Raw genomic sequence first — 113533 nt, 5'->3', positions numbered from 1 at the left:
GCCGCGACGCGGGCGACGGTGCGCCGTCGGTCTGTCGTGCCTGGGCGCGGAAGAATTGATGCGCGCGGTGGAATGCGTCGCCGGCCACGCCGATCCATACCGCGGCCCACAGGATGTGCGACACCGGCACCATCGTTTCTTCGGCGATCTTCGCGAACGGCACCGGCAGGCACTGGACGGCGGCGCCTTGCGCATCGAGCTCGAAACCGTTGCTGCAGGTGCCGCGCATCCCGAGCGTGTCCCATTCGCCGCGGCGCGTGAGCGTGTAGCCGTCGCGCAGCAGCGTGACGAGTACCTGCTCGGAAGCGGGCGCGTCCGCATCGCGTCGTGCGGTCGCGAGGATGCCGTCCGCATAGTCGCCATACGAGATCGTCGGCGCGGACTTGCGCAGCCGGAACTCGCCGCCGTTGATTTCCAGCGCGCACTGGCTCGCACGCAGGTTGCCGCCTACGCCGTCTTCCGACGTGGCCGATGCGAGCAGCCACTGGTGGCGCACGAGCTGCTGCAGGAACAGCTTGTGCCAGCCCTGGTCGAGGGCGTGGTCGACAATGCAGGCAACCTGGATCTGGTGCATCGCGAACACCATCGCCGACGACGCACAGGCCTGGCCGAGAATCGAACAGGCCGACGCGATGTCTTCCAGCGACGCGCCTGCGCCGCCGAGATGGGTCGGCACCATCGCGCCGAGCAGGCGGCGCGCGCGCATCGCTTCGATCGCCTCGACGGGGCAGCGCGCGTCGCGGTCGACCGCGTCCGCGTGCTGCGCGGCGATCTGCGCGACGGCATGCGCGGCCTCGTCGAGCCGACGCGAATCGCTGTCGGCCGCGAGTTCGGGAAGCAGCGCGCTCATGCCGAATGCTCGGTGCGTTGCAGCGTGGTGATGGTGTCCGCGAGCGCGTCGATGCTGCGGAACAGGTTGCGGTTCAGCATCTCGTCGGGAATCTCGATGTTGAATTGCCTCTCGATCGCGAGCATCAGCTGGATCGTGTCGAGTGACGAAAGGCCCGCTTCGTAGAGGTCGTCCCCGTCGCCGATCGAATCGATCGCGGCTTCGAGATGGGCGACGTGCTTCAGGATGGTTCTGATTTCGTTTTTCACGTGCTGCTCCGGCGTGCGTGGTGTCGTCCGCTCGGGCAGACGCGCGATACGCGCTGACGTCCCCCCGGCAGTCCGGCATCAGTAGACCATTGGCAGACACGGCGTTCTGTTCGCCACCCTACAAACGGCTGACCCGGCACGCAGGCGGCGTGGAAGCGCCGCCCGATGCGGCATGCCGATCAGGCCCGCGACGCGGCCGGCACGCCCGAATCGGCCGACAGGATGCGCTTCATCTCGTCGCGCACGATCGCGCGGCAGCCGCACGACATTTTTTCGAGGCCATTGAGGTCGGCGAGCTCGATCGAACTCCGGTATTGCCGGATCAGGCCCAGCTTCTGGATTTCGCCAGCGGCATCGGTGACCGTTTCGCGCCGCACGCCGAGCATTTGCGCCAGCATGCTGTGCGTCACCTGGATCTCGATGCTGCGGGTCCGGTCGTACGCGAGCAGGAACCATCTGCATAACTGATGTTTGAGCACGTGATGTCGGCTGCAGAACGTGATCTGCGAGACCTGCGCCATCAGCAGCCGCACGCACACGAACACGAGATGGCGGATCACCGGCGATGCGTCGAACGCCGCGGCGAACACACGCCGGTCGAGCCGGTAGACGAAGCCGTCGCGGCAGGCCACGGCGCGGCAGGGCATCCGGCCGCTGCCGCCGATCACGTCGTCGCACACCACGCTCTCGCTGCCGATCTCCGCGACTTCCAGCGTCATGCCGCCGGACGACACGTACTGCAGCGAAATCGCGGTCGTGACGGGCAGGTAGACCGCGGCGAGCATTTCACCGGGCTCGCAGAGCACTTGCCCGGATTTCAGGTGGACGAGTTGAAGGTGGGGGACCAGCGTCGCGAGCTCGTCGCGGTCGATGGCCGCGAGAAAGCGGTTCGCATCGAAGCTGTGGGAAAGCTCGATCATGCCGTTCGCGTACGCAACGGCTTCAGGGGCCTGGTGAGTCACGGCGCATCCTCGTAGGGTGGCGGTCACGCGTCGTCGTGGCAATACCCCGAAAATGGGGAATTCGCACGATCGTGCGGACTTGTGTTCGTCAAAAATGGAGTGACGATACTGGCAAAAAGGCTAGCACGCCATTGAAATCGATCAATTGCACAATGCGTCATTTCACAAAGTTTGACGATTTTGGCCGGGTGCAAACGTTATCCGGATTTAATGATTCATTCCGGCGGAATTAATCATCTGGAAGCCGAATGCGACTTCTTGCATTCATTTCGTGTCATCCGGGAATCAATCAGGCAAGGGCGCACATCACTTGGGAAAAGTGCGTGGTGGGCATTGAACATTCTTTGACAAATAAATGGTGCTCGCAAAAATATCGATGTCGATCAATGACTTGCAGCTGAATTGTGCGGTAGGTGACAGAGCTGAAAATTAGTGTGTCGATTCAAATTTGAGACAGTTTCAAACAGCCGTGTGAGGCCTGAAGTCGTGGCGGGGTGCTGTCCGGTACATCATGGAAACAATTGAAAATAGACTGTAAGTATATGAGCGGCAAGCCTCGCGGTACCGGTGTGGCTGCTTCGGCTCGTTGCACGCGAAATGATCAGTCAAATGGTGTGCAGTGTCCATCGCCCGGAAGAGTGTCCGGAAATGAGACGCTTTTTTTGCTTTTGAACGGGTTATTCGGGTGATCTAAATCCGGCGTGATTCATATATTAAGGATGGGCATGTATTGGCACGTAAATCGCTTATTCGGGCTGGCGTGTCGAAACGGGACGGTCGACTCGATCCGGCGGCGGTAAGCCGATGGTCGGTCGGAATCAGGGTTGTGGCCGCAACCCAAGCCAACGTCCGGGCGCGCATCGCGATAACGAATTCCGTGTACGCAGCTGCAGGCGGCGCGGACGATAAAAGGGATACAGACATGCTTCATCTTCACTCGAGCTACTCGGCGAATGCCATCCTCGATGCCCTCCCCGAGGACAGCATCCGCAACATTGCACCGCATCTCGAACTGGTCAGGATCAAGGCCGGGATGCTCGACCGGGTCGGCGAGCCGATGCGTCACGTGCACTTCCCGACTACGTCGATGATGTCGGTGCAGCACCTGATGGAGGACGGTGCGATGGTCGAGGTGGCGCAGGTCGGCCGCGAGGGGGTGGTCGGGCTGGCGACGATGGTCGGTGGCGCCGCGGCGTCGCACCGCGTCGAGGTCCGCATCGGCGGGATGGCCTATCGCGTGCCGAGCTGCGTGATACGCGCCGAATTCGAGCGCTCGCCGGAAACCTACCGGCTGCTGCTCAACTATTGCCAGGCAGCGATGGCGCAGATCTCGCGCAGCGCGCTGTGCAACCGGCATCACTCGGTCAGCGAACAGCTCAGCCGCTGGCTGCTGCTTGCGCATGACCGCATCGACGGCGACGAACTGGCCGTCACGCAGCAGACGATCGCGAACATGCTCGGCGTGCGGCGCGAAGGCGTGACGGAAGCGGCGGGCAACCTGCAGGAAGCCGGGCTGATCCGGCAACGCCGCGGCCGCATCACGGTGCTCGACCGCGACGGCCTCGAACATCACGCGTGTGAATGCTACGACCTGATTCGCGCGGACTATCGCAGGCTGCTCGGCACACGCGGGACGTCGCGGCCGGCGCCGGTTCGGACCCGCATGCCGGACGCGCATCGCGGGTTCCCGGCACATGGTGCGTGACGATGCAGTCGAGGTCCGGTGGAGCGAATGCGTTGCGGCGTTCTGTGATCGCAGTTACCGACGTCGTGCTCGTGCTGGCAGGCGCGCTCGCGGCGCAGGCGGCGTCGGGCCTCGCGTGGCGCGAGCTGTCCGACGCGCAGCGCGGCGCGATCGCGCTGCTGTGCGTGCTGACCGTGGCCTTGCTGCCGCGCTACCTGCGCACCGTGCGTGGCAGCGTCGCGCCGCAAGGCGGCACGCACGTGCTGACGCAAACGGTGGTGGCGCTCGTCTGCGCAAGCGTGCTGACGATGGCCGCCGCGATGTGGATCATGAACCGCGGCGGCACGGTCACGACACGCTGGATCGTGCGCACGGTGCTGGCCGGCGACGCCGCGTTGCTGCTCGGCCGTGCCGCGCTGCTGGCGCTCGCGCTGACGCGTGACGATCCGCGCGCGCGGCAGCGCCGCGTCGCGGTGGTCGGTGCCACGGCGTACGGGCGTGTCGCGGTCGAGCGGATGCAGCTTGCGCCGCAGGGGCCTTTCGTGGCGGCGTGCGTATTCGATGACGACGCACCGGCCGCCACCGGCGGGATCGGCGGCGTGCCGGTGATCGACGACTGGGACGCGTTGCGCGACCTGATTCGCGGCGGCGAGATCGACGAGGTCTGGCTCACGCTGCCGATGTCGCACGAATGGCGGATCCAGCGCATCGTCCGCGAGTTGCGCGACGAGTTCGTGGAGCTGCGGCTGCTGCCCGACGTGCGGCAGATGGCGGTGGTCGATCGCTCGGCGACCGACGTGCTCGGCATGCCGGCCATCAACCTTGCGACCACGCCGCGCTCGGCGCCGGAGCTGTGGGCGAAGTTCGCGTTCGACCGGCTGTTCGCATTCGGCGTGCTGATTCCGTTGCTGCCGCTGCTGTCGATGCTGGCGATCGCGGTCAAGCTGTCGTCGCCCGGGCCCGTGCTGTTCAGGCAGCGCCGCAAGGGCGTCGACGGCCGGGAGTTCGACATCCTGAAGTTCCGGACGATGCGCGTGCATCGCGACCAACCAGGTGTCGTGCGGCAGGCGTCGCGCAACGATTCGCGCATCACGCGCGTCGGCGCGTTCCTGCGGCGCACGTCGCTCGACGAACTGCCGCAGTTCTTCAACGTGTTGTTCGGGCAGATGTCGGTCGTCGGCCCGCGCCCCCATGCGATCGAACACGACGACTTGTACCGGCAACTGATCGATTGCTACATGTACCGCTACCGCGTGCGGCCCGGCATCACCGGATGGGCACAGGTGAACGGCTATCGCGGCGAGACGCGCAAGGTCGAGGCGATGGAAGCGCGTGTGAAGTTCGATCTGTTCTACATGCAGAACTGGAGCTTCTGGTTCGACATAAAAATCATCCTGTTGACGGTCGTGCGGGGATTCATCGGGCGCAATGCATTCTAAGGATGACGAATCATACGGAAAGCGGCGCGTTGTGCGATCGAACGTACCGACCGGAGTGCGGATGACGGACACACTGACGGCACAGCAGCATCCCGCATGACGGGGTGTCCGGCGGCGCGAAGGCGCGCCGCAGCCATCGGAATGGTCACGATCATGTCAACGTCGATTCGAGAGCGAAGCGCACCGGTACTGCAGGAAGCGCGCGCGGAGCGGGGCGCCGGCACGGCCGCGTCTGCCGCGCAGCCGTGCCGGCTCGCAATCAACGGGAAATTCACCGCGCAGCGCATGACGGGTGTTCAGCGCGTGGCATACGAACTGACGGCCGAGCTTGCACGGATCGCCAGCGCCGACGATGCCCTGTCGCTCGTCGTGCCGTCCGATCACGATCCGGCAGCCATGCCGGCCGGCGCGCGGTCGCTGACGTCCGGGCGCCGTCACGGCACGCTGTGGGAACAATGGACGCTGCCGCGCACGACGCGCGGCCGGACCTTGCTGAGCCTTTGCAACATTGGCCCGCTGGTCAAGCGCGATCAACTGCTGGTGATTCACGACGCGGCGATTTTCGATCTGCCGGACGGCTATTCGATGGCGTTTCGCCTCTGGTACCGCTTCGCGTTCTCGATCATGAAGCGACGTGCGCGCCATATCGTGACGGTTTCGCATTTTTCGCGGGCGCGGCTGGCCGCGCGGCTTGGCGTTCCGCCTGCACGCCTGTCGGTCGTGCCGGGTGCGGTCGATCATATCGACCGCATCGATGCCGATCCCGGCGTGCTGTCGCGCCTGAATCTCGAGACGGACCGCTACGTGTTGTTCGTCGGGTCGCTCGCGCCCGGCAAGAATCTCGTGCGCGCACTGGCTGCGGTAGCGCTGATGCGCGAGTCGCACCCGACGTTGCGCTTCGTGATCGCGGGGGGCGCCAATGCGAAGGTTTTCGGCGCACGGGCGGCGGGCCTGCGCGAAGACGACCCGTATGTCACATGGGCCGGTTACGTGACCGACGGCGAGCTGAAGGCGCTGTACGAGCATGCGGGCTGCTTCGTGTTTCCGTCGCTATACGAAGGATTCGGGCTGCCGCCGCTCGAGGCGATGCGGTGTGGCTGCCCGGTCATCGTGTCGCACGAAGGCGCGCTTCCGGAAGTCTGCGGCGGTGCAGCGCTGTTCTGCGATGCGTATTCGCCGCCGGATATCGCCGCGGCGATCGCCCGCGTCATGGACGATCCCGAACTGCGGGCACGGCTGCGCACGCTGGGCCGCGAGCACGCGCAGCGGTATAGCTGGCAGCGCTCGGCGCGTACGTTGCTCGACATCGTCCGTGCCGATGCGTGACGCGCGATGACGCACCGTTGCGCACGGATCGAGCGATCCCGCGGTGCTTGCGACATCCCCGTTCGACGACGTCGCGATTTCACGTCCGTCCCCAATTCCGCATACTTCTGCACGTACCGAGCGCCACGCTGATTCCGGTCAACACACGCGAGTTCATTGGGTTTATCCTGCGTCGAATGCGTCCGGCACTTCGTGTCTCGGGCGCACATCCGGACACGGTGGCAGGGGGTGACGCCTGCCCGCCGCGCACCGGCGCGACACCGCGCGCCGCAATGCTCCGCGCGGAACCCGGAACAGGAGAGACGGCCATGGCGCTCGACCAACAACAACGGCAGACGCTGAAACAGCGGCTGAACGAGAGCGAGCAGACGTTGCGTGCGGAGATTCGCACCACCGAAGACCAGCGCGCGTCGGAATCCTACGCAGACCTTGCCGGCGCGGCGCCGGACGAGGGCGACGAGGCCAATGCGGACCTGTTCGTCGACGTCGATCATGCGTTGATCGGCATGAAACTGACCGAGCTGCGCGCGATCGGCCGCGCCCAGCAGCGGATGCGCGACGGCAGCTACGGCGAGTGCATCGACTGCGACGGTTCGGTCGGCTACGAGCGCCTGCTGGCACGCCCGGCCGCCGAACGCTGCACGCATTGCCAGTCGATCTACGAGCGGCACTACGCGACCACGCCGCGCGCTTCCCTCTGACTTCTGCGTCGTCGCCATCACGGCGCTGCACGCGCGGCGCGGGCGGCGTACGATGATGAACGGGCGCCCGGCGGCGTCAGCATGCGGCGCCGGGCGGGCAGACGCCGTCGCGCACGCGCACGGCGCCATCCACGTGGAAGGGAGCCACGCCGATCATGCCGATCCACAATGCCGGGTGTGCCGCCGTGTTCGCCGAGATTGCCGACATGCTCGAAATCCAGGGCGCCAATCCGTTCCGGGTGCGCGCCTATCGCAACGCCGCACGGACGATTGCCGACTACGGGCGCGATATCCCGACGATGATCGCGAACGGCGACGATCTCGGCAAGATTCCGTCGATCGGGCCCGATCTCGCGTCGAAGCTGCGCGAGATCGCCGCGACCGGCACTTGCGAATTGCAGCAAACGCTACGTCATGCGTTGCCGGGCGCGATCGTCGAGCTGCTCGACGTGCCGGGACTCGGCGCCAAACGCGTGAAGGCGCTGCATGACGCACTGCACGTCGATTCGCTCGAGCAGCTTCGCGCGGAAGCGAAGAGCGGGCACGTGCGCGAGCTGCCGGGCTTCGGCGCGAAAACCGAAGCGCATCTGCTCGAAGCGATCGACGATCGGCTGAAGCGCGAACCTCAACGTTTCCTGCTACCGGATGCGGCACACTCGCTGCTGCCGCTGCTCGAACGCCTGCGCGCGATTGCCGGCGTCGGCAAGGCCGTGCCGGCCGGCAGTTTCCGCCGCCGCCGCGAGACGGTCGGCGATCTCGACATCCTCGTCACCGCACGCGATCCGGTGGCCGTCGCCGAAGCGTTCGTCGGCTATGGCGAGGTGGCGCGCGTGCTGGCGCACGGCAAGACGAAGTCGAGCGTCGTACTCGCCAGCGGGTTGCAGGTCGACTTGCGCGTCGTCGATGCCGACGCGTTCGGCGCGGCGCTCGTCTACTTCACCGGATCGAAGGCGCACAACATCGCGTTGCGCAGGATCGCGCAGGCCGGCGGGCTGAAGATCAACGAGTACGGCGTGTTTCGCGGCGACGAACGGATTGCCGGGGAGACCGAGGCGTCGATCTATGCGGCGATCGGGCTGCACGACGTACCGCCCGAATTGCGCGAGGATCGCGGCGAGATCGACGCTGCACGAGCAGGCACGCTGCCGGCGCTGGTCGAGCGCAAGCATGTCCACGGCGACCTGCATGCGCATACCGACGCGTCGGCCGGCCGCGACAGCCTGCGCGCGATGGCCGATGCGGCACGCGCTCGCGGGTTCGCGTACCTGGCCATCACCGACCGGGCACCGCACTCCGCCGGCGGCCGCAACAACGTCGACTGGCTTGCCCGGCAGCTTGACGAGATCGATCGCCTCAACGCGTCGTTCGACGATTTCGTGCTGCTCAAGGGCGTGGAGGCCGGCATTCGCGAGGATGGCAGTCTTGACGTGCCCGATGCGATGCTCGGTCGCCTCGATCTCGTGGTCGGTGCGGTACGCGACGGCTTCGAGCTGTCACGTGATGCGCAGACCGCGCGCATGCTGCGCGCGATGGATCATCCGCATTTCACGATTCTCGCGCACCCGACGGGCCGCGTGCTCGGCGAGCGCGACGCATGCGAACTCGACGTGCCGCGCGTGATCGCGCATGCCGCGGCGCGCGGCTGCTTCGTCGAACTCGATGCGCAGCCGCGGCGGCTCGACCTGCCGGACATCTGGTGCCGCGAGGCGGCGAAGGCCGGCGTGCCGGTGGCGATCGGCTCGGATGCGTGCAGTGCGGACGAACTCGACAATCTTGCGTACGGGGTCGATCAGGCGCGTCGAGGCTGGCTCACGCGGCCCGACGTGCTGAACACGCGCACGCTTGCGCAATTGAGGCCGCTGCTGGCGCGCACGATGGGCGCGGGCGGGTCGTCGAAGCGCAGCGGCGGCGCGAAGGGCGCGTGAACGCAGCTGGCGGCGCGTGCCGTCAGCCGCTGGCCACACATGAATGCGGTCACGTCATGCCAGCACACCGGTGGCCGGCACGTAGGGCAGGCCGAGCGCCAGCGCGACTGCCTCGTACGTGATGTGCCCGTCGCACACGTTCAGGCCCGCACGCAGGTGCGGATCGTCGGTCATCGCCTGCTTCCAGCCCTTGTCGGCGAGCGCGAGCGCATGGGTGAGCGTCGCGTTGTTCAGCGCGAAGGTCGACGTGCGCGCGACCGCGCCGGGCATGTTCGCGACGCAGTAGTGCACGACGCCGTCGACGACGAAGGTCGGGTCCGCGTGCGTCGTCGCATGCGAGGTTTCGAAGCATCCGCCCTGGTCGATCGCGACGTCGACGACGACCGCTCCCGTGCGCATCGTCGCGATCATGTCGCGCGTGACGAGCCGCGGCGCCGATGCGCCCGGCACGAGCACGGCGCCGATCACGACGTCGGCATCGCGCACGGCTTCGTCGATCGTGTGCGCATTCGAGCAGACGGTCGTGATCCGGTTGGCGAAGACGAGGTCGAGCTGGCGCAGCCGGTTCACGTTGGTGTCGAGCACGGTAACGCGTGCGCCGAGGCCGACCGCCATCTGCAGCGCGCCGGTGCCCACCACGCCCGCGCCGAGCACGACGACATGCGCGGCCGGTACGCCGGGCACACCGGCCATCAGCAGGCCACGCCCGCCGCGCGGGCTTTCGAGGTGGGTCGCCGCGACCTGGATCGACATGCGCCCGGCCACCTCGCTCATCGGCGCGAGCAGCGGCAGGCCGCCGCCGGGGCCGGTCACGGTTTCGTAGGCGATGCAGACGGCGCCGGACTTCACGAGCGCGGCCGCCTGGTCGGGATCGGGCGCGAGATGCAGGTACGTGTAGAGGATCTGCCCGCGTCGCAACATCGCGCATTCCGCCGGTTGCGGCTCCTTGACCTTGATGATCATGTCGGCACGCGCGAAGACTTCGTCGGCACCGTCGCAAAGCGATGCGCCCGCGGCCGTGTAGTCGTTGTCGAGCAGGCCGATCGCCGTGCCCGCGCCGCGCTGCACCAGGACGCGATGGCCGTGCCGCGTCAGTTCGCGCGCGCCGGCCGGCGTGAGGCCGACACGGTATTCGTGGTTCTTGATCTCTTTCGGCACACCGATCAGCATGAGTCGCCTCCATGGCCTTCGTTATCGTTGTCGTGCAGGTGCGCAAAGCGGCGAACGATGCACGTGCGGCCGATCGCGCCGGGGCGTATCGACCGCAGTACTGGAATAACAGGGTAGTAGTGCGCGGAGGGAAGTCAAGCGGCCGGCCCGCGCGTGCCTGCGGTCGCACTGCATCGCAACATGCGTCGTGGCGGGTTGCGACCGGACGTCGCAATGCAAGCGTTGCCGGGTTTCGGTATCGTCACGTGTGTCGCGGACCGAGGCCGCGCGCCGGAACCTGGCCGGCCACACATCGACATAACGAGACAACGAGACGAGGACATCGATCGACATGACCGGAGCGTATTTCAGCGTGCCGACGCTTTGCGCAATCGCGCTCATTCACGTCTACTGGGCGTTGGGCGGGCGGCGCGGCAAGGGAGCGGCCATTCCGGAGCAGGACGGCGAACCGCTGCTGCGGCCGACCGCCATTGGCACCTTGGCGGTCGCGGTGGCGCTGCTGGGCGGCGCGTGCGTGGTGGCTGCGCGTGCCGGGTGGATGGGGCCGAACGCGTATCCCGGCACGATCTCGTTCGCGGTCGTTGCGTTCGCACTGATCTTCGCGGTGCGGGCCGTCGGCGATTTCCGTTACGTCGGCTTCTTCAAGCGGATTCGCGGGTCGCGTTTCGCACGCATGGACACGCTGTATTACTCGCCGCTTTGCGCGGCGCTGGCGCTGTCGATCGCGTCGATGTTCTGGCCGTGGTGAGCGCGCGTCTCAGCGCGCGGGCTGGTCCATCTCTTTAAGGAATTCCGCCGGCACGGTGTCGGTCAGCCATACACCGTTTTCCGCGACGAAGAACGTGTGGCCTTGCCGATGCATGCGCTGCGCATCGACCTCGAGAATCACCGGCACGCCGTAGCGCGTGCCGACGGCCAGCGCGGTCCGGATGTCCGGCGACAGATGCACGTGATGACGGGCGCCCGGTTTCAGCCCTTGTGCCCGGATCGAATCCAGGAAGCGCGTCGCGGTGCCGTGATAGAGGCGCTCGGGCGGCTGCGCGGCCGGATAGCGGCGCTGCACGACGGGCGTCGAATGCCCTTGTACCGCACGGATGCGACGGCCGTCGTCGGAGAGGGCGAAGCGCTGCTTGTCGTTGGTCGCGCAGACGGTTTCCAGCGTTGCGCGATCGAGATGGAGCCCCTGACGGGCGATACCCGCGATCAGTTCGTCGATGTCGGCCCAGCCTTCCGGGTCGAGTTGCAGCCCGATCGTCTGCGGCGCGTGGCGCAGCAGGTAGCTGAGAGTGCGGCTGATGCGGGTCGCGTCGGGCGCCGGCAGTTCATTCTTCTTTGTATTCATGAGTCGCGGAGGCTACCAGACCGCCACGCAAACCGGCACCCACGGGTGCGCTGCGTGGCTGGAAAGCGACAGCCTTCGGTGCAGCTCGCCACACAACAATCGTCTACCTGACGCCCGCATCAGCCGGTAATCACACGATCCTTGTGCGTTCCGGCTGCCGGATTTTTCAATTGTTGCGATTTTCGATGCATTGAATTGCATTGGAGTAACGCTTGATGGAACCGGTTCCATATATAATTCGCGGCACTTGTCGCCGGACCCGAAAGAGGGTCGTGCACGTCGCGCTTGCTGTCGGCAAACGCGGCGTCTAAGTTGAATGAGGGTCATGAGCGATGAGGGGCAGATGCAGGCAGATGCCGGTATTTGTCAGACGATAAGGCTCGCGAAGAAGCCGATCCGTGCAGCGCAGCCTGAATTGGCGCGATGTGCGGCTGCATGAAGGCGCTGCCGCGCATTGCACGGACGGCGCCTGCATCGTGGTTGTTCGCAACAGACGAAAGAACAGGACGGCCAGCCGCGTGCGGCATGGCTGCCATGCCGGACATGCCGCATGCGGAGTGCGCGCGTCCGGGCCCCGATCCCCAACGATCAACATCCGACCATGTCCACGTCACCTGACAAACCCAATTCGCGCCGCCGTTTCCTGCGCACGTCGGTCGCGCTCGTGCCGATCGCGTCGGTCGCCGGCTGCGACCTGCGCTCGTCGTCACCGTCCGCGACCTCCGGCAACGCGCCCGGTGCATCGGCCAACGCCGAACGCGCCCCGTACAAGCCGACCTTTTTCGATGCGAAGGAATGGGCGTTCGTCCAGGCCGCCGTCGACCGGCTGATTCCGGCCGACGCGGAAGGCCCCGGCGCGCTCGAATCGGGCGTGCCCGAATTCATCGACCGCCAGATGGAGACGCCGTATGCGCACGGCGCCACCTGGTACATGCAGGGGCCGTTCCAGCAGGGCGTGCCCGAGCTCGGCTATCAGTTGAAGCTGGTGCCGCGCGACATCTACCGGCTCGGCATCGCGGCGGTCAACCGCTATTGCGAGAAGACCCACGGCAAGGCGTTCGCGGATCTCGACGCGCCGACGCGCGACACCGTGCTCGGCGCGCTGGAGAAGGGCGGCGCGCAGATCGACGACGTGCCGCCCGGCGTGTTCTTCGGCCAGCTGCTGCAGAACACGCGCGAAGGCTACTTCTGCGACCCGGTGCATGGCGGCAATCACGACATGGCCGCGTGGAAGATGATCGGCTTTCCCGGCGCGCGCGCGGACTTCATGGATTTCGTCAACCAGAGCGGCAAGCCCTATCCGTACGGCCCCGTCTCGATCAACGGGGAGCGCAGCTGATGGCCGCAGAGAAAAAACCGCATGTCGATGCGGTGATCGTCGGCTTCGGCTGGACCGGCGCGATTCTCGCGAAGGAACTGACCGAAGCGGGCCTGAACGTCGTCGCGCTCGAGCGCGGCGAGTATCGCGACACCTATCCGGACGGCGCGTATCCGAACACGATCGACGAGCTGACCTACAACATCCGCAAGAAGCTGTTCCTCGACCTGTCGAAGACGACCGTGTCGATCCGCCACGGCCTGCAGGACACCGCGCTGCCGTACCGGCAGCTCGCCGCGTTCCTGCCGGGCGAAGGCGTGGGCGGTGCGGGGCTGCACTGGTCGGGCGTCCATTTCCGGATCACGCCGGAAGAGCTGCGCTTGCGCAGCCACTATGAAGAGCGCTACGGCAAGAAGTTCATCCCCGAAGGGATGACGATCCAGGACACGGGCGTGACCTACGAGGAGCTCGAGCCGCATTTCGACTTCGCCGAGAAGGTGTTCGGCACGTCGGGGCAGGCTTACAAGGTCGGCGGCAAGGTGGTCGGCGACGGTAACGTGTTCGAAGCGAACCGCAGCGACAACTTCCCGCTGCCCGCGCAGCTCAACACCTATTCGGCGCAGCGCTTCTCCGATGCGGCGAAGTCGCTCGGCCTGCATCCGTACCGGCTGCCGTCGGCGAACACGTCGGGCCCGTACACGAACCCGTACGGCGTGCAGATGGGCCCGTGCAACTTCTGCGGCTACTGCAGCGGCTACGCGTGCTACATGTACTCGAAGGCGTCGCCGAACCTGAACATCCTGCCCGCGCTGAAGCAGGCGCCGAACTTCGAGCTGCGCTCGAAGTGCCACGTGCTGCGCGTCGACCTCGACGACACGAAGAAGCGCGCGACGGGCGTGACCTACGTCGACCCGGCCGGGCGTGAAGTGCACCAGCCGGCCGATCTCGTGATCGTGGCCGCGTTCCAGTACCACAACGTGCACCTGCTGCTGCTGTCGGGTATCGGCAAGCCGTACGACCCGATCTCGGGCGAAGGCGTCGTGGGCCGCAATTTCGCGTACCAGAACCTGTCGACGATCAAGGCGTTCTTCGACAAGGATACCTACACGAATCCGTTCATCGGCGCGGGCGGCAATGGCGTCGCGGTGGACGATTTCAACGCGGACAACTTCGACCATGGCCCGCTCGGCTTCGTCGGCGGCTCGCCGCTGTGGGTGAACCAGGCCGGCGTGAAGCCGATCAGCGGCATCGCGACGCCGCCCGGCACGCCGCAGTGGGGCTCCGCGTGGAAGAAGGCGGTCAAGGACAACTACGCGCACACGATCTCGATGGACGCGCACGGCACCAACATGTCGTACCGCGACGTGTATCTCGACCTCGATCCGACCTATCGCGATTCGTACGGCCAGCCGCTGTTGCGGATGACCTTCGACTGGAAGGACAACGACATCAAGATGGCGCAGTACGTGACCGGGCAGATGAAGAAGATCGCGGAGGCGATGGGGCCGAAGGCGATCGGCGTATCGACGCGCGAGTTCGGCAAGCACTTCGATTCGCGTGCGTACCAGACGACTCACCTCGTCGGCGGCGCGATCATGGGCACCGACCCGAAGACGAGCGTGCTGAACCGCTACCTGCAGTGCTGGGACGTGCACAACGTGTTCGTGATGGGCGCGTCGGCGCTGCCGCAGGGCATCGGCTACAACCCGACCGGGATCATCGCGGCGCTGGCCTACTGGTCGGCACGTGCGATCCGCGAGCAATACCTGAAAAATCCCGCCCCGCTGGTGACCGTATGAAGAGGACGATGAACCACAACGTCGCGCGCCGGATGTCGCGCGTGCTGGCGGCCGGTGCGGCCTGGGCCGCGTTCGGCTTTGCGGGCTCGACGGCATTTGCGCAGCCGGCGGCGCCCGCGGCGGCTTCCGGCCCAACGGCCGCACCCGCGGCCCAATCCGCCGACGCGGCGCTGATCAAGCGCGGCGAATACCTCGCGCGGGCGGGCGACTGCATCGCGTGCCACACGGCGAGTGGAGGCAAGCCGTTCGCGGGCGGGCTGAAATTCGACACGCCGATTGGCGGGATCTACTCGACGAACATCACGCCGGACCCGAAAACGGGCCTGGGCGGGTGGACGGTCGAGGACTTCACGCGCGCGGTGCGCGAAGGCGTGCGCAAGAACGGCGACACGATGTATCCGGCCATGCCGTTCCCGTCCTACGCGCGCCTGACCGACGACGACATGAAAGCGCTGTATGCGTACTTCATGCACGGCGTCGCGCCGGTCGAGCACGAGAACCGCGCGGTCGACATCGTGTGGCCGCTGTCGATGCGCTGGCCGCTCGGGATCTGGCGCAAGATGTTCGCGCCGACCCCGAAGCCGTTCGACGCGGCGCCGTACACCGATCCGGTGGTCGCGCGCGGCGCGTATCTCGTGCAGGGTCTCGGCCACTGCGGCGCGTGTCATACGCCGCGCGCGCCGACGATGCAGGAGCGCGGGCTGACCGACGCGGACGGCCCGGACTTCCTGGCCGGCGGCGCGGCGATCGACGGCTGGGTGCCGACGAGCCTGCGCGGCGAGCCGCGCACGGGCCTCGGCACGTGGAACGAAACCGAGATCGTGCAGTTCCTGAAGACGGGCCGCACGCTGCGCACGGCCGCGTTCGGCGGGATGACGGACGTGGTCGGCCACAGCATGCAGCACATGACCGACGACGACCTGAACGCGATCGCGCGCTACCTGAAGACGCTGCCGCCGCGCGTGCAGGGCGAGCAGCCGCACGTGTACGACGCGGCTGCTGCGAAGGCGCTGCAGACCGGCGACGCGAGCAAGCCGGGCGCGGCCGTCTATCGCGACAACTGCATGGCCTGCCACCGCAGCGACGGTCACGGCTACACGCGCGTGTTCCCGGCGCTCGCCGGCAACCCGGTCGTGCAGGGCGGCGATCCGACCTCGCTGATCCACGTGGTGCTGGAAGGCAGCGCGCTGGAGGGCACGCGCACCGCGCCGTCGACGTTCACGATGCCGCCGTTCGGCTGGCGCCTGTCGGACCAGGAAGTCGCCGACGTGTCCAACTTCGTGCGCACGAGCTGGGGCAATACGGGGGCGCCGGTGACGGCCGCGCAGGTCGCGAAGGTGCGCAAGAGCGTGCCGTCGACGCGGCCCGAACCGCCTCCGGGCGCGCGGTTCCCGCAAGCGTCGCGCTGACGGGGCGGCGGGGCGCCAGCCCCGCCTGTCCGATGTGCTTCAAGGCGCCGCCGCCTCCGCGCGGCGCCTTTCATTTCGCCGGGGTTGCACCCCGCAATGGCGCGCCGCCGCGTGAATTTTTCGCGGCCGCGCGCCATTTCTCCGCCTCATCCCTTATCCTTTCGTTCTTGAACCTTACTAAATAGTTACAAGAACTTCGGGAGGGGGGATGCCTCATGACGTCAGCCTGATTGCGTTGCTCGCGGCCGGTTTCGGTCTCGCGATGGTCTTCGGTTATTTCGCGTCGCTGTTGAAAATGCCGCCGCTCGTCGGCTATCTGCTTGCCGGGATCGTGATCGGCCCCGGTACGCCCGGCTTCGTCGGCGACCTGTCGCTCGCGCAGCAGCTTGCCGAAGTCGGCGTGATGCTGCTGATGTTCGGCGTCGGCCTGCATTTCTCACTCGGCGATCTCCTCGCGGTGCGCAAGATCGCGCTGCCGGGCGCGATCGTCCAGATTACGGTGGCCACGCTGCTCGGCGGCGGGCTCGCGCTCACCTGGGGCTGGAGCGTCGGTGCCGCGCTCGTGTTCGGGCTCGCGCTGTCGGTCGCGAGTACCGTCGTGCTGCTGCGCGCGCTCGAGGGGCGCGGGCTGGTCGAGACGGTCAACGGGCGCATCGCGGTCGGCTGGCTCGTCGTCGAGGATCTCGTGATGGTGCTCGTGCTGGTGCTGCTGCCGCCCGTCGCGGGGCTGCTCGGCGGCACGCCGCCCGGCGACGCGCACGCGGCCGGCGGCAGCGTATGGGGCACGCTCGGCGTCACGATGCTGAAGGTCGCGGCGTTCATCGCCTTGATGCTGGTGGTCGGCAAGCGCGTGTTTCCGCGCATTCTGTGGCTCGTTGCGCGCACGGGTTCGCGCGAGCTGTTCACGCTGTGCATGATCGCGGCCGCGGTCGGCATCGCGTTCGGCGCGGCGAAGCTGTTCGACGTGTCGTTCGCACTCGGCGCATTCTTCGCCGGGATGATGATGCGCGAGTCGGAGTTCAGCCGGCGCGCGGCCGACGAGACGCTGCCGCTGCGCGACGCGTTCTCGGTGCTGTTCTTCATCTCGGTCGGGATGCTGTTCGACCCGAAGATCCTGCTCGCGGAGCCGCTGCACGTGATCGAGGTCGCGGCGATCGTAGTGATCGGCAAGACGCTCGCGGCGGTCGCGCTCGTGATCGCGTTCCGCTATCCGCTGAATACCGCGCTGACGGTCGGCGCGGGCCTCGCGCAGATCGGCGAGTTCTCGTTCATCCTCGCCGGGCTCGGCCGCGCGCTCGGGCTGCTGTCGGCCGAAGGGCAGAGCCTGATTTTGGCCGTCGCGCTGATCTCGATCGCGATGAACACGCTGCTGTTCGCGATGATCGATCCGGCGCTCGCGTGGATCCGCAAGCATTCGGCGTTCGCGCGCAAGCTCGAGGCGCGCGACGATCCGCTCGCCGCGCTGCCGATGTCGACGCCGCAGACGCACCTGACCGGGCAGGTCGTGATCGTCGGCTACGGCAAGGTCGGCACGCGGATCGCACACGCGCTGGACGAGCGCGGCATCGCGTATGTCGTCGTCGAGCAGAATCGCGAGCTCGTCGAGAAACTGCGCGAGGACGGCATCGCAGCCGTGTCGGGCGATGCGATCGAGCCGATCGTGCTCGTGCAGGCACATATCGCGCGCGCCGGGATGCTGGTGGTGACGCTGCCCGACGTGTTCGACGTGCGGCAGATCGTCGAGATCTCGCGCACGCTGAACCCGGCGCTCGAGGTCGTGTTGTGCACGAACAGCGGCGACGAGGCCGCGCTGCTGTCGAACGAGGGCATTGGTACCGTGTTCATGGGCGAGACCGAACTCGCGCGCGGGATGACCGAGCACGTGCTCGGCAGGATGACGAAGCCGGTTGCGGCCGCTGCGCATTGAAGGTGCGCGGCATCGCGCCGCGCATCGGGCAGGGCGCGGCGGCCCGGGTGGCCGCCCGCCCTGCGCACCGCTTCACGATCAGTAGAACGTCTCCAGCGTCAGCTCCTGCGCCATCACGCGATTGCCGGCCAGCAGGCCGCCATCGACGGGCAACGCCACACCGGTGATGATCCGTGCAGCCGGCGAGCACAGGAACAGCGCAGCCTGCGCGACGTCGTCGGGCGTGGCGAAATCGTCGAGCGGATACCACTTTCTCAATGCCTCGAACACCTGCGGGTTACGCTCTACGCGCGCTTCCCACGCGGGCGTCTTCACGGTGCCCGGCAGCACGATGTTCGCGCGCACGCCGTCGCGGCCATATTCGATCGCGAGCGATTTCGTGTAGCTGATCAGCCCGGCCTTCGCCGCGCTGTACGCAGGATGCCCGAGCGCATGCACGCCGTTGACCGAACCGATGATCGCGATCGCGCCGCGCCCGCGTGTGCGCATGCCGGGCAGCACGGCTTCGACGCTCATGTAGGTGGCCGTCAGGTTCGCGTCGAGATCGGTGCGCCAGGTGGCGGGCGTCGTGTCGCGCAGCGTGGTCGACGCCGCCGTGCCCGCGTTCGCGACGAGCACGTCGACTGGCGGATGCGATTCGAGCAGCAAACGCAGCCGCTCGGCGTCGGTGAGATCGTCGACGACCGGCGCCACGCGCGCGTCGCCGAGCGTATCGAGGAAGCGATCGAGCGCCGCGCGGTCGCGATCGAGCGCGAGCACATGATCGCCGGCTGCGAGGAAGGTGCGGCACAGCGCCTGGCCGATGCCGCCGGCGGCGCCCGTCACGAGGGTGGTGCGTGTCATGTCGGCTCCTTGGGCGGGTTCACAGGCCGAGCGCGGCGCGCGCCTGCTTTTCGTTGTCGCGCGTGATCAGCGTGCCGGACGTCAGCACGAGCGGCGGCGGCGCCTGGTTCTTCGTGATCCAGTCATACATGTTGATGCTCGTCTGGTAGCCGTGCTGGCGCGGATTCAGCAGGATCGAGCCGTAGAAGCCCGTTGGCTTCGGCTTCGCGAATTCGTTGAGCGCGACCTGGCTGCCGTTGATGCCGACCGCGACCATCGCGTCGGCGCCGATGCCGCGCCCCTCGGCGGCACGTACCGCACCGACCGTCGTGTCGTCGTTCGAGCCGAATGCCACCCAGCGCTTGAAATTCGCGTGCTTGGTGAGCGCGATGTTCGCTGCGTTGAACGCGCCTTCGGTATCGGCCGTCATTTCGGGGGCATCGATCACGTTCGCGGCCGGAAAGCCGGCAGCCTTGAGCGCGTCGACCGCGCCGGTGGTGCGCTCTTTCGCGGTCGGCAACTGGTCGTACGCGATCCGGATGATGCCGACCTCGGCCGGATTCCAGCCGCGCCGCTTCGTTTCGTCCGCGATCGCCTGGCCGACCTGCTGGCCGATCTTGTACGCGGAGATGCCCATGTGCGGCACGCCCTGGAGCGGCGCGCCGCGGCCGTCGACGAGCTGGTCGTCGACCGACATCAGCTTGATCCCCGCGCGCTTCGCCTTCGCCGCGATGCCGGGGCCGAGCTTCACGTCGGGTGCGCAGATGATCACGCCTTGGGCCTTTTGCGCGGCGAGGCTGTCGAGTGCGGTCGACACCTTTTCACCGCTCGGCGTCGCGATCTTGATCAGCGTGAAGTGCTTTTCCTTCGCCGCCTGGTCGGCGAAGCGCCATTCGTCCTGGAACCACGGATCGTCCGGCTGTTTGACGAGGAAGCCGATTTTCACGTCGGCGGGGTCGGCGGCATGGGCGGGTACCCCGCCGACCAGCGCCGCGCTCGCCATGGCCAGTGCGAGCGTCTTCCAGTGGAATCGCATGCGTCTCACTCCTTTGTTGTAGTCGCGCATGCGGGCAGGGCTGCCCGGCACGCGGAAAAATTGTAGGAGGAGGCAGCGGAAACGCTCAAATGATGCGCGGCGTTCCTAAAAAGTGGGACGGTACTCGATGGCGGGGAGGGGTGAGGAGGCAACCAGGCTGTCGGGGCGTGACACGCGCGCCGCGGGGGCGGCGCGTCGCGCTGGCTGCGTCGCTCAACCCGCCGCCGTGTGTGCTTGCGCGGGCGCTCTCGACGGCGCGGCGGTCTTCAGCGGCGCGGCCGCTTTAGGCGCCGCGGCCGTCCTGGCCTGCGCCGCCGCTTTCGGTGCAGCCACCGTCTTCTGCGGCGCAACGGCCTTCGCCGGCGGCGTCTTCTCCGGCTCGACCGGTGCGTCGGGCGGCACGCCGAGCAACTGCAGCGAGCCGCTCGTGACCGACGCGAACACCGGGCCGGCCACAGTGCCGCCGTAGTAGCCCTTGCCGCGCGGCTCGTCGATCATCACCGCGACGATCAGGCGTGGGTTGCTCATCGGCGCCATCCCGGCGAACAGCGCGCGGTACTTGCCCTTCGCATAGGTTGCGCCGACCTGCTTGCGCGCAGTACCCGTCTTGCCGCCGATCCGGTAGCCGTCGACACGCGCGCGGCGCCCCGTACCGCCTTCGCCGACCGCCATCTCGAGCATCGAGCGGATCGATGCAGCCGTCTGTGCCGACGTCACGCGGTGGCCGCGATGCGCGTCGATCGTCTGCTGGTCAGTGCCGTTCTTCAGCAGCGACACCGGGTGCAGCGTGCCGTCGCCCGCATAGGCCGTGTAGGTCTGCGCGATCTGCAGCAGCGACATCGACAGGCCGTAGCCGTATGCCATCGTCGCCTGCTCGATCGGCCGCCAGCGCTTGTAGCCGCGCAGCCGGCCCGACGCGACGCCCGGGAACGTCAGTTCCGGCGCGCGGCCGATCCCGTACTCCTGGTATTTGTTCCAGATCGTTTCGGCGGGCAGGTTCAGCGCGAGCTTCGCGAGCGCGACGTTACTCGACTTCTGCAGCGCCTGCGAGACAGTCAGCGAGCCGTGGTTCGACGTGTCGTGGATCACGGCCGGGCCGATCTTGTAGGTGCCCGGCGACGTGTTGATGATCGTGTTCGCCGTGACCTTGCGCTCGTCGATCGACAGCGCGACGACGAGCGGCTTGATCGTCGAGCCCGGTTCGAACGTGTCGATCACCGCACGGTTGCGCAACTGCTGGCCGGTGAGGCGCGCGCGGTCGTTCGGGTCGAAGGTCGGGTAGTTCGCCAGCGCGAGGATCTCGCCGTTCTGCGCGTCGAGCACCACGACGCTGCCGGCCACCGCGTTGTTCTCGACCACGGCCGCCTTGAGCTGGCTGAACGCGAGCTGCTGGATGCGGCGGTCGATCGTCAGTTCGATCGTTGCGCCGTGCTGCGCCGGGACGAGCGGGCGCGTGTCCGACACGATGCGGCCGAGCCGGTCGCGGATCACCTCGCGCTGTCCGGACGTCCCCACCAGGCGCGCATTCGCCGCGAGTTCAACGCCTTCCTGGCCCTTGTCCTCGACGTTCGTGAAGCCGACCACGTGCGCGGCCGATTCGCCTTCGGGGTAGAAGCGCTTCGAATCGGCGATCTGCGTGATGCCGTCGATCGCGAGCTTGTCGAGCTTGCCCGCGGTGTCCGCGTCGACCTGCCGCTTGAGCAGCACGAACGTCTTGTCGTTGCCGAGGCGCCGCTTGACCTCGACGAGCGGCATGTCGAGCAGCTTCGAGATCTGCGGGTAGTCGGTGTCGGCGACCTGTTTCGGGTTCGCCCAGATTTCATAGGTCGACAGGCTGACGGCGAGCATCGCGCCGTTGCGGTCGACGATGCGCCCACGCGTCGCATCGAGCTCGATCGTGCGCTGGTAGCGCTTCTGGCCCTGGCCGACGTAGAACTCCTTGTTCGCGACCTGCACCCAGAAGGCGCGGCCGATCAGTGCGGCGAATGCGAGGAACACGATGATCACGATCAGCTTCGAGCGCCACATCGGCAGGCGCGACGCGAGCATCGGATTCTTGGTCGCGGCCGCGTACGGATCGGCGGGGTGGGTCTTCTTTTTCACGCTCATGCAATGGCCGGGTCGGGCCGCCGAAGGGCGGCGAGTCAGTCTGGATAATGCGATTGTAATAAATGAGTAAACACCGTGTGGGGAAAGTGTGTTCCGGCCCCGAGAAAAAACGGATATTGGCGCTCCGGCCTGGGGTGAAAAAGGGGAAGGAAAGGCGACGCGGATGCGGCACTTCAGCGGTGCAGCAGGCGATGAAGAGCGGGAGATTCGCTGCGTGTCGATCCGGGGGGGCGCGATCTTCGGTGCGGCCGATGCTGGCCATCCCCGGTGTGCGATCAATTGACCGGCCTGCGATTATTTCTTTAAGCCGGAAAATGAAAAGCGCCCCGAAATGGGGCGCCGTTAATACTGAATATCGAAATGAATATCACTGAAACCGGAATAAACCCGAAAACCGCAGACGAATTACATCGATGATTTCTATCGGGCGACGGAAATGAATTCCCGGTATTCCGGTTCGCTCGTGCAACGATCGACTGCCTGCAGTCGCCACGCGCCGGGGTGATCGCCGGCGAGCACCGCGGGACCCTGTTCGCGCTGCGTTGCATCGAATGACAGCCCCTTCAACTGGCACACGGCATTCCCGCCATCGGCCGCGCAGAGCGCCATTGCGCCCTCAACGTCGCGGACCTTGCCCCAGGTCGGCAGATCCATGCCCTGATGTGCCTCGCGCGACCACAGCCCCTCGTCAGTATCGACCCACAGTACCGCGAAGGAGTGCCGGGTTGCCGATTCGCTGCCATTAATCCGAATGGTGAGGCGCATTGTGATCGTCTCCTAAAAAAATGACACATTCGACCGTTTTGACTTGAACAGTCTAGATAGACTGGTGTGAAACGCAAGTGATAAACCGCAATAAATCTGTATTGAGTTCATTGCGATTTCAGATGGAACGACGTCTGACGATTCATGGTTATTCCGGCGGCGCGCGCAAACACGCGCGCACCGGCGATCGCGGTGCCGATGGCGGCTGAGTCGATCATCGAGACATGGGATGACATGGCTGCGAGGCGCGTCGATCTGTCGCGTGCGACCGGCGGTGGAAACCGGGCCGATCCGACGCGGCACCGCGCCGTCGAAAGGCGGCCCGAGCGGATGTTGCGGCGTTTTGACGGAGCGCCCGGTACGACAGACTCCGACAATCCCATACAAATCGCCACACTTTCACGAAACTTTCGGGACAGACTTGCCTGCGGTCGGGCCCCACACTGGGGTCTTCCCGATCCAGTGCCGCGGACGCCCGTCCTCGGCGGCTGCCGCCGCCTCGTGCCAGAGACGCGATCGACGCGATCGCGGGCCGCACGCCCGATCGGGACTGCCGGGGCGCGCGTCAGGCCCAGGCCCGGCCGGTGAGCCGTGCGCAGCCCGCAACCGCGGGCGTCGCGCCGCCCGGCCGATTCTTCGAAGGAGACTATCGTGCTGATCTGGAAAACCGCGTTGTCGCTCAACTGGCGGACGAGCCTCGTGTCGCCGGCCAGCGCACCGGTCGCGGCGGCGAACGTCGGGCGCCTGGTGCTGACCGGCGCAACCGGCTTCATCGGCAGTACCGTGCTGACGGCGCTCGTCAATGCGGGGTTGCTCGACCGCATCGTCTGCGTCGTGCGTGCGCAGGATCGCGGCCACGCCGTTGCGCGGCTGCGCGAAGCGGCGCTGCGCGCGGGGCTGGCGCCGTACTGGGCGTCGCGCCTGACCGATGCGAACGTGATCGTCGGTGCGCTCGGCGACGTGTGGCAGGGCGCCGACGCGCCGCGCCTCGCCGCCGCGACGCACGTGATTCATTGCGCGGGCCATGCGTCGCCGGCCGACGGCGCACACCTGCAGACCGACATCGCCGATGCGGTGCGCTTCGCCGAACGCTTCGCCCGGGCGCCGCGCCTGCAGCGCTTCGTGTATGTCGGTACGGCCTATGCGCATGCGGGGCGCGGCGGCATCGTACAGGAAGAGGCCGCGGGCGACGCAGCGAACGCCGTCGCGCGCGATGATGAAGGCCTGCCGGGTGCGGTGCTCGCGGCGGACTACCTGCACGCGAAGGCGGAGACCGAGCAGCGTCTGCGCGCGCTCGGGCTGCCGCTCGTCGTGGTGCGGCCGTCGCATGTGGTCGGCCACACGGTGCTCGGTACGCGGCCCGCGCCGAATTCGTTCTGGATGTTCCGGCTCGCGCATGCCGCGCGCCGTTTCACCGCGCGACCGATGACGCGCATCGACATCGTGTCGGTGGACGACGTGGCGCGTGCGACGATGCTGCTGGCCGTCAAGCCGACGCTCGCGCACGACCTGTATCACGTGTCGGCGGGTGACGAGGCACCGCAAGTCGCGCAGATCGTGCGTGCGATGGACGAGGCGGCGGGGATGACGGGCGCGCCGCGCTACGCGGCGTGTGCGCCAGCCGAGTTGCCGCTCGTGGTGCGCGATGTGCTCGGGCGGACCGATCCGGCACTCGAACGCGTGATCGGCCGGGCCCTGCAGCGCTGCGGGGAATTCGCGACGGTCGATCGCGTGTTCGACAACCGCCGCGTGCGCGACGAAATCGATTTCGAACCGTTGCCGTTCATCGATTACGTCGAGGAATGCATGCGCACGTCGCGCGGCGTGGCCGTGACCGAGCTGATGCGCGGCGCGGTGCACTGATCGCCCGCGCTGCACCGGCGCCCGTTCCCGCGGTTGGCGGGAGCGGGCGCCGTTTTCACGTGTTGCCGCCGAGCTCGATGAGCCGGTCGAGCGCGCGATAGATGTCTTCGAGGCCGTCCTGGCCGAACCGCGATTCAAGCTGCCGGTACTGCTCGTCGATCCGCGGACCGATTTCCGTGACCAGTTTCCTGCTTTGCGGCGTCAGGCTCACCAGCAGCCTGCGCTGATCTTCCTGTGCGCGCGTGCGCGTGATCAGGCCGTCGCGCTCCATCCGTTCCAGCACGCCCGTGAGGCTCGGGCTCAGGATGCAGCAGCGTCGTGCGATCTGTCCCGCTTCGAGTGCCTGCGCCGGTTCGCCGTCGAGCACGCGGATGATCCGCCATTGCTGTTCGGTCAGCGCGAATTCCTTGAGAATGGGGCGAAACAGACCCATCAGCGTTTCGCGGGCCTCGAGCAGCAGCATGGCCAGGTTGCGATGGTCGAGCGTACGGTTCATCGGGGTGGGTAGAGGACGGGGACGCATCAATCTTAACAGCCGCGGGTAGTGAATTTCGCATATCAGGGTAATCGAGGTTGCCAGCGCCCGATTGTTTACTTAAGATATTAACTATTGACGATGCGCCGCGACGCGCGGCAGGGGAATGACGCATGGAGCTGTCTTGCACGACCGCCGCGGCGCCGCCGTTGCCGGTCGCCATCGGTACCGTCTACGGTGCGCTGCTCAACGAGCGTGCGGCGCTCGACGCGCTCGGCGATGCCGTGAACGCACCGCCTTACGGACGCCCGCCGCAGGCGCCGATTCTTTACATCAAGCCCGCCAACACGCATGCGACCGACGGCGCGGCCGTCGTCGTGCCGTCCGGCGTCGATGCGCTGGAGATCGGCGCGTCGGTGGCCGTCGTGTTCGCCCGCCGCGCGACGCGCGTGCCGGCCGCGCAGGCACTCGACACCCTTCACGGTTTCACGCTCGCGAGCGACGTGTCGGTGCCGCATCCCGATTACTACCGTCCGGCCGTGCGCTTCAAGTGCCGCGACGGTTTCTGCCCGCTGGGCCCGGCCATCGTGCCGGTCGCCGCGCTGGGCGATGTCGACGCGATCGGCTTGACCGTACGGATCGACGGCGAGGTGGCCGTCGCCGCCTCGACGGCTACGCTGATTCGCTCCGTGCGCGAGTTGATCGCCGACGTGACGGCCTTCATGTCGTTCGACGCGGGCGATGTCTTGCTGCTCGGCGTTGCCGGCGGCGCACCGCGCGCCCGAGTGGGTAGCACGATCGAGATCGCCGCCGCCGGGATCGGCACGTTGCGGCACACGCTGATTGCGGAGGAGACACGATGAAGACGGCACGCGTCATCTACAACGGCGCCCTGCATGCGGCCGAACCGGCCGGCGACGGCGCGATCCGCCTCGATACGGGCCGCGTCGTCGCGGAAGAGGTGGTCGAATGGCTGCCGCCCGTTGCGCCGCGCACGACGTTCGCGCTTGGCCTCAACTACGCCGACCACGCGAAAGAGCTCGCGTTCAAGGCGCCGAGCGAGCCGCTGATCTTCCTGAAGGGGCCGAACACGTTCATCGGCCACCGGTCGCGTACCGTGCGCCCGGCCGATGCCACCCACATGCATTACGAGTGCGAGCTGGCGGTCGTGATCGGCCGGCCCGCGCGCAACGTGAGCCGCGCGCAGGCGCTCGACTACGTGGCCGGCTATACGGTCGCGAACGACTACGCGATCCGCGACTATCTCGAGAACTACTACCGGCCGAACCTGCGCGTGAAGAACCGCGACACCTGCACGCCGCTCGGGCCGTGGTTCGTGAGCCGCGACGAGATCGGCGATGCGGGCGACCTGACACTGCGTACGACGGTGAACGGCCACGAGACGCAGCGCGGCAGCACGCGCGACATGATTTTCGACGTGCCGGCACTGATCGAGCACATCAGCGGTTTCATGACGCTCTCGCCGGGCGACCTGATCCTGACCGGCACGCCCGAGGGGCTGGCGGACACGAAGCCGGGCGACGAGGTCGTGACCGAGATCGAAGGGATTGGCCGGCTCGTGAACACGATCGTCGGCGAAGCAGACTACTATCGCGCCGGCTGAGCCCGTCGCCCAAGGAGAGAGCATGACCATCAAGCACTGGATCGGCGGCCGGGAAGTCGAGAGCCGCGAGACGTTCACGACGCTGAATCCCGCGACGGGCGATGTCATCACCGACGTCGCATCGGGCGGCGAGGCCGAAGTCGACGCGGCCGTGCGCGCCGCGAAGGAAGCGTTCCCGAAATGGGCGAGCACGCCCGCCAAGGAGCGCGCGAAGCTGATGCGCAAGCTCGGCGAGCTGATCGAGAAGAACGTGCCGAATCTCGCGGCGCTGGAGACGCAGGACACCGGCCTGCCGATCGCGCAGACGAGCAAGCAGCTGATTCCGCGCGCATCCGAGAACTTCAACTTCTTCGCGGAAGTGTGCGTGCAGATGAACGGCCGCACCTATCCGGTCGACGACCAGATGCTGAACTACACGCTGTACCAGCCGGTCGGCGTGTGCGCGCTGGTGTCGCCGTGGAACGTGCCGTTCATGACCGCGACGTGGAAGACGGCGCCGTGTCTCGCGCTCGGCAACACGGCCGTGCTGAAGATGTCGGAGCTGTCGCCGCTGACGGCCGATCAACTCGGCCGCCTCGCGCTCGAAGCCGGCATCCCGCCGGGCGTGCTCAACGTCGTGCAGGGCTATGGCGCGACGGCCGGCGATGCGCTGGTGCGCCATCCGGACGTGCGTGCGGTGTCGTTCACCGGCGGCACCGTCACCGGCAAGCGGATCATGGAGCGTGCCGGTCTCAAGAAGTATTCGATGGAACTCGGCGGCAAGTCGCCGGTGCTGATCTTCGACGACGCCGATTTCGACCGCGCGCTCGATGCATCGCTGTTCACGATCTTCTCGATCAACGGCGAACGCTGCACGGCCGGCTCGCGGATCTTCGTGCAGCGCACGATCTACGACCGCTTCGTGCAGGAATTCGCGCGCCGCGCGAACAACCTCATCGTTGGCGATCCATCCGATCCGGCCACGAATCTCGGCGCGATGATCACGCGCCAGCACTGGGAGAAGGTGACGGGCTATATCCGCATCGGCGAGCAGGAAGGCGCACGCGTGGTCGCGGGCGGCGCGGACAAGCCGGCGGGCCTGCCCGACCATCTGCGCAACGGCAACTTCGTGCGGCCGACCGTGCTGGCCGACGTCGACAACCGGATGCGCGTCGCGCAGGAAGAGATCTTCGGGCCGGTCGCGTGCATCATCCCGTTCGAGGACGAAGACGACGGGCTGCGGCTCGCGAACGACACCGCGTACGGCCTTGCGTCGTACATCTGGACGCAGGACGTCGGCAAGGTGCATCGCCTCGCGCGCGGCATCGAGGCCGGGATGGTGTTCGTGAACAGCCAGAACGTGCGCGACCTGCGCCAGCCGTTCGGCGGCGTGAAGGAATCGGGTACCGGGCGCGAGGGCGGCGAGTACAGTTTCGAGGTGTTCGCGGAGATCAAGAACGTGTGCATCTCGATGGGTTCGCACCACATTCCGCGCTGGGGCGTGTAACGGGCGCGAGTCGTCTGGCAGCACGAAATGATTCCTTAGCCGGAATGCCGGCCAAGCATGGGGCTGGAGTAAGCGCTAAAGCGCTAACTCCAGCCGACAGGAGACTTGAACGATGGGCAAACTGTCCCTCGCCGCAAAAATCACGCACGTGCCGTCGATGTACCTGTCGGAATTGCCCGGCAGGCATCACGGCTGCCGCGAGGCGGCGATCCGCGGCCATCAACTGATCGGCGAGCGCTGCCGCGCGCTCGGCGTCGACACGATCGTCGTGTCGGACGTGCACTGGCTCGTCAACGCCGGCTATCACGTGAACTGCAACGCGCAGTTCTCGGGCACGTACACGAGCAACGAGCTGCCGCATTTCATCCGCGACATGCAGTACGCATATCCGGGCAACCCGGCGCTCGGCCGGTTGATCGCCGAGACAGCCAGTGAGCGCGGGATCGCGACGCGCGCGCACGAGATCGACAGCCTCGAGCTCGAGTACGGCACGCTCGTGCCGATGCGCTACATGAACGCCGACCAGCACTTCAAGGTCGTGTCGATCGCTGGCTGGTGCATGTGGCATCAGCTCGACGAAAGCCGGCGTTTCGGCGAGGCGCTGCTCGAAGCGATCGAAAAGAGCGATTCAAACGTCGCGTTTCTCGCGAGCGGGTCGCTTTCGCACCGCTTCAACGACAACGGCAGCCCCGAGGAATCGATCCACGAGATCAGCCGCGAATTCTTCCGGCAGGTCGACCTGCGTGTGGTCGAGCTGTGGAAGCAGGGCGATTTCAAGACCTTCTGCGCGATGCTGCCCGAGTACAACACGCATTGCCACGGCGAAGGCGGGATGCACGACACCGCGATGCTGCTCGGCTTGCTCGGCTGGGATCGCTACGACAAGCCTGTCGAGATCGTCACCGACTATTTCGCGAGCTCGGGGACCGGGCAGATCAATGCGATCTTTCCGTTGTCCTGAACGACGCGCCCCGCATTCGACAGGAGACTAGCCATGCCACATATCGTCGTCGAATACACCGCGAACATTCGCGACGACGCGCGCATTCCGACGTTGCTGCGCACGATCAACGCCACATTGATCGCGCAGGGCGGCGTGTTCCCGACGGGCGGCATCCGCTCACGGGCGATCGAACTGCAGGACTACTGCGTGGCCGACGGGTCGGAGGACGACGCGTTCGTCCACGTGACGCTCAAGATCGGCTCGGGCCGTACCGACGAGCAGAAGAAAGCCGCGTGCGACGCGCTGTTCGATGCGATCAAGGCGCATTTCGCGGAACTGTATGCGAAACGCTACCTCGCGCTGTCAATGGAACTGACCGAGTTCAGCGAAAGCGGCTCGTACAAGCACAACAATATCCACGCCCGCTACAAGCGGGCCGGCTGAACCCCATTCCCGATCCGACCATGCTCGAACCCGCCATCATCGACCAGCTCGCGCAGCGTCTGCACGACGCCGAGCGCGAGCGCAAGCAGATCCGCCAGATCTCGCTCGACCATCCCGACATCACGATCGACGACGCGTATGCGATCCAGCGCGCGTGGGTCGCCCTCAAGCTCGCAGAAGGCCGCACGCTGAAGGGCCACAAGATCGGCCTCACGTCGAAGGCGATGCAGAACACGTCGCAGATCGACGAGCCCGACTACGGCGCGTTGCTCGACGACATGTTCTTCGCCGACGGCGGCACGATTCCCACCGGCCGCTTCATCGTGCCGCGCGTCGAGGTCGAGCTCGCGTTCGTGCTCGGCAAGCGGCTGACCGGCCCGGACTGCACGATCTTCGACGTGTACGACGCGGTCGATTACGTCGTGCCGGCGCTCGAGATCATCGACGCGCGCAGCCAGTCGATCGACCCCGACACGAAGCGGCCACGCAAGGTGTTCGACACGATCGCCGACAACGCGGCGAACGCGGGCGTCGTGATCGGCGGGCGGCCCGTGAAGCCGCAGGACGTCGACCTGCGCTGGGTCGCGGCGATCATGTCGCGCAACGGCGTGGTCGAGGAAACGGGCGTCGCGGCCGGCGTGCTGAACCATCCGGCGAACGGCGTCGCATGGCTCGCGAACCGGCTGTCGCGCTTCGACGTCGCGCTGGAGCCGGGGCAGATCGTGCTCGGTGGTTCGTTCACGCGGCCGTGCGCGGCGCGGCCGGGCGACACGTTCAGCGTCGACTACGGCCCGCTCGGGACGATCCAGTGCTACTTCGAGTGAGGTAAGCGAGCGATGCAGATTCCTTCGAATGTCTTCAAGGCCGCGCTCGCGCGTGGCGATGCGCAGGTCGGGCTGTGGCTCGGGCTCGCGAATCCGTACAGCGCCGAAGTGGTTGCGGGCGCCGGTTTCGACTGGCTGCTGATCGACGGCGAGCATGCGCCGAACACGGTGCCGACGATCCTCGCGCAACTGCAGGCGATCGCGCCGTATCCGTCGCATCCGGTCGTGCGCGTGCCGTGGAACGATCCGGTGATCATCAAGCAGGTGCTCGATCTTGGGGCGCAGACGTTGCTGGTGCCGATGGTGCAGAGTGCGGACGAGGCGCGCGCGGCGGTGGCGGCAACGCGTTATCCACCGCACGGGATTCGCGGTGTCGGTAGCGCGCTGGCGCGTGCGTCGCGGTGGAATCGCGTCGGTGATTACCTGCATCGCGCGAACGACGAGATGGCCGTGCTCGTGCAGGTCGAGACGCGGGCCGGGCTCGAGGCGATCGATGCGATTGCGCGCGTCGAAGGTGTGGACGGCGTGTTCATCGGGCCGGCTGATTTGGCCGCAGACCTCGGGCATCTCGGCAATCCGGGGCATCCGGATGTGCAGGCCGCAATCGATGGCGCGATCCGGACGATCAAGGCAGCCGGCAAGGCACCGGGCATTCTCAGTGCGGATGAGGCGGCCGCGCGGCGCTATCTGGAAGCGGGGGCGTTGTTCGTCGCGGTTGGGGTGGATACGACGCTGCTGGCGAGGAGCGCGGAGCGGTTGGCTGCGCAGTTCAAGGGGAAGGGGGAAGAGGCCGTGAAGAAGGGGGATGGGACGTATTGAACGAAGCGACGCGTCTGAATATTAAGGGGGTGATCGTATTTCGTTTATTTCGAATAAATTGATGCGCTCCTGAAATCCCAATTGGAGCGCGCGATGCCTCATACCACGACACCCGACATGGTTTTGCCAGTCGAGCGCGAGATGCAGGTGGCTGTCGAAGGGCAGCGCACGCTGGCGGCTTATCTCGCGACACGAGCCGATACGTAGCGCATCCATATCTTTGACGACGAAAGTCGCGCGCATAACGTTGAGCTTCCGACATCCGCATTGCGTTTGTTGGTGGATATCCTCACGGAGATGGCCGACGGTAATGCGGTCAAGGTTGTCCCCGTTCATACGGAATTGACGACCCAGGAAGCGGCGGATTTGTTCAATGCTTCTCGTCGGTATCTGATCAAGCTGCTTGAATCGAATGCATTGCCTTATTACCGCACAGGCAAGCATCGGCGCATACGTTTTTCCGATCTGATGCGCTACAAGGCGGAGCGCGATCAGGCGAGCGCAGATGCAATGAATGAGTTGAGCAGACAGGCACAGGAACTGCGGATCGGCTACGAATAACGAGTTCGTCGTTTGCAGTTGTCTACAATGGTTTGGACGGATTGCGTTCCACCGTCCGGCCCGTGATGAGCAAGTGCGACAAGTGTTTCTACAGGTTTTTTGTGACTCGCTGATGAGATACTGTTGATGCGTGGTAGCTGTGCGGCATTGTTAGGCTTTGTGCGGCATTGTAAGGTCGAGGATTCTACAATCCGAGTGACAGCATGACGCACTATAACAATAGGATTCCATACTTCAAGATCAACAAGCTCATGTGGAGATGGAAGCTATGCGAGGGGGACGATGGGGGCATCCCTGCGTGTCAAGTCGGCCTATCAATGTCAATGGCTCCCCCGATGAAGAGGTCGCCAGTCAAATCATCGACGTTCGTTGCGCGGGCCGACAAGCGGGATTCGCTCGATAAGATGGTGGACGACATCGAAAGGATCGCGGATACATTTTCACGCTTCAAGAAATGGTTGGACACGCCTCATCCGCCCAAGCAACCGAAGCCGGCGGAGACGGAAAAGGAAGTGCCGCCTTTCGATATTCAGCAAATCCCTGACACCATGCGCAAAGAGCGTATGCCGGTTTCGGCGAAGCTGATGGAGCGATGGTTTTCTGGAGAGCTTAACTATTCGATCACACCAAAAGATCAGCAGAACGAGATCAACCAGGATGGCGAGCTCTACCCTGAGTCGATGGTCGATCGAACCACTATAAAACTAGATTGGGTTCTTAGGCATGAGCGTGCAAAAAAGCAATACGAGAATCTCATAAATGCCGCCATATATAGCCCGCGTGCATATGAAATCCTTAAGGATATTCTTGGTCGCTACAGTAGTCACGGGGAGGTGTCACCCTGGACGGTAAGCGGCAACGATATCCGAAAACTACACAAGAAATTCCAGTTTCAGCGAGCGGCGGTAGAGAGTTCATTTGAACAGAAAGCATTGCAGGCTGTTCGGCGGTTTCCGGAAGGTGGCGTTCCCGACGATCTAACAGGTGCGCTGGGAGCATTCAATCTTTATGCGGCGGTGGCTCGCGTTACTTTCGATACCGAGAATAATAGCGCTACGGTTACGCACATTGTCGTATACGTAAGAGATGGTTATTCCTTTGAAGGACCTGTAGATTCGCGGTCACAGTATCTAGGTCATTGGGGAAGAGGTGGTGTGATAATCGTTCCGATGTACGCGGCGGCGAATCTTGCGGATCAGCCGTGGTTTGATTATCCAATAGTGGCAGGCGGCACGGCCGCAAACCTCTATGAACCCGGGAAAACTTACTATCCGGTTCGAAATCGCTCGTTCAGAGAGTGGCAAACTAGATACCGACGAGGTGGAGATTTCATAATTTTTTCCGACTATAAGCCAATCATGTTGGCTAAGCCAATAACGGTATATTTTGAATGAACGGGTTGGCGACTGCTATGCAAGGAGCGGGGATTGTTGTACTCGCAGAAATTGTGGTGTTTGCAGTAATTGCTTGTCTTCTGATGGTTGTTTTGTATGGGATGTCGCATAAAGAGGGGCGTATCACGCGAATGAAATCTGGAATGAAGGCGCTAGGTTTCGCTCTGGTATCTGTCACTTTGCTGTGCTGGGCCGGCTCTTACTATAAGGATGCGCGCATCCGTGCTCATGCGACACAGTTTGATACCGAGCGATCGAGGAACGACGGGGGCCGTTACACGGCGCAATACGCGTACCTGGGAAGAGATCTGATCCTTTTGCGACTCTATCGGACATCCGACATGCGATTGCTTGCCGAGCGGACTTACGAGTATCCGGATGCCGTCCGATTGGTGTGGACTAAGGAATCCTTGATATTCGATACTGCTGCTGATAGTGATGGCGAGATTAAGCTTCCGCCTACACATTTCGATCGATTCACGGCGATGTTGCCGTAGGCGATCGGTGATCGGGCAAAGAAGCGGTCCCAGGCCCGTGAAGCCGCTTCGTGATTTTCTTGTGTGATTAGACGTTAAAGCGTACACATTCTCGACGAGTGCGCTTGCAGCGTAATCGTTCCGATTTTCTCGTCGGGTAGCTCGAGCGGACATCATGTCTGATAGATCGGGGATGCCCAATGCAGGTATCTCGATAATCTGCAACGCCAGGGCATGGTTCAGACTTGCAAGGTGCTTAAAGCCTATCGGGAAATCCATTGGACTGCTGTTGCGCGATAAGTCGGTTCGATGCGATACGCGGATTACTCACTATGCTGCGCTTGGAGTTGGCGCCCAACCTCCATATACCTCCCCGGCGTCGTCCCCAACGCGCGCCGGAACATGTCGATGAACGCGCTCACGTTGTCGTACCCGAGATCGAGCGCGATCGTCGTCACCGGCACGCCGTCGGCAATTCTTTCCAGCGCCCGCAGCAACCTGGCCTGCTGACGCCACTGCGCGAACGTCAGCCCCGTCTCCGCGACGAAGCGGCGGCTCATCGTCCGGGCGCTGATGCCGGCCCATTCGGCCCATTCCTCCAGCCGCCGGTTGTCCGCGAGATCCGCGGCAAGCGCATCGGTGATCTTCATCAGCCGCGGATCCTGCGGCCGCACCAACCCCAGCGCCTCGACTTCCGACGACGCGATTTCATCGAGGATCACGTCGGCGATCCGTGTCCGCGCGGCATCCAGCTCCGAACCATCCCAACTCGCCGCACGTTGCACGGCTTCGCGCAGCAGCGGCGTCGTGCGGATCGCGCGCGGCGTATCCGGCAGCGCCGCACAGCGCGCTTCGGCAACGAACGCCGACCAGCCGGAAATCGGCCCGAACGAGCGCAACGAATGCCGGCAATGCGGCGGAATCCAGATCGCATGGATCGCCGGCACGACCCAGTCCTGGTCGTCGAGACCGATCGTCAGCAGCCCGCTCAACGCACCGACGAGCTGGCCGCGCGCATGCGTGTGCGGCGGCGTCACGCGCGGGTCGCGTTGCGACAGGACGGCCGCGACGACGAACGGGCCATCATCGGACGTGACGAATCGAGCGGGCAGGAGTGGATCGGACATGGCCGGATATCGGTATCGAATGGCCGTTATACCGGAGATCGGCCGGATTCGCACGCCTACACTGCGTTCATCGATGACAACCGGAGTACGAAACGATGCGAGCCGAACAGATGCTTCCCGACCATGCGGACCGGATCGAGGCCCACGGAACGACGATCCGCAAAGGCACCGTCGGTGCGTTCCTGGTCAACGCGCGGGTGCTGACCGACCCGAACGCCGCGCCTGCCGACCGGGCGCGCGCGGAAGCCGACACGATCGATGCATTGCCCGCGTTGCGCGCACTGGGCCTGTTCGACGTGCTGGACGTGCGCGATCCCGCGCTGCGCGCGTGGCTCGATGCGCAATGACGCGCGCCGCGATCGTCGATCGAGATCCCCGATTCAAGGAGCAACCATGAAAGCAGCAGTTGTGACCGGCGCCGGCGAGCGTCCCGTCCATATGGAATTCGAAGCACCGCATGCGATGCCGGGCCACCGCCTGATCGACGTGACCGCGTCCGCGCTGAGCCGGATCGCACAGGCGCGTGCGTCCGGCACGCATTACTCGTCCGATGGACGCTATCCGTTCGTCGTCGGCGTCGACGGCGTGGGCCGTCTCGACGACGGGCAACGCGTTTATTTCTTCGGCTCGCCCGCACCGTTCGGCGCGATGGCCGAGCGCACGATCGCACCCGATACGCGATGCGTGCCGCTGCCCGACGCACTCGACGACGTGACGGCTGCAGCGATCGCGATTCCCGGGATGTCGTCGTGGGCCGCGTTGACGGAGCGCGCGCGGCTCGTCGCGGGCGAGACGGTGCTCGTCAACGGCGCGACGGGTACGTCGGGACGGCTGGCGGTGCGGATCGCGAAGCACCTCGGCGCCGCGAAGGTGATCGCGACCGGCCGCAACGCGGCCGCGCTGCAAGCGTTGCTCGGTGCGGGTGCGGATGCCGTCGTGTCGCTGCAGCAGGACGACGCGCATCTGGCGCGTGCGCTCGAGCCGCATTTCCGCGCGGGCGTGGATGTCGCGCTCGATTATCTGTGGGGGAGCAGCGCGCAGGCATTGCTGGTTGCCGCGGCGAAGGCGACGCCCGAGGGCCGCCGGCTGCGCTTCGTGCAGATCGGCTCGATCGGCGGCGCGGACGTGCTGTTGCCGGGTGCGGTGTTGCGGGCGACCGCGATCGAGCTGATGGGCAGTGGCCTCGGCAGTGTGTCGCTGCCGCGCCTGCTGGCCTCGGTGCGCGGCGTGTTCGACGCGGCCGGGCCGGCTGGCCTGACAATTGAGACGCGGGCGGTGCCGCTGGCGGACGTCGGCGCGCATTGGAGCGACACGAGCAGCGTGGTGCGACCGGTGTTCACGATGGGCGATGGCGAATGATGAAGAGGCGGCGCGCGGCTTGGCTGCACGCGTGGCGGGCGCCGTTTGCGCACGCGATCTCTTCAGGATACCGATGGGTTCGGCGAGCCGCTTCGTGCAACGACCGAGGCTCGGGTGGCCCGTCGCGAGCGAGCGAACGAGCGAACGAGCCACCGACGCGGCGCGCAACGCGCGCGCCGCCACCCGCCGCATCAAACTCAGAACCGCTGCTGAATCCCGGCTGTCACCCCGACCTGCGTGGTGCCGTAACCATTGACATCGCGCGACACGCCGACCTTCTGCCCGTGCTGCCCGATCGCAAACGCACCGGCCGCATACAGCACCGTGCGCTTCGACAGTGCGTATTGCGCGCGCATCGACACGAGCGTCGGATCGGCATCCGTGCCGCCCTTGATGTTCTGGTGATACACGGCGCCGATCAACGAGAACGTCGGCGTGAACTGGTACGACCCGCCGACCCAATACATGTCGCTCAACTGGTTCGCGGCGCTCGTGCGATACGTGCGCTTGTAGTTGCGATAGCCGGCCATCGTCTTCAGGTTGCCGAAGTCGTAGCTCAGGCCCGCGTGGATACCCTGGATGTAGTTGACCGGATCGGCCGGCGTCACGCTGTCGGACGCACCGTTCTGCCGGTCGAACGCGACCACCGCGGCGAACGGGCCGCCCTCGTAGCCGATCGCCGCATCGTACTTCGAGCTGGTTTTCACGCTGCCGGGCACGTTGCCGAAGCCGTACATCGCGCCGAACTTGAAGCCGCTGAATTCGCCGTCGTAGCGCACCGCATTCGACGAGCGCGTGAACATGCCGTCCTTGCGGCCGCCGGTGGCCATCGACGATGTTGCCCACGAGTAGTTCTGCGCATAACCCATCGGGTCGAACGGCAGCATGTAGTCGTAGGTGACGGTGAAGTTGCGGCCGAGCGAGATCTCGCCCCACTTGCCCTTCAGGCCGACGGTGGCGCGGCGCCCGAAGATTGAGTCGGGGCCGTCGTCGGACGCGCCGTTGGCGAGATCGATCCCGCTTTCGAGACGGAACACGGCCTTCAGCCCGCCGCCGAGATCCTCGACGCCGCGCAAGCCCCAGCGCGACGTATTCTTGTTGCCGGATTTGAGCTTGTACGAATTGCCGCCTTCCGGCGCCGCGTGGTTGGCGAACTCGATGCCGGCATCCATGATCCCGTACATCGTGACCGACGACTGCGCGTGCGCGGCGCCGGCGGTGAGGCCGGCGACGGCGGCCGAGCCGGTCAGGACGGCGGCGCGAAGGGAGCGTTCTGCGCGTGACTTCATTGACGGTGTCTCCTTGGTTCTTGTGAGTGGGTGAAACAGGGCGAAACAGGGTGAAGCGAATGCGGCGCGCAGCACGCCGCGGCGGACGCCAGAAGACGTCCGCCGGACCTGCCTGTCATGACATGACGGAAAGCGCGCAGGTGGCGGGCGGAGCGCCCGCCGCGCGGGTCAGCCCGCTTTCGCGAACGCCCAGCAGTCGTTGGTCGGGAATTCGATCCAGTGCTTGCCCGCTGCGCGCGGCACGTGTCCGAAGGCGCGCAGGCGCATCTCGCCGCAATGGAACAGGTACTCCCAGCGGTCGCCGAGATACATCGACGTGACGAGGTCGGCCTGCAGCCGGTTTGCGCCGGGGCCGTCGGCGACCTGCACGCGTTCGAGGCGGATCACGGCCTGCGCGTCCTGGCCCGGTGCGAACGTGTCGCGGGCGACCGCCTGCAGTTCCCAGCCGTCGCCGGCGAGCGTTACGCGTTCACCGTTGACGGCTGCGACGCGCGCATCGATCCGGTTGTTGCTGCCCATGAATTCGGCCGTGTACAGCGAGCGCGGTGCGCCGTACAGCTCGGCCGGCGTGCCTTCCTGTTCGATGCGGCCGTTGCGCAGCAGCAGGATGCGGTCGGACATCGCCATCGCCTCGGTCTGGTCGTGCGTGACGCACAGGGCCGACAGACCGAGCGACACGATCAGCTCGCGCAGCCATGCGCGTGCTTCCTCGCGCAGCTTTGCGTCGAGGTTCGACAGCGGCTCGTCGAGCAGGATCACCGGCGGGTTGTAGACGAGCGCGCGCGCAATCGCGACGCGCTGCTGCTGGCCGCCCGACAGTTGATGCGGGAAGCGTTCCGCGAGATGGCCAAGGCCGAGCTGGTCGAGTGCAGACTGCACGCGGCGTTTCTGTTCTGCCGGCGCGACGCGGCGCAGCTTCAGCCCGTAGCCGACGTTGTCGGCGACGGTGCGGTGCGGCCACAGCGCGTACGACTGGAACACGAGGCCGAGCGAGCGCTGCTCGACGGGCAGGTCGACGCGCTGCGCGCCGTCGAAGAACACGCGGTCGTCGAGCTGGATGCGGCCGTCGGACGGCTGTTCGAGGCCGGCCACCGCGCGCAGCAGCGTGGTCTTGCCGCTGCCCGACGCGCCGAGCAGGCACACGACTTCGCCGGCCTTCAGTTCGAACGACACGCCCTTGAGGATCGGATTGGTGCCGTAGCTGAGATGCAGGTCGTCGACGATGAGCTTATCCATGAAGTTTCACTCCGAAACGCAGGGCCACGCCGAGACCGGCACCGACCATCGCGATGTTGATGACAGAAAGCGCGGCGACCTGGTCGACGGCGCCGGTCGCCCACAGCGACACAAGCAGCGCGCCGATCACTTCGGTGCCGGGCGACAGCAGGTAGACGGCCGTCGAGTATTCGCGCTCGAAGATCATGAAGATCAGGAGCCATGCGGCGAGCAGGCCGAAACGCACGAGCGGCAGCGTCACGTCGAGCGACACGCGGCTGCGCGTTGCGCCGACGCTGCGGCCGGCTTCCTCTAGCTCGGGGCCGACCTGCAGCAGCGCGCTCTGGATGAGCCGCATCCCGTACGCGAGCCACACGACCGTGTAAGCGATCCAGATGCTCCACATCGAGTTCTTCAGCTCGCGCAGGCCGGGGACGAACAGGAAGATCCACAGGAACGCGAGACCGGCGAGCAGGCCGGGCACCGCGCGCGGCAGCAGCACGAGGTAGTCGAGCAGCTTGGTGGCCCAGTCGGGGCGGCGGTGGCCGGCGAACGCGACGAGCGAGTAGAAGCCGATCGCGAGCGCGCCGCCGATTACGCCGATGCCGAGCGTATTGACGATCGCGCGCACCAGGTTGTCCTGCTCGAACAGCTCGATGAAGTTCGACAGCGTGAGCACCTCGGCGAGTGCGACGCCTTCGCCCCAGTTGGTCACGAACGCGCGCAGCACGATGCCCGAGATCGGCACGATCACCGTCAGCATCAGCCACAGCGCGACGATCGCGAGCGCGACCCAGCGCCAGACGCCGAGCGGCAGCACCGTCGCGCGGCCGGCCTTGCCCTTCACGGTGACGAAGCGGTTCGCGGTCTTCAGCAGGCGGCGCTGCAGCAGCACGAGCGGGAACGTGATCGCGACGATGCACACCGCGACTGCGGCCATCAGGTGATACGACGGCACGCCGAGCTTGTTGGTCAGCTTGTACAGGTAGGTCGCGAGCACGAGGTGGCCTTCCGGATCGCCGAGCACGAGCGGCAGCCCGAACACTTCGAAGCCGAGGAAGAACACCAGCACGCCGGCGAACAGCAGCGCGGGCATCGTCATCGGCAGGCTGACGTCGAGCGCGACGCGGAACGGGCGGGCGCCCGTCACGCGGGCGGCTTCCTCGACATCCGAGCCGAGGTTGCGCAGCGCGGCCGACGAGTACAGGTACACGTGCGGTACGTGCGTGAGGCCGACGATCACCGTGATCGCGAAGATCGAGTACACGTTCCAGGGCACGTTCTGCACCCCGAACAGTTCCTTGAACCATACCGAGTAGAAGCCGACCGGGCCGGCCGCGACCACGTAGCCAAATGCGAGCACCATCGGCGACACGAACACGGGCGTGAGCAGCAGCGGTTCGAGCCAGCGGCGGCCGGGCAGGTCGGTGCGCACCATCAGGAACGCGAGGATGCCGCCGAGCGGGATCGAGATGAACAGCATCCCGCCGGCGATGATGAACGAGTTCTTCACGGCCGACCAGAAGTCGGGATCGCTGAAGATGAAGCGGAAGCCTTCGATGCCGAGCGTCTTGTTCGCATCGAAGAACGGCGCGGACAGCAGGCTCTGGAACAGGATGAAGCCGAGCGGCAGCGCGACCGCGATGGTCAGCACCGCGACGACGATCCAGCGCAGCATGCCGGCGAGCGGCTGCAGGCTGTTGACCGGCAGCGCGGGAATCGCATCGCGTGGGCCGGTGGTGGGCGGAACGGCCGGTGCCGTTCCGCGTGTGCTGGTTGAAAGCATGAGTTCGCCCCTGCGGCCATCCGGATGGCCGCCTCAAGGAAGTCGGTAAGGGGAAGGGGCCGCCCGCGCCGTGTGCGGCGGGCGGCCGGCAGTCAGCGGATCAGCGCTTGATCGCCTGCTGCCATTGCTTCAGGAAAGCGAGGCGCTTCGACTGGTCGAGATAGACGAGCAGGCCGGTGCCGATCTGGATCGGCTTCAGCGAATCGCCGAGCTCCTTCGTGAGGCTCGCGGCCGACGTTTCGCCGGTCACGTCCGCGCGGATCGCATACAGGTTCGCCTGGTTCGCGATCAGCGTCTGGCCGCGCTTCGACAGCAGGTAGTCGACCCACAGCTTCGCGGCATTCGGGTTCTTCGCCTTCTTCGACACCGTGGCGAGGCGGCTCACGACCTGCGTGTAGTCCTTCGGAAATACGTAGCCGATCGACTTGTCCTTCTTTGCCTTCGCGTACGCATACGAGCCAATGATGTTGTAGCCGATCAGGTTCTCGCCCGACGAAATGCGCTCCATCATCGCGCCCGTGCTCGACTGCAGCTTCGGGCCGGTCGCGCCGATCGCCTTCACGAGCTCCCACGTGACCTTCTCGTTCACGTGCGCGTCCTGCGTCAGGTAGTTGAAGCCGACGCCCGATTTCTCGATGTCGTAGGTCGTGACCTTGCCCTTGAACTTGTCGCCCTGCGTGGTGAGCAGCTTGATCAGGTCGGCGCGCGTGGTGGGCACTTCGTTTTCGGGGATCAGGCGCTTGTTGTAGACGATCGCGAGCGGCTCGAACGTCGTGCCGTACGCCTGCTTCTGGTACTGCGACCATTGCGGCAGGTTCGGGCTTTCGGGCGAATCGTAGGACGCCATCAGGCCGTCGTTGACGAGCTTGACCTGCAGGTCCATCGCGGAGCTCCACAGCACGTCGGCGCTGGTGCTGCTTGCCGCGTTCTCGCTGATGTAGCGGTTGTACAGCTCGGTGCTGTTCATGTCGTTGTACTCGACCTTCACGCCGTACAGGCTTTCGAAGTCCTTGATCAGCGGGCGCACGAGGCCCGTGTCGGTCGTCGAGTAGACGATCAGCTTGCCTTCCTTCTTCGCGGCGTCGATCACGCCCTGGTAACTCCCCGGATACCCGGCCGGAACTTGCGCGGCGGCGCTGCCGGCGGCAGTGCCCAGAACGATCGCCAGCGCGGCGGCGAGGTGCTTCGGTGCAAACGGCATGTCTTCCTCCAGTTACGTCTAGGTGTTGTTCGAGTGGAGCGGATGTTAATTGCGGCGCACTTTCAGCCTGCTTTCATTTCGGTAAGCAATCGCGCCGTTTGTGTCATGGATTTCCCGAGGTCGAAGCGGCGGCGGCCGCGCGTTTCGCGGCGCGCGGCACGGTCAGACAAGGGCGGGAAGCGGGTTGCCGCGGGCGCGGCAACGATGGCAGGGGCGCCTAGGCGGGTTGCGCGAGCAGCTTGGCGAGCAGCCGGCCGCCGTGGCGCGCGTGCGCGGCCGTCAGCGCGGAATACCCGACGACGACGCCCGCTTCGCACCGGGCGCTTCGACAGAATCCGCGGATCGGCTGCAATTCGATGCCGTCCGCCTGGGCTTGTGCGATGTACGTCGCGTCGTTCATCCCGGGCGGTAGCCACAGCACGAAATGAAAGCCCGCGTGTTCGCCGGACACCGCGTACCGCCCGCCGGCGTGCTTTGCCAACTGGTCGAGCACGATGTCGCGCCGCTGACGGTACGCGTGTCGCGCGGCGCGCAGGTGCTTCGCAAAATCGCCGTGGCTGATGAAGCGGGCCAGCGCCAGTTGGGGCGCCACGCCGACCGAGCGCGCGGTCGCATGCCACACGGCCGACAGCGCGGGCCGCAGTTCCGCCGGCACGACCATGAAGCCGATGCGTAGCCCCGAGAACAGGGTTTTGTTGAACGAGCCGCAGTAGATCACGCGATCGCACGCATCGAGCGATTTCAGCGCGGGCAGCGGGGCGGTCTGGTAGCTGAATTCGCCGTCGTAGTCGTCCTCGATGATCCACGTGCGGGTGCGCTGCGCCCAGTCGAGCAACTCGAGCCGGCGCGACACCGACATCGTGACGCCGAGCGGCGCCTGGTGGGCGGGCGTCACGTAGGCCGCGCGCGCATCGGGATGGTGGTCCAGCGACGCCGTGTCGATGCCTTCCCGGTCGATCGGCACGTCGATCACGGTCGCACCCGCGATCGTGAAGATCTGCCACGCCGACGCATAGCCGGGATCCTCCATCAGCACCGTCGAGCCGGGCGCGAGCAGCGTGCGCGCGACGAGATCGATCGAATGCCGGATGCCGGTCGTGATGAAGATGTCGTCAGAGTCGCACGGGATGCCGCGGTATTCCCGCAGGTACGTGGCGATTTCATTGCGCAGGCTCTCGACGCCTTGCGCCGGCGTGGCCCCGAGTTCGTTCGCCGTCGCGGCAAGCAGGCTGGCCCCGAGCGCCTTCTTCCATTGCTGCATCGGCAGCAGGCCGGGATCGGCAAGCCGCGCGACGAACGGGACGCCCGGACGGACGCCTTGTTCCGGCACGGTGGCGTCGGTCGCGTGCGCCGGCGCGGGGTGTGCGTCGGACGGGGGAAGGTGGTTGTCGCGCGACTGCGCGGCCGCGCGCAGATAGCTGTCCGGCACTACCGCGCATACCCGCGATCCCGATCCTTGCGTGCGGGCGATGTAACCCTCGGAGCACAGCCGGTCGTACGCCGCTTCGACGGTGCCCCGGGCGACACCCCAGCGCGCGGCGAGGGTGCGGCTGGACGGCAGCGGGCTGTCGCCGGGCAGCAGGCGTTTCAGGATCGCGTCGCGCAGCGCGTCGGCAATGCACTCCTGCTTCGACTGCGGACTGCCCGTCGACAGCCCGGCAGGGCACGGCAGATCAAGCGGAATCGCGGCTTTGCCTCGCGACATAGTGGTCTAGTCAGTGACGAATTTAATGGTCCTTCAGCTTATATCACTTTGACCTTAGATTGACGTCGACCACATCAATCCGACCGGAGACGGGCTCATCGCATGAAAACGCGTTCATTACCCCAGTGGGGCTGGCTGTTCCTGTTGCTGCTCGTCGTGTGCCTGCCGAGGGTCACGATTGATGCGTACCTGCCGTCGCTGCCGGCGATGGCGGACGCGCTGCACGGCACCGACGCCCAGTTACAGCTCACGCTGACCCTGTACATGGTCGGCTATGCGTTGTCGATGCTGGTATCGGGGCCGTTGTCCGACCGTTACGGCCGCCGTCCCGTTTTGCTTGGAGGCCTGTGTCTCTACGTGGTCGCGAGCGTCGCCTGCGCGTGGTCGACCAGCATCACGGCGATCGTCGCCGCCCGCATCTTCCAGGCGTTGGGCGGCTGCAGCGGAACGGTGATCGGCCGCGTGATCGTGCGCGAACGCTTCCCGACCGCGATGCAGGCGACGATGCTGGGCCGGATTTCGGCCGGCATGGCGCTGTCGCCGGTGATTGCGCCGCTGGCCGGCAGTGCGGTGGCCGAGTGGCTCGGATGGCGCGGCGTGTTCGGGTTGCTGGCGGCGGGCGGGCTGGTCGCGACGGCGATGGTGCTGCGTTACCTGCCGGAGACCCGCGAAAGCGACGCGCGGCCGGCGCCGGACAAGGGGCTCCTGCGGACATACGCGGGCCTGCTGCGCGACCGCAGTTTCCTGCGCTACTCGCTCGCCATCAGTTTCGCGTACTGCACGTACTACCCGTTCATCGCGGAATCGTCGACGCTGTTCCAGCGGCAACGCGGCGTATCCGGCCCGGTGTATGCGGCGATCTTCGGCCTGACCGTGCTCGGCTACCTGATCGGCTCGAATCTGTTCGCGCGGACCGGCACCCGCTGGAAGGCCGATTCGGTCATCGCGGCGGCGGCGGGCGTCAATCTGGCCAGCGCCGCCGTGTTGTGGATCGGCGGTGCGATCGCGCCGACGGCGGTGGCGGCGCTCGTCGTCCCGATGTTCTTCGTGATGGTCGCCGTCGGGATCGCGATTCCGGCCTGCCAGTTCGCGGTGATGCAGCCGTACACGACGATCGCCGGGACGGCGTCCGGGTTGTTCTTCTTTATCCAGATGGCGATCACGGCCGCGTGCGGCGGCGTGCTGGCGTGGCTGTCGGACGGCACCGCGCGCCCGATGATCGTCGTCACGGTCGGTGCGAGCGTCGCGTTCCTGGCGGTGGCGGTCGGCCTGCGCGAGCGGCGGCCCGCAGGCGATGGCGGCTCGCGCTTCGCGACGCGGAACGGGCCCGCCGCCGAGCGCTGACGGTCGGTCGGTGGGCAGGCTTATTTGCGCCCGCGCGGGCGGCGCAACCCGTGTTTCCGCGAGGCGTCGCGATGGAAAGGATCATGTAATGTAGCGGCCTGTCGCTGACCTTACCGGAATCCCCATGCGTGTGCTGCTCGTCGAAGACAATCCGAACCTCGCCCAGTCGCTGAACGACGCGTTGAGCGCGGCGCGCTTCGCGGTCGATCACATGGCGGACGGCGAGGCGGCCGACCACGTGCTGCGCACGCAGGATTACGCGCTGGTGATTCTCGATCTCGGGCTGCCGAAGCTCGACGGGCTGGAAGTGCTGCGGCGGCTGCGCGCGCGGCGCAATCCGGTGCCGGTGCTGATCCTGACCGCGCACGGGTCGGTCGAGGATCGCGTGAAAGGGCTCGATCTCGGCGCCGACGACTATCTCGCGAAGCCGTTCGAACTAACCGAACTGGAGGCGCGCGCCCGCGCGCTGATCCGCCGCAGCCTCGGCCACGAGCATTCGCGGGTCGAATGCGGGCCGCTTTCGTATGACAGTATCGACCGCAGCTTCCATCTCGCGGGCGAGCCGCTGTCGCTCACGCCGCGCGAGCGCTCGGTGCTCGAGGTGCTGATCCTGCGCAACGGCCGCGCGATCAACAAGGAAACGCTGTCGGAGAAGATCTTCGGGCTCGACGAGTCGGTGAACGCCGATGCGATCGAGATCTACGTGTACCGGCTGCGCAAGAAGCTCGAGAACACGGGCATCGCGATCGTCACGCTGCGCGGGCTTGGCTATCTGCTGGAAGCGAAGGCGGAGACGGCGGAATGAACCGCCGCCGCGCCCGCGATCTTTGCACGGGACCGGTGTACGCGTTGACGCGCTACGCGGGATCGACACGTTCGCGGCCCGCCAACGACACGCATGCCATTCACGGCCGGCCGCGCGGGCGCGGAGCGGTGCGCCGTGCACGCTCCGCCATGCCCAACGGGGCGGCTTGGCGGGTGGCCGCGTGACGCGCCCGAACCTGCGCACCCAGGTCGCGCTGTGGCTGCTGCTGCCGCTGCTCGGCCTGCTCGCGCTCGACTCGTGGCTCACGTACCAGCGCGCGATGAGCGCGGCGCACGTCGCGTTCGACCGCACGTTGTCGTCGTCGCTGAAGTCGATCCGCGAAGGTGTTCGGCTCAACGACGGCGAGATCGAGGTCGACCTGCCGTATCTCGCGCTCGAAATGCTCGAATCGAGCGACGGCGGCAAGATCTACTACCTGATTCGCGAGGACAACGGCCACACGATCACCGGCTACCCGGACCTGCCGCTGCCGCAAGGGCGCGATGCGGGGGACGGCGCGCTGTTCGTCACGCGTTACTACGACGTCGTCTATCGCGGCGAGCAGTTGCGGATGGCCGCGCTGCGCATCCCGGTGCACGACGTGCCGACCGCGCAGTCGCGCATCGTGTGGGTGATGGTCGGCGAGACGATCGAGGCGCGCCAGGCGCTTGCGCGTGAAATCCTGGTGGGGTCGCTGTTGCAGGAAGGATTGCTCGTCGTGCTGGCGCTCGGCATCGTGTGGCTCGGCGTCGGGCGGGGGCTGCGGCCGCTGAACCGGCTGTCGGCGACGGTCGCCGCGCGCAGCGAGGACGACACGACGCCGCTCGATACCGGCGCGGTGCCGAGCGAACTCGCGCCACTCGTCGAGTCGATCAACCAGTACATCGGTCGTACGCAGCGGATGCAGGTCGCAAGGCGCCGCTTTTTCGCGGACGCGGCCCATCAACTGAAGACACCGCTCGCAGCCGTGCAGGCCGGCGTCGAGCTTGCGCTGCGGCCCGACGAGCAGCCGCGCGCGAACGGGCACCTGCGGCGCGCGAACGGTGCGGTGCGGCAGGCCGCGAAGATCGTGCAGCAACTGCTGTCGCTGTCGCGGCTCGATTCGGACAGCGGCCATGCGGTCGCGCACAAGCCAGTCGCGCTGCACCGGCTCGCGCGCAGCGTGACGCTCGACTGGTCGCCGGTTGCCCGCGCCCGTGACATCGATCTCGGTTTCGAGCACGAGGCTGATATCGACGTACACGGGCAGTCCGACCTGCTCGGCGAGATGGTCGGCAACCTGATCGACAACGCGATCCGCTATGCGGGCGACCGCGCGGTGATCACGGTGCGCGTGTCGCGCGACGGCGAGCATGCGCGGCTCGATGTCATCGACAACGGGCCGGGCATTCCGGCGGACGAGCGCGACGCGGTGTTCGAGCGCTTCCATCGCGGCAGCAAGACGCAGACGGTCGAAGGGACGGGGCTCGGGCTGTCGATCGTGCGCGAGATCGCACGGGTGCATCAGGGCAGCGTGGCGCTGGCCGATGCGGTGGGTGGCGGGTTGGTCGTGACGATCTGGTTGCCGGCGGCGAACGACGCGGCGCCGCGCGCTGCGTGATGGCGATGCGGGAAGCGGCCGGCGGTGAGTGGCGGCTTCCCGGCAATGAAGGGGAGCGAGCGGTTCCGTGCGCCCGGCTCAATCGCCGAACCCGATCTCCGCTTCCAGCGACTGACCAACCTCGAGCCACGTGCCCGCGCCTTCGACAACGATCGCATTGATGCCGAACGTCAGCTCGCCGTCGAAATTCGGGTTCGCGCGATAGGTCTGCATCGTGTCGGTCGGCTCGTGCGGCCACGCTGGATCGGGCGCGCCGGTGACCTGGTCGATCGTCGGCATCGGGCAGCGCGTGCACAGCTTCACGAGGCGCAGCCGCACGGGCGTAGCGCCTTCCGTGTCGAGATGTTCGACGAAATCCTCTTCGTACGCGTCGAGATCCGACACCACGATATTCGGGCGGAAGCGGTTCATCGGAATAGCCGGCGCGCCTTTCGCGGCGAGCCGTGCGTTCAGGTCGTCGAGCGACGACTGGCCGATCACGAGCAGCGGGTAACCGTCCGCGAACTGCGTGTGCGTATCGATCTCGCCGGTCCATTTGCGATTGCAGCCGCGGCGCGCGTCGGGGCCGAAGCGCGCGAGCTTCGTGGGCATGCCGAGGAATTCGGTGAGCCATGCGGCCGTTTCGGCGCCGGTGTCGATCGCGTCGACGGTGTCGCGCCACACGGTCGCGGCCATTGTCGGCGTCGCGGGCGATACGTCGCCATCGAGCGGCGTGCGGATCTCGCGCATGCCCGGCGCATTCAGCACCAGCGCATCGCTGTCGAGCGCGGTGCGGATCAGCGCGAGGCGCGGGTGCGAGCGCTGCGTGATCATCTGCCCGGCGGGATCGGTGATCAGCCAGTGGCGGTCGTACGCGAGGCCCGTTTCGAGCAGTTGCGCGCGCGACAGCGCGATGCCGGCGCAGGATTTGATCGGATAGACGAAGAGTTCGGCGATGGCTGGCATGACGCTGGCTGAAGGCGGATGGCGAGACTGCGATTGTGCCAGATCGTGCCGAAGCCGTTTGGGCGGCTGTACACCGTTGCGTGGCCGCTCATGCGAGCGGGAAGCCTGGGTCGAACGTCGCGCGCACGTCGAGCGGCTGGCGCAGCAGTCCAGCCTTCAGGTAGAAGTCGGCCGTGCGTTGTTGTTCGGCGATGACCGTCGCGTCGATCGGCAGCCAGCGCGTGTTGCGGCGCTCGAACTGCAGTTTCGCGGCCGCCGGTGGAATGCCGATGATGCGCGCGAGTGCGGCGGAATACGCGTCGGCATGCCGGTACGACCACGTCTGCGCGCGCACGACGCGCCGCAGGAAATCGTGCAGCACGTCGCGCTTCGACGCGATCGCCGCGTCGGTCGACGCAATGTAGCTGAGGCCCGACCACAGTCCGCGACCATTGACGAGCACGCGCGCGCGGCCGCTCGTTTCGGCGAGCGCGGTATAGGGTTCCCAGGTCGCCCAGGCATCGATCGAACCGGTTGCGAGCGCAAGCATCGTGTCGGCCGGCGGCAGGAAGCGGAACGAGACGGCGTCGGGCGGTAGGCCGGCCGCGTCGAGCGCCTTCAGCGTGACGAAATGGCCGATCGAGCCGCGCGTTGTGCCGATGCGCTTGCCCTTCAGGTCGGCGGCGCGCTTCAGCGCCGCATCGGGCTGCACGAGCACGGCCGTGCCGTACGGATCGGAACGGTTCGCGCCGATCACCTTGATGCGTGCGCCCGACGCGAGCGCGAAGATCACCGGCGCGTCGCCGATCGGGCCACAGTCGACGGCGGCCGCGTTCAGCGCTTCGGCAAGCGGCGCGGCAGCCGGGAACTCGGTCCACGCAATGTCGTACGCCAGGCCGTTCAGTTCGCCGGCCGCTTCGAGCAGCGCGCGCAGCCCGCCTTTCTGGTCGCCGGCGCGCAGCAGCGGCCGTGTGCCCGATTGTGCGCGCAGGGCAGCCGGGGCCGCGGCGATCGTGGCGAGGGCGCTCGCTCGCGCGAGGAAATGGCGTCGGGTCGAATTCATCGTGAAGCTCGGTCGGAAGAGAAGTTCAGGGATTCAATCAATGCGGGAGCCCGGCCTGCACATCGCGCACGGGCTCGGTATCGACGCGCAGCAGCAGCGCAGTCAGCGGATCGCCAGTCGCTGCCGGTACGGCCGGTCGTGCGGTGGCGTCCGAGCGGCACAGCAGGTCGGCGTCCGACCAGCCGGCGCTGCCCGGCAATGCGCGTGCCCGCAGCCAGCCGCGGCGATCGGCGAGGAGCTGCGTGCCGCCGAGCGCGTCGGGCGCCACGCCGGCGATCGTCGCGAATGCGAGCCACGCATCGGGCGTCGACGCGACGCAATCGGCCCGCGCCGGGGCGGTTGCCTGCGCCACGGGCGCGCCGCGTGCGGTGACGAGCAGGGTTTGCCAGCGCGCGTCTTCCGGCGGGGGCGTCGCACCCGGCGCGAGCGCGACGATGCGCACGCGCTGGCCTGCGCGCCAGCGCTCGAGCGGCTGGGGCGCGGCAGCGCCGCAGCGTACGTCGAGCGCCGGCAGCGGGACGGGCACGGGCCACGCGCCTTCCGCCTGCGCGCCGCTGCCCGCGGCGAGCGCTTTCAGGTAGTCGAGCACGGCCCAGGTGTCCTGGGGCCCGAGCGTCGCGGCGAAGCCGGGCATCGTCGATGCGCCGTGTTCGTCGCGCGTGCCGTGCCGCACGCGCCAGAACAGCTCGCCGTCGAGACGACGGGCGAGCAGCGCGCCGGCGAAGGTCGGCGGCCAGTGCGAGAGCGTGGCCGCGAGCGGCCCTTCGCCGCGTCCGTCCGTGCCGTGGCATGCCACGCAGTGTTGCGCATACAGGTGCGCGCCGCGCATCACGTTCGAGACGGAAAACGGCGCGGGATCGCGCTGGAAACTCGTCGGCACGGCGGGCGAGAGCCACAGCGACGACGGCGGCCACGGCGCGAACCACGCAACGGCCAGCGCGGCGAGCACCGACGCGACACGCCACTTGCGTGAAGCGAGTGCGATGCATGCGAGCACGACGGCCAGCGCCGTCGCCGCCGCGGCGAACGCGAGTTGCCGCGTGAGTCCCGCGTCGATGCGCAGCGTTTCGAGCGCGATGCGGCGGGCCCACGGCCACGCGGCTTGACCATCGGCGTCGCCCGTCAGCCCGGTCGCATGCAGCACGTGCGCCAGCGCGATTTGCGCGCGATACAGCCCTTGCAGAAACATGAGCGCCCAGTCGGCGAACGTCGGCGCGTTCATCGGCTACGTGCCTGCCGCGCGGCGGGCCTTCGTCGAACGGCACCGCGCATTTACCAGCTCGCATCGAGCCCGAGGTGCCGCAATGCGTCGTGACGCAGTTCGGCGAGGCGCGGGTCGCCGCGATGGCGCGGGTAGGGCAGGTCGACGCGCAATTCGGCGACTATCTTCGCGGGGCGCGGCCCGAATACGATCACGCGCTGCGCCAGGAACAGCGCTTCCTCGACATCGTGCGTGACGAGCAGCGCGGAGAAGCCGTCACGCTGCCACAGCGCGGTGAGCTCGGCCTGCATCGTGAGCCGCGTCAGCGAATCGAGCTTGCCGAGCGGCTCGTCGAGAATCAGCAGGCGCGGATCGTTGACGAGCGCGCGGGCCAGCGCGACCCGCTGCGCCATCCCGCCGGACAACTGATGCGGGAACACGTTCGAGAATTCCTGCAGCCCGACGCGCGCGAGCGCATCGTCGACACGATGCTGCGACGCACGCGCCACGCCGCGCGCCTCGAGGCCGAGCGCGACGTTCGCGCGCACGCGCCGCCACGGGTACAGCGTCGGGTCCTGGAACACGACGATGCGCGACGGATCGGGTTGCTCGATCGGCACGCCGTCCTGTGCGATCGTGCCTTGTCGCGCGGCGTCGAGGCCCGCGACGAGGCGCAGCAGCGTCGATTTCCCGCAGCCGCTCGGGCCGAGCAGCGCGACGAATTCGCCGGCCGCGACCGACAGCGTGACGTCGTCGAGCACCGGCAGCGCACCGCCGGGGCCGTCGAACGCATGGCTCACGCGGCGGATGTCGATGCGCGCACCGCGCGGCGCCGTGACGGCGGGCGCAGCGGCAACGGAAGATGCAACGGAGGATTCGAGTACGGCGGCGCTCACCATTTGACGGTTCCTTTCTGCCAGGCGAGCACGCGGTCGCGCACCGCGAACAGCAGCGCGATCAGCCCGGAAAACAGTAGCGCCATCACGATCAGCGCCGCATACATGTTGACGTACGACGCCCAGCCCTGCGCCCAGCTCAGGTACCAGCCGAGCCCCGACTTGACGCCCATCATCTCGGCGACGACCAGCACCGTGAACGACGCGCTCAATCCCATGAAGATGCCGACGAACACGTGCGGCAGCGCAGCCGGAATCGCGACGCGCAGCACGAGGAAGCGTGCATTCGCGCCGAGCGTGCGCGCGACGTCGTAGTACTGCTTGTTGACGCTCGCGACGCCCGACCACGTGAGCACTGCGACCGGGAAACCGGTTGCGAGCGCGATCAGGAACGCGGCGGCCGAATAGCTCGACGGGAAGAAGTAGAACGTGAGCGGCAGCAGCGCGGTGGCAGGCACGGGGCCGAGCACGCGCAGCACCGGATGCACCCAGTAGCCGATCCGGCGCGACCAGCCGATCGACACGCCGACCGCGAAGCCCACCACGACACCGTATGCAAACCCGAGCCCGAGCAGCTTCAGCGTGTTGCCGGCGCTGCCGAGGAGGCGCGGCCAGTCGTCGGCGTAGACCTCGATCAGCGCCTGCGGCGGCGCAAAGAACGGCGTCGGCAGCCAGCCGGTTTTCGCGGTGACGATTTCCCATGCGGCGAGCACGAGCGGCAGCGCGACGAGCCACGGGCCGGCCGGGCGCACGCGCGCGAGCCGCGTGCGCGTCGCGGGAACGAGATGGCCGAGCGTCGCCGCGACGAGCAGCAACGCGGCGATCGTCCACGCGCCGACGGCGAATTCGCCGGTGTACGCCCAGTCGCTGAAGCCGACGACGCGGTTCGGCCACAGTTGCGTGAGTGCGCCGAGCGCGCCCCATGCGAGCGCGGCGGCAATGCCGGTCGGCCAGGTGCGCGCGCGGCGGGCTTCGGCGGCCAGCGAGGCTTCGCAGGCCGTGCACGCGACGCGCGGCGCGGATGCGATGGCATTGCCGCCTGAAGGGGCGGGCGCGGTGCGTGCAGGGGCAGCGTGTTCGATCGTCGACATCGCGTCACCCCAGCACGTTCGCATAGACCTGCTGCGCGAAGCGCTGCGGGTCGGTGCTCTTCTTCAGCACGCTGATGCGGCGGAAGTCGTCCGCGTAGAACGCGATTTCCTGCTGGAGGTCGACGTTGGTCGGGTGGTGGTTGTAGGTGAGCGTCGCGTAGAGCTTGCGCAAGTCCTCGGGGCTGATCTTCGGCGAATACTTCGCGAATACCTTCGCGGCTTCGTTCGGGTTGTCGTGCGTGAACTCGGTGGCCTGCACGATCGAGCGCGCGAGTGCGGCGGCCGACGGCCGGTCGTTGCGCACGAGGTCGCCGCGCGCGCCGATCACGCAGCACACCTTGCGCGCGTATTCGCCGGACAGGTTCGTCGCCAGTTCGGTGTACGCACCGTTGCTGCGCTTTTCGAGCAGATAGAGATTCGGGTCGCCGTCGGCGATCGCGTGGATCTCGCCCTTGTCGACCGCGACGCCCAACAGGTCGGCCGGATACTGCCGCCACGTGATGTCGCGCTCGGGATCGATTCCGTTCTTCGCGAGCAGGATCGAGAAGAAATGCTTGCCGGGCGCAGCCAGATCGCTGACGCCGACCGTCTTGCCCTTCAGCGCCTGCAGCGTCGTGACGCCCGCCGCCTTCGCGCCGAGCAGCCGCACGCAGCCGCCATGCGAGCTGCCGATGATCTTCACGTCGAAGCCGGCTTCGAGCGGCTTCAGCCAGCGGTGGATCATCCCGACCGCCGCATCGGCCTTGCCGGTCGCAATCGATTCGAGCAACTGGTCGGTCGAGCCGCTGTAGTTGATCAGCTCGACCTTCAGGCCGTTCTTCTCGAAGAAGCCGCGCTCCTGCGCGACGACGATCGGCGTCAGGCAGAACGCGTTCTGGTTCCACGCGAACGTGAGCTTCTTCAGCGGCGGCGCGGACCAGGCCTTGCGGCCCAGCGTGATTGCGGGCGCGGCGAGCGCGACGGCGCCGGCGGCGCGCAGCAGCTTGCGGCGTTTGTCGTCGTGCGCGTCGGCGGGCGCGGGTGCGGGCGCGGTGGTTCGGGTCATGTGGTCTGGTCTCCGGTCGTGCGGAAAGGCGCTCAGTCGAGCAGGTCGGGTTCGTCGGCGACGACGCGCGCGAACAGGCTGTCGAATGCATGCAGCGCACCCTCGGGGCCCCCGATCTGGCCGTGCGTGTGGCGCGCGGTCGCGTGATCGATCGGTTGCGGCGTGCCGGCCGCCTCGGCCAGCAACTGCGTGTGGGCGGCGTTGTCGAGCGCGATGTACCACCATGCGGCGGCCTCGACCGTCGGGCCGGCGGTCAGGATCCCGTGGTTTTTCAGGATCACGCCCTTGTGCGTGGTGCCATCCGGCTTTACCAGCGTTTCCGCGATCCGCGCGCCTTCGCTCGTGTCGACGACCATTCCCGTGAAGTCGTCGAACAGTGCGTGGTCTTCGTAGAACACGCAGGCGTCCTGCGTGAGCGGATCGAGCGGGCGGCCGAGCGTCGACCATGCCTTGCCGTACGTCGAATGCGTATGTGCGACGGCGACGATGTGCGGATGCGCGTCGTGGATCGCCGCATGGATCGCGAACGCGGCCTTGTTCAGCGGCCGCGTGCCGATCGCGGTTTCGCCGCGCGCGTTGACGAGCAGCAGGTCGGACACCTTGATCTGCGAGAAATGCACGCCGAGCGGATTCACCCAGAAGTGGTCGGGCAGTTCGGGGTCGCGTGCGGTGATGTGGCCGGCGAGCCCCTGCGCGAAGCCGAAACGTGCGAACAGGCGGAATGCGGCCGCGAGCCGTTCCTGACGGTGACGGCGCTCGGCGGAGACGTCGATGCGCGGCGCCGGCGGATCGAACCAGAAATGCTGGCGTGGTGCGTCGGCGAGTGCGAGGCCCGATGCGGTGCGGACGGGCGAGGAAAGGACGGCGGACATGATGGCGTAGGGCTCCGTATGGCTCCGTTGGGCTCAGGCCGCGCGGCGTGCCGCGTCGCGGGCGGCGACGGCGCTGCGCACGCGCGGAATCAGTTCGCGGCCGTAGTCGATCGCATCTTCCAGCGGATCGAAGCCGCGGATCAGGAACGTCGTCACGCCGAGGTCGTAGTAGTCGAGCAGCGCGTCGGCGACCTGTTCGGGCGTGCCGACGAGCGCCGTCGAATTCGAGCGGGCGCCGGTGAGCTTCGCGATCTCGGTCCACAGCCGCTTGTCGACGCGCGAGCCGCGATCGGCCGCGGCGAGCAGGCGGCGCGCGCCTTCGCTCTGCTGCGGGCCGCCGGCGCCGAGGCCGGCCGCTTCGCGCAGCCTGCGCGTTTCGTCGAGGATGCGATGCGCGCGGGCCCAGGCTTCGTCTTCGGTCGCGGCGAGGATCGGGCGGAACGACACGGAGAAACGCACCTGCCGGCCGTGCCGCGCGGCTTCGGCGCGCACGCGCGTCGTCAGGTCGCGCACCTGGTCGAGCGATTCGCCCCACAGCGCGTAGACGTCCGCGTGCTTGCCGGCCACCGCGAGCGCGGCTTCCGACGCGCCACCGAAATAGATCGGCACATGCGGCTGCTGGAATGGCTTCACTTCCGAAAAGCCCTGCTTGAACCGGTAGTGCGTGCCGTCGTGATCGAACGGCTGCGCGTCGGTCCAGATCCGCCGCAGGATGCCGAGGTATTCGTCGGTGCGTGCATAGCGCGCGTCGTGGTCGAGGAAGTCGCCGTCGCGCTGTTGTTCGCTGTCCGAGCCGCCGGAGATGAAGTGCACGGCGAGCCGGCCACGGCTGAACTGGTCGAGCGTCGCGATTTGTCGCGCGGCGAGCGTCGGCGCGGTGAAGCCGGGGCGATGCGCGAGCATGAAGTGAATGCGCTCGGTCGCGGCCGCCGCGAACGCGATCGTCAGCGTCGCCGACGGGCCGGTCGAGTGGTGCGGCACGAGGATCCGGTCGAAGCCGGCCGTCTCGTGGGCGCGTGCAAAGTCGCGCACGTAATCGGGATCGACGACCGGGCCGGACGGCGGGTGGATTTCCGACTGCTTCTGGCTCTGGATCATGCCGATGAATTCGACGCTCATCTGGGTCTCCGGTACAGGGACGTCCCGGCGCGTGGCCGGGCAGGAATGGAGCGCAGGTTAACGCCGAGATCATGCGAAACGGAAATAATCAATCCCGATTTGAATATCAGATTTGCATGGTTTGGGCGGGGGTGCGCCGCGCATACGCTGTGGGCTCACGAACGATCGGGCGCGCGGGCGCCGGCGAATCCGGCGCCGTGCGTTCCGGATCGCCGACTTCATGAGCAACCGTGCCGCGTGGCGATCGATTGCCGCTATTGCCGCCTGTCCGTATTACTTTCCGTATCACCCAGGGAATCCGTCTCGATGTCCGCCAGCCTTGCCGCTTCCTCGCCTCAGCCTCAGCCGCGTTCGCTGCGCCTCCTGCCCACCGAAGATGTCGACGCCGACGATGCACGCGTTGCCGCGCTGCTCGACCGCCTCGCGCCGGAGCTGGCCGCCGATGCGGCCCGCAACGACGTCGGTGGCCGCTTCCCGCACGAGAACTTCGCGCGGCTGCAGCGCGCGGGGCTGATCGCGCAGGTCGTGCCGCGCGAGCATGGCGGCGCCGGTGCGACGCTCGCGCAGGCGAGCCGGATCGTAGCTGCCGTCGCGCGGGCCGATCCGGCGACCGCGCTGGTGCTGACGATGACGTACCTGCAGCATCGCGCGCTCGGCCGTGCCGACAACCGCTGGCCGGCGCAGGTCCGGGCCGCGGTGTTCGACAGCGCGGTCGCCCACGGCGCGCTGATCAACGCGCTGCGCGTCGAGCCCGCGCTCGGTTCGCCGTCGCGCGGCGGCCTGCCGGAAACCATTGCACGGCGGGACGGCGACGGCTGGCGGTTGTCCGGTCACAAGCTGTACAGCACCGGGATTCCGGCGCTGCGCTGGCTGGCCGTGTGGGCGCGCACCGATGAGCCGGCGCCGCGAGTCGGCGTGTTTCTCGTGCCGCGCGATCCCGATGCGGAGGGCGATCGCATCCGCGTGATCGAAAGCTGGAATCACCTCGGCCTGCGTGCGTCAGGCAGCCATGAGGTCGTGTTCGACGGCGTGTGGCTGCCGGCCGATCACGCGGTCGACGTACGCGCGCCGGACGCATGGGCCGTGTCGGCCGCGACCCACGCGGATGCCGACGCGCAGGCCGACCAGCAGGCGTGGATGGTCGCGCTGCTCGGCAGCCTGTACGACGCGGTGGCGCGAGCGTCGCGCGACTGGCTGGTCGGATTCGCGACGACGCGTGCGCCGAGCGGGCTGGGCGCGCCGCTCGCGACGCTGCCGCGTGTGCAGGAAGCGGTCGGGGAAATCGAGGGCTGGCTGCATGCGAACCGCGTGCTGCTCGACGATCACATCGCGCGCACCGACGCGGGCAATGCACCGACGGCCACGACGAGCGGCCTCGTCAAGCGCACCGTGACCGAGCATGCGATTCGCGTGGTCGAGCAGGCGTTGAAGCTGTCGGGCAATCACGGGCTGAGCCGCGCCAATCCGCTCGAACGCCACTATCGCGACGTGCTGTGCAGCCGCGTGCATACGCCGCAGGACGATGCGATCGCGGTGGCGGCGGGGCGTGCGGCGCTCGAAGCGGTGAGCAGGGGTGAGACGAAGAGCGAAACGAAGGGCGAGACGGAGGGCGAGACGGAGACGAACGGGGCGCGGGTCAACGGGACCGAACGCGGCCGCGGCGATGCATGATCGGAGCAGGGCTGGCTCGAGCGCCAATCGGGCGGCGCGATGCCGCCGCCGCCCGGTACGGTCAAGCCGCCTTGCCGTGCGTCTGCTCGGGCAACGCGAACGCCGTGCGCGCATGCGCGGCAACGGCGGCGAGCGGTGCGTCGAAGCGGGCCGCATCGTGCCGGCGCAGCAACCACAGATCGATCTGCGGCTTGAAATCGGTGAGCGGCACGATGTCGAGCGCATCGCGCAGCGGACTGCCTTCGACGAGCGGCAGCGGCATCAGCCCGATACCGAAGCCGTTCGCGACGCTCTGCAACTGCAGGTCGCGGCCGTAGGTGTCGAGCGTGACCGGCATCGGCAGGCCTTGCGCGTCGAGCGCGCGCCGCAAGCCCGCGCGAAAACCGCAGCCGTCCGGATTGAGCACCCAGCCACGCGCGTGGCAATCGGCGAGCCGGTAGCTGCGGCGCGGCCAGTCACCCTTGCGGCCAACCGCGACGAGCCGCGTGGCCAGCAGCCGTTCGCCCTCGACCTGCGCCGGCAGCACCATTTCGCGCGCGAGGAACACGAGCGCCGCATCGAGTTCGCGGCGGGCGACGCGCTCGACGAGCATGCCGCCCCACGCAGTCGTGACCTGCGTCGCGAGTGCGGGCCACTGCGCGGCGAGTTCGGTGATCAGCGCGGGCAGCATCAGTTCGCCGAGGCCCTGCGTGAGCCCGATCCGGAATTCGCCGGCGGGCGGCTGCTCACCGGCTGTCAGCTCGCGCAGCGCATCGACTTCGCGCAGGATCGCGCGACACTGCTCGAACACCTGGCGGCCGATGTCGGTCGGGCGCGGCGGCTTCGTATTGCGATCGAGCAGGATCACGCCGAGCGCTTCCTCGAGATTCTGGACGCGCCGCGTGATCGCGGGTTGCGTCATCCCGAGCTCGGCCGCGGCCTGGCTCAGGGTCTGGCAGCGGACGACCGCTGCAAAAGCGTCGATATCGCTAATTTTCATGTTTGTTCTGCATGGTCTTTCGGGTGCATCATGACGATCCATCATATTCGGCATCATATTCGAGGAGTCAGCCGATGAGTACGCTTTCGTTGCATCAGACGCCGCTGCGGCCGTTCGTCGATGGTCTGGGCGCGTTGCTCGCGTCCGGCGCGAACGAGGCGCGCATCCTCGACGAGGGCAGCGCGCTGCTCGCCGGGCTCGTCGAACACGACGACTGGTTGCCCGACGCATTCGCGCAGCCCGACCCCGCGCGCTACCGGCAGTACCTGCTGCATCTTGACCCGGATGAGCGGTTCTCGGTCGTCAGCTTCGTATGGGGGCCCGGCCAGACGACACCGATCCACAACCACACGGTGTGGGGGCTGATCGGGATGCTGCGCGGCGGCGAGTTCTCGCAGCCGTACGGATTCGACGCAGCGGGCAAGCCCGTGCCGGCGGGCGACGCCGTGCGGCTGCAACCGGGCGAAATCGAGGCCGTGTCGCCGCGCATCGGCGACGTCCACCGCGTGACCAACGCATTCGCGGATCAGGTATCGATCAGCATCCACGTGTACGGCGCGAACATCGGCAAGGTCGAGCGCGCGGTATTCCTCGACGACGGTACCGTGAAGCCTTTCGTGTCGGGTTATTCGAATGCCTGACGCCTGATGCAACGCCCGCGGGCGCGGCCGGTTGCCGGCACGCGTCGGCGGGCTCAAGATTCATCCGTTCCGCTTTCTTCACCGACTTCAACGCATTCAAGACAGAGACACCGTGACGCAATTCGCCGATTCCACTTCCCGCTTTCCCGTCGCGTCGTACCAGGACGTGCGCGCACGCCTGCTGGCCCGCGACGAGATCGCGCTGATCGACGTACGCGAGGAAGATCCGTACGCGCAGGGCCACCCGCTGTGGGCCGCCAACTTTCCGCTGTCGAAACTCGAACTCGATGCGTGGACGCGGATTCCGCGCCGCGACACGCCGATCGTCGTGTTTGGCGAAGCGGGCGGCGAGGATCTCGCGCCGCGCGCGGCCGCCAAGCTCGCACAACTCGGTTACGCCGATGTGCGGCTGCTCGATGGCGGCCTCGCGGGCTGGCTCGCCGCGGGCGGCGAGCTGTTCATCGACGTGAACGTGCCGAGCAAGTCGTTCGGCGAATGGGTCGAGGCCGAACGGCATACGCCGTCGCTGTCCGCGCAGGAGGTGCAGGCGCTGATCGACGCGAAGGCCGATGTCGTGATCGTCGACGCGCGCCGTTTCGACGAATACCAGACGATGAACATCCCGACGTCGACGAGTGTGCCGGGCGCGGAACTCGTGCTGCGCGTGCGCGCGCTCGCGCCGAACCCGGCGACGCAGGTGATCGTCAACTGCGCGGGCCGCACGCGCAGCATCATCGGCACGCAGTCGCTGGTCAACGCGCGGCTGCCGAACCCGGTCGCCGCGCTGCGTAACGGCACGATCGGCTGGACGCTCGCGGGCCAGACGCTCGAACGCGGCGCCGCGCGGCGCTTTCCGGACGACATCGACGCGACCCAGCGTGCCGACGCCCGTCAGGCGGCACGCGCGGTGGCCGAACGCGCGGGCGTGCCGCGCATCGCGCTCGCGGACGTCGCCGCACTCGACGAGCCGGGCCGCACGCTGTACCGCTTCGACGTGCGCACGCCGGAGGAATACGAAGCCGGCCACCTGCCGGGCTTTTTGAGCACGCCGGGCGGCCAGCTCGTGCAGGAGACCGACCATCACGCGGCCGTGCGCGGCGCGCGGATCGTGCTCGCCGACGATGACGGCGTGCGTGCCGACATGACCGCGTCGTGGCTCGCGCAGATGGGCTGGGACGTGCGGGTCGTCGAACCGGAGGACGGTGCGGCGAAGTTCGCCGAGCACGGCCAGCCGCCGCGCGACGTGCCGGCGACGCCGGCCGTGACCGACGTATCGCCCGCGACGCTCGCGGGCTGGCTGAAGGAGGCCGCACCCGGCGAGCTGGCGATCGTCGACGTGACGGCCAGCGCGAACTACGTGAAGCGGCATATCCCGGGTGCGTGGTTTGCCGTGCGTGCGCAGTTGCGTGATGCGCTCGCGGCGATTCCGCCCGCGAAGCGCTATGTGTTCACGTGCGGATCGAGCCTGCTGGCGCGGTTCGCGGCGGACGACGCCCGCGCGCTGCTGCCGGCTTCGGCTGAAATCTCGGTGCTCACCGGTGGCACGGCCGCGTGGATCGAGGCCGGGCTGCCGCTCGAAAGCGGCGAGACGCATCTGGCGTCACCGCGTGTCGACCGCTACCGGCGCCCGTACGAAGGCACCGACAACGCGGCGGCCGCAATGCAGGCGTATCTCGACTGGGAGTACGGGCTGGTCGATCAGTTGAAGCGGGACGGCACGCATCACTTCAACGTGATCTGACCGATGCGATGCGACCGGGTGCGGCGCGTCGTGCGTCGCGCCCGGTCACGGTGCGGGTCAGCGCTTGAACGTATCGACCGCCGTGCGGCCGACGGCCGGATCGTCGGTGAAGAAGCCGTCGATGCCCGCGCGCAGGTACGCCTGGATCTCGCGCACCGAGCCGGCCGTGTTGCGCGTGGCCGGCGTGCCGCCGTCCTTCAACGACGCGGGCAGGAAGTTGTTCTCCGGGCGGAACGTGTACGGATGCACGACGAGGCCGGCCTCGTGCGCGTAGCGCACGTACGGCGTCGGCTGCTGCAGCGTGCCGTCCGCGGCGACCGCGATGATCGACGTCTTGTACGGGCCGACGCCGTTCGCATAGGTCGCGACCTCGCGCATGCCGTCACGCGTCGACAGGTCGCCGTAGGTGCGCTTGTCGTTCGCCTTCACGAAGTCGTACGGGCGCTGGCCGGCTTCGTCCATCAGCTGCACGAGCTTCCAGTTCGGCTGGCTCGACTTGATCCGGTTGCGGATCGTCTTCAGGTTCGCGACCTCGAACGACTGGATGTAGACGGTCGCCGTGCGCGCCGTGTACGAATCCTTCAGCAGCGCATCGACGAGACGGTCCTCGAGCGGCAGGCCGATCGACTGGAAGTAGGTCGGATGCTTGGTTTCCGGATACAGGTGGATCGTGCGGCCGGTCTGCGCGGACAGCTGCTTCGCGAGCGCGACGATCTCGTCGAACGTCGGAATCTCGAACTGGTCGTTGTACGCGGTGTTCGCGGGGCGCACCTGCGGAATGCGCTCGCGGGCGCGCAGCGTCTTCAGCTCGGCGAGCGTGAAATCCTCGGTGAACCAGCCGGTCAGCTCCGCGCCGTCGATCGTCTTGGTCGCCTTGCGGCTCGCGAACTGCGGCAGCGTCGACACGTTCGTCGTGCCCGAGATCTCGTTTTCGTGACGCGCGACCAGCACGCCGTCGCGGGTCGATACGAGGTCGGGCTCGATTACGTCCGCGCCGTCCTCGACCGCCTTGCGGTACGACGCGAGCGTGTGTTCGGGGCGCAGCGCGCTTGCGCCGCGATGGCCGACCACCTGGACCTTCGCGGAAATTGGCTGGGTGGGATCGGATGCGACATCGTCGTCGCCGCCGCAAGCAGCGAGCAGGAACGCGGCGGCACAGGCGAACGGAACGTAGCGCAGGGTGGTCGGGCGCTTGAAGAGCATGTCGATGAACCTTCGAAACGAGAGTCGGAAAGGGGTGATCGCTCCGGCGGTGCGGCTGTCGTGGCGTGTCGCGCGGAGTCGAATGGGACGCGATCGTCGCATCGAATAATTACATATGTATTACTTGTGCCTTTCCGTTCAGTATTTTTAGGGCGCGATGCCGGCGGCAGGGTGGCTGACTGCGCCTGGCGGGTGGTGCTTTCCGGCGGTCTCAGGCAGGTCGCGGGCCGGATGCACTAAACTTGCGGGAATTTTGCATCGCCGCACCGGGGCCAACGTCCGGCGGGCGCGACGATGCGGCGACTCGCGGGCCGGCGCGGGCGCCCGGTGCCCGTGGGCGTCCGGGGCCCGCGCCGGCCGATTTTTCCCGACCCATGACGACTCGAACCGATTCCGCTTTCCTGCTCGGCGACCTGCTGAAGAACGTTTCCCGCTCCTTCTACCTGACGCTGCGCGTGCTGCCCGACGGCATGCGCGACCCGGTCGGCCTGGCGTACCTGCTCGCGCGCGCGGCCGACACGATCGCCGACACGGCGCTCGTCGCCCCCGATCGCCGGGCGGCGTTGCTGACCGACCTGCGCGACGAGGTCGAGCGGCTCGGCGACGGCGTCGCGCTGTCGCGTGCGCTCGAGGACGTGACGCGGATGCAGACCGATTCGCACGAACACGTGCTGCTCGGCTCGGTGGAGCCGATGCTCGCGCTGCTGCGCACGCAGCCGGACGCCGACCGCGCATCGATCCGCAAGGTCGTCGCGACGCTGACGGCGGGGATGGTATTCGACCTGCGCACGTTCCCCGACGAGCAGTCGGGGCGCGTCACGTCGCTGCCGACGCGCGGCGAACTCGACCGCTATACGTATCTCGTCGCCGGCTGCGTGGGCGAGTTCTGGACCGACATGACGGGCATGCACACGCCGGCCGCGCGCGGCTGGAACCTGCCGGACATGTGCGAGAAGGGCATCCGTTTCGGCAAGGCGCTGCAGATGACCAACATCCTGCGCGACTGCGGGAAGGATCTGCGCATCGGCCGCTGCTACCTGCCCGACGACGTGCTGGGCGCGCACGGGCTCGTCGTCTCCGACCTGATGGCGCCCGATGCGTCGGCGCGCGCGCGCGGCGTGCTCGTCGACCTGCTGCGCGTGACGCTCGACCAGTATCGCGACGCGTGCCTGTATACGCTGGCGATCCCGCGCCGCTTCGTGCGGCTGCGGCTCGCGTGCCTGTGGCCGATCATGATCGGCCTCGAAACGCTCGAGCTGCTGGCCGGCCACGCGGCGTGGCTCGATCCGGTGAAGCCGGCCAAGGTGCCGAGAAAGCGCGTCTACCGGATCATGGCGTCGTCGCTCGCGCTGGTCGGCTCGAACACCGCGATTCGCGCGCGCATGACCGCGCTCGCCGACGCCGTGAGCGCGCATCTCGTGCAGCCGGCCACGCGCTGAATTGCACTGAACGATGCCGGCACGACAGGTGCCGGCATCGCCCCTCGGCCCGCGTTCGCCGGGCCATCACCATTCGATCTCCCACGCGTCGACTAAAAACGTTTTCATTATTTCGTGTGGCGAAACGTGGGTGTCATGAACGTCAGCGATCCTTCGCGGCGGCGTGAATCGTGGCGTCTGCCGCGGTCGCGCATTTGTAAGATGTGTCTTGTCGAAGGCATCTGACGACATCCGACGGTCGCGTTGCACCCGTAAAAATGTAAAGCTAGGGTTTTCACCGGGAAATGCCGGAGAGGCCCGCCGCGTAAGCGTTTTCAGGTGTTATGTAACCGCTTGGTGAACCCGTGCGTTGCGTCGATCATACGATGACCGACTGCGCGTGTTGGGAAATAATCGGTAATCCGTCAGAATTGCGCCGACATGTACTCGCACATGTGTCAGGTCATAAAACCACACCACAAAAGAAACATTCTTTGAGGACGGAGAATCAATGAAAAAGCGCGTCGCTGTCGCCATGACGGCAGCTGGCCTTGCAGCCGCTACCGCCGCCCACGCTCAAAGCAGCGTGACCCTGTACGGTATCGTCGATAACGGTCTGGCTTACCAGAACAACTCGTCGGCGACTGGCGCGACCACGGGTGGTCACTCGAAGGTGCAGATGTCCACCGGCGTGTGGGCAGGCAGCCGCTTCGGCCTGAAGGGCAGCGAAGATCTCGGCGGCGGCACGAAGGCGATTTTCCAGTTGGAAGCCGGCGTCAACACGGCTAACGGCTCGTCGCAGTGGACCAACGGCATCTTCACGCGTCAAGCGTGGGTCGGCCTGACCAACAACACGTACGGTACGCTGACGGCTGGCCGCCAGTACACCGCGTACTACACGCTGCTGTCGCCGTACAGCCCGACGACCTGGCTGACGGGCTACTACGGCGCGCACCCGGGCGATATCGACTCGCTGGATACCAGCTACCGCGCGAACAACTCGCTCGTCTACATGTCGCCGAAGTTCTACGGCTTCACGGTCGGCGGTTCGTACTCGTTCGGCGGCGTCGCAGGCGCGACGAACCGCGGCTCGACGTGGAGCGCGGCGATCCAGTACCTGAACGGCCCGGCAGGCATCGCGGTCGGCTACCAGAAGATCAACAACGCAACGCTCGGCGGCGGCGTGTGGGGCGCGAACTCGACGGTCCAGAACGGTCTGACGGCATCGGGCGACGGCAACCAGCCGGCTGTTTCGTCGATCAACAACGGCTACGCCACGGCGCAATCGCAGCAGCGTATCGCCGTGACGGCGGGCTACCAGTTCACGCCGGCATGGGACATTTCGGCGTCGTACTCGAACGTCCAGTACACGCCGGGCACGGGTTCGTCGTTCCGCAATACGGCCATCTTCAACACGGCAGGCGCCGTGCTGCACTGGAAGGCAGCTGCTCAGTGGGACTTCGCGGCAGGCTACTCGTACACGGCGGCAACGCAGTCGAACGGCATCACCAGCTCGGCCAAGTACCACCAGGTCACGCTGTCGCAGTACTACAGCCTGTCGAAGCGCACGGGCCTGTACGCAGTTGAGGCTTACCAGCATTCGAGCGGCAACACGCTGAACGGCGGCAAGATCATCGCAGCAACGACGTCGATCGGCGACGGCGTGGGCGCAGGTTCGAAGCAGAACCAGATCGGCCTCGGCGTCGGCATGATCCACCGCTTCTGATGTCGCGCGGCGCGCGAGCGCCGCTTACGGCATGCGGTATGAAAACCGGCCTTCGGGCCGGTTTTTTTATGCCCGCGCGATTCGTGCGACTGCGGCGATCGCCGCGATCGCTGCATCGAGCCCGCATCGCGCGATCAATCCGCCGCGCCATCCGTCCAGCTCCCCGCCAGCGCCTGAAACAGCGCCGCCGTATCGGCAAGCCGGTCGGCTTGCGCGCGCGTACGGTCGAGCGCCGTCTGCAGCGTCTGCCGCTGCGCGTCCAGCAGGTCGAACGTGCTGATCCCGCCTGCCGCATAACGATCACCGGCAATCCTGTTGCTGGCTGCCGCTTCCTGCGCGGCGGTGTCTCTGGCCTGCAGCGCCGCCGCGTCGTGCTCGACCGCGCGCATTGCATCGGCCACCTGCTGCAGCGCCTCGAGCACGGTTTCCCGGTAGCTCGCGAACGCTGCGTCGTACGCCGCTTCGGCCGCACGTTTCTTCGCGCGCAGTTCGCCGCCGTGAAAGAGCGGTTGCGTCAGGCCGAGGCCGACATTCCACACATTGAGCCCGCTCACGAGATCCGCGATGCGCGTACGTTCCGAGCCGATCCCCGCCGAAATCGAAAAGCGCGGATACAGGTTCGCGGTGGCCACGCCGACGTTCGCGCTCGCCTGGTGCAGCACGGCTTCGGCCGCGCGGATGTCGGGCCGTTCGCGCGCGAGCGTCGACGGCAGCGCGACGGGCAGCGTGCGCGGCAGCACGAGTGCATCGAGCGTGAGGTCGGGCAACACCGCATCGGACGGCGGCACGCCGAGCAGGATCGCGAGCCGGTGGCCGGCTTGCGCGAGGCGGGCCTCGAGCGGAGGCAGCGACGCTTGCGTCTGCGCGAGCAGCGCACGTTGCGCATGCACGTCGGCCTGCGAAACGCCACCTGCCGCGAAGCGCGCTTCGACGATACGCAACTGCCGCGCCTGCGCGTCGATCAGTTGCCGCGTGAGCGCGACTTGCTGCGCGAGCGATGCATGCAGGATCGCGGTTGCGACGACATTTCCCGCGAGCGTCAGGCGCGCGGCGTCCAACGTGAACGCCTGGTAGTCGACTTGCGCGCGCAGCGCTTCGAGCGCACGCCGGTTGCCGCCGAACACGTCGAGCACGTACGACACGCTCACCGACGCGTCATAAAGCGTGAATGGCCCCGGGCTGGGCACGTTGGCGGGCAGGCCGAACGCGGTCGTGTCGACCTGCTCGCGCGTGGCGGACAGGCTCGCATCGACGTTCGGCAACATCGTCGCGCCGGCTTCGGCCGCGTGGTTCTGCCGCGCTTCGTCGAGCCGCGCACGGGCCTCGGCAAGCGTCGGGCTGTTGTGCCACGCGGTATCGACGAGCCGGTTCAGCGGTTCGGAGCCGAACTGCGTCCACCAGTGCTGCGGGGTATGCGCGGCCGATGCGAACGTCTGCGCGTCGCCGGTCGGGCCGGCGGTGGCGGCCGTCGTCGCGGGCGGCTCGCCGCGCGTGTAGCGCTGCGTGGCAGGCGCGTCAGGCGCGTGGAAATCCGGCCCGACCGCGCATCCGGCGACGAGCAGCGCGGCGGCGGCCAGTGTGCAGCCGTGAGCGGCGTAGGAAGGGCGACGCGAAGCCGGTTTCATCGTGCGGCACCTAGTCGAGCGTGCGCCGGTAGAAGCGCAGCGCGACGCCCATCACGACAACGGTGAACAGCGCGACTGGCCACACGGATGGCCACAGGTCGCTCCAGCCGTTGCCTTTCAGCAGGATGCCGCGCACGAGGCGGTTGAAGTAGGTGAGCGGCAGCAGGTTGCCGATGAACTGCGCCCACTTCGGCATCCCGGCGAACGGGAACATGAAGCCCGACAGCAGGATGTTCGGCAGGAAGTAGAACACCGCGAGCTGCATCGCCTGCAACTGGTTCTGCGCGAGCGACGACAGCGTGATGCCGACCGTCAGGTTCGCGGCGATGAACAGCAGCGCGGACAGGTAGATCGCGAACACGCCGCCGATGAACGGCACGTCGAACACGAACCGCGCCGCGACGACGATGATCGATACCTGGATCAGCCCGATCAGCACGTACGGGACGATCTTGCCCGTCATCACCTCGAGCGGCCGCACCGGCGTCGCGAGCAGGTTCTCCATCGTGCCGCGCTCGCGTTCGCGCGTGATCGCGAGGCCCGTCATCATCACCATCGTCATCGTCAGGATCACGCCCATCAGGCCCGGCACGACGTTGTACTGCGTGATGCCCTCGGGGTTGTACAGCCGGTGCAGCACGACGTCGAACGCGGCCGGGCGGCCGTTCAGGTAGGCGAGCGGGCCCGTCAGGTCCTTGTCCGCGACGGGCTGCACGAGGCCCGGCAGCGCGCCGATCGCCGATGCGGTCGCGACGGGATCGGTCGCGTCCGCCTCGACGAGCAGCGACGGACGCTCGCCGCGCAGCAGCCGCCGCGAGAAATCGGCCGGCACGGTCAGCACGAACTGCACGTCGCCGCGGGCGAGCGCATGCCGGCCGGCCGCTTCGTCGGGCAGCGTCTCGACGATGTCGAAGTACGCGGAATTGCGCATCGCGGCGACGAAGCTGCGCGCGAACGGGCTCGCATCGGCGACGATCACCGCGGTGGGCAGGTGCTTCGGATCGGTGTTGATCGCGAAGCCGAACAGCGTGAGCTGGATGATCGGTACGCCGACGATCATCGCGAACGTCACGCGGTCGCGTCGCAACTGCAGGAATTCCTTCAGCACGATGCTCCACCAGCGTGCGACGGAAAACGAATCGCGCAGGCGCGCCCACGCGTTCATGACGACGCTCCGCCGGGCGGCGCGGATGGCCCTGATGCGCGGCCCATCATGTAAATGAACACGTCTTCGAGGCCGGTGTCGATCGGCGCGACCTGCAGCGCGGCAGGCCCTTCGGCTTGCGCGGCGACCTCCGCAAGCGTCGCGTCGAGCTGCGCGCGATCGCGGCCGCTCACGTGCAGCGCCGAGCCGAACACGACCGTCTGGTCGACGCCCGGCATCGTGCGCAGCCGTGCCGACAGTTCGCTCAGATGCGCGCCGGTGATCGCGCGGGTCGCGAGCCCCTGCGACGCGACGATCTCCGCCGACGTGCCCTGCGCGAGCAGCTCGCCGTACGCGATGTACGCGAGCTTGTGGCAGCGCTCGGCCTCGTCCATGTAGTGCGTGCTGACGAGCACCGAGATCCCTTGCGCGGCCAGCCGGTGCAGCTCTTCCCAGAAGTCGCGGCGCGCGGCGGGATCGACGCCGGCCGTCGGCTCGTCGAGCAGCAGCAGCGCCGGTTCGTGCAGCATGCAGGCGGCCAGCGCGAGGCGCTGCTTCCAGCCGCCCGACAGCGCGCCCGTGAGCTGGTCCGCGCGGCTCGCGAGGCCGAGCCCGTCGAGTGCGCGCGCGACGGCCGCCTTGCGGTCGGGCATCCCGTACACACGGGCGACGAAGTCGAGGTTCTCGCGGATCGACAGGTCTTCCCAGTACGAGAAGCGCTGCGTCATGTAGCCGACGCGCCGCTTGATCTGCGCGCTGTCGCGCACGATGTCGTAGCCGAGGCAGGTGCCGCTGCCCGAGTCGGGTGTGAGCAGCCCGCACATCATCCGGATCGACGTGGTCTTGCCGCTGCCGTTCGGCCCGAGGAAGCCGAAGATCTCGCCGCGCGCGACGCGCAGCGACACGTCCTTCACGACATGTTTGTCGCCGAAATGCTTGTTCAGGCGATCGACGTCGATCGCGTACGGTGCGGGCGGCACGTTCATGGCACCCTCACGGCGACGGGCTGGCCCGGGTGCAGCTTCGGCGCGTCGGCGACGGCGGGGCGCGCCTCGATCATGAACACGAGCTTGGTCCGGCTCTCGTTGCTGTAGATCACGGGCGGCGTGTATTCGGCCTCGCTCGATACGTAGGTGATGCGCGCGGGCACGTCGGCCGCACAGCCGTCGCAGTGGATCGCGACCGTGCGCCCCGGCGCGAGCGATGCAATGGCGGCCTCCGGCACGAAGAAGCGCACCTTCAGGTTTTGCGGCGGCAGCATCTGCACGACCGGATTGCCGGCCTGCACCCATTCGCCGACGCGGTACAGCGTGTCGTACACGCGCCCGGCGGCGGGCGCGGCGACGCGCTTCTGGTCGAGCTTCCATTGCGCCTCGGCGACGGCCGCCTGCGTGGCGTCGACCTGCGCGGCCTGCGCGGCGACCTGCTGCGCGCGGCCCGGCAGGCGCGCGACGTCGACCTGTTTCTGCAGTTCGCGCATCTGCGCGGCGGTCGTTTGTGCGGACGTGCGCGAATCGTCGAGCTGCTGTTTCGACAGGCCGCCCGCTGCGTACTGGTTTTCGTCGCGCACGAGTTGCGCGGCGGCCCGCGCGGCTTGCGCGGTGGACTGCGCGAGTTGCGCTTGCGTGACCGCGATTTCGGGCGGGCGCTTGCCGGTCTGCAGGTCGGCAAGCTGAGCGCGGGCGGCCGCGAGCTGGTGCTGCGCCTGTAGCAGAGCGGCCGTTTCGCTGACGGCTTCGAGCGAGAAGGCCGGCGCGCCGGCGGCGAGGCTCTGGCCGCGCGCAACCGACAACTGCGTCAGCGTGCCCGATTGCGACGACGACAGGTACACGAATTCGCCTTCGACGTAGCCCTGGTAGGTCGTGCCGTTGCTCGCCTGGCGCTCGCAACCGGCGAGGAGCGCGATGGCGGCGGCCAGTGCGATCGGCAGCGCGCGGGCCGGGTTCACGACGGCCTCCGTGCCGAGCGGACCGGCGCGCGCGGCGCGGCGGCCGGCGGCTGCATGCCCGAACCGAGCAGCGCGCGGACATGGCGGTGCAGCACGTCGCGGTCGATCGGCGGCAGGCCGCGCGCGCTCTGCCACAGTTTCGCGGTCGCGAGCGGCAGCATCACCAGCGCGACGATCGAATGGAACAGGAACGCGGGCTCGAGCGCGGGATTCAGCGTGCCGGCCTGCTGCGCGCCGCGGATGCGTTCGGCAAAGCGCCCGACATGTTCGAGCGGAATGCGCCGGACCATCCGCTCGCGCAGCAACCCGCCTTCGTGGACAATTTCGCGCAGCCAGATCGACGGCAGCCACGGCATGCGGTGCGTGACGTCGAAGAAGCGGTCGACAAGTTCGGCGACGAGCGCGAACGGGTCGTTTTCGATCTGCGGTTCGGTCGGCCGCCACACGAACGCGATGACCTGCGCGAGCCGTTCCTCGACGATCGCGTCGAGCAACTGCTCGCGATTCGTGAAGTAGTAATGGACCATCGCCGACGTGACGCCGGCGGCCGCGGCGATCTGCGCGACGGTCGTCGCGGCGATCCCGCGCTCGGCGAACAACTGCGTCGCGACGTCGAGCATGTGGTCGCGCAGGTCGAAATCGTCGACCGACGGGCGGCGCCCGCGCGGCCTGGCGACGGTGGATTTCGCGTTCATGCAATCGACGCTAATTGATGAGTTAGTTAATTTCAAGGAAGGGTTTCCGCCGGAATTGATCGCGATCAGGCGGGCGTCGAATGGGGACGCGGGCGGAGAGGTGACGTGACGCGGCGTGACGCAGCAAGCCGGCGATGGAATGTAGGGAGCGGCTAATGGAGAAACTGCGGGGGAGACGAGCGGGGCGACAGCGTGGAAGCCGGTCGCGAAGCGAGGGCGCGTGCCTGGGCAATGGCACGCGCCCTGAAAAGCGGTTACTGATCGATCGGTGACGTCAGCGGCACGTGTTCGCCGGTCAGCCCGAACACGACGAGCTGTGCGGGCTCGGTCGCGCTTGCGTTGCGCGACACCTGGTGGCGTGAGCCGGGCGCTTCGTACCAGCCTTCGCCGGCGCGGTAGCGGTGCAGCGGGCCGCCGTTCACCTGCGATAGCACTTCGCCTTTCGACACGACCGCGAACACCGAGCCGAGGTGCCGGTGGGCTTCGGAAGCCTGGCCGGGCGCGTAGTCGACGGTCGCGACGACGGCGAGCTTGCCGGGTGCTTCGGGCACGGCCTGCTGCATGATCGTGTGCACGTTGTCGCCGGTGTCATGTGCGCGGGCGGCGACCGGCAGCAGTGCGGCGCCCGCCGCGAGCCACGCGCACAGGGCGGCGCGACGGAGGAGCGTAGCGTGAGTCATCGTCGTCTCCTTACTCGGGCATCTTGCGGAACGCGATCGCGAAGCGGTTCCACGAGTTGATCGTCGCGATCAGCATCGACAGGTCGAACAGCTCTTCGTCGGTGAAGTGCGGCCTCACGGCGTCCCAGACGGCGTCGGGCACGTGATTGCCGGCGACCAGCGTCAGCGCTTCGGTCCATTCCAGGGCCGCGCGTTCGCGCTCGGTGAAGAACGGCGTTTCGCGCCACGTGACGACGGTGGCCAGGCGGCGGTCGGTTTCGCCCCCCTTGCGCGCATCGGTCGTGTGCATGTCGACGCAGAACGCGCAGCCGTTGATCTGCGACGCGCGCAGGCGGACGAGTTCGGCGAGCGGCTTCTCGATCGAGCTCTTCGCGAGGAATTCCTCGGCGTTGCGCATCACCTTGATCGCATTCGGGCTGGCGGCATAGAAGTTCAGGCGCGGTTGCATGGCAGGTCCTTTTTCGGTTGGGGCGCACGGTGGCGCGACAGGACCCACTTTAAGACCCATGCTGGCCTGCTTGAATGGCCAATTTCCGGAAAATTCAGGTAACCAGTGCCGAGCCGCCAGCGGTGTCCGAACCCAGCAGGCCGGCCAGCGTCGCGAGCGCCGTGTCGATGCGCAGCGCGTCGATCCCGCCATAGCCGAACAGCAGCCCCGGACGGACCGGCACGCCGACGTGAAACGCCGAGATGCCGTACAGGCCGATGTCCTGCGCGCGGGCCGCGCGGACCAGCGCCGCCTCGTCGAGCCCCGGCTTCAGGTAGGCGGCGAGGTGGATGCCGGCGGTCGGCACGATCGCATCGAACCACGGCGCGAGTTCGCCGCGCAGATGCGCGATCAGCATCTTGCGGCGCGCATCGTAGTGCTTCTGCACGCGCTTCAGGTGCCGCGCGAAATCGCCTTCGAGCATGAAGCGTGCGAGCGCCGCCTGCGTCAGCGTGCAGGTGTGCCAGTCGACGATCTGCTTCGCCTTGGCCAGCGCGCCGCGCAGCGCGCGCGGCGGAATCGCATAGCCGATCCGCAGTTCCGGAAAGATCGTCTTCGAGAACGTGCCGACATACGCGACGAGGCCCGTGCGGTCGAGGCTCTTCAGCGATTCCACCGGGCGGCCTTCGAAGCGGAACTCGCCGTCGTAGTCGTCCTCGATGATCACCGCGCGGCGGCGCTGCGCCCATTCGAGCAGCGCGACGCGCCGGTCCAGCGTCATCGGCATCCCGAGCGGGAACTGATGCGACGGCGTCACGTAGACGAGGCGTGCGTCGTCGGGCAGCCGTTCCGTCACTAGGCCATGCGCGTCGACCGGCACGCCGATCACCGTCGCGCCGAGCGACGCGAACGCGGCGCGCGCGGGCGGGTAGCCGGGATCTTCGACCGCCACCACATCGCCGGGCCGTACGACGACGCGGGCGATCAGGTCGAGCGCCTGTTGCGCGCCTTGCGTGACGAGCACGTCGTCCCAGCCGCACGCGACCGCACGGCTGAACGCGACATAGCGCGCGATTGCGCCGCGCAACTGCGGATCGCCGGCCGGGTCGTGGTACTGGGCGGGGCCGCGCATCTGCTGGCGCAGCGCGTGATGCAGGCAGCGCCGCCACGCGTCGAACGGGAACAGCGCCTTGTCGGTCACGCCGCCGCGGAAGTCGAAGCCGGGCGAATCCTGCGGCGCGGGCATCGCGAGCGCGTCGGGCAACTCGTCCCACAGCGCGCGCGCATCGACCGCGTCGACGCGCGGCGTGTCTTCGACGATCGACGGCGCCGACATGGCCGCGGCATGCGGCACGCGCGCGAGGCCGTCGGCGACGAACGTGCCGTCGCCCGCGCGCGTATTCAGGTAGCCCTCGGCGACGAGGCGCTCGAACGCGTCGAGCGTCGTCTTGCGCGAGACGCCGAGCTGTTTCGCGAGGTCGCGCGTCGATGGCAGCCGCGCGCCGCCGGCGAGCCGCCCGTCGACGATCGCGGTGCGCAGTTGCCGGAAGATCTGGCCCGTCAGGTCGTGACGGCCTTCGATGCGGATCGCGATGTCCATCGCAGTGGTTACCTCGATTGCCTTGATTTCGTGCTGATCAGCATACCGGAAGTCGATCACGGCGGTGGCCTGGCGGGACGCCTTTACCGGTCGCCAGGACGCAGGGAATCGGGGAGGCGGGCCGAACCGGCCGGGTGGCCCCGTCACTGGTATCCGCTGCCCGTATCCCCCGATTGGACCTTCGCCCGCCGCTGCCTTACGATCCACGACAACCCCACACCGGAGCGTGCCCATGCTGTCCGAAGACGAACTTGCGCTGCTCGACGCGATTCGCGCCACCGGCAGCCTGTCGCGCGCGGCCGCGCGGCTCGGCAAGGCGCCGTCGACGGTGTCGCACGCGGCGCGCCAGCTCGAAACGCGCTTCGACGCGCTGCTGTTCGACCGGCGCGGCTACCGGTTGCAGCTCACGCCGGCCGGCCAGTTGCTGACCGACGAGGCGGCGCGGCTGGCGCTGGACGTCGCGCGGCTGACGCAGCGCGTGCGGCAGGTCGCGAGTGGCTGGGAAGACCGATTGTGGATTGCCAGCGACGAGGTGCTGGAGTTCGACACGCTGCTGCCGGTGGTCCGCGCGTTCGATGCGCTCGACTCGGGCGTGTCGTTGCGTTTCACGCATGAAGTGCTCGGCGGGACCTGGGAAGCACTGCGCGACGGCCGCGCGGACCTGGTGGTCGGCGCGACCAACGAGCCGCCCGCGATTCCCGGCTTCAAGTGGTTCGAGCTGGGCGCGATGGAGTGGGTGTTCGCGGTGTCGCCGCGCCATCCGCTGGCCGCCGTGACCGGTGCGCTGACGCGGGATGCGATCGGCGCGCACCGGGCGGTGGTCGTCGCCGATTCGTCGCGGCGCGCGGCCGGCCGCGCGTATGGCCTGCTCGGCGGGCAGGCCGTGCTCGCGGTGCCGTCGATGCGCGCGAAGATCCTCGCGCAGCGCGACGGGCTCGGCGTCGGCTGGGTGCCGCGCCGGCGCGTGGCGTCGCTGCTCGCACGCGGCGAACTCGTGGAAAGAGAGACGGCTGATCCGCGCGAGCCGAACCGGCTTTATGTCGCGTGGCATGGCGACCGGGACGGCCGCGCGCTGCAATGGTGGCTCGAGCAATTGCGCGAGCCGCGGCTCGCACAGCGCCTGCTCGACGGCATCGACGTGGCCGGCTGACCCGGCGCCGGAAAGAACAGGGCAATCAAACTCGCCTTCCCGAACATGTTCGACGATTTCGAACATGTTCGTCGCGCCCGTCGTACGGCAGGGCCGGGCGCCGCGCGCATCCTGTGTTCACGGTCAACTCACCGGTTCACAGGAGAACATCATGCAACGCTTCGAAGGAAAGACGGTCCTCGTCACGGGCGGTAACAGCGGCATCGGCCTGGCGGCCGCCAAGGCATTCGCGGCAGAAGGTGCCCGCGTCATCATCACCGGGCGCGATGCGCAGACGCTCGAAGCCGCGCGGCAAACGCTCGGCGCAGGCGCACTGGCGATCCGCAACGAGGCCGGCAGCGTCGCGTCGGCCCGCGCACTGGCCGATGCGATCGCGTCGGCAGGGGCACGGCTCGACGCCGTGTTCATCAACGCGGGCGTCGCGAAACTCGCGCCGTTCGCCGACAGCGACGAGGCGATGTGGGATCTCGTGTTCAACACCAACGTGAAGGGCGCGTATTTCCAGATTCAATCGCTGGTGCCGCTGCTGAACCGCGGTGCGTCGATCGTGATCAACGGCTCGATCAACGCGCACATCGGGATGCCCGGCTCGTCGGTGTACGCGGCGAGCAAGGCGGCCGTCAATTCGTTCGCGAAGACGCTGTCGGCGGAATTGCTGCCGCATGGCGTGCGCGTGAACGTCGTGAGCCCCGGGCCCGTGCAGACGCCGCTGTACGGCAAGCTCGGGTTCGATGCGGCGACGCTCGACGAGACGGCCGAGAAGATCAAGGGCCTCGTGCCGGTCGGCCGGTTCGGCACGCCGGATGAAATCGCGTCGACGGTGCTGCACCTCAGCGCGCCGGAATCCGCGTTCATCGTCGGCGCGGAGATCATTGCGTCGGGCGGGATGGGGTTGCTCTGACCCGGTCGTCACACCAGCGGGGGCCGCAACCGCCCGGCGCAATGCCGGGCGGGCGGTCCCCGCGATCCGCTTTGTCTCGCTGCCAGCGCTGAGCGACGGCAGACGCTGGCAGATCGCGCTCCCCCGGAAAAGCCATGACAAGGGCAGGGATTACTAGACGACTGGTCTAATCCGGGGCTATCATCCGTTCCCATGAATGCGACGACGTCCGCGGCGCATGCATCAAAGACGCGTAGTGCCATTCAAATGCCATTCCGTGCTGCGATGCTGATGGTGCAGCGAGACGCCGTCGTTTTATTTCGAATAGTTCTAGACGACTGGTCTAATAGGCGCATGTCGCATTCGGATACGCGGGTCGCACGTTGACGCGTCATAGCTGACTAACCGACAGGCGTGCCGCGCCGTCGGGCAGGGTTGTCCGGCAGTGCGGCCCCGTTCCCCTCATCCATTTTCGAAGGAGTGTCCGATCATGAAGATTCTGGTTGTCCTGACCTCGCACGACACGCTCGGCGACACCGGCAAGAAGACCGGCTTCTGGCTCGAGGAACTGGCCGCGCCGTACTACACGTTCAAGGATGCGGGCGTCGAGCTGACGCTCGCGTCGCCGAAGGGCGGCCAGCCGCCGCTCGATCCGAAAAGCAGTGATCCGACCGCCCAGACCGACGCGACGCGCCGCTTCGACGCCGATCCGGCGGCCAAGGCCGAACTCGCGTCGACGCGCAAGCTGGCCGACGTGTCCGTGGACGACTACGACGCCGTGTTCTACCCGGGCGGCCATGGCCCGCTGTGGGATCTGGCCGAGGATCTGCATTCGATCGGCCTGATCGAGCGTGCGCTGGCGGCCGGCAAGCCGGTCGCGGCCGTGTGCCATGCACCGGGCGTGCTGCGTCACGTGAAGAACCCGCAGACCGGCGAATCGGTCGTGCGCGGCAAGCGCGCGACGGGCTTCACCAACAGCGAGGAAGCGGCCGTCGAATTGACGGAAGTCGTGCCGTTCCTCGTCGAGGACATGCTGAAGACCAACGGCGCGCAATTCGAGCGCAGCGCCGACTGGGCGCCGCATGTCGTCACCGACGGGCTGCTGATCACGGGGCAGAACCCCGCGTCGTCGGAGCCTGCCGCCGAGGCGTTGCTCGCGCAGCTCAGCCGCCGTTGAGCCGATGGCGCCGGCCGGGCCGGCGCCATCCCGTATCCGTCGCCGGGCGCGGGCCGCCCGGCGACGGCCCGAATCGTACTGTCGTGCACACCGCACGACGCGTTTCCAGTCGTTTTGCAGAACCAAGCAAAGGAGCCGTGGATGTCTGCCCTGTTCGAACCGTTCAAACTCAAGGATGTCACGCTGCGTAACCGCATCGCGGTGCCGCCGATGTGCCAGTACGTCGCCGAGGACGGCGTCGTCAACGATTGGCATCACGTGCATCTGGCCGGCATTGCGCGTGGCGGCGCTGGCCTCGTGATCGCCGAGGCGACGGCCGTGTCGCCGGAAGGGCGCATCACGCCGGGCTGCGCGGGGCTGTGGAACGATGCGCAGGCCGAAGCATTCGCACCGTCGGTCGCGGCGATCAAGGCGGCCGGCGCGGTGCCCGGCATCCAGATCGCGCACGCGGGCCGCAAGGCGAGCGCGAACCGCCCGTGGGAAGGCGACGACCATATCGCCGACGGCGATCCGCGCGGCTGGCAGACCATCGCACCGTCGGCCGTGCCGTTCGGTGCGCATCTGCCGAAGACGCCGCGTGCGATGACGCGCGACGACATCGCACGCGTGCAGGCCGACTTCGTCGCGTCGGCGAAGCGCGCGCGCGACCTGGGCTTCGAATGGCTCGAACTGCACTTCGCGCACGGCTATCTCGGCCAGAGCTTCTTCTCGGTGCATGCGAACCAGCGTGACGACGAATACGGCGGCTCGGCCGAAAACCGTGGCCGATTCCTCGTCGAAACGCTGGCGGCCGTCCGCAAGGTGTGGCCGGAGCATCTGCCGCTGACCGCGCGCTTCGGCGTGATCGAATACGACGGCCGCGACGAAGAGACGCTCGCCGAATCGATCGCGCTCACGCAGCGGCTGAAGCAGGAAGGGCTCGACATGCTGAGCGTGTCGGTCGGTTTCTCGACGCCCGACGCGCAGATTCCGTGGGGCCCGGCGTTCCTCGCGCCGATCGCCGAGCGCGTGCGCCGCGAGGCCGGGCTGCCGGTGTCGTCCGCGTGGGGAATCGACACGCCGCAACTGGCGAACCGCGTGGTGGCGGAAGAGCAGCTCGATCTCGTGATGGTCGGCCGCGCGCATCTGGCCGACCCGCACTGGCCGTACTACGCGGCCAAGCAGCTCGGCGTCGAGCGTCCGTCGTGGACGCTGCCCGCGCCGTACGCGCACTGGCTCGAGCGCTACCGGACCGCCGACAAGGTGGCCTGAACGGGCGAGGTGCCGGGGCGGCGCGTGTGACATGCGCCGCCGATCCGGCGCCGATGGATAGAATGGCGGTTCGCGCAGGCCGGTTGCCTGCACGAACCGCCATTTTTTCATTTCGACAGAGGTGCCATGGGCGCACATGTCCCGTCGTCTCCCGATCCTGCCGCGCGGCCGCGTACGCAGCAGGTCTCCCGCGCCGTGCTGTATGCGGCGCTGCTGGTGATCGCGCTGTGGGTGATCCGCGATTTCATTCCCGCCATCGCCTGGGCCTGCGTGATCGCCATCGCGATGTGGCCGATGCTGAAACGCTTCGAATCGCACCGCCTGTTCCGCAACCGCCCGACGCTCATCGCGGTCGTCATTACGGCGGCGATCTCGTTGCTGGTCGTGCTGCCGGTGGCCGTCGCGGCAACCCAGGCGATCGGGCAGGCGCATGACCTGCGCGAGTGGCTGCGCACGGTCCAGGACAACGGCATCCCGGTGCCGGACGTGATCGGTCGGCTGCCTTACGGCGCGGCGCAGATCACCGAATGGTGGCAGGCCAACCTCGGCCATCCGCTGCATGCGGCCAGTGCGATGCACGGCGTCAATAGCGAGAAATTCCTCGCGTTCGGCCGGCAGTTCGGTACGAAGCTCGCGCACGCGCTGCTCGAATTCGGCTTCATGCTCGTCACGCTGTTCGTGATCCTGCGGGCCGGCCACAAGCTGTCGGGGGCGCTGCTGCAGGGCGCGCGGCGCGCGTTCGGGCGCAGCGGCGCGGAGCTGATCGAGCGGATGGTCGCGGCCGTGTTCGGCACGGTGACGGGGCTGGTCGTCGTCGGGCTCGGCGAGGGCGCGCTGCTCGGCATCGCGTATGCGCTGGCCGGTGTCCCGCATGCGGCGCTGCTCGGCCTGGTCACGGCGATCGCCGCGATGCTGCCGTTCTGCGCGCCCGTGGTGTTTTGCGGCGCGGCGCTCTGGCTGTTCGTGCAAGGCGCAACCATGTGGGCCATCGTGGTGGCCGTGCTCGGGTTCGTCGTCGTGTTCGTCGCCGAGCACTTCGTGCGGCCGGTGCTGATCGGCAGTTCCGCGCGGCTGCCGTTCCTGCTCGTGCTGTTCGGCATCCTCGGCGGCGCCGAGACGTTCGGCCTGATCGGGCTGTTCGTCGGCCCCGCGCTGATGACGGTGCTGACGATGCTGTGGGCCGAATGGATTGCGTGACGATGCGTGACGATGCGGGCCGAGGCGGCATGACGCGGCGGTACGGATGCGCGAGCAAGCGTGCATCGGCCGCCGCGACGGGCGACGATCCGGCTTGTACCGAGGCATGCAATGCAAGGATTCGGATAAAGATCTCTACATTTCTTTTCGATCCGGACCCAAAGGTCTAGTAGCATGGCGCTTTCGATCACGCCGGCATGGCGCAGCAGATTTCACCAAGCATGCGATTGATTACGATGTCCCGTCCCGCAGCGACGCTGTCCCTGGCCGCCGGCTGCCTGATGTTGCACGGTTGCGCGTGGTTCGACTCGTGGCTGCCGTTTTCGTATTCGCGCACGCCGCTCGCGAGGGCCGCATCGCGGCATGGCGCGACGCGCGCCGATGTCGTCCGCGCCGGCGGCAATCCGCGCAGCGTATGGATGGTCCGCAACGGCAGCGGCGTTTGCTACAACTACTTCATCGAGCACGGCAACGATCACCGCGAATATTTCGTCGTGTTCGACAAGGCCGGCGTCGTCACGCAACGCGGCTTCGATTCCTGCATGAACGCCGACCGCAAGGGCATGCTCCAGCCGGGCAAGGCCGCGTCGCGCTAGCGCGGCGGCGGCCGTGCCCGCCTGCCGTCACGCGATCGTGTCGACCACGCCGCCATCTACCCGCAATGCCGCGCCCGTCGTCGCCGAAGCGAGCGGCGAGCACACGTAGACGACCAGGTTCGCGACTTCCTCGGGCGTCGCGGGTCGCTGGATGATCGAGCTCGAGCGGTGGTTGCGCACGAAATCCACGGCCACGTCTTCGACGCTGCGGCCGGTTTCGTCGGCCGTTTCCTTCAGCAGCGCCCGCACGCCGTCCGACATCGTCGGCCCCGGCAGCACCGAGTTGACCGTCACGTTCGTGCCGGCCGCGAGCTTCGCGAGGCCGCGGGCGATCGACAGCTGCGCGGTTTTGGTGAATCCGTAATGGATCATGTCGACCGGGATGTTCAGGCCGGATTCCGACGAAATGAACACGATGCGACCGGCATTGCGTTCGATCATCCCCTTCAGGTAATGCCGCGCGAGGCGCACGCCGGACATCACGTTGGTCTGGAAATAGTGGTCCCACTCGGCATCGTCGATGTCGAAGAACGCCTTCAGGCCGTAGATGCCCGCGTTGTTGACGAGGATGTCGGCCGCGGGCGTGTGCTGCGTGATGCGTGCGACGCCGGCGGCATCGGACAGGTCGGCGGCGATGCCATCGAAGCCCGCGCCCGGGACGGCGGCGCGCAGGTGCGCGAGCGCGGACTGCACGGATGCGTCGCTGCGGCCGTTGACGACGACACGCGCGCCGGCGCGCGCGAGCCCTTCGGCGATCGCGAGCCCGATGCCGGCGGTGGAGGCGGTGACGACCGCGGTCTTGCCTTTCAGATCGATATGCATGTGCGTGACGGGAGAGGAGTGAACGGGATCCGCCGCGGGTGCCGCGGCGGACGGAATTCAAAGCTTAGGCGAAACGGCGCGATCCGGCGTCGAAGCCGCGGACCGGCCCAGCGGTCCGCCGATCCGCCGATCCGCCGATCCACCGACTCGTCGACCCACCGATCCACCGATCCACCGATCCGCCGATCCGCCGATCCGCCGATCCGCCGATCCGCCGATCCACCGATCCACCGATCCACCGATCCACCGATCCACCGATCCGGTTGCGCGGCGCCGCACAGTCTTGTACGGTGAGCGTTCGCCGTCCGAACCGGGAGCCCGCCGCGTGAGCCGTACCGCCAACCGATCCGTCGTACCGTCGCCGTTCTGGCGTGATGCCGCGCTGCCGTTCATCGAAGCGCGCACCGTCGACGACGGCCGCGAGATCTGCTACGCGAAGCACACGCACGACACGTTCTCGGTGGGCGCGATCGTCGGCGGCACGAGCACCTACGTGAACGGCGCGACGAACGAGCACGTCGGGCGCGGCGTGCTCGTGATCATCGACCCGGAGCAGGTGCACGCGTGCAATCCGTACGGCCCGGATGCATGGGCGTACCGGATGGTCTATGTCGACGTGCCGTGGCTCGCGCGGCTGCAGCATTCGCTGGGCCGCGATTCGAACAGCGATTTTCACGGCTTTTCGCCGAAGTTGACGGAGCGCCACGACCTGTTCGCGCAATTTGGCGGCTTCTACCGCACGCTCGTCGCGCCCGGCGTCGATCCGCTCGGCAAGGAGAGCGCGGCAGTCGAGTTCTTCACGGCGCTGCACGGCGCGCTCGATCGCGAACTGCCCGGCCCGCGCGCCGGGGACGACAACGCCCGGCTCGCGCGCGCGGCCGACTACATCGCCGTGCATTGCCGTGAGGGCGTCACGCTCGATGCGATCTGCGCGGCGGCCGATCTGTCGCCGTCATACCTGATTCGCGCGTTCAACGCCCGCTACGGGATGACGCCGCATGCATTCCTGATCGATCGCCGCGTGCAGTACGGCCGCACGGAGCTGCGCCGCGGCCGGCCGATCGCCGACGTCGCGCTGGACGCAGGTTTTGCCGACCAGGCGCATTTCCAGCGCGCGTTCCGGCGAATCGCCGCCGCGACGCCCGGCCAGTACCGCAGCGCGACGAGCTGAAAAGCAAGCGCTACACGTCGAGCAGGAAGAGTGCGCTGCCGGCGAGCAGCAGCGCCATCAGCCGGTTGAACACGCGCATGTGCCGCGCGTTCGCCAGCCGGTGCCGCAGCGATGCGCCCGCATACGACCAGCACGCGATCGACGCGAAACAGATCACCAGATACAGCGCGGCAAACTGCCAGACCTGCGTGCGGTCGCCATCGGTCGCATACGCGCCCATCGCGGCCACGCACGCGAGCCACGCCTTCGGATTCAGCCACTGCATCGCCGCGCCGGCCGCCGCCGACGGGCCGGCCACGTCCGGGTCGGCCGACAGCCGGCCGTCATCGAGCGCGAGCCGCAGCGCCATGTACAGCAGGAACGCGATCCCCGACCACTGCGTGGCGGTCGTCAGCACCGGCCAGCGCGCGAGCGCCGCGTGCAGCCCGAGGCCAATCAGCAGGAACAGCGCGACGAAGCCGAGCGTCGCGCCGGCCGCATAGCGCAGGCTCGCGCCGAGGCCGTGGCGTGCGCCGGCACTGAGCGCGACGATGTTGACGGGACCGGGGGTGATCGACGAGGCGAGCGCGAACGCGGCCATCGAAACCAGCATGCTCATTGGATGTCTCCATGCGAAATGTCGAAAGTCGCATCGAGACTACGGGAGCCGAACTGGCCCGTATTGAAGAAAACTGCCCTCGGCGGGCGGCCGCGCGGCCGCCGTCAGTGCAACGCGCGGGGCGCGTGGGCCGGCCGGGTATCGTGCAGGTCGGCCGGGCGCAACGGGCCGCCGGCGCAGGGTTGCGTCGAGACCGAGAACCCGAACGTGTTGATGCCGCCCGAGCAGGCGACGAACACGCTGCCGCCGTGCATTTCGGCGACGGCCTTGACGATCGACAGCCCGAGCCCGTGGTTTTCCTTGCTGTTCGCGCGGGCCTCCTCGAGCCGGTAGAAGCGCTCGAACACGTGCGAACGCCGGGCGGGGTCGATCGGTTCGCCGGGGTTCGCGACGGACATTTCGACCAGCGTGTCACGGCGCACGATCGTCACGCTGACCGTCGCGCCGGGCGCCGAATGCTGGATCGCGTTGATCAGCAGGTTGGTCATCGCGCGGCGGAACAGCGACGGATCGACGGCCGCGCGCGCATCGCCGTGCAGCTCGGCGCGCAACTGCGCCTCGTCGAGCGGGATTTCGAGAAAGTCGAGCATGCGCCGCACTTCGTCGGCGAGCGACACGTCCTTCAGGTCGGTCGCACGTTCGCCGCGGTCGCTGCGCGACAGGAACAGCATGTCGTTGATGATCACGCGCAGCCGCTCGAATTCCTCGAGGTTCGACTGCAGCGTCTGCTGCATCCGCTCGACCGTGCGGTCGCGGCTGGTCAGCGCAACCTGGGTCTGGCCGATCAGGATGCTGATCGGCGTGCGCAGTTCGTGCGCGACGTCCGCGTTGAACGCCTCGAGTCGCGCGTAGGTTTGCTGGATGCGGTCGAGCGCGCCGTTGAACGATGTGGCGAGGTCGCGCAGTTCGGCCGGCAGCGCGTCGGTCTGCAGCCGCTGGCGGCGGTTCGCGAGGCTGATCGCGGATGCGTCCTGCGACAGCCGGTCGAGCGGCGCGAGCCCGAAACGGGCCACCGCACGGCTCAGCAGCAGCGTAATGATCGTCGCGATCGTGATCAGCGCGGCGAGCGTCCAGCCGAAGCGGCGCAGCATCCGCTGCGTGCGCTCGCACGAGCTGGCGACGACCAGCTTCAGCGTCGGCCGCTCGCCATTGCCGGCCACCGTGACGGTCTTCGTCATCACGTCGTAGGTGCTGTGGTTGAGCGCGTATTGCTGGAAGGCGCCGAACGGTGCGCCGACGGGCACCCCGTCGACAGGCTGGCCAAAGCGGAAGTCCGGGTTCGGGGTGTCGACCTGGTAGCGCGTCGAACCGTCGGGCGGTTCGAGATCGGCGAGCTTTTCCTGCATGAGGCGCCCGCGCTGCGGCGTGAGCGCATGCGACACGATCATCTCGGCGACCTTGGCGCGCGTGTCGAGCGTCGCGCGCAGCTCGGCGAACAACTGGCGCTCCATCATCACGAACAGCCCGCAGCCGACCAGCGTGAACACGAGCAGCGACACGATGCCGAACATCGCCGACAGCCGCAGGACGATCGAGCGTTTCATGCCGGCCTCTCGGTGTCGCCGTCCTCGCGCGCCTCGAGCACGTAGCCCATCCCGCGGATCGTGTGCAGCAGCTTGTCCGTGAACGGGCCGTCGAGTTTCGCGCGCAGCCGCTTGATCGCCGTTTCGACGACGTTCGCGTTGCTGTCGAAGTTCACGTCCCACACGAGTTCGGCGATGGTCGTCTTCGACAGCACCTCGCCGCTGCGCCGTGCGAGCACGCCGAGCAGCTGGAACTCCTGCGCGGTCAGGTCGAGCCGCGTGCCGTCGCGCGTGGCGCGGCGGCCGATCAGGTCGACCCGCAGGTCGCCGATCGAGATCAGCGTCGATTCCTGCACGCGTGCGCGGCGCGTCAGCGCGCGCAGCCGTTCGATCAGCTCAAGGAACGAGAACGGCTTGGTGAGGTAATCGTCGGCGCCGCCGCGCAGCCCGCGCACGCGGTCGTCGACGCGGTCGCGCGCGGTCAGCATGATGACGGGCGTCTGCTTCTGCGCGCGCAATGCGCGCAGCACGCCGAAGCCGTCCAGCTTCGGCAGCATCACGTCGAGCACGACCACGTCGTAGTCGAATTCGACGGCTTTCCATGCGCCGTCTTCGCCGTCGAGCGCGGTGTCGACGACCCAGCCTTCCTCGGTCAGGCCGCTCTTCAGGTATTCAACGACTTTCGGTTCGTCTTCGACGATCAGGACTTTCATGTTCGAATCCGTTGTCCGGGTAATCCGGTTAAGGGCTCGGGTGCGCCGGGGCCGGGGCCGGCGCCGGGGCTGCCGTCGCGACCTCGGCCGGCGCGGGGCCGCCCGCGGCATGGCCATCCCAGCCGCCGCCCAGCGCCTTCGCGAGAAACACGACGAGCGCCGCGCGCTGGCCCTGGATCTGCACGGCCTGTCGCTCGCTCGTCAGCAACTGCTGTTGGGCCGTCAGTACGTCGATGAACGGCGTCAGGCCGCCCGCGTAACGATCCTGCGCGAGCGACACGAGCTTGCGCGCGTCGTCGACGGCCGCGGAGGCTTGCTGCGCGGCGTCGGCGAGCACCGACAATCCCGTGACCGCATTCTGCACCTCCTGGAACGCGGTGAGCACGGTCTGCCGGTAGCTGGCCTGCGCGGCGACATAGCCGGCCTGCGCGAAATCGACGCCGGCCTTCAGCTTGCCGCCTTCGAACAGCGGCTGGCTGAGCGACCCGCCGACCGACCACAGCAACGCCGGCACGGTGAACAGGCCGGCGAAGCGCGTGGCATCCCAGCCGATATCGGGCGACAGCATGATGCGCGGGAAATATGCGGCGCGCGCGACGCCGATCTGCGCATTCGCGGCGGCCATCGCGCGCTCGGCCGACGCGACGTCGGGGCGCCGCTGCAGCACGTCGCTCGGCAGGCCGGTCGGCAGCGCCGGCGCGTTGATCGGCACGACGCGCGGTGCGATCGAGAAAGCGGGGGCCGGCGTGCCGACCAGCGTCGCGATCGCGGTTTCGACCTGCACGCGCTGCTGGAGCAGCAGTTGCGCCTGCGTGCGCGTCGCGTCGAGCTGCGCGCGCTGCTGCAGCAGATCGAGGCCCGACACCGCGCCGAGGTCGTGGCGCGCGCTCACGTAGTCGAGCGCCTTCTGCTGCAGATCGATCGAACGCTTGACGACGTCGATCTCGGTGTCGAATTCACGCAGCGCGAAATAGCTCGATGCGAGATCGGCGGTCAGCACCAGGCGGGCGTTCGCGAAATCGTCGCCGGCCTGCTCGGTGGTCGCCTGCGCCGATTCGACGCTGCGCCGCACGCGGCCGAACAGGTCGAGTTCGTAGCTGACGGCCGCGCCGACCTGGACGTCGTTCTGCACGGTCGACGTGCTTTGCGTCGCGTAGTTGGTCTGCGGCCGGTCGGCCGAGATCTTGAAGCGCTGGCCGCTCGCGTTCAGGCCGACGGCCGGATACTGCGCCGAGGCGACCGACGCGAGCGTCGCCTTCGCCTGGTCGTAGCGCGCGGCGACGGCCTTCAGGTTCTGGTTGTTGCGCAGCGCTTCAGCTTCCAGTGCATCGAGCTGCGGATCGCCGAACGCGGTCCACCATGCGGGGTCGAGCGGCGCGCTCGCCGGCGCGGCCGGATGCCAGTACGAATCCGCCGGATCGAGCCGCCATGCGGCCGGCGTGTCGACGTCGGGCCGCTTGTAATCGGGGCCAACCGTGCAGCCGGTGAGGGCGGCTGCGAGCGCAACGGCAGTGGCGACCGACGTGGCAGTGGCGGCAGGCCGCCGGCGGAGGCGCATCGCGATCACGACTTCGCCTCCGTGGCGCCGGAGGCCGGCTTCGCGGCCGGCGCCGAGACGATCACCTGGTCGCCGTTCGCGAGCGCGTCGCTCGGGTTCGTGACGAGGCGGTCGTTCGGCGTGAGCGGGCCGTCGACTTCGAGCGTCTGCCCGATCGTGCGCACGACCGTCACCGATTTCAGGCGCACCTGGCCGTTCGCGTCGACGGCTGCGACAGTCGGGCCTTCGGCGCGGAACAGCAACGTATTGGCCGGCACCTGCAGGCGGCCGACCGGCGTCATCGGCAAGGTGGCCTGCACGTACGCGCCGGGCAGCAGGCGGCCGTCCGGGTTCGGCAGCGTGATTTCGATCTGCAACGAGCGCGTCGCGACGTCGATCGCCTCGGACGTGCGCGTGATCGTCCCGTCGAAGGTCCGGCCCGGCAGCTCCGCCTGCGCGACGCTCACGTGCTGGCCGACCTTCACCTGCTGCGCGTACGCCTGCGGCACCTGCACGTAGAGGCGCAGCTGGTCGGCCTGCACGACCGTGAACAGCGAGCGGCCGGCGTTGCCGGAGCTGACGAGATCGCCGACGTCGACGTTGCGCTGCGTGACGATCCCGTCGATCGGCGCGACGATCCGCTGGAAGCCTTTCAGCTCGGTGAGGCGGCGCATGTTCGCATCGGCCGCAGCGAGGTTCGCGGTGCCCTGATTGAACGCGCCTTGCCGGTCGTCGAGCTCCTGCTGCGAGACCGCATCGCGCTGGCGCAACTGCTGCGCGCGGTCGAACGACGTCTTCGCGAGCGCGAGGGCGGCCTGCGCCTGCTGGCGCTGCGCGGTGGCCTGCGCGAGTTCCTGGTTCAGCTCGGGCGTGTCGAGTTCGGCGAGTGTCTGCCCCTGCTTCACGTGCGCGCCGATGTCGGCCTGCCAGCGCAGCACGTAGCCGCTCGCGCGGGCGTAGATCGGCGCCTCGACGAAGCCGCGCAGCGTGCCGGGCAGCGTCAGCTTGCCGCCGGTGGCCGCATCGACCGGATGCACGACGGTCACGTACTGGCGCGTGTTCTGCTCGGCAACGGCGTCGAGCCGGTTGCGGTTCAGCACGTTGACGACGACCGTGCGCGCGGCGCCGGCGGCCAGCAGCACGCCGATCACGATCAGGACGATCTTCCCGCGTCGCGACACCGACGTGCGCGTCGGCAGGTGCATGCCGCGTTCGTCTACCTGGATGCCGACGGAGCTGTGATGTTTCTCTTCCATGAATTCAACCAAATCAACCGGGTAGTGGGACGAAAATCAGTGGCCGGCCTGGCGCGCACGCCGGCGGGCCAGCCGCGCATGCACACCGCCGAACACGAGCGGCACGAACAGCAAGGTCGACACGGTCGCGAACAGCAGCCCGCCGATCACCGCGCGGCCGAGCGGCGCATTCTGCTCGGCGCCTTCGCCGAGACCGAGCGCCATCGGCACCATCCCGATGATCATCGCGAGCGCCGTCATCAGCACCGGCCGGATCCGCGTCGCGCCGGCTTCCAGTGCGGCCGTGAGCGGCGGCGCGCCGGCCTCGAGGCGCTGGCGCGCGAACGACACGACCAGGATGCTGTTCGCGGTCGCGACGCCCACCGTCATGATCGCGCCCGTCAGCGCGGGCACGCTCAGGTGCGTGCCGGTGATGAACAGCATCCAGACGATGCCGGCGAGCGCGGCCGGCATCGCGCTGATGATGATCAGCGGGTCGAGCCACGACTGGAAATTGACGACGATCAGCAGGTAGACCAGCACGATCGCCATCGCGACGCCCGCGCCGAGGCCGAGGTACGACGTGCGCATCGTCTCGATCTGGCCGCGCATCGTCAGTTCGGTGCCGCGCGGCAGCGTGGCGCGCGCATCGGACACGATGCGGTCGATCTCGCCGGCCACCGCGCCGAGGTCGCGGCCTTCGACGCTCACGTACACGTCGATCGCCGGGCGGATGTTGTAGTGCGTGATCACGGCCGGGTTCGCGGTGCTGCGCACCTGCACGAGGTTGCCGAGCAGTTGCAGCGGCATGCCGGTGCGACCGCTTGCCGAGATCGGCGTGCCGAGCAGGTCGTCGACCGACGAGATGCTGTATTGCGGGGTCTGGATCTGCAGCGGGTACTGGACCCCGGTGCGCGGGTTGATCCAGAACGACGGCGTGGTCTGAGAACTGCCGGACAGCGAGATCAGCATGTTCTGCGCGACGTTCTGCGCGGAGAGGTTGAGCTGCTGCATGCGCGTACGGTCCATGTCGGCCAGCAGGGTCGGCTCGTCGTTGCGTTGCAGCACGTGCACATCGACGGCGCCGGGGATTTGCCTGAACTTTTTCATCAGGCTGCTCGCGATAGTCATGTTACTCGCGAGATCGTTGCCGAGCACCTGCAGGTCGATCGCGGCCGGTTGGCCGAAGTTGAGGATCTGCGTGATGATGTCCGACGGCTGGAAGAAGAACTCGACGCCCGGGAAGCGCTGGGGCAGCACCGTGCGCAGCGCGTGAATGTAGTCCTGGGTCGCGCGATGGCCGGGCTTCAGCGCGATCAGCAGCTCGCCGTCGAGCGTGCCGATCGTGCCGGCGTTGCTGTACGACAGGTTGATGCCGCTCGCCGGCAGGCCGAGGTTGTCGACGATCGCGCCGAGTTCGTCCGGCGGCACGGTTTCGCGGATCACGCGCTCGACCTGGTCGGCAAGGCGGGCGGTTTCCTCGATCCGGTAGCCGGTCGGCGCACGCATGTGCAGCCGGATGTTGCCGGAATCCGCATTCGGGAAGAAGTCGCGGCCGAGCACGAACACGAGGCCCGTCGACAGCACACAGAAGCCGAGGAAGCACATCGCGTAGAAGCGGCGGCGTACCAGCAGGATGCTGAGCAGCACGATGTACCACGCGCGCAGCCGCTCGAACGCATCGTTGAACGCATGATGGATGCGCGCGAAGCGCGACGTCGCATGGTCGGGGCCGGTGCTCGCCTGCTGCGGGCGGAACAGCAGCATCGCGAGCGTCGGCACCAGCGTGCGCGACAGCACGTACGACGCGAGCATCGCGAACACGACCGCTTCCGCGAGCGGCACGAACAGGAAGCGCGCGACGCCCGTCAGGAAGAACATCGGCACGAACACGATACAGATGCACAGCGTCGACACGAACGCGGGCACCGCGATTTCGCCCGCGCCTTCGAGGATCGCGTCGTGCAGGTTCGTGCCGAGATGCAGGTGCCGCTCGATGTTCTCGATCGTCACCGTCGCATCGTCCACCAGGATCCCGACCGCGAGCGCGAGCCCGCCGAGCGTCATGATGTTGATGGTCTCGCCGAGCGCGGAAAGCGCGATCAGCGACGTGAAGATCGACAGCGGGATCGAGATCGCGATGATCAGCGTGCTGCGCCAGTTGCCGAGGAACAGCAGGATCATCATCGCGGTCAGCACGGCGGCGATCAGCGCCTCGTGGATCACGCCCTGGACGGCCGCGTTGACGAACACCGACTGGTCGAACAGCGGCGTGATCGTGAGCCCTTCGGGCAGCGTCGGGATCACCTTCGGCAGCAATGCCTTCAGGTCCCCCACGACCTTGAGCGTCGATGCGTCGCCGCTTTTCAGGATCGAGATGAGCACGCCGCGCTGGCCGTTCTGGCGCACGACGTTGGTCTGCGGCGCGAAGCCGTCGCGCACCGATGCCACCTCGCGCAGGTAGGTCGTCGCACCGTTGACGGTCTGGATCGGCAGGCTGCTGATGTCGGCGATGGTGTCGGCCGACGCGTTCGTGTCGATCCGGTATTCGGTCTGGCCCATCTTCGCGGTGCCGGTCGGCAGCACGAGGTTCTGCGCGTTGACCGCGTTGACGATGTCGGCGGGGGTGAGCCCTTTCGCGAGCAGCGCCTGCGGATCGAGGTCGATCGCGACCACGCGCGTGCGGCCGCCGTACGGGAACGGGATCTGCACGCCCGGCACCGTGATCAGCTGCGGACGCAGGAAGTTGAGCGCGATGTCGGCGAGCGACTGTTCGCTGAGCGTCTTGCTCGACAGCCCGAGCTGGATCACCGGGATGCTCGACGCCGAATAGGTGATCACGAGCGGCGGTGTCGCGCCCTGAGGCATCTGCCGCACGATCGCTTGCGCGGACGAGACCGTCTGCGCGATCGCCGTCTGCACGTTCGCGCCCGGTTGCAGGAACACCTTCACGACCGCGATGCCGGGCAGCGACGTCGATTCGACGTGCTGGATGTTGTTGACGGTCGTCGTCAGGATCCGCTCATGCACGGACGTGATGCGGTTCGTCATCTCGGTCGCGGAGAAGCCGCTGTAATTCCAGATGACGCTGATCACGGGAATGTTGATCGCGGGCAGCACGTCGACCGGCGTGCGCATCAGCGCAAGCGGGGTGGCCAGCACGATCATGATGGCCATCACGATGAACGTGTAGGGGCGCTTGAGCGCGAGATTGACGATCCACATGGAGGCAGCGGGACAGGCGGTGATCAGGCGTGGGTAAATGGAACCCGAATGATAGGCGTCGGCGTGGAACGGGTTACTGTCGCGAAACTGGCGGAATTGTCAGGTTGGGGGGCGGCGGCCGATCGCCGATTCAGCAGAGGAAACGCAGCGCGGCGCGACGGCCGGAAAACGGCAGCGGTATCGGCCGCGATTTCGGCAGCGGTATCGGCCGCGATATCGGACGGGCATGCCGCTTCGGTGGCGATTCCGTTCATCGGTCCGCGCTCAGATCTGCTCCATCCCGACACGCGCGAGCGCACCGAGATCGACCACATCGATCTGGTTGTACGCGAGCCGCAGCGCGCCGAGCTTCTCGAGCTGCTGCAGCGCCTGGTTGATCCGCTGCCGCGACACGCCGACGAGCATCCCCAGTTCCTCCTGCGAAATCGACAGCGACGGGCCGGTGTCCGGGTACAGGTCGGGGTTGAAAAGCTGCGTGAGCGCCTGCGCGACGCGCGCATCGACGTCGAGCAGCCGGCTGTTCTGGATCGACGCGATGAATTCGCCCATCCGGTTGTTCAACTGGTGGATCACGAAGCGCGTGAACGGCAGGCTCGTGTCGAGCAGCGCATGGAACGTGTCGACCGGCACGAACAGCACGGTCGAGCGCTGGATCGCGACGACCTCGTACTTGCGCAGCTCGCGCTTGATCACGCTGCCTTCGCCGAACCAGCCGCCCGACGGCACGCCGGAGAACGTGCAGCCGCGCCCCGACGCATTGAAGATCGCGAGCTTCAGCAGCCCGCGGTGCACGCCGATCCAGTATTCCGACGGCGCGAGCCGATGGGCGATCACGTCGCCGGCCTCGCACTGCTCGACGCGCGACTGCGCGAGCACGAGCGCCTGGTGCTCGGGCGCGAGCGTGCGGAACCAGGCGCACTGGCCGAACAGCGTGGCAAGCGGCGGCAGCGGGCCCGGTTCGGAGGGCGCGTCGGCCGTGTTGGCGGGCGCGTCGGGCGGGGCAGCGAGTGGGTCGTGCATGGGTGCGGGTTTGCGAGGATAGGGATAACGCGCAGCGCGTGAAAGGCACTCTGTCGTTTCGATGACAGACGGCTCACAATAGCGCCCGTTAGGCTGTCGGCAATTGAACCACATCAAAACGATCCGGGGTGGATGCGCCCCGGTCGACAGGACACGGGAGACAGGATCATGACGCAGATGTTCGAGGCCGGACTCGGCCGCCGCGACGCGAATTACGTGCCGCTCACCCCGATCGACTTCCTGGTCAGGACGGCCGAAGTCTATGGCGATCGCCTTGCGATCGTACACGGCGACGTGCGGCGCACTTGGGGCGAGACCTGCACGCGCGCGAAGCAACTGGCGAGCGCGCTCGCGCGGCTCGGCATCGAACGTGGCGACACGGTCGCGGCGATGCTGCCGAACATCCCGGCGATGGTCGAGGCGCACTTCGGCGTGCCGATGGCCGGCGCGGTGCTGAACACGATCAACACGCGGCTCGACGTGTCGTCGGTGCTGTTCATGCTGCGTCATGGCGAGGCGAAGGTGCTGATCGTCGACACCGAGTATGCGGAGTTCGCGCATCGCGCGGCGCTCGAGGTGCCGGGCCTGAAGATCGTCAGCGTGGCCGATGCGATGCCGGCCGATCCCGCGCGCTTCGCGGGCGCGACCGACTACGAGGCGCTCGTCGCAAGCGGCGACGCCGGCTACGCATGGACGCCGCCCGCCGACGAATGGGAGGCGATCGCGCTGAACTATACGTCCGGCACGACCGGCGACCCGAAGGGGGTGGTCTATCACCATCGCGGCGCGTATCTCGCGGCAATCAGCAACATCCTCGAATGGGACATGCCGAAGCACGCCGTCTACCTGTGGACGCTGCCGATGTTCCACTGCAACGGCTGGTGCTTCCCGTGGGCCGTCGCGGCGCGCGCGGGCGTGAACGTCTGCCTGCGCAAGTTCGATGCGAAGACGGTGTTCGACCTGATCCGTCGCGAACGCATCACGCACTACTGCGGTGCGCCGATCGTGCAGAGCGCGATCGCGAACGCACCGGCCGAATTCCGTGAAGGCATCGACCACACGGTACATGCGATGGTCGCGGGCGCGGCGCCCGCGCCGGCCGTGATCGCGAAGATGAAGGAAATCGGCTTCGACCTGCTGCACGTGTACGGGCTGACCGAGGTGTATGGCCCGGCGACCGTCTGCGCGAAGCAGTCGCACTGGGAAGAACTGAGCGACGAGGATCGTGCGCGGCTCAATGCGCGCCAGGGCGTGCGCTATCACCTCGAAGCGGGCGCGACGGTGCTCGATCCCGACACGATGGCGCCGGTGCCGGCCGACGGCGAGACGCTCGGCGAGATCATGTTCCGCGGCAACATCTGCATGAAGGGTTACCTGAAGAACCCGAAGGCGACCGACGAGGCGTTCCACGGCGGCTGGTTCCATACCGGCGATCTCGCGGTGCTGATGCCGGACGGCTATATCCGGATCAAGGATCGCAAGAAGGACATCATCATCTCGGGTGGCGAGAACATCTCGAGCATCGAGGTCGAGGATGCGCTGTACCGGCACCCGGCAGTGGCGGTGGCGGCGGTCGTCGCGATGCCCGATCCGAAGTGGGGCGAGGTGCCGTGCGCGTTCGTCGAGCTGCGCGAAGGCGCAAGCGTGACCGAGGAGGAGATCGTCGCGCATTGCAAGGCGCTGCTTGCGGGCTTCAAGGTGCCGAAGGCCGTGCGGTTCGGCGAGCTGCCGAAGACGTCGACCGGCAAGATCCAGAAATTCCAGCTGCGCAATGCGGTCGGATCGGACAAGGCGATCGATCTGGCAGGCGACAACGTGCCGGGCAAGAAGGCGCAGTAAGCCGCGGCATTCGGGCCGGCGGTGGCGCTTCGTCGCTCCGGCGGCGGTGCCGCCGGGCCGCCATCGTTCAAGTGCGAATCGTCATCAGCGCGGGCAGCTTCGAGACGTCCGGCTGCGCGTCGAGACGCCACAGCCAGTCGAGCGCGCGACGCGTTTGCGCCGTCTTCCAGTACGGCCGGACGCATCGCGTGAACTTGGTCTCGAAATCCGCGCGCGTCATCGGATGGTGCGGGAAGCCAGGCAGGTCGTCGACTTCGCGCGTGAACCTGCGGCCGTCGTCGGTCACGGCGGTCACGCGATTCGGCGCGTACTGCGGATAGCGTGCCGTCAACTCCGGATCCTCCACGACCGTGACCCGCTCGATCAGCGCACGCAGCTTCGGGTCGCGCAGCGCCGCCAGGGTATAGCTGGCCGTCGTGATGTCGCCGTCGAGCATGGCGCGCGCGACGACGTACGGCAGGCTGTGATCGGCTGTCTCGCTGGTCTCGGGCGCCCATTTCTGCCGGTCCTTGCCGGCCGTGACGTAGCCGACCTGCGTCGTCGCGATCTCGATGCTGCGGATCCGCCCGAGGTCGCCGACTTGCGCGGCGACGTCGATCGCCGCCGGAATCGACGTCTGCGTGAGCCCCTGCGCCGGGTAGTACTTCACGATGCAGTCGTTGATGCGGAAACGTCCGCCGCGCCCGCCGAACTGCGCGAGGTCGACGTCGAATGCGCCCGAGATCTGCCGGAAGAAGCCGGCGTTGCCCTCGAAGATCGGTGACGGGCCGGTCAATCCCTCACGTGCCAGGCGCGTTGCGAAGATCGCGTTGCGCGCGGCGTCCGCATCGGCCAGCGCTTTCCAGTTCGACAGCTCCTGGATGCGCGTCTGGTTGAGCGCCATGTGCCCGTTGATCGCCAGATTCACGGCCTGCACGAGCTGCGCGCGGGGCAACGACATCAGCCGGCCGGTCGCGAGTGCGACGGCCGGCAGGCTGTAGCACGTATGGTCCCAGCCGCGCGGGCTGATCGCGGCCGCGTCCATCAGGCGGCAATTGATCTCGTAAGCCAGCGCGATCGCGAGGATCAGGTCGCGGCCGCTGCCGCGCTGCGCTTCGGCCACGGCGAGGCACGGCGCGACGTTGTCGCTCGGGTGGCCGGTTTCCTTGCCCGCGTACGCATCGTTGAGGTCGAAGTAGCGCAGCGCGGCGCCGTTGGCGAAGGCGGCCAGATCGGGCGTCGTGCGTTGCGCGGTGCCGAGCAGCGTCGATGTGCCGCCGCCCGTTGCGAGCGCAACCTGTCGGGCGATGCGGACCGGTGCTTCGTCGTGGGCGGCGATCGCGCAGCCGAGTGCGTCGATGAAATGCGCCTTGACGGTCTCGACCGTTGCCGCGTCGAGATCCTCGTAGCGCAGCGAGGCGGCGTAGTCGGCCAGTTGATGGGCGAGATTGACGGGCGATGCGGGCGTCTGTGCAAGCGTGCGCAACGGCAGGGCGCCCGCGACGGCGGCGCTGGTCAGGGTGGACAGGAAGTGGCGTCGATTCATGTTCTGGGTCATCGGGAAAATGGGTCGAAAAGCGTGTACGTGGCAGCCGGGCAGCGCGCTAGAACAGCTTGCGCATGCCGATGGCGATGCCGAGCGAGCTGCTGCGGTTGCTGGCGAGCGAATAGTTGAGGATGCGGTAGTTGTAGTTGTCGAAATCGAGCGCGGCGCGCCATGCGTAGCCGCTGGTCAGATAGAGCGTGGTGGCTTTCGACAGCGCGTAGTTGAATTGCACCGTGATCTGCTTCGGGTTGTCGGGATCCGGCGCCGACTGGCCGGCCGCGGGATTCTGCTTGCCGATGTCCTCGTAATAGAACGCGCCGATCACCTGCAGCACGGGCGAGACCTGGTAACGCGTGCCGAGCCAGTAGAAGTTGAAGCGTGTGACCACGCCGGGCGTGGTCACACTGCCGTTCGCATGGGCGAAGCCCGCGATCAGTTGCGCCGCGCCCACCGTGTAGATCGCGGAGGCCGCATAACGCCGGAAATGGGTGATGTCGGCGGGCTGCGTGCCGTTGACGTTGTCGTAGGCGGCGGCCACCGACAACGCCGCCCCCGTGTATTCGAAGCCGATCCCCGAGGCCGCGCCGCTGCGAAACGATCCCGGCGTGCCGCCGAACGAATAGTGCGCCTGGATCGCAACCGGCCCGAAGGTCACGCGGTACTTCGCCATGTTGTTCTCGCGGAAGTTCAGGCCGACGATCGCGCCGGCGGGCTCGTAGATCGTCGAGTACGCGATGGTTGGCGAATAGTGCTCCATCACGTCGAACAGCGTCGTGTACTGGCGGCCGAGGCGCAGCGTGCCCCACCGGTCGTTTTGCAGACCGACCCACGCGGAACGATCGAATCCGCCGGAATTCGTGCCGCTGTTGAGGTTGATTCCGCTTTCCAGCCGGAACACGGCCTGCCAGCCGCCACCGAGCGCTTCCGAACCCTTGATGCCCCAGCGGGAGCCGCTTTTGCCGCCCGAACCCATCCGCACGAGCGACCCGGAGCCGCCCGGCGTGGCGGCGTTCTGGTGCGTGAGGGTCTCGAGGTAGATGTCGGCGACGCCGTACAGCGTCAGGCTGCCCTGGGCGCTCGCGGTGGCGGAGGCCACCCCGAGGCCGCACAAGGCGAACAGCTTCTTCTTCATCGTTGTCTCCTGTTTTTTGATGTTGTTGTGTCAGTCATGCGAATCGACGGGACGGCCGGCGTGCGATACGCGCGACGCGCCGTCCGGAGCGGCGACGAGTGCCGCCGCGTTGCGGCCGGCGACGCACGTTCGCCAGCACGTCGCGCGCGTGAACGGGCGCTAGCGGGGCCCGTCCTGCGTGCGGCCCGGCTGCGCCTGGCGCCGCGCGAGCACACGTCGTGCGCGCTCGACTACCGGCGCGTCGATCATCTTTCCGCCGACGCGCAGCGCGCCGCGCCCGTCCGTGCACGCGGCTTCGTACGCGTCGATCAGCGTCTGCGCGGCCTGAATTTCGTCGTCCGTCGGCGCGAATGCGCGGTTCAGGATCGGCACCTGCGCGGGATGGATGCAGGTCGCGCCGGCGAAGCCCATCGCCTTCGAGCGTCGTGCCATCCGCGCGAACCCATCGAGATCGTCGAGCGAGTCGGGCGTGCCGGCGAGGCCGAGCGGCAGCACGCCGGCCGCGCGTGCCGCGATGACCAGCAGTTGCTTGGGCACGTTCAGCACGTCCGCGCTCGCGTCGCTCTCGCAGTGCAGCGCGAAATCGCCGCCGCCGAGCATCAGCGCCGCGATGCGCGGCGACGCACGGGCAATTCGTGCTCTCGCCTCGAACGCGCCGGGTGTCTCGATCATCGCGATCACGCGGGTCGAGCCGTGCGCGACGCCATGTTCGTCCTCCAGTTCGCCGAGCAGCGCGTCGATCGCCTCGAGGTGCGACGCGCCGAGGACTTTCGGGATCGCGACACCGCCGGCCCCCGCGGCAACCGCCGCGCGCAGGTCGGGCACCAGCCATTGCAGCGAAGCGTTGATCCGGACCAGCACGTCGCTGCCCGTCGCCTTCAGATGCGGCACGGCTGCCGCCAGCGCGTCGCGTGCGATCGCCTTCCGGTCGGCCGGCACGCTGTCTTCGAGGTCCAGCAGCAACGCGTCGGCGCCGCACGCGGCGGCCTTGGCGACGAATCGCGGGACGTGGGCCGGCACGTACAGCAGCGAGCGCCAGCCGGGGGCATTGCAGAGGAGGTTATTCATGGTCATCCGTAAAAATGAAAGTCACTTTCATTTTTGTGCGGATCTTGAAGGTTCGTCAATATCGAGGTTTACCCGCGCAGATAAAGGGGTTGCGTGAGATCGTGGAGCGCGGTCGATCTCATTCCCTGTTGACAGGATGAATCGCATCCATAAAAATGAAAGTCACTTTTGTTTTTGTGCGAATGCACTCCGGTGCCGTCCGGCCCGGTTTTTCTTGACGAGGTAGTGATGAATGCTCAGGCAGATGGCGGCGTATCGGCCGTCAATCGTGCGTTGTCGGCGCTCCTGGCGTTCGGCGATGCGCCGAACGGGTTGATGCTCGCGCAGGTCAGCGAGGCGACGGGGCTCAACATGAGCACGCTGCTGCGCCTGTTCGAATCGCTCGAGATGTTCCAGTTCGTCAAGCGCATGCCCGACGGCCGCTACGTGCTCGGGCCGGCCACGTTCCATCTCGGCATGATGTATCGCGAGTCGTTCCAGCTGCGCGAGCACGCGGTGCCGTTGCTGGCGCGGCTGTCGGAGGAAACCGCCGAAACCTCGGCGTTCTATGTGCGCGATGGCGACGAGCGTGTATGCCTGTTTCGCGCGTATGCACAGCGTGCCGTTCACACCAACGTGCGCGAAGGCGACCGCTTCCCGCTCGAGGCCGGGGCGGCCGGTCGGATCCTGCTCGCGTTCTCCGGCACGCGTGGCGGCGATTACGACAAGATCGCCGAGCAGGGCTACGCGGTGTCGATCGCGGAACGCGACCCGGAGAGTGCGGCGATCGCCTGTCCGGTGTTCGGGGTGGGCCGCTCGCTCGCCGGCGCGATTTCGCTGGGCGTGCCGCGCTATCGCTTCAACAAGAAGGTGCTTGCCGACTACCTGCCGCGCGTGCAGGCCGCAGCGAGCGAACTGACCCATACGCTGGGCGGCGATCTGCCGGTGTCGGGCAGCGTGCCCGCGGCAATCGGCCCGCAGGGCGAACTGCAGGATTAATCCACCAGGAGAATCGTCATGTCGGAACCCTTGGCGCAAGCCGGAACCGAAAGCGCCAGTCATGCGGGCCGTATCGGGCCGCTCCACGGCCGCCAGTTCGACGCGGACGCCGCCGGCCCGTTGTCGGGCGTGCGCGTGGTCGACCTGTCGCGGCTGATGGCCGGCAACATGCTGAGCGTGCAGCTCGCGGATTTCGGTGCGGACGTCATCAAGGTCGAGCCGGAGCAGGGCGATACGCTGCGTGCGGTCGGCGCAGGCGGTATCAGCACGAACTGGAAGGTGTACGGGCGCAACAAGCGCAGCGTGTGCATCGATCTGCGCACGCCCGAAGGTATCGACGTCGTGCTGGCGCTGGTGCGCGACGCAGACGTGTTCATCGAGAGCTTCAAGCCCGGCGTGCTCGAGCAGATGGGCCTCGGCCCCGACGTGCTGCTGGCGGTCCGCCCGAAGCTCGTGATCGCGCGCATTTCCGGATGGGGGCAGACGGGGCCGTATCGTCACAAGCCCGGCTTCGGCACACTCGCGGAAGGTTACTCGGGCTTCGCGGCGATCAACGGCTTCGCCGACCGCGAGCCGGTGCTGCCGCCGATGTTTCTCGGCGACATGACGGCCGGCCTGTCGGGCGCGATTGCCGTGATGGTCGGGTTATGGGCGCGCGACGCGAACGACGCGCCGGGCCAGGTGATCGACGTATCGTTGTTCGAGCCGCTGCTGTCGATTCTCGGGCCGTCCGCGGCGAACTATGCGATGACCGGCAAGGTCAAGCCGCGCACGGGCAGCCGCTCCACCAACACGGCGCCGCGCAACGCCTATCGCACGCGCGACGACCGCTGGCTGTGCCTGTCGAGCTCGACGCAGACGATGGCGGAGCGCCTGTTTTGCGCGATCGGGCGGCCCGATCTCGTGGACGATCCGCGCTATCGCACCAATGTGCTGCGCGTGCAGCATGCGCAGCAGCTCGACGAGATCGTCGGCGGTTTCGTCGCGGCGCGCGATCTGGCCGACAATCTCGCCTTCTTCGAGGAGACGGGCGTCACGGCCGGCCCGATCCATGATGTTAGCCAGGTTGTTCAGGACCACTATGTGATAGAGCGGGAGGCACTGGTGAACGTGCCGGATGAAGACGTCGGCACGCTGCCGATGCACAACATCGCGCCGCGCTTCTCGCATACGCCGGGCACGTTCCGGCGCCCGGCGCCGCGGCTCGGGGAAAACAACCGCGAGATCCTCGTGCCGCTGCTCGGCGAGCTCGAGTTCGCACGCCTCGCCGAACGCGGGGTGATCTGTCACGGGTAACGACTGACGGGTACGCGCATCCGCGGCCTGCGATACAGATAATTCAGGAGACCTTCAAAATGAATCCGCGCTGGAAGCACCGGCCCCCCGGCTCGAACTGGGGCGATTTTGGCGACGACGACCAGAAAGGTCGCCTCAACTGGCTCACGCCGCAGAAGACGCTGGAGGGCGTGCGCGAGGTGCGCGAAGGGCGCGTGTTTTCGCTCAGCCTGCCGCTCGACGTGCCTCATGGCGGCGGGCTCAACGCGCGGCGGCGGCCGCCCGCGATCATGCCCGCGCTGATGCACGACAAGCCGTACTTCGGCTATCGCGCGGAGGAGCAGGTCGCGCATGCGACGGACGTCGTATGTGACGACGCGTTCTGCCTGCACTCGCAGTTTTCGACCCAATGGGATGCGCTGTCGCACGTCGGCGGACTGTTCGACGCGGATGGCGACGGCGACGCGGAAGCCGTGTTCTACAACGGCTACCGGATGGGCGAACACGTGCGGGTACCCGAAGTCGGCGCACAGGTGGGCGGCGCCCGCGCGCTCGGCATCGAGCACATGGCGGCGAGCGGTGTGCAGGGGCGCGGCGTGATGATCGACCTGCGGCATCATTTCGGCGATGCGCGCCGCAAGGTCGGCTATGCGGATCTCATGGCGGTGATGTGGGCCGACAACGTGGTCGTCGAGCGCGGCGACATCGTCTGCCTGCATACCGGCTTTGCCGACCGGCTGCTCGAAGCCGAATTGCCCGGTCACCCGCTGGACGTGCACGCCACCTGCTGCGTGCTCGACGGCGACGATCCGCGCCTGCTCGAATGGATCGACGAGTCCGGGCTCGCCGCCCTGGTCGCGGACAACCACGCGGTCGAAGAGCGTCCGCGTGCGCCCCTGCCGCGCACCGAAAGGGGGCCGTTGATGCCGCTGCACGCACTGTGCCTCTTCAAGCTCGGCATCCATCTCGGCGAGCTGTGGCATCTCACGCCGCTCGCGCGCTGGCTGCGCGAGCACCAGCGCAATCGCTTCCTGTTGACGGCGCCGCCGCTGCACCTGCGCGGCCTCGTCGGCTCGCCGGTCAATCCGGTCGCGACCGTCTGAACGCGGCACGACACCCGCATTTCTTTCCGGAGACAGCAGCATGTCCAACTCAACCGCGCTTGCCGTGACGGCGCGCATCGACCGCCTGCCGCCGACAGCCAGCATCTGGAGCCTCGTGCTGATGCTGAGCGTCGGCGGTTTCTTCGAGGTCTACGACCTGTTCCAGATGACGTACCTGCCGGCCGGGCTCGTCACCGACGGGATTTTTCATGTCGGCGCGAAAGGCATGTTCGGCCTGTCCGACCAGGCGACGCTCGGCGCCGCGACGTTCGTCGGCCTGTTCATCGGCGAAATCGGCGTGGCGCGGCTGGCCGATCGTTTCGGACGGCGCGCCGTCTTCACCGGCTCGCTGCTGCTCTATACGCTTGCCAGTCTGGCGATGTGCGTGCAGCAGACGGCGGTCGGTATTCACCTGTGCCGGCTGGTCGCGGGCATCGGCGTGGGTGCCGAACTGATCACCATCGGTGCGTATCTCACGGAACTCGTGCCGAAGGGCATGCGCGGCCGTGCGTTCGCCGTATGTTTCGCTGTCGGCTATCTGGCGATGCCGGTGCTCGCGCTTGCGTCGTGGCTGCTGATCCCGCGCGCGCCGCTCGGTATCTCTGGCTGGCGATGGGTGATTCTGGCGGGCGGCAGCGGCGCGGTCATCGTCTGGTGGCTGCAATCGCGGATTCCGGAGTCGCCGCGCTGGCTCGCGATGCGCGGCCGAGTGGACGAAGCCGAAGCGGTGCTGGGCAAGATCGAGGCGCGCGTTGCGCGCGAGCACGGCGGGCCGCTGCCTGACGTGCCCGCCGTCGTGACGGGCGACGCGCTGGCCGTGCGCACCGTGTCGATGTGGGATGCCGGTTTGCGCGGCCGGACGCTGATGCTGATCGCGTTCAACGCGTGCCTGAGCATCGGCTTCTTCGGGTTCAGCCAATGGCTGCCGAGCCTGCTGGCCGCGCGGGGCACGCCCGTGACGCAGAGCCTGCTCTATGCGTTCCTGATCGCGTTTGCGTATCCGCTCTCACCGCTCGCGGCAGGGCTGCTCTCCGATCGCGTCGAGCGCAAGTGGCTCATCGTGGCGACGGCGTTCGGCGTGGCGTTGTTCGGGACGGCATTCGCGATGTCGTCGTCGGCGGCCGCCGTGATCCTGTTCGGCATCCTGATCACGTTTTGCAACACGACGCTTGCGAGCAATGCGACCGCCTATCAGGCCGAGGTCTTCCCGACGGCGATCCGCAGCCGCGCGCTGGGGTTCGTACACTCGTTCGGCCGGCTGACCGGCGTGGCGAGCAGCTACCTGATCGCGCTCATCCTCGCGCATCTCGGCGTGCCGGCGGTGTTCGTACTGATCGGCGCAAGCATGCTGGTCGTGATGCTGTCGATCGGGTTATTCGGCCCGCGCACCAATCGCCGCTCGCTTGACGAGATCGCGGCGCCGAACGCGGCGCGACAAGACGCAGGGGGCTCGTCCGCTGCGTCGGACCGGTATCGCGGCCCGGCGGTGCGCGCGAGGCAGCGGTAGTGCGGGCACGGCGGTTGCCGGGCGGCACGTGTCGGGTTTGGCGATGCCGGTTCAGCCCGGAACGAGCCACGCGATCACGAGATATCGCGCGACCTTCGCGACGGTGACGATCGCGAGGAACGTCGGCAGCGGCTCGCGCAGCACGCCGGCGATCATCGTCAGCGGATCGCCGATCACGGGCGCCCAGCTCAGCAGCAGCGACCAGCGGCCGTAACGCGCATACCAGCGTTCGGCGCGCGCGAGCGCGGCGGGCTTGACAGGAAACCAGCGGCGCTCGCGGAAGTGCTCGATGCCGCGCCCGAGCGCCCAGTTGATCACGGAGCCGGCCACGTTGCCGATGCTCGCGACGAGCACCAGCGCCCACACGGGTTCGCGCCCGGCGAGCAGCAAGCCGGCGAGCACGGCTTCGGACTGGAGCGGAAACAGGGTCGCGGCGACCATCGACACGGCGAACAGGCCGCCGTAAGTGAGCAATTCGGACATCGCGCGATTGTACCGGGCGCGCGCCGGCCGCCGTGGGGCACAGGGTCACACGATCATGAGTTCAGGCATTCAAGCGGCGTCGGCCGTGCCGAACAGCAGGTGCGAGATCAACGACTTGTCGACGGGTTCGTCGTTGAGCGTGCTGGCCAGCAGTTCGCCCGCGAGCTGCTGCGGCGAGAACACCATGTCGGGCTTCAGGAGGCGCAGCCGTTCGAGGTTGCGCTGGTGGTTCACGAGCGCGACCGTGCGCACCGACGGTGCGATCTCGCGGATCGCGAGGATGATGAAGGCGTTCTCGGCGTCGTCGGAGCGCAGCGCGAGCACCGCACGCGCGGTCGCCGCGCCGGCGCTTTCCAGCACCGCGTGGTCGGTCGCATCGCCGACGATCAGGTCGGTCGTGGCCGGATAGTTGTGCTCGACGCCGGCCGGCACGACGACGGTCACCGCGTAGCCGCGCTTGCGCAGCCCGTCGTGCACCGCATGTGCGACGGGTGTCGCGCCGACGATCAGGTAATGGTGCTTGCGAATCACGTTCGAAATGCCTCCCTTGACGATGCGTTTCAGATTGCCGCCGATCACGGGGCCGACGACCGCGCTGATCGACGTCGCGAACACCGTGATGCCGAGCACGATCACCGAAGCGGTGAACAGGCGCGCGGTTGGCGCGTGCGGAACGATGTCGCCGTAGCCTACCGTCGACATCGACACGATCGAAAAATAGACGGCCGTGGCGAGATCGTGGACGGGCGGCGTGAATTCGTCGCCGAGATACAGCACGCCGAAGGTCGCGTAGATCAGCAGCGACACGATGCTCAGCAACGCGAACAGGCTGCTCGCGGCAACGCTCGCGCGGTCGAAGTGCCGCCAGTAGTACAGCAGCGCGACGGCCAGCACGGCCGTGTAAACGAACACGGCGTGGCTGCGATAGCCGCCGAGCACGCTGATCGCGGCAGCGGCGACCAGCAGCAGGATCGACAGCACCCACGCGACGCGGGCGCGCAGCACGATGCCGATGGCCATCGTCGCGAGGCCGGCCGCGACGATCACTTGCGGCAACACGACGAGCCCGGCGTTGTCGATGAGGTTCAGTGCATCGGAGAGCCATGCGTGATGCACGCCGAGCCTGGCATGCTCGACGACGGGGCGCAGCACCATGAGCGCGTCGAGCGCGAGGAGGAGAGCGAGATACCAGTGCAGGCCGACCGGCGCGAACAGGCGCCGCAGGCGGGGTGTGAGGGGCTTCATCCAGTCGCCCGGCTGGCGGGCATGTCCAACGAAACAGCCGCTACCCTAAAGCATTCGGCAATCGGCTGCTTTTTCGACGCACTTTGGCGGCGGCCGCGATGACGCCCGCCGCCCGGTCGTTGTCAGTTCCAGCCGACCATGATCGCGCCCATCCCGACGAGCAGCCCACCCGTGACGCGATTCATCGCGCGCATCCGTGCGGGCCGCTGCAGCGCGCGGCTCAGCCGGTGCGAGAACAGCGCCATCGATGCGACACCGCCGGCGAACAGCACCGCGAACGTCGTCGCGAGCAGCAGGTACTGCTGGTTCAGGCTCCAGTCGCCGCTCGGGCTGATGAACTGCGGAAAGAACGACGGGAAGAACAGCAGCGTCTTCGGATTGAGGCCCGAGGTCGCGAGGCCGCGCCAGAACAGCGCACGGTGCGTGTCGGTCTCCTCCGTTGCCGGCCCGGCCGAGGCGGCGGGGGCGCCGGCCGGCGTACGGCTGAGCCATTGCTTGCAGCCGAGCCAGACGAGGTAGGCCGCGCCGGCCCAGCGCAGCACGGTCAGCGCGCGCTCGTCGAGATGCACGAGCGAATTCAGGCACAGCGCGGTCAGCGCGAGTTGCAGCAGCACGGCGAGCGTGCCGCCCCAGACGCACGGCAGCGCGCGGCGCCAGCCGGCGCGTAGCGCCTGGTTCATGGTGAGAAGGTTGACGGGGCCGGGGGCGTAGACGAGAACGGCGGAAGCAGCGAGAAACGAGAGGTAAAGCCTGAACGACATGACGGGTAGGGCAGGAACAGGAACACGGGCGCCGAAGCCGCGCGGCCGGATAGGCGCGCGGGCGGCGAGGAATCGCATGCCTGCTGGCCGGCACCGCAACTCGTGATTGCGGCCATGCGTCCCGGTGCGAAGGGGTTGTCGCGGGGAGCGTGCCGGACAGCAGGCATGGGTAAAAATATATCAAGGGGCCGGATTAAAAGGCTTCCGCTTTTCCACACAAACCGACACAAATCCGGAATGTCGTTCAGATAGAATCCCGGTTTTCAGTAGAAGATTCTTCCTGCCATGGCCGCACGTGAACGCTCGCCGAAAACGCTCGACAGTCAGGACCGCAAGATCCTCGGCGCACTGCAGAAAAATGCGCGCCTGTCGAACGCCGAACTGGCCGAACAGATCGGCATGTCGACCACCGCATGCTGGAACCGCACGCGGCAGCTCGAGGTGGACGGCTACATCGACGGTTACGTCGCGCTCGTCAATCAGCGGAAGCTGGGCTATGCGGACATCGTGATCCTCGAAGTCACGCTCGATCGTCACGAGGACGACGCGCTCGCGCGCTTCGGCGAGGAACTCGCCGCACTGCCCGAGGTGCTCGAGGCCTATCTCGTGTCGGGCGAGTACGACTACTGGATCAAGGTCGCGGTGGACGGCACGGCTGGCTACGAGCGGTTCCTGCGCGAAAAGCTGTACAAGATTTCGAGCATCCGTCACAGCCGCTCGATGTTCGCGCTGCGCTGCATGAAGGACGTGCCGTCGATTCAGGTGTGAGGGGGATGAGCATGCGGCCGTCGTTGAAACGGCGGCGCATGTGGCTGCACGTTTGCGCGGCGACAGCCGGCAATCGGGTGGGGGGAGAAGGGGTACGGCGCGGTCCGGCGCCTCGGCCGGAAACGAGGATGAATCTTCCGTCCGCGACGATCCGGTGTACCCGCGCGCCGGCGCGATAACGGCTGTCCACCGGGCAACCGTCAGACAAAACCGCGCCGATGCGGATCGGCGCCGGTATCGGCTTTAACGCGACTTCAACGCGTTCCCGACACCGGGAGCGCATTCAACCGGGACAACCGCCGCCTGTTTCCACGTATTTGCCTGGCTGGCCGTTGCCCGACGCCGCGACCTCATGGCGCGCGTCCGGGCAAGCGGATCAGGCAGGGCAACGTGCGGACGGCCGGCTGGCGGCCGGCCGTTCCGTTCAGTGCGGCAGGCGGGCGTGTGCTTCAGCGATGACTTCGCAGTTCTCGAGGTGGAGTGCCCAAGCTTCTGCAATCAGGTCGCTCACACGTGCGAGCCAACCAGCAGATTCGGTGGAACGGTCGGAGACATTGGACGTTTGCATGACGAAGCCCCATATAGGTGGCGAGTTAGGGATAACCCTAATCATAGCGAAACGCCTCCGCTTTGTGAAATGCGATTTCGTTATATGAGAATTACTGACAATTTATGTTGCTGCTTCGCAACATGAATATCGGCTGCCCGTACGTGGCGTGCAGGCATGACGAGGCCGCGCCTGCAGGGCCCCGCACAAAACAGAAGAGGGGATTCGAGCGGGAGGGAGGATGGCGGAAGCGGCGGACTGCGGCTTACCGGCCGATCCACCCGAACCGCCACGACAGCCGCCGCGTCGCGGCGAGCAACGCGTGCGCGAGGTCGCTGTCCGGCCCGCGCGGGAACCCGCGCGACGAGCCGATGATCGCGATCACGAGCCGGATGCTGCCGGTGTGATCGAACACGGGCGCGGCAACCGTCCCGATGCCGGGCACCGGCGCATCGAACGCGAAATCGAGTTCGTCCGTACGGATCGTCGCAAGCCGCGCGCGGAAGGCGTCGTCGGCCGGCGCGGCGGCGTTACCCGCGAGGCGAACCGGTTCGTCCGAGAGCAGGTCGGCCAGCACGTCGTCGGACATGCCGGCCGCGAAGATCCGTCCGATCGCCGTATTGACGAGCGACATCACCGTGCCGACCTGCAGGCTCACGTGCTGCGGCCGCGCCGATTCCTCGAGGCGGATCACGGTCGGGCCGAGCGGCCCGAGCGTCGCGGCTGCCACGCTCATGTCGGTCGCGCCCGCCAGCGCGACGATCTCGGCTTCCGCGTCGCGCGTCGGCGACACGCGCTGCATCGCGATCAGGCCGAGCGCTTGCCCGAGCGGGCCGCCGCCGAAGCAGCCGGCGTCGTCCCGGCTCAGCAGGCCGATCTTCTGCAGGCTGACGAGATGCGGAAAGGCCTTCGCGGCCGGCATGCCGGCGGCCGTCGCGAGATCGCGCAGCGGCAGCGCGCGGCCCGCCGACACCAGCGCGAGCAGCAGTTCGCCAGTGCTGTCGAGCGCATTGATGCCGCGCTGCGCCTTCGCATCGTCGGCCAGCGCGGGCGGCACGCGCGGGGTGGCCGGGGCCGGGCCGGACGCGGGCGGCGGGGCGTCGTGCGCCGCGCCGAGCGATGCGGTGGCCTGCCGTGCCGCGTCGCGCAATGCCGCCGCGATCGGGCCGTCCCAGTCGACGTCGATCGAGCCCGTCGAACCGATCACCGTCAACGCGAGCTGCAGCGTGCCCTCCGCGTCGAACACCGGCACGCACATCGCGCTGACGCCGGGGCTCGGCAGGTCGACGCCGCGTTCGATACCGCGTGCGCGGATCGCATCGAGTTCCGCCCGCGGCACACCGGCGTCCGGCACGGGCTGTTCGGCGCCCGCGAGCGTGGCGCCCGCGCCGGCCTGGCTGGCCGCCATCGCGTCGAGTTGCGCGGGATCGCCGAACGCGCGGAACACGCGGCCGGTGGCCGTCGTGTCGAGCGACATCACCGAGCCGACGTGCAGGTTCACGTGCAGCGGATAGCCGCCGTGCTCGATGCGCACGATCGTCGGCCCGAGCGCGCCCGGCACCGACAGCGCAACGCTCAGGCCGACCGCTTCCGCGAGCCGCGCCGCGTGCGGCAGCGCCGCACGGTAGGCCGGCTGGCGCTCGATCGACATCAGCCCGAGCCGCAGCGACAACGGGCCCGGCTCGTAATTGCCGGTGATCGCATCGCGCTTCACGAGCGCAAGCCGCGTCAGGCTGACGAGATAGGTGTGCGCCTGCGCGGTCGACAGGTCGGCCGCCGCGGCCAGCTCGGACAGGCCGAGCGGCTTGCGCCGGCGCGCGAGCGCGTCGAGCAGCCGGCCGCCGACCTCGACACTCTGGATCCCGCGCTGCGCCTTGGGCGGCGCGTCGTCTGCGCTGACTTCGTGGTTCTGCACGCGATGATTCTTCCGTTGACGAAACCCCGCATGGTATCCGACGCCATTTATCGCGCCAGCCCGCAGGTTTACCCGTATTAAACAATAGCAAGCGACTTTGTCATTGACAAATATTCGACGCAGGAAGATGATCCGCTCACTCCCCTCAACACATGGCTCGCAGCCACGGAACGCAACATGGCCAAAGCATTCGCCTCCCAAGCCGATCTGGAAGAGAAGAAAGTCACCTGGACGAAGCTGTCCGAGAACGCGTACGCATACACCGCCGAAGGCGACCCGAACTCGGGCGTGATCATCGGCGACGACAGCGTGCTGATCGTCGACACGACCGCGACGCCCGCGATGGCGCAGGACCTGATCGAGAAGATCCGCAGCGTGACCGACAAGCCGATCAAGCACGTCGTGCTGTCGCACTACCACGCGGTGCGCGTGCTCGGCGCGTCCGCGTATTTCGACGAAGGCGCGCAACACGTGATCGCGAGCCGCGGCACGTACGAGATGATCGTCGAGCGCGGCGAGGCCGACATGAAGTCGGAGATCGAGCGCTTTCCGCGCCTGTTCGCCGGTGTCGAGACGGTGCCCGGCCTGACCTGGCCGACGCTCGTGTTCGAGCGCGAGATCACGCTGTTCCTCGGCAAGCTCGAAGTGAAAATCATGCACGTTGGCTCGGGCCACACGAAGGGCGACACGATCGTCTGGATCCCGTCGCAGAAGGTGCTGTTCTCGGGCGACCTCGTCGAATACGACGCTGCATGCTACTGCGGCGACGCCCAGCTCGAACAATGGCCGGCGACGCTCGAGGCGCTGCGCGCGCTCGGCGCCGAGAAGCTCGTGCCGGGCCGCGGCCCCGCGCTGCTGAACCCGGCCGACGTGAACAAGGGCCTCGACTACACGAAGGATTTCGTCACGACGCTGCTCGCACAGGGGCGCAAGGCCGTCGAGCAGCAGCTCGACCTGAAGGCGTCGATGGCGCTCACGCGCGAAGCGATGGATCCGAAGTTCGGCCACGTGTTCATCTACGAGCACTGCCTGCCGTTCGACGTGTCGCGTGCATTCGACGAAGCGAGCGGCATCACGCATCCGCGCATCTGGACCGCGCAGCGCGACAAGGAAATGTGGGCCGCGCTGCAGGACTGAGCGGCTTGCACAGGCGGAGTGTCCGGCAGGGCGCTCCGCCTTTTTTCTGAAGCGGCGACTGGCCACGGCTTCCTGCCGTCTTTCCGTCCGCCGTACCCGATCTCACAAGAAAGCAGGGCGCACGTACGTCCTGGGAGACGGCTGCGCGCTCGAATCGCGCAACCTGTTTGGAGAGAGACATGCCCCAATCGCTTCCCGCCGAAGCGACGCTCGCGCACGCGAGCGCTTCGGCTTCCGCATCGGCCGCCACGGACGACGCGCTGCTGTTCCGCAAGATCGCGTGGCGGATCGTGCCGTTCCTGTTCCTCTGCTACGTCATCTCGTTCCTCGACCGCATCAACATCGGCTTCGCGCAGTTGCAGATGAAGCACGATCTCGGCTTCAGCGACGCGATGTACGGCCTCGGCGCCGCGGTGTTCTACGTCGGCTACGTGTTCTGCGAAGTGCCGAGCAACCTGCTGCTCGCGCGGTTCGGCGCGCGCCGCACCTTCACGCGGATCATGCTGCTGTGGGGCATCGCGTCGACCGGGATGATGTTCGTGTCGCAGCCGTCGCATTTCTACGTGCTGCGCTTCCTGCTCGGCGTGTTCGAAGCGGGCTTCTTTCCCGGCATCGTGCTGTACCTGACCTACTGGTTCCCCGCGAACCGGCGCGCGGCCGCGATCTCGGTGTTCTTCGCGGGCGTCGCGGTGGCCGGCGTGCTCGGCGGCCTGATGTCGGGCTGGATCATGCGCGACATGAGCGGCGTGCTCGGGATGCACGGCTGGCAGTGGATGTTCGCGATCGAAGGCGCACCGGCGATCCTGCTCGCATTCGCCGCGTTCACGTTGCTGGTCGACCGGCCGCAGGACGCCACGTGGCTCACGTCCGATGAGAAGGCGCGGGTCGCCGCGCTGTGCGCCGATGGCCGCGGCCACGGCAACGCGCATGACGGGCGCAGCCTCATGGCGGCGCTCGCGAACCCGCGCGTGTACCTGTTCGCGTTCATCTATTTCTCGCTGACTTGCGCGTCGCTGACGCTCAATTTCTGGATGCCGCTGATGATCCGCGACTTCGGCGTGACCGACGTCGTGGCCGTGAGCCTGTACACGGTCGTGCCGAACGCGGTCGGCGCGGTGGGGCTGATCCTGATCGCGCGCCGGTCGGACCGCACCGGCGAGCGGCGCAAGCACTTCGCGTGCTGCACGATCGGCGGCGGGCTCGCGCTCGCGGCGCTGACGCTGCACCTGCACAGCTTCGCGGCGATGCTCGCGTGCCTGTCGATCGCGGCGACGCTGATCTTCGCCGCGCTGCCGATCTTCTGGGCCGTGCCGACCCGCTACCTGTCGGGCAATGCGGCCGCGGCCGGGATCGCGCTGATCAGCAGCATCGGGATCACGAGCGGCATCGTCAGCCCGTGGGTGATCGGGATGATCCGCACGCGTACCGGCAGCATGGATCTCGCCGTGTATCTGCTGGCCGCGCTGCTGGTGGCGAGCGGCGTCGCGCTGATGCTCGGCGTGAAAGGCGAAGGCGCGCCACGCGACTAGGCAAGCAACGGCCGGTCGCTGCTCGCGGGCGGCGGCGACCGGCGCGACGTATGGGCCCCGTATCCGAATCCATCGAGGAGACGATCGATGTCAGCCCCTCTTCAAGCGGACGCCGCACGTGCGGTCGCGTCCGGTGCCGCATCAACGGACGACGACGCGCTGTACCGCCGCATCGGCGCGCGGATCGTGCCGTTCCTGTTCATCTGCTACATCGTGTCGATCCTCGATCGCAGCAACATCGGCTTCGCGCAGTTGCAGATGCGGCAGGACCTCGGCCTGACCGACGCGATGTACAGCCTCGGCGCGGTGCTGTTCTTCGTCGGCTACGTGCTGTTCGAGGTGCCGAGCAACGCGCTGCTGCGCCGCTTCGGCGCGCGCCGCACGTTTGCGCGGATCATGTTCCTGTGGGGCGCGGTGTCGGTCGCGATGATCACCGTCGACAGCGCGAAGCATTTCTACGCGCTGCGCTTCCTGCTCGGGCTGTTCGAGGCCGGGTTCTTTCCGGGCGTGGTGTTCTACCTGACGTACTGGTATCCGGCGCGGCGACGCGCGTCGGTGCTGTCGATCTTCTACGCGGGCGTCGCGGTGGCCGGGATGGTCGGCGGGCTGCTGTCGGGCTGGCTGATGCGCGGGATGTCGGGCGTGCTCGGGCTGCACGGCTGGCAATGGATGTTCGCGATCGAAGGCGCGCCCGCGATCCTGCTCGGCGTGATTGCGTGGTTCTGGCTGTGCGATCGTCCCGAGCAGGCGAACTGGCTGTCCGACGCCGACCGCCAGCGGCTCGCGGCCGACCTGGCCGCCGACCGTGCCGGTGCCGATACGCCGGCGCCGCATTCGCTGCGGCAGGTGCTGGCCGAACCGCGCACCTACGTGTTCGCGTTCATCTATTTCTCGCTGACCACCGCGCTCCTGATGCTGCTGTTCTGGATGCCGCTGATGATCCGCGAATTCGGCATTCACGATGTCGTGCAGATCAGCCTGTTGTCGGTCGTGCCGAATGCGATCGGCGCGGCCGGCCTGATCGCGATTGCGCGGCGCTCCGACCGCAAGCGCGAACGGCGCTGGCACTTCGCGGCATGCGCGTTCGGCGGCGCGGTGGCGCTCGCGCTGCTGACGCTGCACCTGCCGAGCATCGTCGCGATGATGGCGCTGCTGTCGGTGGCGGCGATGCTGATCTTCGCGGCGCATCCGGTGTTCTGGGCCGTGCCGTCCGCGTATTTCTCCGGCGCGGGTGCGGCGGGCGGGATCGCGCTGATCAGCAGCATCGGCGTGTCGAGCGGCATGATCACGCCGTGGCTCGTCGGGCTGATCCGCACGAGAACCGGCAGCATGGACCCGGCGATGCTGATGATCGCGGCGCTGCTGGCCGCGTGCGCGGTTGCGATGCTGCTGGGCGTGCGGGCAGTGCCGCGTGCGGAATCGGCGTGATGCGGGCGGCGGCGGTGCGGTTCAGTTCAGTGGAAGTACAGAAACAGCCCGGGCAGGACGATCAGGCCGTGCAGCACCAGCGCGCCGTAGATCACGCCGCCGCGCGCCTGCAGGTCGATCGACAGGCAGGCGATCGCCGCGATGACGCCGATGACCGACAGACCGGCCGCCCAGAAGAGCGCGGTGATGAGCACGCGAATGCCCATGTACGGATCGTCCATCGAACTGGCGAACCCGTAGCCGAACAGCAGCGCCAGCAGCTCGATGAGCGCGACGAAGAGAAGACCTGACGCGATTCGCGCGGTTCGTTTGGCATTGTCCATGAACAAGTCGGGGTGGGTAGGGGCAGGGGCGCCAGCCTACACGATCCGTCCCGAATAGGTCGCGCAACGGGGGCGGCCGTCGCCTGGCCGAAACCGCGTCGGCTACGCCCGATACACCTCGATCCGGTTGCGGCCACGCTCCTTCGCGAGATAGAGCGCCTTGTCGGCGCGCGACAGCGGCTGGTATGCGCCGAAGTCCGACGCCCGCATCGCGTCGATGCCGATGCTGACGGTCAGCGTGACCGGCTGGTCCTCGTGCGTGAGCCGCGCCTGCATCGCGCGTTGCTGCACGCGCTGCGCGAAGGCCAGCGCGCGGTCGAGATCGGCACCTGGCAGCACGATCGCGAATTCCTCGCCGCCGACCCGGCCGACGATGCCGTCCGGCCCGGTTTCCGCGAGCAGCAGCCGCGCAAAATGCCGGAGCGCGCGGTCGCCGACCGGGTGGCCCCAGCGGTCGTTCAGCGCCTTGAAGTGATCGAGATCGAGCATCAGCACCGCGGCAGCCTGGCCGGTCGTGCGCACGGCGCGCAGCGCGGCTTCGCTTTGCCGCATGAACGCATGGCGGTTCGACAGCTGCGTCAGGTGGTCGGTGGTCGCCATCCGGTGCAGTTCGGCCTCGATGTGCTTGCGGTCGGTCGCGTCGGTGATGAAGCCGTGCCACACGGTGCCGCCGTCGGCCGTGCGCTGCGGGCGCGCATCGCCTTCACGCCAGCGCAGGCCCTGGCCGGGCAGCAGCACGCGATATTCGAGCCGCCACGGTGTCAGCCGTACCGACGAGTCGTGCAGCGACAGCCGATAGGCGACCAGGTCGGCCGGATGGATTCGCGTCTCGACCGCCTCCGCGCTGCGGGCGATCTGCTCGGGCGTCAGTTCGTAGATGTCGCTGACACCCGCGCTCGCGTAGGAAAAGAAGCGGCGTCCGTCGGGCGCCTGCCGAAGCTGGAACACGAGCCCGGGAACCTGGTCGGTGAGATCCGTGACGAGCGCGGCCGAGTCGCGCAATCGCGCGGCGAGCTCGCGCAGCGCGGTGATGTCCGTGGTCGTCCCGACCATCCGGAGCGCACGGCCGTTGGCGTCGCGGTCGATCACCTTGCCGCGGCTGCAGATCCATTTGTACGAGCCGTCCTTGCAGCGGATGCGGTGCTCGACCGCGTAATAGTCGCTGCGGCGCTCGAAGTGCGCGAGCATCGCGGCCTTCACGTCGGCGATGTCGTCCGGATGTAGCCGTTCGTATGCGTCCTCGATCCGGGTGCTGAGCTCGTGCGGCGCGTAGCCGAGCATCGCCTTCCAGGCCGGCGAGTAATGGATCTCGCCGGTTTCCACGTTGCGATCCCACACGCCGGTGCCGCTTTCGGTCAGTGCGAGCGTGGTCAGCGTACTGTGTTCCTCGACGATGCCGAGCCGTTCGCGCAAGGTCACAGTTTCGATCGCGCGGGCAAGTGCGCTTGCGGCAAGCGTGGCGAGGTCGCGCAGGAGTGCGCGCTGCGTGGCGTCGAGCGCCGGGGTTTTATCGTCGACGACGCACAGCGTGCCGAGCGTCGCGCCGTCGGGCGCGGCCAGTTCGCAGGCCGCGACGATCCGCAGCGCATGAGGCGGGCCGTCGTCGCGTTGCCGGTTGGTGTCCGCGCGACGCGGGGCGAACCGCGAATCGGCGGCCGGCGTCGGCTCGACGTGGGGTAGCAAGACCTCGGCGGGAAGTTGATCGGGAAGCCGATCGGGCAGTTCGCCGTCGGCGGCCAGCACGCGTTGCGCATCGGCGTCGGCGCGAGCAATGAACGCGCCGGCGGCGCCGAAATGCGCACGCGCGACACGGCAGACGGTGCCCAGTTCCGGCAGGGGTGGGAGCGCGGGCTGACGGTCGGCCGAACCGCGTGCGGAGGCCGGCGCGTCGCCGGTCTCGGTGATGAACATACGGACCCGCATGGTCGAATTCCGCAACGGACGATTGCCCTCGTGATCGGACGAATACCGGTCGAACGAGGTCGCTTGGGGAC

At 67.6% G+C, this 113533-nt stretch carries 98 protein-coding genes and 1 pseudogene (1 of these 99 cut by a window edge); 47 read left to right on the top strand and 52 right to left on the bottom strand.

Annotated features, from left to right (window positions below):
• The 3 genes from BCEP18194_RS31780 to BCEP18194_RS31770 all read right to left on the bottom strand — a co-directional run.
• Window positions 1-850, bottom strand: the 5' portion of a protein-coding gene (locus BCEP18194_RS31780) for an acyl-CoA dehydrogenase family protein (RefSeq protein WP_011355407.1). Its footprint begins 347 nt before the window's first position; only the first 850 of its 1197 coding nucleotides appear in the window; the start codon lies at window positions 848-850; its stop codon lies off the left edge, out of view.
• On the bottom strand, window positions 847-1098 hold the full coding sequence (locus BCEP18194_RS31775) for an acyl carrier protein (protein ID WP_011355406.1): 252 nt from the start codon (window positions 1096-1098) through the stop codon (window positions 847-849). Before BCEP18194_RS31775 ends, BCEP18194_RS31780 begins: the two co-directional genes overlap by 4 nt.
• Window positions 1099-1277: 179 nt before the next feature.
• Window positions 1278-2060 carry a Crp/Fnr family transcriptional regulator gene (locus tag BCEP18194_RS31770; RefSeq protein WP_011355405.1) on the bottom strand — a complete coding sequence of 261 codons (783 nt, stop codon included), beginning with the start codon at window positions 2058-2060 and terminating at the stop codon, window positions 1278-1280.
• A 922-nt stretch (window positions 2061-2982) separates the two neighbouring features.
• Here BCEP18194_RS31770 and BCEP18194_RS31765 point away from each other — a divergent pair.
• The 5 genes from BCEP18194_RS31765 (at window position 2983) to polX (ending at window position 9135) form a co-directional block, all read left to right on the top strand.
• Window positions 2983-3765: a Crp/Fnr family transcriptional regulator gene (locus BCEP18194_RS31765; protein ID WP_011355404.1), complete on the top strand. Its 783-nt coding sequence runs from the start codon at window positions 2983-2985 to the stop codon at window positions 3763-3765.
• A 2-nt stretch (window positions 3766-3767) separates the two neighbouring features.
• Complete coding sequence (locus BCEP18194_RS31760; RefSeq protein WP_011355403.1) at window positions 3768-5183, top strand: undecaprenyl-phosphate glucose phosphotransferase; 1416 nt, start codon at window positions 3768-3770, stop codon at window positions 5181-5183.
• A gap of 153 nt (window positions 5184-5336) precedes the next feature.
• Complete coding sequence (locus BCEP18194_RS31755; protein WP_050781670.1) at window positions 5337-6509, top strand: glycosyltransferase family 4 protein; 1173 nt, start codon at window positions 5337-5339, stop codon at window positions 6507-6509.
• 308 nt (window positions 6510-6817) lie between these two features.
• Window positions 6818-7210 (top strand): TraR/DksA family transcriptional regulator, encoded by a 393-nt coding sequence (locus tag BCEP18194_RS31750; protein ID WP_011355401.1) that lies wholly within the window; start codon window positions 6818-6820, stop codon window positions 7208-7210.
• A 155-nt stretch (window positions 7211-7365) separates the two neighbouring features.
• Entirely contained in the window at window positions 7366-9135 is a 1770-nt protein-coding gene (gene polX, locus BCEP18194_RS31745; RefSeq protein ID WP_011355400.1) for a DNA polymerase/3'-5' exonuclease PolX, read from the top strand.
• A 54-nt stretch (window positions 9136-9189) separates the two neighbouring features.
• Here polX and ald read toward each other — a convergent pair whose 3' ends face one another.
• On the bottom strand, window positions 9190-10305 hold the full coding sequence (gene ald, locus BCEP18194_RS31740; protein ID WP_011355399.1) for an alanine dehydrogenase: 1116 nt from the start codon (window positions 10303-10305) through the stop codon (window positions 9190-9192).
• 331 nt (window positions 10306-10636) lie between these two features.
• Between ald and BCEP18194_RS31735 the strand changes: the two genes are divergently transcribed.
• The gene (locus tag BCEP18194_RS31735) at window positions 10637-11053 is read left to right on the top strand and encodes a DUF3995 domain-containing protein (RefSeq protein WP_011355398.1); all 417 of its coding nucleotides are present in this window, start codon (window positions 10637-10639) and stop codon (window positions 11051-11053) included.
• Between the two features lie 9 nt (window positions 11054-11062).
• Here the strand turns inward: BCEP18194_RS31735 and BCEP18194_RS31730 are convergent, their stop codons facing one another.
• Window positions 11063-11647 carry an RNA 2'-phosphotransferase gene (locus tag BCEP18194_RS31730; protein ID WP_011355397.1) on the bottom strand — a complete coding sequence of 195 codons (585 nt, stop codon included), beginning with the start codon at window positions 11645-11647 and terminating at the stop codon, window positions 11063-11065.
• Window positions 11648-12248: 601 nt separating this feature from the next.
• Between BCEP18194_RS31730 and BCEP18194_RS31725 the strand changes: the two genes are divergently transcribed.
• From BCEP18194_RS31725 to BCEP18194_RS31710, 4 genes are all read left to right on the top strand, one after another.
• A complete protein-coding gene (locus tag BCEP18194_RS31725; protein ID WP_041493321.1) occupies window positions 12249-12986 on the top strand; it encodes a gluconate 2-dehydrogenase subunit 3 family protein in 738 nt (245 codons plus the stop codon).
• Window positions 12986-14764 (top strand): GMC family oxidoreductase, encoded by a 1779-nt coding sequence (locus BCEP18194_RS31720; protein ID WP_011355395.1) that lies wholly within the window; start codon window positions 12986-12988, stop codon window positions 14762-14764. The genes BCEP18194_RS31725 and BCEP18194_RS31720 overlap by 1 nt, the downstream gene beginning before the upstream one ends.
• Entirely contained in the window at window positions 14761-16173 is a 1413-nt protein-coding gene (locus tag BCEP18194_RS31715; protein WP_011355394.1) for a c-type cytochrome, read from the top strand. The genes BCEP18194_RS31720 and BCEP18194_RS31715 overlap by 4 nt, the downstream gene beginning before the upstream one ends.
• Before the next feature lie 208 nt (window positions 16174-16381).
• Window positions 16382-18100, top strand: a complete 1719-nt coding sequence (locus tag BCEP18194_RS31710) for a cation:proton antiporter (RefSeq protein ID WP_011355393.1) — start codon at window positions 16382-16384, stop codon at window positions 18098-18100.
• A 78-nt stretch (window positions 18101-18178) separates the two neighbouring features.
• Here BCEP18194_RS31710 and BCEP18194_RS31705 read toward each other — a convergent pair whose 3' ends face one another.
• The 5 genes from BCEP18194_RS31705 to BCEP18194_RS42310 form a co-directional block, all read right to left on the bottom strand.
• The gene (locus BCEP18194_RS31705; RefSeq protein ID WP_011355392.1) at window positions 18179-18943 is read right to left on the bottom strand and encodes an SDR family oxidoreductase; all 765 of its coding nucleotides are present in this window, start codon (window positions 18941-18943) and stop codon (window positions 18179-18181) included.
• A gap of 19 nt (window positions 18944-18962) precedes the next feature.
• Window positions 18963-19958 (bottom strand): arabinose ABC transporter substrate-binding protein, encoded by a 996-nt coding sequence (locus BCEP18194_RS31700; protein WP_011355391.1) that lies wholly within the window; start codon window positions 19956-19958, stop codon window positions 18963-18965.
• A 213-nt stretch (window positions 19959-20171) separates the two neighbouring features.
• The gene (locus tag BCEP18194_RS31695; RefSeq protein ID WP_011355390.1) at window positions 20172-22067 is read right to left on the bottom strand and encodes a peptidoglycan D,D-transpeptidase FtsI family protein; all 1896 of its coding nucleotides are present in this window, start codon (window positions 22065-22067) and stop codon (window positions 20172-20174) included.
• Between the two features lie 420 nt (window positions 22068-22487).
• Entirely contained in the window at window positions 22488-22832 is a 345-nt protein-coding gene (locus BCEP18194_RS31690) for a DUF3564 family protein (protein WP_011355389.1), read from the bottom strand.
• A gap of 107 nt (window positions 22833-22939) precedes the next feature.
• Window positions 22940-23068 carry a hypothetical protein gene (locus tag BCEP18194_RS42310; RefSeq protein ID WP_279626938.1) on the bottom strand — a complete coding sequence of 43 codons (129 nt, stop codon included), beginning with the start codon at window positions 23066-23068 and terminating at the stop codon, window positions 22940-22942.
• Window positions 23069-23483: 415 nt separating this feature from the next.
• On the opposite strand from BCEP18194_RS42310, the gene BCEP18194_RS31685 reads away from it, so the two are divergent.
• Window positions 23484-24695, top strand: coding sequence for an SDR family oxidoreductase (locus BCEP18194_RS31685; RefSeq protein ID WP_011355387.1), 1212 nt, complete (start codon window positions 23484-23486; stop codon window positions 24693-24695).
• A 55-nt stretch (window positions 24696-24750) separates the two neighbouring features.
• Here BCEP18194_RS31685 and hpaR read toward each other — a convergent pair whose 3' ends face one another.
• Window positions 24751-25191 carry a homoprotocatechuate degradation operon regulator HpaR gene (gene hpaR / locus BCEP18194_RS31680; RefSeq protein ID WP_039356885.1) on the bottom strand — a complete coding sequence of 147 codons (441 nt, stop codon included), beginning with the start codon at window positions 25189-25191 and terminating at the stop codon, window positions 24751-24753.
• 152 nt (window positions 25192-25343) lie between these two features.
• On the opposite strand from hpaR, the gene BCEP18194_RS31675 reads away from it, so the two are divergent.
• The 10 genes and pseudogenes from BCEP18194_RS31675 to BCEP18194_RS31635 all read left to right on the top strand — a co-directional run bounded on the left by BCEP18194_RS31675 (window position 25344) and on the right by BCEP18194_RS31635 (window position 33762).
• Entirely contained in the window at window positions 25344-26033 is a 690-nt protein-coding gene (locus BCEP18194_RS31675) for a fumarylacetoacetate hydrolase family protein (protein ID WP_011355385.1), read from the top strand.
• Window positions 26030-26794, top strand: coding sequence for a fumarylacetoacetate hydrolase family protein (locus BCEP18194_RS31670; RefSeq protein ID WP_011355384.1), 765 nt, complete (start codon window positions 26030-26032; stop codon window positions 26792-26794). The genes BCEP18194_RS31675 and BCEP18194_RS31670 overlap by 4 nt, the downstream gene beginning before the upstream one ends.
• 22 nt (window positions 26795-26816) lie before the next feature.
• Entirely contained in the window at window positions 26817-28280 is a 1464-nt protein-coding gene (gene hpaE, locus BCEP18194_RS31665) for a 5-carboxymethyl-2-hydroxymuconate semialdehyde dehydrogenase (RefSeq protein WP_011355383.1), read from the top strand.
• Window positions 28281-28392: 112 nt separating this feature from the next.
• Window positions 28393-29241 carry a 3,4-dihydroxyphenylacetate 2,3-dioxygenase gene (gene hpaD, locus BCEP18194_RS31660; RefSeq protein ID WP_011355382.1) on the top strand — a complete coding sequence of 283 codons (849 nt, stop codon included), beginning with the start codon at window positions 28393-28395 and terminating at the stop codon, window positions 29239-29241.
• Between the two features lie 33 nt (window positions 29242-29274).
• On the top strand, window positions 29275-29667 hold the full coding sequence (locus BCEP18194_RS31655; protein WP_011355381.1) for a 5-carboxymethyl-2-hydroxymuconate Delta-isomerase: 393 nt from the start codon (window positions 29275-29277) through the stop codon (window positions 29665-29667).
• A gap of 20 nt (window positions 29668-29687) precedes the next feature.
• Complete coding sequence (hpaH, locus tag BCEP18194_RS31650; protein WP_011355380.1) at window positions 29688-30491, top strand: 2-oxo-hept-4-ene-1,7-dioate hydratase; 804 nt, start codon at window positions 29688-29690, stop codon at window positions 30489-30491.
• Window positions 30492-30503: 12 nt separating this feature from the next.
• Window positions 30504-31310 carry a 4-hydroxy-2-oxoheptanedioate aldolase gene (hpaI, locus tag BCEP18194_RS31645; protein ID WP_011355379.1) on the top strand — a complete coding sequence of 269 codons (807 nt, stop codon included), beginning with the start codon at window positions 30504-30506 and terminating at the stop codon, window positions 31308-31310.
• A 93-nt stretch (window positions 31311-31403) separates the two neighbouring features.
• Window positions 31404-31871: pseudogene (locus BCEP18194_RS31640) on the top strand (helix-turn-helix domain-containing protein).
• A 404-nt stretch (window positions 31872-32275) separates the two neighbouring features.
• Complete coding sequence (locus BCEP18194_RS40430; protein WP_244272993.1) at window positions 32276-33265, top strand: DUF6402 family protein; 990 nt, start codon at window positions 32276-32278, stop codon at window positions 33263-33265.
• A complete protein-coding gene (locus BCEP18194_RS31635) occupies window positions 33262-33762 on the top strand; it encodes a hypothetical protein (protein ID WP_244272991.1) in 501 nt (166 codons plus the stop codon). The genes BCEP18194_RS40430 and BCEP18194_RS31635 overlap by 4 nt, the downstream gene beginning before the upstream one ends.
• 302 nt (window positions 33763-34064) lie before the next feature.
• On the opposite strand, the gene BCEP18194_RS31630 is transcribed toward BCEP18194_RS31635, so the two are convergent.
• Complete coding sequence (locus BCEP18194_RS31630) at window positions 34065-34868, bottom strand: AraC family transcriptional regulator (RefSeq protein ID WP_011355375.1); 804 nt, start codon at window positions 34866-34868, stop codon at window positions 34065-34067.
• 95 nt (window positions 34869-34963) lie between these two features.
• Between BCEP18194_RS31630 and BCEP18194_RS31625 the strand changes: the two genes are divergently transcribed.
• Window positions 34964-35215 carry a hypothetical protein gene (locus BCEP18194_RS31625; protein ID WP_011355374.1) on the top strand — a complete coding sequence of 84 codons (252 nt, stop codon included), beginning with the start codon at window positions 34964-34966 and terminating at the stop codon, window positions 35213-35215.
• 46 nt (window positions 35216-35261) lie between these two features.
• Window positions 35262-36227, top strand: coding sequence for a quinone oxidoreductase family protein (locus BCEP18194_RS31620; RefSeq protein ID WP_011355373.1), 966 nt, complete (start codon window positions 35262-35264; stop codon window positions 36225-36227).
• A 197-nt stretch (window positions 36228-36424) separates the two neighbouring features.
• Here the strand turns inward: BCEP18194_RS31620 and BCEP18194_RS31615 are convergent, their stop codons facing one another.
• From BCEP18194_RS31615 to BCEP18194_RS31595, 5 genes are all read right to left on the bottom strand, one after another.
• A complete protein-coding gene (locus BCEP18194_RS31615) occupies window positions 36425-37516 on the bottom strand; it encodes a porin (RefSeq protein ID WP_011355372.1) in 1092 nt (363 codons plus the stop codon).
• A 168-nt stretch (window positions 37517-37684) separates the two neighbouring features.
• A complete protein-coding gene (locus tag BCEP18194_RS31610; protein ID WP_011355371.1) occupies window positions 37685-38752 on the bottom strand; it encodes an ABC transporter ATP-binding protein in 1068 nt (355 codons plus the stop codon).
• Entirely contained in the window at window positions 38745-40517 is a 1773-nt protein-coding gene (locus tag BCEP18194_RS31605) for an ABC transporter permease (protein WP_011355370.1), read from the bottom strand. Before BCEP18194_RS31605 ends, BCEP18194_RS31610 begins: the two co-directional genes overlap by 8 nt.
• Before the next feature lie 100 nt (window positions 40518-40617).
• Window positions 40618-41718 (bottom strand): ABC transporter substrate-binding protein, encoded by a 1101-nt coding sequence (locus BCEP18194_RS31600; protein WP_011355369.1) that lies wholly within the window; start codon window positions 41716-41718, stop codon window positions 40618-40620.
• Window positions 41719-41935: 217 nt separating this feature from the next.
• Window positions 41936-43423 (bottom strand): PLP-dependent aminotransferase family protein, encoded by a 1488-nt coding sequence (locus tag BCEP18194_RS31595; protein ID WP_011355368.1) that lies wholly within the window; start codon window positions 43421-43423, stop codon window positions 41936-41938.
• A 102-nt stretch (window positions 43424-43525) separates the two neighbouring features.
• Between BCEP18194_RS31595 and BCEP18194_RS31590 the strand changes: the two genes are divergently transcribed.
• The 3 genes from BCEP18194_RS31590 (at window position 43526) to BCEP18194_RS31580 (ending at window position 47172) form a co-directional block, all read left to right on the top strand.
• Window positions 43526-44767 (top strand): multidrug effflux MFS transporter, encoded by a 1242-nt coding sequence (locus tag BCEP18194_RS31590; protein WP_011355367.1) that lies wholly within the window; start codon window positions 43526-43528, stop codon window positions 44765-44767.
• A 124-nt stretch (window positions 44768-44891) separates the two neighbouring features.
• Window positions 44892-45572, top strand: a complete 681-nt coding sequence (locus BCEP18194_RS31585) for a response regulator (RefSeq protein ID WP_011355366.1) — start codon at window positions 44892-44894, stop codon at window positions 45570-45572.
• Between the two features lie 181 nt (window positions 45573-45753).
• The gene (locus BCEP18194_RS31580; protein ID WP_041493592.1) at window positions 45754-47172 is read left to right on the top strand and encodes a sensor histidine kinase; all 1419 of its coding nucleotides are present in this window, start codon (window positions 45754-45756) and stop codon (window positions 47170-47172) included.
• A 78-nt stretch (window positions 47173-47250) separates the two neighbouring features.
• On the opposite strand, the gene BCEP18194_RS31575 is transcribed toward BCEP18194_RS31580, so the two are convergent.
• The 8 genes from BCEP18194_RS31575 to BCEP18194_RS31540 form a co-directional block, all read right to left on the bottom strand.
• Window positions 47251-48117 (bottom strand): MOSC domain-containing protein, encoded by an 867-nt coding sequence (locus tag BCEP18194_RS31575; protein ID WP_011355364.1) that lies wholly within the window; start codon window positions 48115-48117, stop codon window positions 47251-47253.
• Between the two features lie 88 nt (window positions 48118-48205).
• Window positions 48206-49159, bottom strand: coding sequence for an ABC transporter substrate-binding protein (locus BCEP18194_RS31570; RefSeq protein ID WP_011355363.1), 954 nt, complete (start codon window positions 49157-49159; stop codon window positions 48206-48208).
• A 37-nt stretch (window positions 49160-49196) separates the two neighbouring features.
• Entirely contained in the window at window positions 49197-50381 is a 1185-nt protein-coding gene (locus tag BCEP18194_RS31565; RefSeq protein ID WP_011355362.1) for a c-type cytochrome, read from the bottom strand.
• A 50-nt stretch (window positions 50382-50431) separates the two neighbouring features.
• A complete protein-coding gene (locus BCEP18194_RS31560) occupies window positions 50432-51259 on the bottom strand; it encodes an ABC transporter ATP-binding protein (protein ID WP_011355361.1) in 828 nt (275 codons plus the stop codon).
• Complete coding sequence (locus BCEP18194_RS31555; RefSeq protein ID WP_011355360.1) at window positions 51253-52347, bottom strand: ABC transporter permease; 1095 nt, start codon at window positions 52345-52347, stop codon at window positions 51253-51255. The genes BCEP18194_RS31560 and BCEP18194_RS31555 overlap by 7 nt, the downstream gene beginning before the upstream one ends.
• Window positions 52348-52351: 4 nt before the next feature.
• A complete protein-coding gene (locus BCEP18194_RS31550) occupies window positions 52352-53392 on the bottom strand; it encodes an ABC transporter substrate-binding protein (RefSeq protein ID WP_011355359.1) in 1041 nt (346 codons plus the stop codon).
• A gap of 32 nt (window positions 53393-53424) precedes the next feature.
• Window positions 53425-54264 carry a class II aldolase/adducin family protein gene (locus tag BCEP18194_RS31545; RefSeq protein WP_011355358.1) on the bottom strand — a complete coding sequence of 280 codons (840 nt, stop codon included), beginning with the start codon at window positions 54262-54264 and terminating at the stop codon, window positions 53425-53427.
• A gap of 33 nt (window positions 54265-54297) precedes the next feature.
• A complete protein-coding gene (locus BCEP18194_RS31540; RefSeq protein ID WP_011355357.1) occupies window positions 54298-55383 on the bottom strand; it encodes an LLM class flavin-dependent oxidoreductase in 1086 nt (361 codons plus the stop codon).
• Between the two features lie 306 nt (window positions 55384-55689).
• Between BCEP18194_RS31540 and BCEP18194_RS31535 the strand changes: the two genes are divergently transcribed.
• The gene (locus BCEP18194_RS31535; RefSeq protein ID WP_011355356.1) at window positions 55690-57054 is read left to right on the top strand and encodes an acyl-CoA dehydrogenase family protein; all 1365 of its coding nucleotides are present in this window, start codon (window positions 55690-55692) and stop codon (window positions 57052-57054) included.
• A gap of 61 nt (window positions 57055-57115) precedes the next feature.
• Here the strand turns inward: BCEP18194_RS31535 and BCEP18194_RS31530 are convergent, their stop codons facing one another.
• Window positions 57116-58090, bottom strand: coding sequence for a LysR family transcriptional regulator (locus BCEP18194_RS31530; RefSeq protein ID WP_208860716.1), 975 nt, complete (start codon window positions 58088-58090; stop codon window positions 57116-57118).
• Between the two features lie 17 nt (window positions 58091-58107).
• Between BCEP18194_RS31530 and BCEP18194_RS31525 the strand changes: the two genes are divergently transcribed.
• Both BCEP18194_RS31525 and BCEP18194_RS31520 read left to right on the top strand, forming a co-directional pair.
• Window positions 58108-58674, top strand: a complete 567-nt coding sequence (locus BCEP18194_RS31525) for a cysteine dioxygenase (RefSeq protein WP_011355354.1) — start codon at window positions 58108-58110, stop codon at window positions 58672-58674.
• Window positions 58675-58786: 112 nt separating this feature from the next.
• Window positions 58787-60415 (top strand): rhodanese-related sulfurtransferase, encoded by a 1629-nt coding sequence (locus BCEP18194_RS31520; protein ID WP_041493320.1) that lies wholly within the window; start codon window positions 58787-58789, stop codon window positions 60413-60415.
• 57 nt (window positions 60416-60472) lie between these two features.
• On the opposite strand, the gene BCEP18194_RS31515 is transcribed toward BCEP18194_RS31520, so the two are convergent.
• Window positions 60473-61618, bottom strand: a complete 1146-nt coding sequence (locus tag BCEP18194_RS31515) for a glycerophosphodiester phosphodiesterase (RefSeq protein WP_011355352.1) — start codon at window positions 61616-61618, stop codon at window positions 60473-60475.
• A gap of 374 nt (window positions 61619-61992) precedes the next feature.
• Between BCEP18194_RS31515 and BCEP18194_RS31510 the strand changes: the two genes are divergently transcribed.
• Together BCEP18194_RS31510 and BCEP18194_RS31505 are read left to right on the top strand one after the other, a co-directional pair.
• Window positions 61993-63057 (top strand): phytoene/squalene synthase family protein, encoded by a 1065-nt coding sequence (locus BCEP18194_RS31510; protein ID WP_011355351.1) that lies wholly within the window; start codon window positions 61993-61995, stop codon window positions 63055-63057.
• A gap of 490 nt (window positions 63058-63547) precedes the next feature.
• Window positions 63548-64762: a porin gene (locus BCEP18194_RS31505; protein ID WP_011355350.1), complete on the top strand. Its 1215-nt coding sequence runs from the start codon at window positions 63548-63550 to the stop codon at window positions 64760-64762.
• Window positions 64763-64896: 134 nt separating this feature from the next.
• On the opposite strand, the gene BCEP18194_RS31500 is transcribed toward BCEP18194_RS31505, so the two are convergent.
• From BCEP18194_RS31500 to BCEP18194_RS31465, 8 genes are all read right to left on the bottom strand, one after another.
• Window positions 64897-66387, bottom strand: a complete 1491-nt coding sequence (locus BCEP18194_RS31500; protein WP_011355349.1) for an efflux transporter outer membrane subunit — start codon at window positions 66385-66387, stop codon at window positions 64897-64899.
• 10 nt (window positions 66388-66397) lie between these two features.
• Window positions 66398-67552, bottom strand: a complete 1155-nt coding sequence (locus BCEP18194_RS31495) for an ABC transporter permease (protein ID WP_011355348.1) — start codon at window positions 67550-67552, stop codon at window positions 66398-66400.
• Entirely contained in the window at window positions 67549-68517 is a 969-nt protein-coding gene (locus BCEP18194_RS31490) for an ABC transporter ATP-binding protein (RefSeq protein WP_011355347.1), read from the bottom strand. Before BCEP18194_RS31490 ends, BCEP18194_RS31495 begins: the two co-directional genes overlap by 4 nt.
• Window positions 68514-69479 (bottom strand): HlyD family secretion protein, encoded by a 966-nt coding sequence (locus BCEP18194_RS31485; RefSeq protein WP_011355346.1) that lies wholly within the window; start codon window positions 69477-69479, stop codon window positions 68514-68516. The genes BCEP18194_RS31490 and BCEP18194_RS31485 overlap by 4 nt, the downstream gene beginning before the upstream one ends.
• On the bottom strand, window positions 69476-70174 hold the full coding sequence (locus tag BCEP18194_RS31480) for a TetR/AcrR family transcriptional regulator (RefSeq protein ID WP_041493319.1): 699 nt from the start codon (window positions 70172-70174) through the stop codon (window positions 69476-69478). Before BCEP18194_RS31480 ends, BCEP18194_RS31485 begins: the two co-directional genes overlap by 4 nt.
• A gap of 254 nt (window positions 70175-70428) precedes the next feature.
• On the bottom strand, window positions 70429-70854 hold the full coding sequence (locus tag BCEP18194_RS31475; RefSeq protein WP_011355344.1) for a cupin domain-containing protein: 426 nt from the start codon (window positions 70852-70854) through the stop codon (window positions 70429-70431).
• A 10-nt stretch (window positions 70855-70864) separates the two neighbouring features.
• Complete coding sequence (locus BCEP18194_RS31470) at window positions 70865-71302, bottom strand: carboxymuconolactone decarboxylase family protein (RefSeq protein ID WP_011355343.1); 438 nt, start codon at window positions 71300-71302, stop codon at window positions 70865-70867.
• 94 nt (window positions 71303-71396) lie between these two features.
• The gene (locus BCEP18194_RS31465; protein ID WP_011355342.1) at window positions 71397-72881 is read right to left on the bottom strand and encodes a PLP-dependent aminotransferase family protein; all 1485 of its coding nucleotides are present in this window, start codon (window positions 72879-72881) and stop codon (window positions 71397-71399) included.
• Window positions 72882-73113: 232 nt separating this feature from the next.
• Here BCEP18194_RS31465 and BCEP18194_RS31460 point away from each other — a divergent pair, with 232 nt between their 5' ends.
• From BCEP18194_RS31460 to BCEP18194_RS31435, 6 genes are all read left to right on the top strand, one after another.
• A complete protein-coding gene (locus BCEP18194_RS31460; RefSeq protein ID WP_011355341.1) occupies window positions 73114-74031 on the top strand; it encodes a LysR family transcriptional regulator in 918 nt (305 codons plus the stop codon).
• Between the two features lie 151 nt (window positions 74032-74182).
• The gene (locus tag BCEP18194_RS31455) at window positions 74183-74932 is read left to right on the top strand and encodes an SDR family oxidoreductase (protein ID WP_041493590.1); all 750 of its coding nucleotides are present in this window, start codon (window positions 74183-74185) and stop codon (window positions 74930-74932) included.
• A 469-nt stretch (window positions 74933-75401) separates the two neighbouring features.
• Window positions 75402-76088: a type 1 glutamine amidotransferase domain-containing protein gene (locus BCEP18194_RS31450; protein ID WP_011355339.1), complete on the top strand. Its 687-nt coding sequence runs from the start codon at window positions 75402-75404 to the stop codon at window positions 76086-76088.
• A gap of 141 nt (window positions 76089-76229) precedes the next feature.
• Window positions 76230-77339 (top strand): NADH:flavin oxidoreductase/NADH oxidase, encoded by a 1110-nt coding sequence (locus BCEP18194_RS31445; protein ID WP_011355338.1) that lies wholly within the window; start codon window positions 76230-76232, stop codon window positions 77337-77339.
• Window positions 77340-77465: 126 nt separating this feature from the next.
• Window positions 77466-78536 carry an AI-2E family transporter gene (locus BCEP18194_RS31440; protein WP_011355337.1) on the top strand — a complete coding sequence of 357 codons (1071 nt, stop codon included), beginning with the start codon at window positions 77466-77468 and terminating at the stop codon, window positions 78534-78536.
• Window positions 78537-78757: 221 nt separating this feature from the next.
• Window positions 78758-79132, top strand: coding sequence for a hypothetical protein (locus BCEP18194_RS31435; RefSeq protein ID WP_041493318.1), 375 nt, complete (start codon window positions 78758-78760; stop codon window positions 79130-79132).
• Between the two features lie 27 nt (window positions 79133-79159).
• On the opposite strand, the gene BCEP18194_RS31430 is transcribed toward BCEP18194_RS31435, so the two are convergent.
• Window positions 79160-79954 (bottom strand): SDR family NAD(P)-dependent oxidoreductase, encoded by a 795-nt coding sequence (locus BCEP18194_RS31430; RefSeq protein ID WP_011355335.1) that lies wholly within the window; start codon window positions 79952-79954, stop codon window positions 79160-79162.
• A 325-nt stretch (window positions 79955-80279) separates the two neighbouring features.
• Between BCEP18194_RS31430 and BCEP18194_RS31425 the strand changes: the two genes are divergently transcribed.
• Complete coding sequence (locus tag BCEP18194_RS31425) at window positions 80280-81125, top strand: AraC family transcriptional regulator (RefSeq protein WP_011355334.1); 846 nt, start codon at window positions 80280-80282, stop codon at window positions 81123-81125.
• 10 nt (window positions 81126-81135) lie between these two features.
• Here the strand turns inward: BCEP18194_RS31425 and BCEP18194_RS31420 are convergent, their stop codons facing one another.
• From BCEP18194_RS31420 to BCEP18194_RS31390, 7 genes are all read right to left on the bottom strand, one after another.
• Window positions 81136-81723: a LysE family translocator gene (locus BCEP18194_RS31420; RefSeq protein ID WP_011355333.1), complete on the bottom strand. Its 588-nt coding sequence runs from the start codon at window positions 81721-81723 to the stop codon at window positions 81136-81138.
• Between the two features lie 104 nt (window positions 81724-81827).
• Entirely contained in the window at window positions 81828-83267 is a 1440-nt protein-coding gene (locus BCEP18194_RS31415; RefSeq protein ID WP_011355332.1) for a heavy metal sensor histidine kinase, read from the bottom strand.
• Entirely contained in the window at window positions 83264-83959 is a 696-nt protein-coding gene (locus tag BCEP18194_RS31410) for a heavy metal response regulator transcription factor (protein WP_011355331.1), read from the bottom strand. Before BCEP18194_RS31410 ends, BCEP18194_RS31415 begins: the two co-directional genes overlap by 4 nt.
• 28 nt (window positions 83960-83987) lie before the next feature.
• Window positions 83988-85517 carry an efflux transporter outer membrane subunit gene (locus BCEP18194_RS31405; RefSeq protein WP_011355330.1) on the bottom strand — a complete coding sequence of 510 codons (1530 nt, stop codon included), beginning with the start codon at window positions 85515-85517 and terminating at the stop codon, window positions 83988-83990.
• Between the two features lie 5 nt (window positions 85518-85522).
• The gene (locus BCEP18194_RS31400) at window positions 85523-86752 is read right to left on the bottom strand and encodes an efflux RND transporter periplasmic adaptor subunit (RefSeq protein ID WP_011355329.1); all 1230 of its coding nucleotides are present in this window, start codon (window positions 86750-86752) and stop codon (window positions 85523-85525) included.
• A gap of 36 nt (window positions 86753-86788) precedes the next feature.
• Complete coding sequence (locus BCEP18194_RS31395) at window positions 86789-89956, bottom strand: efflux RND transporter permease subunit (protein ID WP_011355328.1); 3168 nt, start codon at window positions 89954-89956, stop codon at window positions 86789-86791.
• A gap of 264 nt (window positions 89957-90220) precedes the next feature.
• Window positions 90221-90976 (bottom strand): Crp/Fnr family transcriptional regulator, encoded by a 756-nt coding sequence (locus BCEP18194_RS31390; protein WP_011355327.1) that lies wholly within the window; start codon window positions 90974-90976, stop codon window positions 90221-90223.
• A gap of 168 nt (window positions 90977-91144) precedes the next feature.
• On the opposite strand from BCEP18194_RS31390, the gene BCEP18194_RS31385 reads away from it, so the two are divergent.
• Window positions 91145-92815, top strand: a complete 1671-nt coding sequence (locus tag BCEP18194_RS31385) for an acyl-CoA synthetase (protein ID WP_011355326.1) — start codon at window positions 91145-91147, stop codon at window positions 92813-92815.
• Window positions 92816-92882: 67 nt separating this feature from the next.
• Here BCEP18194_RS31385 and BCEP18194_RS31380 read toward each other — a convergent pair whose 3' ends face one another.
• The 3 genes from BCEP18194_RS31380 to BCEP18194_RS31370 all read right to left on the bottom strand — a co-directional run bounded on the left by BCEP18194_RS31380 (window position 92883) and on the right by BCEP18194_RS31370 (window position 96546).
• The gene (locus BCEP18194_RS31380) at window positions 92883-94340 is read right to left on the bottom strand and encodes an MmgE/PrpD family protein (RefSeq protein ID WP_041493589.1); all 1458 of its coding nucleotides are present in this window, start codon (window positions 94338-94340) and stop codon (window positions 92883-92885) included.
• A 58-nt stretch (window positions 94341-94398) separates the two neighbouring features.
• A complete protein-coding gene (locus tag BCEP18194_RS31375) occupies window positions 94399-95472 on the bottom strand; it encodes a porin (protein ID WP_011355324.1) in 1074 nt (357 codons plus the stop codon).
• A 159-nt stretch (window positions 95473-95631) separates the two neighbouring features.
• Window positions 95632-96546, bottom strand: a complete 915-nt coding sequence (locus tag BCEP18194_RS31370; protein WP_011355323.1) for an HpcH/HpaI aldolase/citrate lyase family protein — start codon at window positions 96544-96546, stop codon at window positions 95632-95634.
• A gap of 222 nt (window positions 96547-96768) precedes the next feature.
• Here BCEP18194_RS31370 and BCEP18194_RS31365 point away from each other — a divergent pair, with 222 nt between their 5' ends.
• The 4 genes from BCEP18194_RS31365 to BCEP18194_RS31350 are packed head-to-tail and all read left to right on the top strand — an operon-like array spanning window position 96769 to window position 101403.
• Window positions 96769-97518: an IclR family transcriptional regulator gene (locus tag BCEP18194_RS31365; protein WP_011355322.1), complete on the top strand. Its 750-nt coding sequence runs from the start codon at window positions 96769-96771 to the stop codon at window positions 97516-97518.
• An 18-nt stretch (window positions 97519-97536) separates the two neighbouring features.
• Complete coding sequence (locus BCEP18194_RS31360) at window positions 97537-98814, top strand: CaiB/BaiF CoA transferase family protein (RefSeq protein WP_011355321.1); 1278 nt, start codon at window positions 97537-97539, stop codon at window positions 98812-98814.
• A 59-nt stretch (window positions 98815-98873) separates the two neighbouring features.
• Window positions 98874-99896, top strand: a complete 1023-nt coding sequence (locus BCEP18194_RS31355) for a cyclase family protein (protein ID WP_011355320.1) — start codon at window positions 98874-98876, stop codon at window positions 99894-99896.
• Window positions 99897-99936: 40 nt separating this feature from the next.
• Entirely contained in the window at window positions 99937-101403 is a 1467-nt protein-coding gene (locus BCEP18194_RS31350; protein ID WP_011355319.1) for an MFS transporter, read from the top strand.
• Window positions 101404-101454: 51 nt separating this feature from the next.
• On the opposite strand, the gene BCEP18194_RS31345 is transcribed toward BCEP18194_RS31350, so the two are convergent.
• From BCEP18194_RS31345 to BCEP18194_RS31335, 3 genes are all read right to left on the bottom strand, one after another.
• Entirely contained in the window at window positions 101455-101886 is a 432-nt protein-coding gene (locus BCEP18194_RS31345; RefSeq protein WP_011355318.1) for a YqaA family protein, read from the bottom strand.
• A 69-nt stretch (window positions 101887-101955) separates the two neighbouring features.
• Window positions 101956-103131 (bottom strand): voltage-gated potassium channel protein, encoded by a 1176-nt coding sequence (gene kch, locus BCEP18194_RS31340; RefSeq protein ID WP_011355317.1) that lies wholly within the window; start codon window positions 103129-103131, stop codon window positions 101956-101958.
• Between the two features lie 122 nt (window positions 103132-103253).
• Entirely contained in the window at window positions 103254-103892 is a 639-nt protein-coding gene (locus BCEP18194_RS31335; RefSeq protein WP_041493317.1) for a LysE family translocator, read from the bottom strand.
• A gap of 285 nt (window positions 103893-104177) precedes the next feature.
• Between BCEP18194_RS31335 and BCEP18194_RS31330 the strand changes: the two genes are divergently transcribed.
• The gene (locus BCEP18194_RS31330) at window positions 104178-104660 is read left to right on the top strand and encodes an Lrp/AsnC family transcriptional regulator (RefSeq protein WP_011355315.1); all 483 of its coding nucleotides are present in this window, start codon (window positions 104178-104180) and stop codon (window positions 104658-104660) included.
• A gap of 812 nt (window positions 104661-105472) precedes the next feature.
• On the opposite strand, the gene BCEP18194_RS31325 is transcribed toward BCEP18194_RS31330, so the two are convergent.
• Window positions 105473-107122, bottom strand: coding sequence for an IclR family transcriptional regulator (locus BCEP18194_RS31325; protein WP_011355314.1), 1650 nt, complete (start codon window positions 107120-107122; stop codon window positions 105473-105475).
• Window positions 107123-107299: 177 nt separating this feature from the next.
• On the opposite strand from BCEP18194_RS31325, the gene BCEP18194_RS31320 reads away from it, so the two are divergent.
• From BCEP18194_RS31320 to BCEP18194_RS31310, 3 genes are all read left to right on the top strand, one after another.
• Window positions 107300-108259: an MBL fold metallo-hydrolase gene (locus tag BCEP18194_RS31320; protein ID WP_011355313.1), complete on the top strand. Its 960-nt coding sequence runs from the start codon at window positions 107300-107302 to the stop codon at window positions 108257-108259.
• A gap of 179 nt (window positions 108260-108438) precedes the next feature.
• The gene (locus tag BCEP18194_RS31315) at window positions 108439-109788 is read left to right on the top strand and encodes an MFS transporter (protein ID WP_011355312.1); all 1350 of its coding nucleotides are present in this window, start codon (window positions 108439-108441) and stop codon (window positions 109786-109788) included.
• 87 nt (window positions 109789-109875) lie between these two features.
• Complete coding sequence (locus BCEP18194_RS31310; RefSeq protein WP_011355311.1) at window positions 109876-111216, top strand: MFS transporter; 1341 nt, start codon at window positions 109876-109878, stop codon at window positions 111214-111216.
• Between the two features lie 26 nt (window positions 111217-111242).
• Here the strand turns inward: BCEP18194_RS31310 and BCEP18194_RS31305 are convergent, their stop codons facing one another.
• Window positions 111243-111539 carry a hypothetical protein gene (locus tag BCEP18194_RS31305; RefSeq protein WP_011355310.1) on the bottom strand — a complete coding sequence of 99 codons (297 nt, stop codon included), beginning with the start codon at window positions 111537-111539 and terminating at the stop codon, window positions 111243-111245.
• A 102-nt stretch (window positions 111540-111641) separates the two neighbouring features.
• Window positions 111642-113462 (bottom strand): sensor domain-containing diguanylate cyclase, encoded by a 1821-nt coding sequence (locus BCEP18194_RS31300; protein WP_157687328.1) that lies wholly within the window; start codon window positions 113460-113462, stop codon window positions 111642-111644.
• Between the last annotated feature and the right edge of the window lie 71 nt (window positions 113463-113533).

This window comes from Burkholderia lata (assembly GCF_000012945.1).
Classification (GTDB): Bacteria; Pseudomonadota; Gammaproteobacteria; order Burkholderiales; family Burkholderiaceae; genus Burkholderia; species Burkholderia lata.
The sequence above is the reverse complement of the archived record's forward strand: the minus strand, read 5'-3'. Positions and strand labels throughout refer to the sequence as shown.

What these genes read in the sequence shown, in the direction of transcription:
- BCEP18194_RS31765 (WP_011355404.1), top strand. Translation starts at nt 2,983, where the DNA reads ATGCTTCATCTTCACTCGAGCTACTCGGCGAATGCCATCCTCGATGCC.
- BCEP18194_RS31760 (WP_011355403.1), top strand. Translation starts at nt 3,768, where the DNA reads ATGCAGTCGAGGTCCGGTGGAGCGAATGCGTTGCGGCGTTCTGTGATC.
- BCEP18194_RS31755 (WP_050781670.1), top strand. Translation starts at nt 5,337, where the DNA reads ATGTCAACGTCGATTCGAGAGCGAAGCGCACCGGTACTGCAGGAAGCG.
- BCEP18194_RS31750 (WP_011355401.1), top strand. Translation starts at nt 6,818, where the DNA reads ATGGCGCTCGACCAACAACAACGGCAGACGCTGAAACAGCGGCTGAAC.
- polX (WP_011355400.1), top strand. Translation starts at nt 7,366, where the DNA reads ATGCCGATCCACAATGCCGGGTGTGCCGCCGTGTTCGCCGAGATTGCC.
- ald (WP_011355399.1), bottom strand. Translation starts at nt 10,305, where the DNA reads ATGCTGATCGGTGTGCCGAAAGAGATCAAGAACCACGAATACCGTGTC.
- BCEP18194_RS31735 (WP_011355398.1), top strand. Translation starts at nt 10,637, where the DNA reads ATGACCGGAGCGTATTTCAGCGTGCCGACGCTTTGCGCAATCGCGCTC.
- BCEP18194_RS31730 (WP_011355397.1), bottom strand. Translation starts at nt 11,647, where the DNA reads ATGAATACAAAGAAGAATGAACTGCCGGCGCCCGACGCGACCCGCATC.
- BCEP18194_RS31725 (WP_041493321.1), top strand. Translation starts at nt 12,249, where the DNA reads ATGTCCACGTCACCTGACAAACCCAATTCGCGCCGCCGTTTCCTGCGC.
- BCEP18194_RS31720 (WP_011355395.1), top strand. Translation starts at nt 12,986, where the DNA reads ATGGCCGCAGAGAAAAAACCGCATGTCGATGCGGTGATCGTCGGCTTC.
- BCEP18194_RS31715 (WP_011355394.1), top strand. Translation starts at nt 14,761, where the DNA reads ATGAAGAGGACGATGAACCACAACGTCGCGCGCCGGATGTCGCGCGTG.
- BCEP18194_RS31710 (WP_011355393.1), top strand. Translation starts at nt 16,382, where the DNA reads ATGCCTCATGACGTCAGCCTGATTGCGTTGCTCGCGGCCGGTTTCGGT.
- BCEP18194_RS31705 (WP_011355392.1), bottom strand. Translation starts at nt 18,943, where the DNA reads ATGACACGCACCACCCTCGTGACGGGCGCCGCCGGCGGCATCGGCCAG.
- BCEP18194_RS31700 (WP_011355391.1), bottom strand. Translation starts at nt 19,958, where the DNA reads ATGCGATTCCACTGGAAGACGCTCGCACTGGCCATGGCGAGCGCGGCG.
- BCEP18194_RS31695 (WP_011355390.1), bottom strand. Translation starts at nt 22,067, where the DNA reads ATGAGCGTGAAAAAGAAGACCCACCCCGCCGATCCGTACGCGGCCGCG.
- BCEP18194_RS31690 (WP_011355389.1), bottom strand. Translation starts at nt 22,832, where the DNA reads ATGCGCCTCACCATTCGGATTAATGGCAGCGAATCGGCAACCCGGCAC.
- BCEP18194_RS42310 (WP_279626938.1), bottom strand. Translation starts at nt 23,068, where the DNA reads ATGTCATCCCATGTCTCGATGATCGACTCAGCCGCCATCGGCACCGCG.
- hpaR (WP_039356885.1), bottom strand. Translation starts at nt 25,191, where the DNA reads ATGAACCGTACGCTCGACCATCGCAACCTGGCCATGCTGCTGCTCGAG.
- BCEP18194_RS31675 (WP_011355385.1), top strand. Translation starts at nt 25,344, where the DNA reads ATGGAGCTGTCTTGCACGACCGCCGCGGCGCCGCCGTTGCCGGTCGCC.
- BCEP18194_RS31670 (WP_011355384.1), top strand. Translation starts at nt 26,030, where the DNA reads ATGAAGACGGCACGCGTCATCTACAACGGCGCCCTGCATGCGGCCGAA.
- hpaE (WP_011355383.1), top strand. Translation starts at nt 26,817, where the DNA reads ATGACCATCAAGCACTGGATCGGCGGCCGGGAAGTCGAGAGCCGCGAG.
- hpaD (WP_011355382.1), top strand. Translation starts at nt 28,393, where the DNA reads ATGGGCAAACTGTCCCTCGCCGCAAAAATCACGCACGTGCCGTCGATG.
- BCEP18194_RS31655 (WP_011355381.1), top strand. Translation starts at nt 29,275, where the DNA reads ATGCCACATATCGTCGTCGAATACACCGCGAACATTCGCGACGACGCG.
- hpaH (WP_011355380.1), top strand. Translation starts at nt 29,688, where the DNA reads ATGCTCGAACCCGCCATCATCGACCAGCTCGCGCAGCGTCTGCACGAC.
- hpaI (WP_011355379.1), top strand. Translation starts at nt 30,504, where the DNA reads ATGCAGATTCCTTCGAATGTCTTCAAGGCCGCGCTCGCGCGTGGCGAT.
- BCEP18194_RS40430 (WP_244272993.1), top strand. Translation starts at nt 32,276, where the DNA reads ATGGTGGACGACATCGAAAGGATCGCGGATACATTTTCACGCTTCAAG.
- BCEP18194_RS31635 (WP_244272991.1), top strand. Translation starts at nt 33,262, where the DNA reads ATGAACGGGTTGGCGACTGCTATGCAAGGAGCGGGGATTGTTGTACTC.
- BCEP18194_RS31630 (WP_011355375.1), bottom strand. Translation starts at nt 34,868, where the DNA reads ATGTCCGATCCACTCCTGCCCGCTCGATTCGTCACGTCCGATGATGGC.
- BCEP18194_RS31625 (WP_011355374.1), top strand. Translation starts at nt 34,964, where the DNA reads ATGCGAGCCGAACAGATGCTTCCCGACCATGCGGACCGGATCGAGGCC.
- BCEP18194_RS31620 (WP_011355373.1), top strand. Translation starts at nt 35,262, where the DNA reads ATGAAAGCAGCAGTTGTGACCGGCGCCGGCGAGCGTCCCGTCCATATG.
- BCEP18194_RS31615 (WP_011355372.1), bottom strand. Translation starts at nt 37,516, where the DNA reads ATGAAGTCACGCGCAGAACGCTCCCTTCGCGCCGCCGTCCTGACCGGC.
- BCEP18194_RS31610 (WP_011355371.1), bottom strand. Translation starts at nt 38,752, where the DNA reads ATGGATAAGCTCATCGTCGACGACCTGCATCTCAGCTACGGCACCAAT.
- BCEP18194_RS31605 (WP_011355370.1), bottom strand. Translation starts at nt 40,517, where the DNA reads ATGCTTTCAACCAGCACACGCGGAACGGCACCGGCCGTTCCGCCCACC.
- BCEP18194_RS31600 (WP_011355369.1), bottom strand. Translation starts at nt 41,718, where the DNA reads ATGCCGTTTGCACCGAAGCACCTCGCCGCCGCGCTGGCGATCGTTCTG.
- BCEP18194_RS31595 (WP_011355368.1), bottom strand. Translation starts at nt 43,423, where the DNA reads ATGTCGCGAGGCAAAGCCGCGATTCCGCTTGATCTGCCGTGCCCTGCC.
- BCEP18194_RS31590 (WP_011355367.1), top strand. Translation starts at nt 43,526, where the DNA reads ATGAAAACGCGTTCATTACCCCAGTGGGGCTGGCTGTTCCTGTTGCTG.
- BCEP18194_RS31585 (WP_011355366.1), top strand. Translation starts at nt 44,892, where the DNA reads ATGCGTGTGCTGCTCGTCGAAGACAATCCGAACCTCGCCCAGTCGCTG.
- BCEP18194_RS31575 (WP_011355364.1), bottom strand. Translation starts at nt 48,117, where the DNA reads ATGCCAGCCATCGCCGAACTCTTCGTCTATCCGATCAAATCCTGCGCC.
- BCEP18194_RS31570 (WP_011355363.1), bottom strand. Translation starts at nt 49,159, where the DNA reads ATGAATTCGACCCGACGCCATTTCCTCGCGCGAGCGAGCGCCCTCGCC.
- BCEP18194_RS31565 (WP_011355362.1), bottom strand. Translation starts at nt 50,381, where the DNA reads ATGAACGCGCCGACGTTCGCCGACTGGGCGCTCATGTTTCTGCAAGGG.
- BCEP18194_RS31560 (WP_011355361.1), bottom strand. Translation starts at nt 51,259, where the DNA reads ATGGTGAGCGCCGCCGTACTCGAATCCTCCGTTGCATCTTCCGTTGCC.
- BCEP18194_RS31555 (WP_011355360.1), bottom strand. Translation starts at nt 52,347, where the DNA reads ATGTCGACGATCGAACACGCTGCCCCTGCACGCACCGCGCCCGCCCCT.
- BCEP18194_RS31550 (WP_011355359.1), bottom strand. Translation starts at nt 53,392, where the DNA reads ATGACCCGAACCACCGCGCCCGCACCCGCGCCCGCCGACGCGCACGAC.
- BCEP18194_RS31545 (WP_011355358.1), bottom strand. Translation starts at nt 54,264, where the DNA reads ATGTCCGCCGTCCTTTCCTCGCCCGTCCGCACCGCATCGGGCCTCGCA.
- BCEP18194_RS31540 (WP_011355357.1), bottom strand. Translation starts at nt 55,383, where the DNA reads ATGAGCGTCGAATTCATCGGCATGATCCAGAGCCAGAAGCAGTCGGAA.
- BCEP18194_RS31535 (WP_011355356.1), top strand. Translation starts at nt 55,690, where the DNA reads ATGTCCGCCAGCCTTGCCGCTTCCTCGCCTCAGCCTCAGCCGCGTTCG.
- BCEP18194_RS31530 (WP_208860716.1), bottom strand. Translation starts at nt 58,090, where the DNA reads ATGATGCCGAATATGATGGATCGTCATGATGCACCCGAAAGACCATGC.
- BCEP18194_RS31525 (WP_011355354.1), top strand. Translation starts at nt 58,108, where the DNA reads ATGAGTACGCTTTCGTTGCATCAGACGCCGCTGCGGCCGTTCGTCGAT.
- BCEP18194_RS31515 (WP_011355352.1), bottom strand. Translation starts at nt 61,618, where the DNA reads ATGCTCTTCAAGCGCCCGACCACCCTGCGCTACGTTCCGTTCGCCTGT.
- BCEP18194_RS31510 (WP_011355351.1), top strand. Translation starts at nt 61,993, where the DNA reads ATGACGACTCGAACCGATTCCGCTTTCCTGCTCGGCGACCTGCTGAAG.
- BCEP18194_RS31505 (WP_011355350.1), top strand. Translation starts at nt 63,548, where the DNA reads ATGAAAAAGCGCGTCGCTGTCGCCATGACGGCAGCTGGCCTTGCAGCC.
- BCEP18194_RS31500 (WP_011355349.1), bottom strand. Translation starts at nt 66,387, where the DNA reads ATGAAACCGGCTTCGCGTCGCCCTTCCTACGCCGCTCACGGCTGCACA.
- BCEP18194_RS31495 (WP_011355348.1), bottom strand. Translation starts at nt 67,552, where the DNA reads ATGAACGCGTGGGCGCGCCTGCGCGATTCGTTTTCCGTCGCACGCTGG.
- BCEP18194_RS31490 (WP_011355347.1), bottom strand. Translation starts at nt 68,517, where the DNA reads ATGAACGTGCCGCCCGCACCGTACGCGATCGACGTCGATCGCCTGAAC.
- BCEP18194_RS31480 (WP_041493319.1), bottom strand. Translation starts at nt 70,174, where the DNA reads ATGAACGCGAAATCCACCGTCGCCAGGCCGCGCGGGCGCCGCCCGTCG.
- BCEP18194_RS31475 (WP_011355344.1), bottom strand. Translation starts at nt 70,854, where the DNA reads ATGACTCACGCTACGCTCCTCCGTCGCGCCGCCCTGTGCGCGTGGCTC.
- BCEP18194_RS31470 (WP_011355343.1), bottom strand. Translation starts at nt 71,302, where the DNA reads ATGCAACCGCGCCTGAACTTCTATGCCGCCAGCCCGAATGCGATCAAG.
- BCEP18194_RS31465 (WP_011355342.1), bottom strand. Translation starts at nt 72,881, where the DNA reads ATGGACATCGCGATCCGCATCGAAGGCCGTCACGACCTGACGGGCCAG.
- BCEP18194_RS31460 (WP_011355341.1), top strand. Translation starts at nt 73,114, where the DNA reads ATGCTGTCCGAAGACGAACTTGCGCTGCTCGACGCGATTCGCGCCACC.
- BCEP18194_RS31455 (WP_041493590.1), top strand. Translation starts at nt 74,183, where the DNA reads ATGCAACGCTTCGAAGGAAAGACGGTCCTCGTCACGGGCGGTAACAGC.
- BCEP18194_RS31450 (WP_011355339.1), top strand. Translation starts at nt 75,402, where the DNA reads ATGAAGATTCTGGTTGTCCTGACCTCGCACGACACGCTCGGCGACACC.
- BCEP18194_RS31445 (WP_011355338.1), top strand. Translation starts at nt 76,230, where the DNA reads ATGTCTGCCCTGTTCGAACCGTTCAAACTCAAGGATGTCACGCTGCGT.
- BCEP18194_RS31440 (WP_011355337.1), top strand. Translation starts at nt 77,466, where the DNA reads ATGGGCGCACATGTCCCGTCGTCTCCCGATCCTGCCGCGCGGCCGCGT.
- BCEP18194_RS31435 (WP_041493318.1), top strand. Translation starts at nt 78,758, where the DNA reads ATGCGATTGATTACGATGTCCCGTCCCGCAGCGACGCTGTCCCTGGCC.
- BCEP18194_RS31430 (WP_011355335.1), bottom strand. Translation starts at nt 79,954, where the DNA reads ATGCATATCGATCTGAAAGGCAAGACCGCGGTCGTCACCGCCTCCACC.
- BCEP18194_RS31420 (WP_011355333.1), bottom strand. Translation starts at nt 81,723, where the DNA reads ATGAGCATGCTGGTTTCGATGGCCGCGTTCGCGCTCGCCTCGTCGATC.
- BCEP18194_RS31415 (WP_011355332.1), bottom strand. Translation starts at nt 83,267, where the DNA reads ATGAAACGCTCGATCGTCCTGCGGCTGTCGGCGATGTTCGGCATCGTG.
- BCEP18194_RS31410 (WP_011355331.1), bottom strand. Translation starts at nt 83,959, where the DNA reads ATGAAAGTCCTGATCGTCGAAGACGAACCGAAAGTCGTTGAATACCTG.
- BCEP18194_RS31405 (WP_011355330.1), bottom strand. Translation starts at nt 85,517, where the DNA reads ATGCGCCTCCGCCGGCGGCCTGCCGCCACTGCCACGTCGGTCGCCACT.
- BCEP18194_RS31400 (WP_011355329.1), bottom strand. Translation starts at nt 86,752, where the DNA reads ATGGAAGAGAAACATCACAGCTCCGTCGGCATCCAGGTAGACGAACGC.
- BCEP18194_RS31395 (WP_011355328.1), bottom strand. Translation starts at nt 89,956, where the DNA reads ATGTGGATCGTCAATCTCGCGCTCAAGCGCCCCTACACGTTCATCGTG.
- BCEP18194_RS31390 (WP_011355327.1), bottom strand. Translation starts at nt 90,976, where the DNA reads ATGCACGACCCACTCGCTGCCCCGCCCGACGCGCCCGCCAACACGGCC.
- BCEP18194_RS31385 (WP_011355326.1), top strand. Translation starts at nt 91,145, where the DNA reads ATGACGCAGATGTTCGAGGCCGGACTCGGCCGCCGCGACGCGAATTAC.
- BCEP18194_RS31380 (WP_041493589.1), bottom strand. Translation starts at nt 94,340, where the DNA reads ATGAATCGACGCCACTTCCTGTCCACCCTGACCAGCGCCGCCGTCGCG.
- BCEP18194_RS31375 (WP_011355324.1), bottom strand. Translation starts at nt 95,472, where the DNA reads ATGAAGAAGAAGCTGTTCGCCTTGTGCGGCCTCGGGGTGGCCTCCGCC.
- BCEP18194_RS31370 (WP_011355323.1), bottom strand. Translation starts at nt 96,546, where the DNA reads ATGACCATGAATAACCTCCTCTGCAATGCCCCCGGCTGGCGCTCGCTG.
- BCEP18194_RS31365 (WP_011355322.1), top strand. Translation starts at nt 96,769, where the DNA reads ATGAATGCTCAGGCAGATGGCGGCGTATCGGCCGTCAATCGTGCGTTG.
- BCEP18194_RS31360 (WP_011355321.1), top strand. Translation starts at nt 97,537, where the DNA reads ATGTCGGAACCCTTGGCGCAAGCCGGAACCGAAAGCGCCAGTCATGCG.
- BCEP18194_RS31355 (WP_011355320.1), top strand. Translation starts at nt 98,874, where the DNA reads ATGAATCCGCGCTGGAAGCACCGGCCCCCCGGCTCGAACTGGGGCGAT.
- BCEP18194_RS31350 (WP_011355319.1), top strand. Translation starts at nt 99,937, where the DNA reads ATGTCCAACTCAACCGCGCTTGCCGTGACGGCGCGCATCGACCGCCTG.
- BCEP18194_RS31345 (WP_011355318.1), bottom strand. Translation starts at nt 101,886, where the DNA reads ATGTCCGAATTGCTCACTTACGGCGGCCTGTTCGCCGTGTCGATGGTC.
- kch (WP_011355317.1), bottom strand. Translation starts at nt 103,131, where the DNA reads ATGAAGCCCCTCACACCCCGCCTGCGGCGCCTGTTCGCGCCGGTCGGC.
- BCEP18194_RS31335 (WP_041493317.1), bottom strand. Translation starts at nt 103,892, where the DNA reads ATGTCGTTCAGGCTTTACCTCTCGTTTCTCGCTGCTTCCGCCGTTCTC.
- BCEP18194_RS31330 (WP_011355315.1), top strand. Translation starts at nt 104,178, where the DNA reads ATGGCCGCACGTGAACGCTCGCCGAAAACGCTCGACAGTCAGGACCGC.
- BCEP18194_RS31320 (WP_011355313.1), top strand. Translation starts at nt 107,300, where the DNA reads ATGGCCAAAGCATTCGCCTCCCAAGCCGATCTGGAAGAGAAGAAAGTC.
- BCEP18194_RS31315 (WP_011355312.1), top strand. Translation starts at nt 108,439, where the DNA reads ATGCCCCAATCGCTTCCCGCCGAAGCGACGCTCGCGCACGCGAGCGCT.
- BCEP18194_RS31310 (WP_011355311.1), top strand. Translation starts at nt 109,876, where the DNA reads ATGTCAGCCCCTCTTCAAGCGGACGCCGCACGTGCGGTCGCGTCCGGT.
- BCEP18194_RS31305 (WP_011355310.1), bottom strand. Translation starts at nt 111,539, where the DNA reads ATGGACAATGCCAAACGAACCGCGCGAATCGCGTCAGGTCTTCTCTTC.
- BCEP18194_RS31300 (WP_157687328.1), bottom strand. Translation starts at nt 113,462, where the DNA reads ATGCGGGTCCGTATGTTCATCACCGAGACCGGCGACGCGCCGGCCTCC.